This window comes from Candidatus Pelagibacter bacterium nBUS_29 (assembly GCF_051200905.1).
GTDB lineage: Bacteria > Pseudomonadota > Alphaproteobacteria > Pelagibacterales > Pelagibacteraceae > Pelagibacter.
The window spans coordinates 1,268,239-1,356,981 of record NZ_CP172843.1; the positions used below are offsets into that span (position 1 = coordinate 1,268,239).

An 88,743-nucleotide genomic window follows, 5' to 3' on the forward strand; every position below is an offset into this window, starting at 1 on the left:
TCAAATATTGGAAAAGAAATTGTTGGAATTGTAGAAGTAATAAAAGAAGCGTACCTGGATAAAACTGATAAATCGGGACGTTTTGTAGCTGTTACTGTAAAATTTAAGAATAAATTACCATCACCCATAACTCTTGAAACTATCAAAAAATCTAAGGAATTAAGCCATTTAGCTCTTATTAAACAAAGCAGACTATCAGTAATGCCAATAGATTCTAAAAGCTGGAAAATATTAAATAACATGAGTAAAGTTTAATTATAAAAAATCTCATGCCTTTGAAAAAAAAGAAAAAAACTAAAGTTAAAAAGAAAGTTACAAAAAAAGTAACAAAAAAAACTAAAGTTAAAAGAAAAATTGTTAGCAAAGTTGCTATTGAAGATTCAAAAGAGCTTGTAATTAAAACTAAACCTCAGTGGGTTAAAAACAGTCTAGCTACAAAAAGTAAATATCAAGAAAAATACTCTAAATCTATTAAAAATAACGATGAGTTTTGGAGAGAAGAAGGAAAAAGAATTACTTGGATAAAACCATACAAAAAAATTAAAGATGTAAAATACAGTACTAAAGAAGTTAAGATCAAATGGTTTCAAGATGGTACCTTAAATGCTTCAGCAAATTGCATTGATAGACATTTAAAAGATAAAAAAGACAAAACTGCAATAATTTGGGTTGGAGATGATCCAAAAGATAACCAAAAAATATCTTACAAACAGCTTCACGAAAAAGTTTCAAAAGCAGCTAATGGCTTAAAAAAATTAGGAATTAAAAAAGGAGACAGAGTTACTATTTATTTAACCATGATCCCTGAACTTGCTATTTTAATGCTTGCTTGTGTTCGAATTGGTGCAGTTCACTCAATTATTTTTGGTGGATTTTCAGCAGACTCTATTTCTGGAAGAGTTAATGATTGTGAGTCTGAATATATAATCACAGCTGATGAAGGTGTTAGAGGAGGAAAAACTATTCCTCTTAAATATACTACTGATGAAGCATTAGAGAGTTGTCCTAATATTAAAAAATGCATCGTTGTTCAACGAACAGGAAATTATATCAATTGGGATAAAGAAAGAGATGTTTGGTATCATGATTTAATTAAAGATGTTTCAAAACATTGTGAACCTGAAGAAATGAATGCTGAAGATCCTTTGTTTATTTTATACACCTCAGGTTCAACCGGTAAGCCTAAGGGAGTATTACATACAACAGGTGGTTATATGGTGTATGCTTCTATGACTCATCAATACATATTTAATTATAAACCAAAAGATATTTACTGGTGTACTGCTGATATTGGTTGGGTTACAGGTCATAGCTATATAATTTATGGGCCTTTAGCAAATGGGGCAACAACAATAATGTTTGAAGGTATTCCAAACTATCCAACCACCTCAAGATGGTGGCAAATTATCGACAAATATAAAGTAAATACTTTTTATACAGCTCCCACAGCAATTAGAGCTTTGATGCGTGAAGGAGATAAACCTGTTAAAAAAACTTCAAGAAAATCATTAAAATTACTAGGTACAGTTGGTGAACCAATTAATCCAGAAGCTTGGATGTGGTATTATAAAACTATCGGGAATTCAAAGTGCCCAATTGTTGATACATGGTGGCAAACAGAAACAGGAGGAATAATGATTGCTCCTCAAACTGGAGCAATTGACTTAAAGCCTGGCTCAGCCACTAAACCATTTTATGGAATTGAGCCTGTGCTTGTTGATAAAAAAGGTAAGGAAATAAAAGGTCAAGGAGAAGGTAGATTATGTATTGCTAAATCATGGCCTGGTCAAATGAGAACTGTCTATGGAGACCACCAAAGATTTATTGATACATATTTTTCACAGTTTGACGGTAAGTATTTTACTGGGGATGGATGTAGAAGAGACAAAGATGGATACTATTGGATTACAGGTCGTGTAGATGATGTAATTATTGTGTCTGGACATAATCTTGGGACTGCCGAAATAGAAAGTGCATTTGTTGCTCATCCAAAAGTTGCTGAAGCAGCTGTAGTTGGATATCCACATGATATAAAAGGCAACGGACTTTATTGCTACGTAACTTTAAATGTAGGTGAGAGAGAAAATGGTGACCTTGAGAGAGAGTTGAAACTTTGGGTCAGAAAACAAATTGGGCCCTTGGCTACACCAGATTTAATACATTTCACACCTGGTCTTCCAAAAACTAGATCAGGAAAAATTATGAGAAGAATTTTAAGAAAAATTGCAGCTAATGAACATGATCAATTAGGTGACACAACTACTTTAGCTGATCCAAGTGTTGTTAATAGTTTAGTTGATAATAGAAAAAATATTTAAAATTGAATTAAATCCTTAAATTCTTTTCTTATAATATCCCATTTTAAAATCATAGAGTTTAAAACAATTTTTCGATCTAAAGTTTTTAATTCTTCTGCAATTGGAGCCCATTTATATAATGATAAAGCACTAGGATTAAATGGAAGATCTTTATAATAAATTTCCCAGTCTAAATTTTCAAATCTTTCGTTAAAACTTTTTTTTGCTTCTTCAATTATGTCAGATGGCATCTTGTTTGAAGTCTCATCATCTAAAATTTTAGAAAAAATTTCTTTAGCCTGATCAATATTTTGATAGTTAAAGTTTACTTTTAAATATGAGAAAGTAAAAAAAGTTAAGTCTTGCAAAGCAATAGAATAAATATTCCACTTAGCTTGATTTACAGAAGACATAAAAACATCATTATCAAAATGAAGAACATACTTTGTCCCCATTCTTGTTTTTAAATAGCTATACAGAGTAACCTGGGTGACCCAAGCTGACTTCGTTTGAATGAAGTGTTCTAGATCATCTAAATCTTTGATTTTTTTTTTTGGAATAAATGCTTTAAACAATGCAAACAAATAAATTTTAAAATCTTTAAATGATAAATCTTTCCAAGAAAGTTTATATTTTTGCATATAATTGTTGTTTTTACACACTATAGCTTAAAAAGTAACTAATAGACTGCCTATTTTGGTCAATTTTGATCTTTTAAAAACTTATATAATGGTTATGGTTTTAATTAGTTATAACTAAAAAGAGAGGTATAAATGTCAAACGCACAAAAACACTGGGAAAAAACCAGGTCATTGTTATTCGTAACATTGGCAATCTGGTTTGTTTTCTCAATTGGCATCTTCCTTTTTGCAGCTGAAATGAATGAGGTTACTGGACCTTTCGGATATCCATGGACATATTGGTTTACATGTCAAGGATCTCTTGGAATTTTCGTAATCTTGGTTTTCTGGTTTGCTAATAGGCAAGAGAAAATCGATGAAGAGTTCGGCTTCAACGAAAGAGGAGATAATTAATGATTAAAGGTAAATTTATAGACAATTTGCCAAAAGTTTACGGAATCTATACAGGAGGATTTATAGGTTTCATAATCTTAATGGCAATTGGTGAGCAGATGGGTATGACTGCAAAGGCAATAGGTATTGGCTTTGTAGCATTTACTATATTCATCTATGCTTTAATTGGTTATCTATCAAGAACAGCTCAAGCAGAAGCGTATTACGTAGCCGGAAGGCAAGTTCCAACTGTATTCAATGGTATGGCGACAGCAGCAGACTGGATGTCTGGTGCTTCATTCGTTGCAATGGCAGGTGGTATTTACTTTAAAGGTTATGGGTATATGGCTTTACTTGTAGGTTGGACAGGTGGATATGTATTAGTTGCATCTTTGTTAGCACCATACTTAAGAAAATTTGGCTGTTACACAGTTCCAGATTTCATAGGTACAAGATACGGTGGTAATTTAGCAAGATTGCTTGCAGTAATAGTTTTAACTGTTGCTTCATTCACTTATGTGACTGCACAAATTAACGCTACGGGTACTATTGCGTCTGTTGCTTTAGATATCGACTTTAAATACGCTGTATATATTGGACTTATAAGTATTTTACTTTGTTCAATGTTAGGGGGTATGAGAGCGGTAACTTGGACACAGGTTGCACAATATATCGTACTAATTATAGCTTACATGCTTCCAATTTTTTGGATCAGTAACAAAATGGGTGCAGGTTTCTTCCCTCACTTTATGTTAGCTGATGAAGTAGCTAGAATTGGTGAGTTAGAATCACAGTTTGGTTTTGTTAAAAACTCTGCTGCTGATCTAGCAACGGTACCTAAAGGGTTGGCTGGAATAACTAAAGCTCACTCAGCAGTAAATGCAACGCCTTGGGCATTTATTTCGTTAGCATTAGCGATGATGATGGGAACAGCTTCATTACCGCACGTGATGATGAGATACTTTACTACTCCAAGCGTAAAAGCAGCTAGAAAATCAGTTGGTTGGTCTTTATTCTTTATCTTCCTTCTGTATTCTTCTGCACCAATGTTAGCAACACTATCTAAACTATCGTTGATTGATCCGACTTTACCAACAGGTATTATCGGTAAATCATTTACTGAAGTTCAATCAATAGATTGGTTTCAAAACTGGAACCAGGCAAACTTGATGTTCATCAGTGACTTTAACGGCAATGGAACTCTTGAATTAAATGAGTTTTTCATGGGCGGTAAAGCGGTTGTATTAGCAACTCCAGAAATAGCTGGATTACCTTATGTAATCTCAGGTCTGGTTGCTGCTGGAGGTATGGCTGCTGCCATGTCAACTGCGGATGGTTTAATTCTAGCAATTGCAAATGCAATCTCTCATGATGTTTATTACAAAATGATAGATCCAAAAGCGGAGACTGCAAAAAGACTTCTTGTTGCAAGGGTATTACTTGTAGTAATTGGTTTTGCTGGAGCAACTATTGCTGCAATGGAAATCCAAGGTATCTTAGGTTCAGTTATCTGGGCTTTTGACTTTGCGATGTCTGGATTGTTCTTCCCACTTGTACTTGGTGTATGGTGGAAGAGAGCTAACAGAGAAGGTGCTATTGCTGGTATGGCTTTAGGTCTTGCATCATCTATTTGGTACCTGATTTGGGTACGAACTGGTGGAAGCGGATTCCTAGGTATTACTCAGTTAACGTTTGGTATCTTTGGAGCAGCTGTTAGTTTAGTTGCTATGGTTGTAGTGACTTTAATGACTCAAGAGCCAGATAAAGCAACTCAAAAAATGGTTGACGAAGTTCGTGTACCAAGCGGTAGAACCGTTACTGGTAAATAGAGCTAACAAATCTTAATTATGGGGCGATTAATTTCGCCCCTTTTAATTTAATCTTTTTTCCAATATAGATTTTAAATGTCAGCAAACTTTCATCCCATAGTCTATTTTATTGACTACCTACTTGGTGTTATTATGTGGACTTTAATAGGAAGGGTTGCGATGAATATTTTTCAAAAAGAAGACTCTGAGTTTTTTTTCATGAAAATATTTGTCAAATATACTAATCCACTAATAAAGATTTTTAAGCCTTTAACACCATCTTTCATTATAGCACCTCTGGTTCCTTTATATGTTGCTTGGTTCTTCTATATGATTAGATTTTACTTTATGCCCTGGGTCTTAGGCTATTCTGTAATGGGTATGTTATCATTTCCGCTAGAAAGTGAAATTTCTACACAAATTTACCAATTATTTAATTCAATTAAATTTTAAAAATTGATACTAGTAGATCTGGCAATCAATGAAAAAAATACAAATATCACCATCAATATTATCTGCTGATTTTAGTCAACTAGGTAATGAAATTAAGAGGCTTGAAGAAGGTGGGGCAGATATGATTCATGTAGATGTTATGGATGGTCATTTTGTTCCAAACCTTACTATTGGACCCCCAGTTATTAAAGCATTGAGAAAACAGTGTTCAGTTAAATTTGATGTTCATTTAATGATATCTCCCGTTCATAAGTATATTGAAGCCTATTCGGATGCTGGTGCTGATATTATTACAATCCATCCTGAAGCAACTGAAAATTTAGAGGAATCTATTTTAAAGATTAAAAGTTTGAACAAAAAAGTTGGGGTTTCACTTAATCCTGAAACTAAAATTGATTTAATTGTCAATTACCTTGAAAAAATAGATTTAGTTTTAATAATGAGTGTACATCCAGGATTTGGAGGTCAAAAGTTTATACCTGAGGTTTTATCTAAAATTGATCAACTTAAAAAAATTCAACTTAAAAAAAATATCGACTTTGATATTGAAATTGATGGAGGGATTAATTTTGATAATTGTCAATCAGTAATTGAGGCTGGTGCCAACATACTTGTTTCTGGAACAACTATATTTAAAAGTAATAATGGAGATATAAAAAAAAATATTAATTTATTAAAATCAAGATAAGTTAATGATCACTAAAAATTTTTCCGTTAATTTAAGTCAATATTATTTAGACTTAAAATTAAGTTTAAAACAATTTTATCAAAACTCCAATTTTTACGATAAAAAAATATCTAAAACTAAAGATATTACCTTTTATTACAAACCAAGTCCCTACTTACTATCTTCAATAGTAAAATATCAAAAAAAAAATATAAAATTGAAGACTTTGCCCTAGAAACTATTTGGCAAAACAACTTGGATAATAAAGAATTCAAAAAGTTAAACAATTTTTTTTGGTTTTTTAGTTTAGATCTAAAATCGTCAAAAAAGACCACCCAAACAGTTATCAGTAATTGGATAAACAAGAACAATCACTATAATAATAAAGGTTGGGATTTTGACATTACCTCTAAAAGAATAATTTCCTGGTTATCAAATCATCAATTGACTTATGAGAGTTGTGAAGAAGATTTTAAAAAGAAATTCAATCAAAGCATTCAAAAACAGGCAAACCATCTTTTAAATGAAATAAAAAATTTATCAGAAGTTGAAAATAAAATTATTGGGTGTGCTGCAATTATTTTAACAGGACTGGTATATAAAGAAGATAATAAATATCTTATTACTGGGTTAAATTTTTTAAAAAAAATAATTAAATCATCACTGAATAATCAAGGTTTTCCAAAATCAAGAGATATAAAACAATTAGTCTTATACTTAAAATATTTTATTATAATTAGAGAGTGGTTCAAAGAGTCTCAAAATACAATTCCTGAATATATAGATGAAACAATATATTATCTTGGTCAAAGTTATGCTTTTATTTGGCAGAATATTAATCAAGATCTCTTATTTAATGGCAATTACATTTCAAATAATGATGAGTTTGATCAATATCTAAAAAGATTTGGATATGTATTTAAAAATGAAAATAAAGAACTTGCAGGTTATGCTATTCTTAAAAATAAGAAGATTATATTGTCTATGGATATTGGAAATAGTCCAAGTGAAAATTTTTCAAAATTTTATCAATCTGGAGCTCTTTCATTTGAAATTATATCAAATGGAAAAAAACTAATAACTAATTCAGGGTACTTCGCGAATAAACAAAACAGTTTAAATAAACTTTCAAAAAGTACAGCCTTACAAAGCACTTTATCGATTGAAGATCATTCTTCTTGCGATTATAGAAAATTAGACAGATTTAACCTAATTGTTAAAAAAGGTATTCATATAATTAAAAAAAACGTGGTATTTGAAAAAAACTATTGGAAAATATCTGGTTCACATGATGGCTACCTAAGAAAATTTAAGGCTATACATGAAAGAGAAATTGAATTTTATCCAGAGCAAATGAAATTTATTGGTTTTGATAAATTACTAAGGAAAGATAATTCTAAACATATTAAGTTTGATATTAGATTTCATCTAAACCCTGCAACAAAAGTAATGAAAACTCAGGATAATAAATCAATTCTGATAGAATTAGAGGATGAAGGTTGGAAATTTAATTGTGATAATTTTGATATAAATATTGATAATGGAATATATTTAGGTATTAAAAATTCATACAAAGAAAATCAAAACATTTGTATATCTGGAATAAACCAAAATGAGACTCAAACTATAAAATGGGAAATTACTAAGATATAATGAAAAAAATAAAAACAGCGCTCATTTCTATATCAAATAAAAAAAATTTAAAACCACTTCTTAATTCTTTAAAAAAAAATAATATTAAAATTATTAGTTCAGGTGGTACTTATAAAGAAATTAAAAAATTACGATTCAGTTGCTTAGAAGTTTCAGAATTTACAAATTCACCTGAAATTTTAGAAGGAAGAGTAAAAACTCTTCATCCAAAAATTCATGCAGGAATTCTAAACAAAAGGAAAAATAAAATTCATCTAAGGGATCTTAAAAATAATAATTTTGAAAATATAGATTTAGTTGTCGTAAACTTTTACCCATTTGAAAAAACTTTGAAAAATACAAAAAATCACAAAAAAATAATTGAAAATATCGATGTAGGTGGACCAACAATGGTTAGATCAGCAGCTAAAAATTATCAAGATGTAACAGTTATTACTTCTTCAGATCAATATGAGGAACTTATTGAAGAATTAAAAAAAAATAAAGGCTCAACATCACTAAAGTTTAGAGAAAAGTTATCTAGAATTGCGTTTACCGAAACTGCTTATTATGACTCGGTTATTTCTGATTATTTTAATAAGAAAAATAATGTAATTTTTCCTAAGAAAAAAGTTTTTCATACAAACCTTATTGAAACTCCACGTTATGGGGAAAATCCACATCAAAAAAGTGGCATATATTCAAAAAATAGCTCTATGAACATAAATCAAATTCATGGAAAACAAATAAGTTATAATAATTATAATGACATATTTTCAGCTTTAACTATTTCAAAATCATTACCAAAAAACACTGGAACAGTTATAGTCAAACACGCTAATCCATGTGGAGTTTCAATAAATAAAAATCATCTTACAAGCTATAAATGTGCACTAGCATGTGATCCAATTAGTGCTTTTGGAGGAATAGTATCATGTAATTTTAAAATTAATAAAAATCTAGCAATAGAATTAAATAAATTATTTCTTGAGGTTATTATCGCAAATGGATTTGATAAGGAGGCATTAAAATTATTAAAGAAGAAAAAAAATTTAAGATTAATTGATGCTACCAATTATTCTTTAAAAGAAATATTAAGGTTTATATCTTCAAATGAAGAATTATTAGTACAAACAGAAGATTTAATTAAATTTAGCAATAAAGATTTTAAAATTGTATCTAAAAAAAAACCAACTTCAAAACAGATGAAAAATCTAATTTTTGCATTTAATATTTGTCGCTATGTAAAATCTAATGCGATAGTTCTTGCAGCAAATGAAACCACAGTAGGAATTGGATCTGGACAACCAAGTCGTTTGGATAGTTGTCAAATTGCAATAGATAAAATGAACAAATTTATAAGTACTGAAGATGAAGTGGTTGCTGCATCAGATGCTTTTTTCCCATTTATTGACGGAATTGAAAAATTAGTTCAGTCAGGTATTACCGCAGTTATACAACCTTCAGGATCTATTAGAGACAAAGAAGTTATTAATTTTGCAAACGAAACTAATACAATTTTAGTCTTTTCCAAAACTAGACATTTTAGGCATTGATTATTTGATCTATTTTTGCAGCTAAAATAAAATCATTCTCAGACAACCCTTCAATTGCATGAGTTGTAATTTTTATTTCTGCATAACCCCACCCAAAAGATATATCAGGATGATGACCCTCGTTTTCTGAAATTTGTCCAACTTTATTAATAAAGTTTTGGCTATCTAAAAAGTTTTTGAATTTAAATTTTTTATTTAAAAAAAAAATTTTTTTTTCATCTGTAAAAATATCCCAATCATCAACCTTTTTTTGATATTTATGAATTTCAGAAATATCAAACGGCAACACACCTCCTTCACAAGGTACACATTTTTTATTTAAAAGATCAATCATATTTGAATTATGGAGCGGGCAAAGGGGGTCGAACCCTCGACCTTCTCGTTGGCAACGAGACGCTCTACCACTGAGCTATGCCCGCATGTTATACTAGTAAATAAAATAGAGGCTTTTTGTAAATTTAGCAAGAAATAAAGTTGAAAGTACGTCATGCACATCAAGATTATTTGTAAGATAATTCCTCTAATTTTTTTTTAAAAATATTATTTAGTTTATCTTTAAGATCTTCATCTAAAATTTTTTTCCAATTATTTTTTGGCCCTAAATTAAAAAAAGGAATTTTTTTATCTCTAACTTTTGACTTAGGTGCTTCTGAGAAACCTTCATTTGCTTCCTTCTCTCTAAGTTTTGAAAATGATGATGAACTTACAGCATTTTTGATTTTATCTTTAAATATCTTTTCTTTACTATTTATGGTCTTATGAATAAAATTAATAACATCTGTAAGTACTACATATGTCTCATTTAATAAATCTTCATATCTAATTATCTTAATTGGTATTTTTTTTTGTATTTTCCATGACTCAAAATTAGTATCCCATGAACCAATAAATTGAAAATCACTAAAACCATCTTCTTCAAATTTATTTATATCATATATATATTGATTTTTATTAGTAATCCATTTGAATGCTTGATCATAGTTCATCTCATAAAAATTTTTAAGTGATGTAATCACATTCCGAGGGTCTCTTACAACATAGATACAACCAATAGAGTTTTCTTTATTTGTAAAATCAAAGTTATTCACTGCTCCAAAAGCATTATGAGTTTTAAAAAATCTTAATTTTTTATCTTGATTAATTTTTTCTTGTGCTCTTATCCAAAATTTAATTGTGTCAGTAGGTATTCTTGAATCATAATTAAATCTATTAAAAAATTTTTTTTGTGGAAATTGATCAATATTTTTTAAAACATTTTCATTATAAATTCCATCCTTAGTATAATAATAAGAGGCTAACAAAATTCTAAGCCACGTATTTCCACTTTTGGGATAAGATGAAATCCAGAAAATCATTGTATAAATATTATAGATGATTAATAATAGTTTTAATAATTTATTTTATATGAAAAATTTACCTAAACTTTTACCTATTTTTCCTCTAAGTAATTTTATAATTTTTCCTAAAACTATAGTTCCATTAAACATTTTTGAACCAAGATATATAGATATGATAAATGACAGCATGAGATCAAATAAATTTATTGGAATGATTCAGCCAAAAGGCGTGACCAATGATTTGACTGCGCCTAGCTTGCACAATATTGGGTGTCTAGGTAAAATAATAAGTTTTAAAGAAACAAATGATGGAACTTATTTGATAGAACTTAAAGGATTAATTAGGTTTGAAATTGTTAATGAAATAAAATCAGCAAAAAAATACAGAGAATGTGAGGTTAACTTTGCACGTTTTAATCATGATCTTGATGATAAAAAAGAAGAGCTTAAATTTTCTGACCTTGAATTAATTTTTAAAGATTTAAAATCATTATTTGAAAAAAGAGGATTCATTATAAATTGGAAAGAACTAGAAAAACAAAGTTTAGATGAAGCGATAAATGCTTTAGCAATGGCTTCACCATTTTCTCTTGAGGAGAAACAATTTTTGCTAGAAGCAGAAAATCTTAATATTAGAAAAAATAAAATTGCTGAAATTTTAAGCACCTACACACACGATATTTTTAATAACACAACTCTTCAATAAACTAAAATAAAACACCTCTATCGGCAATTTTTGTAAATATTTTATTTATAGGAGGGTAATTACTGATAAATTTAACTGACTTACCTAAGAAATTAGTTTTCATTTTTCTCTCAATATTAAAAAATTCGTGAATTAAATCTATGCCATTTGTAAAAATAAAATTTTTATGTCTCAATTTTTTTTGAAACTCAGAATTTACTGAACTGTCTAGTGGCAAACCAACATCTAGTTTTTCTCTAATGATCTCAAGAAGAATTTTAATATCTCTAATTGTCATATTAAAACCTTGGCCTGCTAGAGGGTGAATCTTATGAAGTAAATCTCCAAATGCCAATATATTATTATGGTAATAAGATCTCAGAATTAATGATTTTAGCTCAAAACTACTAATTTTTTCTATATTTCTAATTTTATATTTAAAATTTTTTTCTTTTATCAATTGTTCAATATTTTCCTTTTTTTGCTTACTCGAATTATGAACAGAGTATACAATGGATGTTTCTTTACTCGAAAGAGGTAGAAAGGCTAAAGGTCCTTTTTTTGTAAAAATTTGAAAAGCAGTATCATTTGAAATTTGATCATGTGTAATTATGGTCGTATACGCATTGCTATTATATCTTTTAACTATCTTTTTACTAAAATATCGATTGGTAATAAAATTAGATGAGTCACAATTTATTACAAGTTCATACTTATCCAGAAAAGAAAGGTTTTTTTTATTGATAAATTTTTTTCTGAAAAATTTATTTTTTGATAATTTTTTCTTCAGTAATTGATGTAATTTATTATTTTTAAGAATTGAAAAAAGTTGGTCATTATTTGTTTTAAAATTTATTAATTTTTCCTGTTTTAAATTTTCTGAGAAAATTTCTATTCTTTTTAGCTTCCAAATAAGTTTTCCTATATTGATGATGTTGTTATTAAAAAAATCAATATTATTTTTCGTAATTCCAATTGTTCTTGTATCGCTAATTTTATAATTTTTTTTATCGCAAAGTACAACAACATCAATTTTATAGTTAACAAGTGCCTTAGCCAAAGTTAAGGCTGTTAAACCATTGCCAAGTATACAAACTGTCATAATATTTTTAATTTTAACAATAAAAATTAGATGATACAAAGTGATTAAATTGATTCATTTGTATGAATATTAAAAAAACTGCTTATTTATTGCTTAATTTTGCCATTAATAGATTGGTAGAAATTTTTGGGGTATTAATTTCTTTAATAGGTGCAATGTTATTTTTAGCACTAATAACATATTCACCAAATGATCCAAATTTCATTTTTCCTGAAAATACAAAAATTGATAACTTAATGGGTTTTCAGGGTAGCTTTATATCTGATTTATTTTTTCAATCAGTTGGGCTAACAGCTTATTTAATTCCATTTACACTTATGATTACTGGTATTAACATTTCAATAAAGAAGGTTTTTTTTTTATTTATTGAAAATAATTTCTATACAATTTTATATTTAATATTTGGAACACTTTTTTTTGAACACTATTATTCTGATACGTATTCACTATATATAAATGGTATAAGTGGTTTTGTTGGGATATATTTAAATCAATCATTCCTTGGATCCTTAATATCAATGTATGAAGATATTTTTTTTTATATTTTAATTTTAATTATTACAATCTTTTTTCTAATAAGTATTAATTTTAATCTAAATAAAATTTTTTATTTTATTAAAAAAATTTTTCATTTTATTGGTGAAAAAAATAACAAAAATTACACTGATAAAAGTGAAATAATTAATGAATACATTCCACAAGATGAAATTAAAAACCTTATTCAAGAAGATTTGCCATTTATAAAAAGTGAAAATAAATCTGAAACAAAAATAAAATTTAAATTACCAGGTCTCGATTTACTGAAAATTCCAACAAAAGAGGAAAGGGAGAATTTTGAAAAAAATGAAACTCACGATCCAGGTTTTTTAGAGAAAATACTAATGGATTTTGGTGTAAGCGGAAATATAAAAAAAGTTAGTCATGGTCCTGTGGTAACTCTTAATGAGTTTGAGCCTGCGGCTGGAGTAAAAGTTTCTAAAATAATAAATTTATCAGATGATATAGCAAGAAACACCAGTTCTGAGTCAGCAAGAATTGCTACTATACCAGGAAGCAATACTATTGGGATAGAACTTCCAAACAACATAAGAGAAAATGTTTATTTAAGTGAAATTTTGGCCAATGCAGACTTCAAGAAAAAAGACATTAAATTGCCAATAGCTCTTGGTAAAAATATCTCTGGCAAGCCAATTGTTGGTGACTTAGCTTCTATGCCCCATCTTCTTATTGCAGGGACCACAGGATCAGGAAAATCGGTTTGCATCAATACAATTATTTTATCTCTTCTTTATCGGCACACACCTGATAAATGTAAATTCATTTTAATTGACCCAAAGATGCTTGAGCTGTCAACATACGAGGGTATTCCACATTTACTTTGTCCAGTAATTACCGAAGCCAAAAAAGCAGCCTCTGTTCTTGGTTGGGTCGTTAAAGAAATGGAAAGCAGATATAGATTAATGACGAAAGAAGGTGTTAGAAACATTGATGGATATAATGCTAAGCATAAACTGCCTATGCCTTATATAGTTGTCGTTGTTGACGAAATGTCAGACTTGATGCTGGTTGCTGGTAAAGAAATTGAAAATTATATTCAAAAATTATCTCAAATGGCTAGAGCAGCTGGGATTCATATAATAATGGCTACTCAAAGACCAAGTGTTGATGTCATTACCGGTACTATTAAGGCTAATTTCCCTACCAGAATATCTTTTCAGGTTACCTCAAAAATAGATAGCAGAACTATACTTGGAGAACAAGGCGCCGAACAATTACTAGGTAAGGGAGATATGCTTTATATGTCCTCTGCTAATAGAATAGTTAGAATACACGCACCATTTGTTTCAGATAATGAAATTGAAAAAATTAATAATTCTTTAAGAGCTCAAGCTGAACCAGATTATATAGATGAAATATTAAACTTTGCAGACGAAAAAGAGATTAATGATAGCCAAAGTCAGGGTGATAAAGACGAATTGTATCAACAGGCATTAGAAATTATTCAATCAGAAGGTAAAGCCTCTACATCATTTTTACAAAGAAAACTTCAAATTGGCTACAATAGAGCTGCAAGAATTATTGACATGATGGAGGCTGATGGAGTTGTTAGTAAGGCAAATCATGTTGGCAAAAGAGATGTTCTATAATGTTTAAATATCTTTTTATTTTTATCTACTTAATTTTATTTTCTAATAGTCAGGCAGATAACAAAGATAAAATAATAGAAAATTTAAAAAATACTGAAAACCTAAATTTTAAGTTTGAACAAAATATAGATGGAAAAATAGAAAATGGAAATTGTACAATTCAATATCCAAAAAAAATTTATTGTAAATATATTAAAAATAACAAAATATTAGTTTCTAATGGCAAATCTTTAGTCATCAAAACTAGGACTAGCTTTTATAGATATCCTTTAAATAAAACACCACTAAACTTAATATTAAATAAAAATTTTTTAATTAAAAAAATTGAAAATTTAAATGAAAGAATAATAGATAAAACATACATAAATTTTGAAATAGTAGAAAATGACAGTGAAATAAATATTTTTTTTGATGATAAAAACTTTAATTTAGTTGGGTGGCAGACAAAAGATATTTATCAAAATGTAAATGTTACTTATCTTTCCTCAACTCAGGTAAATCAAGAAGTTGATGAAGATTTATTTAAACTGCCAGCTCAAAACTAGACTCTTATAACTTCAGTTTTAAATATTTTCATACCTCTAGCAATATAATTATTTAAAGCATTTTTGTGATCAAGAGAGCATGTATGAACCCAAACTCTATTAACACTTTCTTTAAAAGATTTCTGGATTGCTTGAGACAATAAATATGATCCAAGCTTTTTATTTTGAAATTCTTCTAACAAACCAAAATAGGCAATCTCAACTTCTTTTTTTTCACTGTGAGATATCAGTTCAAAGAAGCCAGCTAAGTCATCTTTAAATTTAAAAACATATGTTTCAACATTTTTATTAGAAACATAATCTATCCATTGAGTTTCTGTCCAAATTAATCGATCAATCCATTTATGTTTTTTTCCAATATTTTTATAAAAAAATTTATTTAGCTGAAAATTTATTGGCTCTAATAAATTTAAAGAATAATCTCCATTAGGTTCGATAACCTCATTAAGATCTTGAATTGAATTTATTTCTAAATAATTTCTTTTAACTTCTTCTGTCACTCAACCATTTTTCCAACTTTTTCACCTCCAAATAAATGAAAGTGTAAGTGCGGAACCTCTTGACCACCATCATCACTTATATTGGTCAGTGCCCTATAGCCTTTGCCTACTTCTGTTGAAATACCTAGCTTTTTGGCTACTATGTTTATACCCTTAAGCAACCCAATCATCTCTTCTGGAGAGGCATTTAAACTAAAATCATCCAAATCAACATATTTCCCTTTAGGGATGACTAAAGCATGAATTTTTTTTTGAGGATTAATGTCATGAAAAGACAAAACAAAGTCATCTTCATAAATTTTATTACAAGGTATCTCTCCCCTTAAAATTTTTGCAAAGATGTTGCTATCATCATAACTCATTTTTTTCTATTTTCTAATTCCTGCATCACTTCTTCAATTTTCACATCATTAGCTTCTAAGTACATCAATAAATGATAAAATATATCTGCCGCTTCATGTATTTTATTTGTATCTTCTTCAATCGCTTCGATTAACTCATTAACTTCCTCTAAAACTTTAGCTTTACTTAGAGCTTTGTCTGTAAGTAACTTGTTTGTGTAAGACCCTTCTACAGGTGCTGATTTTCTTTCTCTTGCGAGTTTTATTAAATTTTCTAATGTACTAAACATACTAAATTCTAACAGGAATTCCTTTTGAATCCAGATATTCCTTGGCCTCTTTTACTGAATATTTTCCATAATGAAATATGGATGCAGCTAAAACTGCACTTGCATTTCCCAATTTAATTCCGTCAACTAAATGATCAAGATTTCCAACTCCACCAGAAGCGATCACAGGAATATTTACTTTAGATGATATCTTTAACATTAGTTCGATGTCATAACCAACTTGAGTACCATCTCTATCCATTGATGTTACTAATAATTCTCCTGCTCCACTATCCTCCATTTTTTTGGCAAATTCTATTGCATCAATTCCAGTATTATTTCTTCCTCCATGAGTAAAAATTTCCCAATTATCTCCATTTTTTTTTGCATCTATTGCAACAACAATACATTGTGAACCAAATTTCTTAGAACTTTCAACTACTACTTCTGAATTTTGAACCGCCGCAGTATTTATAGATATTTTGTCAGCACCATAATTTAATAATTTATTAATATCATCAACACTTCTAATTCCTCCTCCAACAGTTAAAGGAACAAAACATTTCTTGGAAGTTTTCTCCACTACTTCGTAAATAGTGTTTCTATTTTCATTGGAAGCAGTAATATCGAGAAAACAAATTTCATCTGCCCCGCCCTCAGAATAAATTTTAGCTTGCTCAACTGGATCTCCAGCATCTTTTAAATCAACAAAATTAATACCTTTTACAACTCGTCCATTTTTTACATCTAAACATGGTATTATTCTGTTTTTAAGCATCTAATTCCTTCACTAATTCTTCTAATTTAATATCACCATCGTATATTGCTTTACCAACTATAATACCCTCGATATTCTCATTATTTAATTCTTTAGCTTTTTTAATGTCATCAATTGAAGACACTCCGCCAGATATGATTACAGGACAATTTGAATTATCAGCAACTTTTGATGTTTCATCAAAATTAGGGCTTTGCTTCATCCCATCTTTATTTATATCTGTATAAATCAACCTGCTTGCACCAAAATCATTTACTTCTTTTAAATAATCTAAAGTTAATTGATTAGAATTTTCTTTCCAGCCTGAAACAGATAGATATCCATCTTTAGCATCTAAGCCTAAAGCAATTTTATTTGGAAATTTTTCACAAGCTTCTTTTAGAAAGATTTTATCTTTTATAGCAGCACTTCCTAAAATTACTTTCTCAACACCAGCTTCTGTATATTTCTTGATACTTTCAAAATTTCTAATACCTCCACCAATTTCAATTTTAATATCAAATTTACTCACTATTTCTTGAATAATATCAAGATTAATGGTTTCTCCAGTTAAAGCCCCGTCCAAATCAACTATGTGTAAGTTTTTAAAACCATGATCCTTGTATTTTCTAGCTTGTTCCACAGGTGACATTTCATATTCAGTTTTGTTGTCAAAGTCCCCTTTAACTAATCGCACACACTTTTTATCTTTAATATCAATTGCAGGAAATATTTTCATTTTATAGATTTATAAAGTTATCAATTATTTTCAATCCAGTTTTATCACTTTTTTCAGGGTGAAATTGAGTTCCAAAAATATTTTCCTTTTCAACAGAACATACAATATTTGATGAATAATCTGTTGTTGCTGAAATTACACTGTTATCTTCAGGTATAAATTCATAACTATGAACAAAATACATATGAGATTTATTTTCTATATTTTTAAAAATCTTACTATCTTTAACAATATTTATTTCATTCCAGCCAATGTGTGGAAGTTTGTAATTATTATTTTGATTATCAATTTTAGAAACTTTTCCAGGTATCCAGCCTAAACCATTAGTTTCTGTTTCTTCATAACCAATATCTGCAAACATTTGTAGCCCAACACAAATTCCAAGAAGAGGTTTTTTGTTATTAATTGCAAATTCATTTAATGTATCCACTAAACCATTAATGTTATTAAGCGCATCAACACAGCTCTTGAACGAACCCTGGCCTGGTAATACCACTTTATCTGAGGATTTAATCTTATTTAAATTTGATGTTACCTCGATATTTACTTTATATTTAGCAACCTCCTTAAAAGAGTTTATTACTGAGCTTATGTTCCCCGAATTATAATCAACAATTGTGACGTTCATTAAACTTATAATGAGCCTTTAGTCGATGGTATACTTTTCTTGCTTCTAGGATCCATCTCCAATGCTTCTCTCAATGACCTTGCTAATGCTTTATAGCAAGACTCGATGATGTGGTGGCTATTGTCTCCATAAATATTTTCAACGTGCATTGTAATACCAGCTGATTGTGAAAATGCTTGAAACCACTCTTTGAATAGTTCTGTGTCCATCTCACCAAGCTTCTCAACTTTTAATTTTACTTTCCAGATCAAATAAGGTCTGTTCGAAACATCTATTGCAACTCTAGTTAAAGTTTCATCCATTGGAATTACTCTGTGTGCGTATCTTTTGATCCCAACAAATTTTTTAGCAGCTTTTTTTAAAGCTTCACCAATAGCTATACCTGTATCTTCCGTGGTATGGTGAAGATCAATGTGAGTATCACCTTTTGCTTTTACCTTTAAATCTATAAGAGAATGCTTTGATAATTGCTCAAGCATATGATCTAAGAAACCTATACCAGTATCAATTTGGTATTTGCCTTTTCCATCAATATTAACTTCAACACTAATGCTTGTTTCTTTAGTTTTTCTGGATACTTTTCCTTTTCTAACCATATATTTCAAAGGTATACATACATAATTACCCTATATCAATATTAGTATGAACACTTGAAGTATCAAAAATAGTTACCATTTATTAAGCATGACAACGATTGTACTAGTAAGAAAAAATAATGAAGTAGTAGTAGCTGGTGACGGACAGGTCAGTATGGGAAATACTGTAGTTAAAAGTACTGCTTCAAAAATTAGAAAAATTGAAAAAAGAGATGTGGTAGCAGGTTTTGCAGGATCAACTGCTGATGCACTTACATTATTTGAAAGATTAGAGGCTAAAATTGAAAAACATGCAGGAAACTTATCAAGAGCAGCTGTTGAATTGGCCAAAGATTGGCGAACAGACAAATATCTTAGAAGATTAGAAGCACTGATGGCCATAGGCGACAAAGACAACAGTTATATTATTTCTGGAACTGGAGATGTTTTAGAACCTGAAGGTGATGTAATCGGAATTGGCTCAGGTGGAAACTATGCTTTAGCTGCTGGAAAAGTTTTGATGGAAACAGACAAAAGTGCGGAAGAAATCGCAAAGAAAGCAATCAAAGTTGCTTCTGAAATTTGTGTTTTTACAAATGATAATATTAAGGTTTTAAAAATTTAATGGAAAATTCAAACGTAACTCCGTTAGTTCCTAAAGATAAAAACACTAAAGAAGAAAATTCTCTAGTAAGCTCACTATCTCCTAGAGAAATAGTGTCTGAACTAGATAGGTTCGTTGTAGGACAAAATAAAGCAAAAAAAGCTGTCGCTATTGCATTAAGAAATAGATGGCGAAGACAAGCGCTTAAAGGTGAAATGAAAAATGAAGTTTTACCAAAAAATATTTTAATGATTGGGCCAACTGGTGTTGGTAAAACTGAGATTTCTAGAAGACTATCTAAACTTGCGGAAGCACCATTTGTGAAAGTTGAAGCTACAAGATTTACTGAAGTGGGATATGTTGGAAGAGATGTTGAGCAAATAGTAAGAGATTTGATTGAGATAGCTATTGGCATGGAAAAAATCAAAATGAGAAAAGAAGTTCACGCTCAGGCTCAAAAATCTGCTGAAGAAAAAGTATTAGATGCATTAGTTGGTAAAAAGGCTAGTTTAGCAACTAGAGAAAGTTTTAGAAAAAGACTTAGGAATGGTGATCTTGATGATAATGAAATTGAGATTGCTGTAAGTGATAGTGGATCAAATAATACTTCTTTTGAAATTCCTGGCATGCCTGGTGCTAATGTTGGAATGATTAACATTGGTGAAATGATTGGCAAATCAATGGGAAATAAAGAGAAGAAGAAGAAAATGACTGTAAAAGAGTCTCACGATATTTTAATCAATGATGAGTCGGATAAATTAATTGAACAAGATAAAATTGTAAAAGCTGCAAAATTATCAACTGAAAATAATGGAATAGTTTTCTTAGATGAAATAGATAAAATTTCTGCAAGAACAGATAGAGTTGGAGGAGATGTTTCTCGTGAGGGTGTCCAAAGAGATTTATTACCTTTGATTGAGGGTACTACAGTTAATACTAAACATGGTCCAATTAAAACAGATCATATTTTATTTATTGCATCAGGAGCTTTTCAACTTGCAAAACCATCTGATCTACTTCCTGAACTTCAAGGTCGTCTACCTATAAGAGTTGAGCTAGAAGCATTGACTAGCGATGATTTTAAAAGGATCTTAAGGGAGCCAGACTTTAGTTTAATTAAACAGTATGTTGCTTTATTGAAAACTGAGAATGTTGAACTTGAATTTTCAGATGATGGAATTGATACAATTGCAAATATTGCATCAGAAGTAAACACAACTGTTGAAAATATTGGAGCAAGAAGATTACACACAATAATAGAGAAAATCTTAGATGATATTAGCTTTACGGCTACTGACCGGTCTGGTGAAAAAATTATTATAAATAAAGATTATATAAATAAAAATCTTGATAATTTAATCAAAGATACCGATCTATCAAAGTTTATTTTATAATCTAATTATATATATCCTAGTTCAACCATTTCTCGTTTAAAACTCTTTTCAATCTGGTCAATAAGGTTTTTATTTAAAGATTTTGACCAATTTCTTTGTCCACCTTGATCAAAAAAATTTATCTTTTTGCCCGCATTATCTTTTACACTTTCTTGAAAATTATTATTTTTTTCTAAATTTTTTAAATTATCTAAAGTTGTAGTCTCAATTACATTTTTTATCTTATTCATGTTTAATATTAATTTTCTATTAGTTAATGAAAAAATAAATTCGATTATTTTAACTAAGTTTTTTTTTGGATTTTCAATCAAATCTTCATATTTAATTAATAAATATTTATTATGTTTTTCAAAGGCTTTCCAACTTGAATAATTTTCTGCCCAATTGCCCATAAGATCATTTTTATTTCCCTTACCTAAAGTAACAAATTTTACAATCTCTTCAATTGGTCTATCCAAGTGTCGAGCGTAGGAAAGTACAAGATTTCTTGGATCTCTTACAATATATATAGCACCAAGAGAATGATCAAAATTAGTAAAGGGATACTTTTTTTCAAAATTAAATAACATGTTGTGTGTTTTAACAAAACCAATTGAATTTTTATTATTAAATAACTCTTGAGCTTTAATAGAGTTTTTAATAATAGAATTAATATCTCCGTCTTTAATTCCTAATTTTTTAAGAAAACTATCATTTGGAAATTGTTTAATATTATATAATAGTTCAAAATTAAATATCCCATCATTAGAAAATAAGTATGCTGATAACATTGATCTTAACATGGTATTTCCACTTTTAGGATATGATGCTAACCAAATAATCATTTTTTTCTTTTTAAATATATATAAAAAGCACCATCTCCTCCATCTTCAATTTTCGCACCTTTTATTTCAGAAATTTTTTTCATTAACTCAATATTTTTTTTTATAAACTCAGGAACTGAATGTTTCAAAATACTAAAATCCTTTGAAACATAGGGGTCTTTTTCATTATTGGAATGAAGACCTTTTCCAGTAACAACTATTAATTTATTGATACTTTCTTCGTGGGATTTGTTAATTAAGTCTTGAATAGATTTATTTGCTTCTTCAAGAGTATACCCATGTAAATCTATTGATTTTGTTATATAATAGTTTTCTTTTTTACGTTTTAAATCTTTATTGGGGAGTTTATCATTCCTAGAAATAAATTTTTCCCAATCTTTTTTATCTTTATCTGAAATTTTTTTTGTCAATTAAGTTAGGGTGCTAACTAGTTGCCAATTAGGGTTAACTGAGGTGGTGTCTCTGGAAAATACCCAAGTGTCATAAATCTTTTTAATTTTTTCAGGGTCTCCAGATATTATTTTTTTATTTTTATCTTTAATACATGTAATTACTTCAGCTATAAAATCCACAGTTACATTTAAAATCTTATCTACTTTCTTGTGTTCCTTAATAACTGCTGAATTTATACCTATAAAGGTAATTTCTGCGTGATGATCTCTAGAACTTCTTTCCTTTAATGCCTCATTAAACTGGTTATAAATATCTTTATTCAACAAAGGCTTACTGGTAGTTATTTTGTTATCGTTATCGCTAAAGTCTGTAATAATAGTCTCATAGGCAATTCTTGCACCTTTTAAAAATTCTTTTTGTGCCTTTTCATCAAAAACATCAGTTTCTTTTGGAGTTTGCTTAATAACTGCTTCTTTTAAAATCTTATCAAATTGGGGTGGGGCTTTTCCTTCAAAACCAGTTCTTTTTCCAAGGATACCCCTTAATCTTAAAAAAATAAAACCTGCTATCATTGCAAGAAGAATGATATCGATATATTCAAAACTATAATTCATTGATAATATAGTAATTACTATGTTGATTAATTTCAACTAGCAATTTAGATTGAGGACAAATGAACTCAATTTTACTGTTAATTATTTTAATCCCAGTCATTGAAATATTTCTTTTTATAAAAATTGGCTCTCAAATCGGTGCTATTACGACAATTTTACTGATATTTATCACTGCTATTGTTGGGATTTACTATGCAAAATATGAGGGTTTGAACATTTTAAGATCTGGGTTTACACAAATAAGCAAGAATCAAACACCAAAATATGAAATAATTTCAGGAGCTGCAATTGCATTCGCCGCTCTTCTTTTAATTATTCCAGGATTTGCTACAGATATTTTTGGTTTTTTAATTTTGCTTCCTATAACGCGTCACTTTTTTTTAAAAAAATTTTTTAAAAAATTTAAAACGAGGGAAGAAACTGAAAGAAATAATTTTATAGAGGGAGATTTTGAAGATATAGAGGATGAAAATGACAGATAAATTTAAAATTTTAGGAAAATATATAAAAGATATGTCTAGTGAAACACCTGATGTGGAAACTTATATATTTGTTAGAGATTATATTTCAAAATACCAACTAAACATTGATATTAATTCTAAAGCATTAAAAAATAAAATGATTGAAATAAATACAATTTTAAAGTTTGAGGATAAACAGGAAAATAAAAAAAAATCTTTTTTTGAAATGAAGTACTCAACTATAGTAAAAATAAATGATGAAATTAAAGAAAAAAAAGATCTTGAAAAGATAATACTTTGTGATGTTCAAATTGAAATTTATCCTGAATTAGAAAAATCATTTTTAAATTTATTACACAATTCGGGATATCCAAACGTTAAATTTGAAAAAAAAATTGATTTTGAACAACTTTATGATCAAAGATTAAATTAAAAAAAATTTTTTTTAAGGTTATTTTTTAAATACTCTTTATGTTTTTTTAATTCTTCATCAGTTGGTGAAATAATTTTTTTAAAATAATTTATAGAAATATTATTTTTTTGATTAAGCTTTGTTTCTTCATTTTGAAAATTTAATGTGGGTTCTTTTTGATCTAACAAGTTAATATAAACTTTTGCTAAGAGATCACAGTCAATTAATGCAGTATGTTGAGTTCTTTTTGAATTATCAATTCTATATCTTTTACAAAGAGCATCTAAACTAACTGGTGATCCAGGAAATTTGTCTCTTGCTAAAATTAAAGTGTCGACAATTTCATTGGCTATTTTATTTTTTCCCAGTATAGCCAATTCATTATTTAGGTGACCTAAATCAAAAACAGCATTATGTATGATTAGTGTTTTGTCTTCTATAAATTCAAGAAATTGCTCACCAATTTCACTAAATTTTTTTTGTGTAGCTAAGAATTCGTCTGTGTATCCATGAACCTCTAGTGCCTTTTCTGAAACTTTTCTTTCTGGATTTAAATAACAATGAAATTTATTTTTCGTTGGTATCAAATTTTCAAGTTCAATACAGCCAATTTCTACAATTCTATGTCCCTCTTTTGTCGATATGCCTGTCGTTTCTGTATCTAAAACTATTTCTTTCATTAAGTAATTTTCCTTAAAATATTGTTTATACCATCATTAACAGATTTCTTAGTAAAGTTATTTTTAATAACAAAGTGAGATATTTTCTTTTTATAAGTAGTTGAATATTGAATAGTTTTAAATTTTTTTAAAAGTTTTTGATTAAAATTTTTTCTTTTTCTTAATTTTTTTAAAATAGATGATTTCTTAGATTGCACATAAACCAATATATCTTTTTTTTTATTAATTTTATTTTCTAATAATAGTGGTATGTCTAAAATAACAATTTTCTTATTTTTATTTTTTTTTAAAAAATTGTTCATTTTTTTTCTTATTTCTATATGAACAATTTTAATTATTTTATTTAAATTATTTTTATTAGATAAAATTGCATTAGAAATTTCTATTTTTTCTATTGGAAATGAATAAATATATTTTGGTAATTTTCTTTTTAACTTATTGAACACATCTTTATTTTTTTGATATAATTTGGCAACTTCATAATCAGCATTAAAAACTGGGTAGCCAAAACTTCGAGCCACATAACTCTTACCAGACCCTATCTCACCCAAAATACCAATTCTAATCATTTATCTAAAAGTTTAATAACATTTTCGTTTATCTCAGGCTTTTGTTTATGCCAAATATTAAATGATGAAAGAGCCTGATAAATAAACATTAATTTACCATTTAAAGTTTTGTTGCCCAATTCTTTTCCGATTTTTAAAAAATTGGTTTCGCTGGGGTTATAAATAACATCATAAAAAAATTTGTTTCCAGAAATAGTAGAAAAATCAAGATTTAAATTATCTTCTTTTTTTAAACCCAGGCTTGTTGCATTAATAATCATATCAAAATTTGATTTCTCACCCCATTTTATTATTTCTATATTTTTAAAAAGCTTTTTTAAATTATCTGCTCTCACTTTTGTTCTATTGCTTATTTTAATTTTAGAAACTTTCATTTGATTTAAAGCAAAAATTATTGATGGAACCACTCCCCCAGCTCCTAAAATCAAAATCTCTTTGTTAATAAGATTATATTTTGATTTTTTAATACTAGTTTCAAAGCCAACTATATCGGTATTATGGCCCATCACCTTATTGTCTTCTAAATAAATGGTGTTAACTGATTGTGTGCTCTTAGCTTCGATGCTTAATTCATCTAAAAAGGGAATAATAGCTTTTTTAAATGGTACCGTAACATTAATACCATTAATTTCTTTTTTTTTAACTTGCAAAATAAGCTGTTCTAATTGATCTTCATTTAATTTTTGTTTTTCATAAACTGCATCGATACAATTTTTTTTTATCCAATAATTATGTAATTTGGGGGACAAGGAATGTTCAATAGGATTTCCTATTACTAAAAACTTTTTCATTGGTGGTTTTTTAAATACTCCTTAATTTTTAGAACAGGTAGTCCCATTATTGTGTCTTCATCTCCAATAATGCTTGAAAATAAATGTCTCCCATCACTTTCTATTTGGTACACGTTATAAGCGTACAAAGTTTCATCTGAAATTTTAGATAAATAAATTTTTAAACCTTCTTCTGAAAAATTTTTCATTATTAATTCGGCTTTATCAGTATAATTCCATATCATTGAACCGTTTCTTGAAATACAGACAGAGCTTATTAATTTATGTTTTTTTCCATTAAGTTTTTTTAGTATAATTAAAGCCTCTTCTCTACTCTCAGGTTTAGATATTAGCTCACCATCTAAATCTATTACACTATCTGCCCCCAAAACCATTCTTTCTTTTTGATTTAAACTAACTTTGTTAGCCTTTAATTCGGCTAAATTTTTTGAGATAACTTCTGGAGATGCTTGTTCGCTTATAAGGCTTTCTTTTACGAATTCTTCATCTACATTTGACGGTATAACTTCACAGCGTAAATTATTTCTATCTAGTATTTCTTTCCTAACCTTGCTTTTAGATGCAAGAATAATTTTATTTAACATTATTTAAATATATTTCATGTATTTTTATTATTGATGCGGCCGTTTCTTCAACAGATTTTCTTGTAACATCAATTGATGGCCATCTATATTTTTGAAATGTTTTTTTTGCGTCTGCAATCTCTTTTTTAATATTTTCTATATCTGTATATTTCACATTTTCAGTTTCTTTTAAAGAATTCATCCTGTTTTTTCTTAGATCAACCAAACGTTCTGGCTCAGTATTCAAGCCTACCACACAGGTTAGCTGTGGGTTATCTCTTAATTTTTTTGGTAAAGAATTTTCGTTTACAAGTGGTATATTCGATGTTTTAAGGCCTTTGTTTGCAAGATAAATTGATGTTGGTGTTTTGCTTGTTCTGCTCACACCAACTAAAATTATATCTGATTTTTCTATGTCATTAACTAAATTCCCATCATCATGACTCATTGTAAATTGTATGGCTTCTATTCTTTCATAATATTCATCATTAAGAGCGTGCTGCCCACTGGGTTCGTGCGACGCTTTTTGATTAAGAATTTTGGAAAAATTTAAAATTAAATTTCCCAGGACACCAAAACAAGGAATTTTTTTTTCATTACTTACATTGGCCAAATATTTGGCTAGGTTATTATCAACTATTGTATAAAGAATTACTGAATTTTCATTTTTTTTTGCATCTTCTAAAATTTTGAGAATTTGATTTTCTGTTCTTGTAAAAGAATAAGAATGTACTTTGTATTCAATGTTTTTAAATTGAGCTTTTAAAGCTAAAAAAATTCGATCCAATGTCTCACCGGTCGAGTCTGATATTAAATAAATTTCGTATGTATTACTCATGAATAAATTGTTAATAAATTTGTATTGTTTTAATAAAATTACTCAATTTAATTATTGGTTAATTATTATTGTAAAATAAGGGTTTTATTAACATTAATAAATTTATAGATGAAATTATACAATATATTGAATAAACATATAAAAAGCTTCAATTTTAACAATAGTATTAATTATTAACTGTTATTAAGTTGTTAATAAAATGTTAAAAAGAACTTATCATCACTATTCACAAATCATAATACTAATACAATAATTATATATAACTATTTTAATATGACCCCTCTACACAAAGTAATAATAAATAAAGAAACAAAAACCAATCCTATTTGGATAATGAGGCAAGCTGGAAGATACCTACCTGAATTTAGAGAGATAAGAAAATTAAATCCAAACTTTATAAATTTATGTTTAAATGAAAATCTATCATCAGAGATTACTTTACAGCCTTTAAAGAGATTTAATTTAGATGCTGCAATAATCTTTTCTGATATTTTAATGCTTCCTTATGGTTTAAATCAAAAAGTTGAGCTTGAAAAAGGTTATGGACCTAAATTAGGCAAAGTTAATATTGATGAAATGTTTAAATTAGACGAAGTTGATTTTGTTCAGAAAATTTATCCAGTTTATAAAGCCATTAATAAAGTAAGTACAAATGATCTGGTAAAGAATAAAAATACAATTGGCTTTGTGGGAGCTCCCTGGACTTTACTAGTTTATATGATTAATCAACAATCACCCAAAAAAAATTTAAAAGAAAATTTTTTTAAAGACAACTTTTTAATAAACAGAATTTTATTGATTTTAGAAAAATTTCTAAAAATACATATTAAAAATCAAATCGATAATGGCGCAAATATAATACAAATATTTGATAGTTGGGCGGGTTTATTGGAAGAAAAGGATATACCTAACTATATTTATGCACCCACCCTAAACTTGGTGAATTATGTTAAATCTTTAAACATACCTGTTATTTGTTTTCCTAGAGAAATTAAAAATTACAAAGAATTTTGCGATATTGTTAAACCAGATGCAGTTGGTATTGATTATAATATTGACCCAAAAAAAATTTTAAAGGATATAAAAATTCCAATTCAAGGTGGGCTTGACCCCAAAATATTACTTACTGATAAAGAAACGTTAAAAAAAGAAGCAACAAAATATTTAGATATTTTTAAAGATCATCCATATATTTTTAATTTAGGACATGGTGTCTTGCCCGAAACGGATCCCAATATGTTTGAGTACTTGGTTAACATTGTAAAAAATTATTAATGAAAAAAGCTGTAATTCTTTTTAATTTAGGAGGGCCTGATAAATTAGAAAACGTTAAGCCATTCTTGTTTAATTTATTTAATGATCCTGCAATACTAAATTTACCTACTATTTTTAGATATCCTCTAGCCAAGTTAATTTCTAACAGAAGAGCACCAACAGCAATAAAGATATACCAAGAACTTGGCGGATCATCACCAATTTTAAAATTAACAGAGGATCAATCAAAAGCCCTTGAGGCAAAACTTAATAATGATGATCAAAATTCAGAGTATAAGTGTTTTATAGTAATGAGATGTTGGCACCCTAGAGCAGAGGAAATTGTAAAACACGTAAAAAGCTTTAATCCAGATGAAATTATATTAATGCCATTATACCCACAATATTCTGCGGCAACATCAGGGTCTTCAATTAATGAATGGAAATATATTTGTAAAAAGAATAATGTCAAAATTAAAACAAGTACAATTTGTTGTTATCCTACAGATCATAATTTTGTTTTGGCACATAAGGAAGAAATATTAAAAAAAATTAATAATTTAGAAAATTTTAAGCTAATATTTTCTGCACACGGTTTGCCAGAAAAAAATATAAAAAAAGGTGATCCCTATCAATGGCAAGTAGAGCAATCAGTTGGTAAAATTGTTAAATCTATAAATATTGAAAATTTAGATTGGATATTAAGTTATCAAAGTCGCGTTGGTCCTTTAAAATGGATTGGTCCATCCACAGAAGATATTATTATAGAAAACTCAAGAATAGGCAAACATATTGTCTTAGTCCCTATAGCATTTGTATCTGAACACTCAGAAACACTAGTTGAATTAGATATAGAATATAAAGAATTGGCAGATAAAAATGGATGTAAAAATTATACAAGAGTTCCGGCTTTAGGTACTAATGAAAATTATATAAAAGCCATGTCTGATTTAATTATTAAAAAACAGGATTATAATTTTAATGGAAAACTTTTTCCTCCAAAAACACAATGCCCAAACAAATTTGTTAAATGTCCGTGTTTAAATTATGAATAGTTATTTAATATTTAAAAGCTTACACTTAATAGCTGTTATTTCATGGATGGCTGGTCTATTGTATCTCCCAAGAATTTTTGTTTATCATGTCGAGAATAAAGAAAAAAAAGAAGTGACTGATATCTTTGAAGTAATGGAAAAAAAACTTTTCTATTACATAATGCGTCCCGCAATGATTTTCACTTGGATTTTTGGTTTAATCTTAATCTACCTAAATGGAATAGAAATATTTTCTCAATTATGGATGCAAATTAAAATAGTCCTAGTTATTTTATTGTCAGCTTATAATGATTATCTTGGTAAATGCCTTTTATCTTTAAAAAATAAATCTAACAATAAATCTTCAAAATTCTTTAGAGCAATTAATGAATTTCCAACGGTGGTGCTTATTTTAGTAGTATTTCTTGTTATTTTTAAGCCAATCTAGGGTTGAAATTACAATTATAGTATATATATTAATCTAATCTCTATAGTCCTAAAAATTTAAATCATGAACATCCAAGAGTTAAAATTAAAATCATCTGAACAACTTATTACGCAAGCTGAAGAGCTGGGTATTGAGAACGCGAGCACATTGAGAAAACAAGAAATTCTTTTTGCAATTTTAAAAAAAGTTGCAGAAAAAGAGGAAATAACAGGTGCTGGTGTTTTACAATTATTACAAGATGGATTTGGTTTTTTAAGAGCGATGGAGTCAAACTATTTACCAGGACCAGATGATATTTATGTTAGCCCAAGTCAAATTAGAAAGTTTGGTTTAAGAACAGGAGACACTGTTGAAGGACCAGTTAGAGCCCCTAAAGAAGGTGAAAGATATTTTGCATTACTTCAAGTTAGCAAAATTAATTTTGAAGAACCAGAAAAAGCGAGACATAAAATTGCATTTGATAACTTAACACCACTTTATCCAGATCAACAAATGGTTATGGAAATTGAGACAACAAAAGTAGAAAAAAAACCAGATTTAACACCCAGATTAATCGATCTTGTAAGCCCAATTGGAAAAGGACAAAGATCTATCATTATTTCACCACCTAAGGCTGGTAAAACAATGATACTACAAAGTATTGCAAACTCAATTGCTAAAAATTACCCAAAAAGTTATTTGATGGTTTTGTTGATTGATGAAAGACCAGAGGAAGTTACAGATATGCAAAGAACAGTAAAGGGTGAAGTTATTAGTTCTACATTTGATGAACCAGCTCAACGGCATGTTGCTGTTGCTGAAATGGTTATTGAAAAAGCAAAAAGATTAACAGAACATAAAAAAGATGTTGTTATATTATTAGACTCAATCACAAGATTGGGAAGAGCTTATAATGCTGTTATTCCAAGTTCTGGAAAAGTTTTAACTGGTGGTGTAGATGCTAATGCGCTTCAAAGACCCAAAAGATTTTTTGGGGCTGCAAGAAATATTGAAGAAGGTGGTTCATTAACAATTATCTCAACTGCATTGATTGATACTGGAAGTAGAATGGACGAAGTAATTTTTGAAGAATTTAAAGGAACAGGAAATAGTGAAACTGTTCTTGATAGAAAAATAGCTGATAAAAGAATTTATCCTGCAATTGACATAACAAAATCTGGAACTAGAAGAGAAGAATTATTATTTGATAAAAATGATCTCCAAAAAATGAATGTTCTTAGAAGAATTATTGCACCAATGGGAACAATGGATGCAATTGAATTTATCAATTCAAAATTAAAAGATACAAAAAATAATGCTGAGTTTTTTAACTCAATGAATAAGCCAGCATAACAATTAATTATTACAATTAAAGTTTTACAGGCACCTCGAATTGAAGCTATAATCTTCGAATGACAATTTATGCTTTATCAAGTGGACCTGGATTATCTGGTATTGCTGTTATAAGAATTTCAGGTCAAGAAACCTCTAAAGCAATTGAATTACTAACTGGCAAAAAAGTTCCAAAACCAAGAGTAGCAACTCTCAGAAAAATCAACAAAATCAACACTTCTGAGCTAATTGATGAGGGCATAATACTATGGTTTCCTGGGCCTGAGAGCTACACAGGTGAAGATATGGCTGAAATACAAGTACATGGAAGTAAAGCTGTAATTGATGCTTTACACTCCTCTATCTCAAATGTTGAAAATTGTCGTCTGGCGGAGCCAGGTGAGTTTACAAAACTTGCATTCCAAAATGGAAAAATAAATTTACTTAAAGCTGAGAGTATTGCAGATTTAATTTCCTCTGAAACTGAAATTCAAAGACAGCAAGCGATAAAAATAATGAATGGAAAATCAGCTGATCAATTTAATTTTTTAAGAGAAAAACTTTTAAAAATTTTATCTCATGTTGAAGCTAAGATAGATTTTCCAGATGAGGATTTACCAAATGATATTTTAGAAGAAATTAAAAAAAGTTCTGATGATGTTTTGATAAATATTGAAAAAATTTTAAATGATCAAAAAGTTGGAGAAAGAATTAGAGAAGGTTTTAAAATAGCAATTCTTGGACCTACCAATGCAGGTAAATCTAGTCTTTTAAATCATCTTTCAAATAGAGATGTTGCAATAGTTTCAGAGATTGCAGGAACAACAAGAGATGTAATTGAAACACATCTAAACATAGATGGGTATCCAGTAATTGTTTCTGATACTGCCGGGATAAGAGAATCTAAAAATGAAATCGAAAAGAAAGGTATTAAATTATCTTTAAATAGAGCAGAAGAAGCCGATTTAAAGTTGGTAGTTGTTGATGCTAAAAACCTTAATTTTAATGAGGTTTTGAAGGGTTTATTAGATGAAAATGCAATCTTAGTAATAAATAAATCAGATCTTTTAAAGGGAGATATTAATCCAGAGATCAAAAAATTAAATCATGTATTAATTTCAATTAAAGAGAATTTAAACATTGATGAATTAATTTTAAAAATAAAAAATAATTTAAAAAATAAATTTATAACAAGTGATGATATTTTAATTACCAGAGAACGACATAGACAACATCTTGAACAATGCTTAGAGCATCTAAAAAATTTTAATAAAAAAAAAAAGTTGAAGATTTTGATAAAGCCACAGAAGATATAAGGTTAGCTACCAGGCATCTTGGTATGATTGTTGGAAAAGTTGATGTTGAGGAGATTTTAGGCAGTATTTTCAACGATTTCTGTATAGGTAAATAATACCCCATTTTCCATGTTTTTAAGCTTTTTTTAATTAAAAAACGTTGATAATTAGAGCTTATTTAAGCAAAACTATACGTGCCTTGTAAATATAATAATCAGCTATAAATTTAACTTATGAAAAATGATTTATCATTTGATGTTGTGGTAATAGGTGGTGGCCATGCAGGTTGTGAGGCTGCTGCAGCTTCTGCTCGACTAGGTGTTAACACCGCATTGTTTACTCATAAGATAGAAACAATTGGAGAGATGTCATGTAACCCAGCAATAGGGGGTTTGGGTAAAGGTCATTTGGTAAGAGAAATAGATGCTCTTGATGGTGTTATGGGCGAGGTTGCGGATAAATCAGGTATACAATTTAGATTATTAAACAGAAGTAGAGGCCCAGCAGTAAGAGGACCAAGAACTCAATCCGATAGATCACTATATCGTAAATATATGCAAGAAAAACTTGTAAACTACTGTAATTTAAGCATTTTTTCTGATCCTGTAATAAAGTTTATTTTTGATAAAAATACAATAACTGGCTTTATAACTAAAGAAAGTAAAAAAGTTTTATGTTCTAAACTAATACTAACAACGGGCACTTTTTTAAATGGTTTGATACATATAGGCGATGAAAGAACACCTGCTGGAAGGTATGATGAGAAACCTTCAACAGGATTAAGTGAACAATTAGAAAAATACAATTTTAAAATAGGAAGATTAAAAACAGGAACCCCTCCCCGACTTGACTCAAGAACAATTAATTATGAAAATTTAGAAGAACAATTTGCAGATGATGATCCTTATTTTTTTTCTTTTTTAACTAAAAAAAATATTAACAAACAAGTTTCATGTCGTATGACTTATACTAACGATAAGGTTCATAAAATTATTGAAAAAAATTTATCCAAGAGTGCTATGTACTCTGGTAGCATACAAGGTGTTGGACCTAGATACTGCCCATCTATTGAAGACAAGATAGTAAAATTTGCTGATAAGGGTCGACACCAGATATTTTTAGAGCCTGAAGGGCTAAATGACCATACAATTTACCCAAATGGTATATCCACATCACTTCCAGCTGATGTGCAACAAGAAATATGTAACAATATCAATGGTTTAGAAAATGTATCTATTATAAGACCAGGATATGCCATAGAATATGACTATATAGATCCAAGAGAGCTATTTTTAACGCTTGAAACTAAGAAGATTAGTAATCTTTACCTTGCAGGTCAGATTAATGGAACAACAGGTTACGAAGAAGCAGCAGCTCAGGGCCTTATAGCTGGGATAAATGCTGCTCTATCTTTTAAAAAATTTGAACCTTTTATTCTCGATAGATCTGATGCTTATATAGGAGTAATGATCGATGATTTAGTGACTAAAGGTGTAGCTGAACCATACAGAATGTTTACATCAAGAGCTGAATATAGATTAAGCCTAAGATCTGATAATGCAGATCAAAGACTAACTGCAAAGGGAATAGAAATTGGATTAATTGGTGATGTGAGAAAGGTTCTTTATTTAGATAAATTCGACAAAATTAACCAAATTAATGTAAAAATGGGTAAATCAACTATATCACCTAATAAAGCTGATGAATTTGGTATAAAAATAGCAAAAGATGGTGTTTTAAGATCTTCTAATGAAATATTAACCCAAAAAGGAGTTGATATGAATAAAATTAGAGAAATATGGACTGATATACCTTTTTTTAACAATGAGATAGATGAGCAGGTTGAAATTAATGCACATTACAGAGGTTATTTGAAGAAACAAAAAGCGGATATTTTAGCCTTTAAAAGAGATGAAAACCTTATAATACCAGATCAAATCAATTATGATGGCCTTTCAGGATTGTCAAATGAAGTAAAAGCCAAATTTAAGGAAATAAAACCAAAAACAATGGGTCAAGCACTGAGAATTGATGGAATTACTCCAGCTGCTGTATATATTTTGTTGTCACACGTTAAAAGAAAGTCTATTAAGCATACAGCTTAATGGATCAAGAAATTTTAAAATCATTATCAAAATTAAATGACTTAAATGTTTCACGTGAAACATTTTTTGACTTTGAAAACTACATATCGATGATTATTGAAAAAAATGAAAAAATAAACATAATTAGCCAAAATACGTCATCAAAAAAATCCATAATTGAGCGCCATATTATAGATTCTGCACAAATTATTGATTTTATTGACTTTAATTCTAATACAACCACAGATTTAGGATCTGGGGCGGGTTTACCGGGAATTGTAGTAGCAATTATACTCAAAAATATGAAAAATAATATGGATGTGCATCTATATGAAAAAAGCTACCATAAAAGCTGTTTTTTAAAAGAAGTTTCAGAAAAACTAAATTTAAATACAAAAGTTTTTCAAAAAAATATTTTTGAAATAAAAAATTTAGAAACAGGTACGGTCATGTCAAGAGCATTCAAGCCAATGCCGATGGTTCTAGATTTAGTTTATGAAAATTTTTCCAAATATAAAAATTTAATATTTTTTATGGGTAAGAGTGGAAAAAAAATATTTGAAAAATCTAAAAATGATTGGAGTTTAGAATATATAGAAAAAAAAAGTTTAACTAATGAGGATTCATTTTTATTAAACATAAAAAAAATTAGTAAGAAAAATAAAAAAAGATATAAGAAAAACTAAATGCAAATTATTTCAGTAATCAATCAAAAGGGTGGGGTAGGAAAAACAACAACCGTTATAAATTTAGCTGCTGGATTAACTCAACTTAATAAAAAAATTTTAGTTATTGATTTGGATCCTCAAGGAAATGCCACTACAGGTCTTGGATTATCCAACGTAGACAACTCAAGTGACACAATTTATGGTGTGCTGAATGGAACTAAAGAAATAAATGAGATAATTAAGAAGACACAGTTTGAAAATTTAGATATTATCACTTCTAATGTAGATTTATCTGGACTTGAAGTTGAAACAGCTGATGATAGTAATAGGGCCTTCATATTAAAGGCTAAATTAAGTGCTTATTTAAACAATTCTAGAGGATCATATGACTATGTGATAATTGATTGTCCACCCTCTCTAAGTCTTCTTACGGTTATGGCGCTTGTCTGTTCAAACTCACTTTTAGTCCCTTTGCAAACAGAATTCTTTGCGCTTGAGGGACTAACCCAACTAATGAAAACTATTGAAAGGATAAAAGTGCATTTAAATCCTGATTTAAAAATTAGAGGGATACTTTTGACCATGTACGACAAAAGAAATAAGCTTTCTTCGCAAGTAGAAAAGGAAGCTAGAGATTATTTTAATGAAAAAGTTTACTCAACAGTAATTCCAAGGAATGTGCGATTATCAGAAGCACCTTCTCATGGAATGCCAGTTTTAATTTATGACAAATCCTGTCCTGGCAGTAAATCTTATTTTAGTTTTACGGATGAATTCATAAATCAAGAGACAACGATTGGGAGTGCTGCTTAATGGATAAAATAAAAAAAGGTCTTGGAAGAGGTTTATCATCACTAATTGGTGAAACTAAAGTAGATGTTCAAAAAAATCTATTACCAGTAAGCGACTTAATTCCAAATAAATATCAACCAAGAAAAATTTTTGATGAGGCAAACTTAGAAGATTTAACAAATTCTATAAAAGAAAGAGGAATGATTCAGCCTATAGTAATTAGAAAATCCAAAAACGAAAATTCAAAATTTGAAATCATTGCAGGTGAAAGAAGGTGGCTGGCGGCTCAGAGAGCAGGTATTCATAATGTTCCTGTGGTAATCACAGAGGCAGATGATTTAAAATCTTTAGAATTTGCAATAGTTGAAAATGTTCAAAGGCATGATTTAAATACGCTGGAGGAAGCCCAAGGTTATAAAAGATTGATAGATGAATTTTCTTATGATCAAGAGAAAGTATCAAAATTTATAGGTAAAAGCAGAAGCCACATATCTAATTCACTAAGAATATTAACTCTTCCAAACGAAGTTATAAAATTAATAGAGACACAAAAATTAACTGCAGGTCACGCAAAAATTTTAGTTGGATTAGAAAATGCTTCTTTTATCGCAAATAAAATTATAAAAAATAAACTTTCAGTAAGACAGGCAGAAAATTTTGTACAACTATTTAAAAAGAAAAGACAAAAGTCAAAGATTACAAAAGATACTAATATTTTAGCTCTTGAACTGTCAGTATCAAATAAAATAGGATTAAACGTAGAAATACATAATAGTAAGAGAAATAAAGGAAAAATTTCTTTTGAGTATAAAAACCTAGACCAGCTGAATAAAATTATAGATATAATTAAATCTAATTATTAGTTTCAGTTAAAGACTGGCTTAAAATAAAATCTGTAATTAAATTTATCGAATTGTTTATATTCTTTTTAATTTGTAATTCAGTCTCACTTAGTGCGTAGATTAATTGCTTAATATTTTTTGGTTTCCATTTATAAATTTGTTGTTTGGTAATCTCTTTCTCTTTCCAAAAGATGGGTGGTTTTGCTGATGAAATTGTTAAATCTATATTCTTGTTAGTCTCAAATGTTTTTGATAACACCAGTAATTTTTTTGCTTTAATTATAAAAGATCTTGTAATCATAATGCAGTCTTCATTACTAAAATTATTTTCATTTAAAATACCAATTATTTTTTTTTTGTTTTTAGCAAGACAATTGTCAATAAGCTCAGATATGCTGTGGTTTTCATTTAAATTAATTAGTTTTGATATATTATCGCTATTAATTTTTTTTCCATTTTTACCAAAAAATTCAATTTTTTGAAGTTCATTTACAAGCGTTTCCCTATCACCGCCGCATTTGTTCACTATTAAGTTTATATTCGAGGGTGAAATTGAAATCTTATTATCCCTTAAAAAATTATATGCTAATTTAGATAATGTTTGATCACTATCAGGATAGAATGGAATACAAACTAATTTTTTGTCTTTTTCAAAAAGAGACCTTAATTTTGATTTTTTTTCCAAATTATCTGAGTTTAAAATAATTGATGTATCCTCAAGGTTTTTTTGTTGTAATGCTTGGATTACTTTTAAAATTTTATCGGTAGCTCTTTTGATAATAATAAATTTTTGTGGGTCGAAAAGAGATTTAGATAAAATATTTTCAATAAAATTATTTTCATTATCTAAAATTTCCTTCTCTTCATAATTTGAGGTATTACTCTTATCTTTAATTAAAACATTAAGAGCTTCATTTTTTAAACCCTCATTTTTTCCATAAAATAGTATTAAATTATTAATATTTTGATTTATTTTTTTTATCTCAAAAGATTTTAGTATCATTTATTAGCGATTAAATCTGATGTAAGTTTATTAGATATAGATGAGGCAAAATTTTGTTTAATTGATCTTTCATATCTGGCTTCTTCAAATTTATCATCTTTACTTTTCATAATTTTTGTTTCAGTAATTTTTATTTTTTTATTAGTTGGTTTTATTAAGAATATTACTTCTGCTTCTATTTGATAGTCACTTACTTCCCCAGCCTTGTTTTTGCTTAAAATAATTTTTTTATATATGCTACTTGCTTCAATAAAAATTTTATTATTAGTTTTATTGTTTTTATATTGGTTTAAATTTGTCTTTAAAAAATTATTAAGATCTCTATCACCCGCATAACTAATTTGTTCGATTGAAAAATTAACATTCGTATTCTTTAAATAAATTGGAGTAAAACCACAGCTAGATAAAAGAAATATAAGAGAAATGATTATTATATTTTTTTTTATCATTTTAATCTGTTATTATATTAATTAACTTGTTGGGTATAAATATCTTTTTTTAAATCTTTTTATTCTTCAAATACTCATTTAATTTTTTATCTTCTTTTATGTTTGTTATTAACAGTTCTTCAGTTGTATCTTTTTCTGCAACCATTATTTTTCTAGTTTTACCGTTTAATTGAATAATAAATTTAATATTTTCCTCTACTAAAAACTTATGATCAATCTTTGGCCATGATACCTCTTCTTTTATGTTTATCATTTCCATGCATTCATTAGAAAAGTGTGGTATTACGGGATTAAAAGCTATTAAAATTTTTTTGTAATTTTCAATTAATTTTTCCCTTTCAATTTTATTAGAGATTACTTTGTTTAATGCCGAATAAGTTTCATGAAAATTAGCAATTATTTTATTATATGAAAAACTCTCTATATTCTGGGTAATTTCTTTAATAAATTTATTAGTAATTTTCTCTAAATCATTATTTGAATTAGATGGATGATTTGCCTCTATTTCCTCAATAATTTTTTGATTTAATATCCATAATTTTTGGATAAACTTATATGATGAATTAATGCCTTCATCTGACCATTGAACATCTTTTTCTGGTGGACTGTCTGAAAGTATAAATAATCTTGCAGAATCTGCCCCATAATTTTCTATAATTTTTTCAGGATCTATAGTATTTTTTTTTGATTTTGACATTGATTCTGAAGGACCAACTTTTACTTGTTTTTTTGTACTTTTTAAAAATTTTTTTCCATCTTTAGCAATTAGTTCATCAGGGCTAACCCAATTGTCATTTTCATCTTTATATGTTTCATGACAAACCATACCTTGCGTGAACAAACCACTAAATGGTTCTTTAATGTTAAATGAATTATCTTGATAGGATAAAGCTTGCATAAAAAACCTGGAATATAAAAGATGCAGAATAGCATGCTCTACACCACCAATATACTGATCCACGGGCATCCAGTATTTTACTTCATCTGAATTAAATCCATAACCATCATAGTGGGGTGAACAAAATCTTAGAAAATACCACGATGAATCAACAAATGTGTCTAGTGTATCAGTTTCTCTAATAAATTTTTTTCCGTCAATTGTAATATTTTTCCATTCTACCATTTCATCTAGTGGATTTCCTGTAGAACTTAATTGATTAATTTTTGGTAATTCAACAGGTAGCATATCTTTAGGAATCTTAACTGGATTATTATTTTCATCATATGCAATTGGAATTGGACAACCCCAATATCGTTGACGAGAGATACCCCAATCTTTTAATCTATAATTAGTTTTTCTTTGTCCAATATTATTTTCTTCTAAGTAGGCGATTGTTTTGTCAATAGATTCTTCAGGGACTTTTAGATTATCTAAAAATTTAGAATTAAATAAGTAACCAGACTCCGTAAAAGCTTTTTCGGTAATCGAAAAATCTTTATCTTTTTCGGGTCTAACTACTGGTGTAACTTTTAAATTATATTTTCTTGCAAAATCTAAATCTCTTTGATCGTGCGCAGGACAGCCAAAAACAGCCCCTAATCCATAATCCATTAAGACAAAATTTGCAAAATAAACTGGTACTTTTATACCTGGCTCTAAAGGGTTGATAGCTTGTAAATCAGTTTTAAATCCAAGTTTATCAGCTGCTGCAATAGCTTCTTCAGTTGTACCAGTTCTAGAACATTCTTTTTTAAACTTAATAAATTCTGGATTATTAGCATAAAATTTTGAAATTGGATGATCTACCGAAACTGCTAAAAAAGACATACCAAATAAGGTATCTGGTCGAGTAGTATAACATTTTATTTCTTTTATTTCTTTTTTTGAATCAATTTTAAATGCAATTTCACAACCATAAGATTTTCCTATCCAGTTTTTTTGCATGACCTTAACCTTATTTGGCCAATCTTTAAGATTATCTAAGCTATCCAAAAGTTCTTTTGAAAATTCGGTAATTTTAAAAAACCATTGATTAAGTTTTTTTCTCTCAACAATTGCCCCTGATCTCCATCCCTTGCCATCTATAACTTGTTCATTTGCTAGAACCGTATTGTCTATTGGATCCCAGTTTACATAACTTTCTTTTCTGTAGACTAGACCTTTGTCATAAAGTTCTAAAAAAAATTCTTGCTGATGTTTATAATATTTAGATGAACAAGTAGAAATTTCTTTGTCCCAATCTATTGATAGACCAAGTTTTTTAAGTTGAGATTTCATTGTTGAAATATTTTTTTCAGTCCAAGTTTTTGGATCTAATTTATTTTGTCTTGCAGCATTCTCAGCTGGCATTCCAAAAGAGTCCCACCCCATAGGATGTAATACGTTATATCCTTGTAATGCTTTGTACCTAGCCAAGACATCACCGATTGTGTAATTTCTAACATGACCCATATGAATTTTACCAGACGGGTAAGGGAACATTTCTAAACAATAAAATTTTTTTTTATTCTCATCAACTTTTGTTGAAAAAGATTTTTGACTTTTCCAATATTGTTGCCATTTATTTTCAACTGTTTTAAAATTATATCTATCCACAAAAATCAGAAATATTTTTTATTTGAAATTATATCTATTTTTTTTTATTTTTATCTTCTTCTTTATAAAGTGTCGCTTTTTTCAGTATTTCTCTTTTGAGCTCTTTAACTAAGATGCCGTTTTGCTCAGTTATTTTACAGTTCAATAGATTATTTATACACTTTTTATTAAATACTTTTATGTTTAGGGCATCTGATCTTATTTCATTAGTCATAAATCGGATTGAAATTTTAATACTTTCATTTTGGCTATTATTCTCGGAGTACCAATCTGTGATGATTATTCCACCACTGTAATTTACGGAAGATAATGGCATAAAATCAATAACATCTAATGATGCTCTCCATAGTCCATTAGAGCTTGCGAATTCAAAAACACCCCCTTGTTGATTTCCAAATTCATTAAGTTTAAATCCACGACCTTGTTCTAAATTTTGTTTTACCCTCTCTTCTGGATTAGCAGGAAACTTTCTAGCATCACCTCCGGGCAATTTTCCATTACAACCTACTAAAGAAGTTTGAATTATAGCTAAAAAAACTATTATTTTAGTGTATTTTAATTTAAATAAGTGGTTCATTGGAAAATCCTTATACAATAAAAGGTAAAAATTACCTAAAAATATCAAAATTCATAGGAGTGATGCAAAAATGCAACACTTTGAGTTAATTTCGGTTTTTTTATGTAATTAAATTAAATCTCCTCAAAAATTCATTAAAAAGTCAGTGTTTATTATTAATAATTAACAAATAAATAAAGGAGTAATTAATATGAACAACTTTAAAAAAATAGGTCTTACTGCACTAGCAGCATCACTTGTTTCTGTATCAGCTAACGCTGGAGAAATATCTGTTGCAGGTGGAGCATCACTTAACGTTGAAGGTTTTTCTGGTGAACAGTTAAATGCTGGTAAATCTTACACAATGGGTAATCAATTAACATTTACTGGTGGCGGTGAATTAGACAATGGTTTAACTGTTGCCGTATCATTTGTAATGGACCAAGCAGATGCTGCTCCATCACCATTTGATAGTCACTCAGTAACAATTAGCTCAGACGCTATGGGTTCACTTAAGTTTATGGGTGAAGGCGGATCAACTGCTGCAAGTGCTATAGATGGTTCTGCAGCTGGCGACATCTGGGATAAATTTGATGGTTTAACTAATGCATCAGCACAAGTAAGTAAAAGTGGTGTAACTGGTGATGGCGTTACAGCTACTGCTGGTGATAATGCTTTCATTTATACTACTCCAGAATTGATGGAAGGTTTAACTGCAACAGCTAGTTATGCGCCTCAAGCTTCAGGAGCTGAAACAAGAGCATCAGGTATGGGTTATGGTTTAGCATATACTGGAGTTGAAGGTTTAACACTTAAGTATGCTAAAGCTGATATTGTTAACTCAACTAAAGCATTAAGTGGTGAACAAACAGTAATGTATGCTTCATATGCTTATGGTCCAGTTACAGTTTCATACTCAAATTTTGAGGGTGATCTAGATACTGCTAGCAAAGACTATGAACTAACATCTGCTGCTATATCTTACACAGTAAGTGATGAACTTTCAGTAACTTACGGAATGGAAGATGCAGAACAAGAAGGTGCTACATCTGATGCGGAATATGAAACATTATCACTTTCATACGTAACAGGTGGTATGACTATTTCTGCAGGTATGCACGAAGCTGAGAATGCAAACTTCGGAACTGCTTCTACTCAAGATATCGAAAAATGGACTCTAGGAGCTTCATTTGCGTTCTAATCTAGTTTAGATTAAATTACTTAAAGGGCCCCTTTTTAGGGGCCTTTTTTTTACTCAAAAAAAGATATTCCAGCAAAACCAAAACAGTCTAGTAATTTTAATTTTTTTAAGTTTTTATTTGAAATACCACCAAGTGCCACGACTTTAATTTTTGTAAACTTAGCAAATAACTTAAATTTATTAATTCCTAAATAATTTTTATTTTTTTTAAATATTGAAGACAGAAAAATAATCTTAACTAATTGTTTTTCTTTGACCTTAATTTCTTTATTATTGTGAGCAGAGCCAATAATTAAAAAATTATTTTTTAAGGAATATGAAAGATGACCTATATCACTATTAAAGGAAGGTATATAAGCTCCATCTAAGTTAAGTTTTAACGCCAACTTAACATTATTAGATAAAAAAAATTTAAATCCTTTTTTTTTACAAAATTTTTTAAGATTTATAATTGTTTTTAAGTTGTTTTCTGAACTATAATTTCTAAGTATTATGCCAGTATTTTTGTCAAGTTTATCTATATTATTTGTATCAAATTTATTAATAAAGTAATATTTACTGGGTAAATTAACATGCATAATTCAGTTCAAAGATATAAAGATATTATTAGTTCAATAGATAGAAAAATAGAAGAACAAAAAATTCAATTAACCCCAAAAGTCATTGCTGTATCTAAAACTTTTAAAATAGAATCAATTTTTCCATTGATAGAATATGGTCATCTTGATTATGGAGAGAATAAAGTCCAAGAAGCAATAGATAAATGGTCGGCTATTAAATTTAGATATAAAAATATTAAGCTTCATTTAATAGGAAAGCTTCAAACAAATAAAGTAAAGAATGCTATAAAAATATTTGACTTCATTCATTCTCTGGACAGTATGAAGCTTGCAAAAAAAATTGCAGATGAACAGAAAAAACAAGACAAAAATCTTAAATTATTTATTCAGGTAAATATTGGAAACGAGGAACAAAAGTCAGGAGTTAAGATTGATCAAATCGATGATTTAATAACTTTTTCAAAACAATTAAATCTTAATATCATAGGGTTAATGTGTATTCCTCCAGCAAATAGAGAGGCCGATAAATATTTTAAAGAAATTAAACTTTTAAATAAAAAATTTAACTTACCAGAAATTAGTATGGGTATGTCATCGGATTATCTCAAAGCAGTTGAAAATTCTTCTACCTATTTAAGAATAGGCTCTAGTATTTTTGGTCAGAGATCTTAAAATATTTTTATTTTTGATTTTTTTTTTAGTATTTTAATCATAATTAAAAAATCTTTTTCCTTCAAAGCAATACATCCAGCTGTGGGTTTATAATCTTTGGTTAAATGGATAAAAATGCAACTTCCTTTACCGACAATAGGTTTTTTGAAATTATACTTTATTGGAATTAGTAAATCATACTTATAATCTTTTCTTTTTAATTTTTCATGTTTAATTTTTTCTTCAATCATAAAGAGTTTATTATATTTTTTTGGAAAACGTGTGTCATCGCACCAACCCATGCTCTTTTGAATTTTGATACATTTTAATATGGTAGATGGTTTTTGCTTGCGATCTTTCCTAAAATAAAGGTTTTCAATTCCAAAAGTTCCTTTTGGTGTTTTTTTATCTCCCTCTTTTTTATTCCTTGTAGATCCTTTTTTACCAATACAGCACCTAAATTTAAATTCATCTATTTGAAGAGTTTGTTTATTTTTTATAAAAATTGTCATAATCTCTTTCTCAAGCATGCAGAGTTTAATAATTTATAAGTTTACTTCATTGTATCATATTCTTGAAGAGCTTGGTTTAGATTTAAATTTTGAAATCAGTTTTGTAGACTGTGAGAAATCCTTGAAAATCAAAGTAAAAAATCTTAATAACTATTTAATTATCTCAAATAAAAAATATTTTAAAACTACTAATCAATTTGTTTTAGAAAATAAACCGATTGGCATTTTTAAATTAGTAGAAAAAATTAACATCGAATTTTTAAAACTGCAATTTAACAGTCAATCTCAGATAGAAATAAATAATTATACGATAGATCTAAATTCTAGAGAAATCAAAAATGATAATACAAAGCTAAAGCTGACCGAAAAAGAAATTAATACAATTATCTATTTATCAAAATCAAGGACAACGGTTAGTATTGATGAATTACTAGAAAAGGTGTGGAGCTATCAAGCTGATATAGAAACTCATACTGTTGAGACGCATATATATCGATTAAGAAAAAAATTTTTAAATTCATTTAATGATAATGCATTTATTATTAGTAAAAAAAATGGTTATCAAATCAAATAAGAAAAATCTCATAGTCAAGGATCTGTTTACGAAAAAATATAAACCAAAAATAGTTAAACCAAAAAAAGGCAAAGGAAGTTTTAAAAGAAAAAACACTAAACCTAAAGTCTAGCTCCAATTTGTTGTATTACTCTTGATGACATTTCAGTACCTTTTTCTAGACATTCTTTTGTTGATAATTTATTGATATATCCATGTAAAAATCCAGCAGCAAAAAGATCACCAGCACCTGTAAGATCTACAATTTTTAGATTTTTTTGTATATCACTTTCAAAAATCTCTTCTCCGTTAATTGCAACTGCACCTTTTTCACTTCTAGTTACAACCACTAATTTATTAAGTTGTTTTGAGAAGTTTATAACTTCACTAAAATTTTTTGCTTTAATTAATGAGGTAATTTCTTGTTCATTAGCAAAAGTTATATCGAGTTTGTTTTTTACTAAATTTAAAAAATGAGGCTTATGTCTATCTACACAAAACAGATCAGAGAGAGACATAGCTACTTTATTCGCATTATTAATGGCTTTATCAAATGCTTTTTTGGGTTCTCCCTCATCCCACAAGTAACCTTCTAAAAATATAATTTCACTTTTTTTAATAGCTTCAGAGCTAACATCATTTTTATTAATTTTTCCTGCTGTTCCTAAGAATGTACACATTGTCCTTTCAGAGTCTGGTGTGACCAATATCAAACAAGTACCTGTTGGCAATTTTTCTCTCTTTTTTGAATAAAAATATTCTACGTTTTCTTTTTTTAAACCTTCTTCGTATTTGCTGCCAAATTCATCATCAGAAACTTTTCCAATAAAACCTACCTGGTCACCAAGTTGAGATAACCCAACTATGGAATTTGCTACAGAACCTCCAGAAACAGTTTTTTCAATTTTAAGATTTATTAATAAATTTTTGAATTCGTTTTCATCAAAAAATAGTTTCATTGTGCTTTTTGTAAGATTATTCTTTTCAATAAAACTGTCATTTACTTTACAAATGACATCGACTATTGCATTTCCTATTCCTAAAATTTTCATATTATGCTTTAAGGGTAATAACAGGTTTTTTTCTATTTGGGTAGCAAGTAGCACATATTTTACATGACAAACCATAACAATCTCTTGCCTTACAATATTCTCTTCCATAAAAAATTATTTGTAAATGAAGTTTAGACCAAGTTTTTTTTGGAAATATTCGTTTTAAATCTTTTTCAGTCTGAACTACATTTTTTCCATTTGTTAATCCCCATCTTTGTGCAAGTCTATGAATGTGAGTATCAACAGCAAAAGCTGGATACCCAAAACCTTGAGACATTACGACACTAGCTGTTTTATGGCCTACACCAGGTAATTTTTCAAGTTCATCAAAGGTTTTAGGTACTTTTCCGTTGTGTTTTTCTAAAACTTGTTTTGACATTAAATAAATACTTCTAGCTTTAACTCTAAAAATTCCAATTTTATTTATTAATTTTTCAATTTTTTTTCTTCCTAATTTTACGAAGTGTTCTGGTTTAAAATATTTTGGATATATATCTTTTGTTACATTGTTAACATTTACATCAGTACATTGAGCCGAAAGAAGCACAGAAATTAATAATGTAAAAATATTTTTACTTTTAAGAGGAACTGGCGTTTTGGGATAAATTTTATTTAATGTATTAATTATAATTTTTGCCTTTTGCTCTTCATTCATTATGAAAAGTTAAGTAAGTCTCTCATAGAATATAATCCTGGTTTTTTTTTTATTAACCATTTAGAAGCTGTTAATGCCCCATCAGAGTAAAGTGCTCTATCAAAAGCCTCATGATTTAATGTAATTATCTCTTTTCCACTCGAGAATTTTACCTCATGTTCTCCAATAATTTCACTTTTTCTAATTGAATTAAAATTAATTTTTTTTCCATAGGGAAAAGATTTTTTATTTAAAAATTTCTTTCCCATTAAATTATACAAATTTTCATTTTTTCCATCTGCGATGCCTTTTCCAAGCATCAAAGCTGTACCTGATGGGTAGTCTTTTTTGTGCTTATGATGCACCTCAAATATTTTACTTAAATATTCGTCACTTAATGATTTTGAAGCAATCTCAGTTAAATACATCAATAAATTTACGCCTAAGCTCATATTGCCAGCTTTTAAAATGGGTATCTTTTTTGAAAACTTTTTTATTTGGTTTTCTTGATTTCTATTGAATCCAGTTGTCCCAATAACAACCTTTTTTTTCAGTTTAGATGCTATTTTTAATATCTCTAGAGTGCAATCAGGAACAGTAAAATCAATAATTATATCTGTTTTTTTAAATGCCTTTTCAGAATTTAACTCTGGTTTTATACCATTAAATTTTTTATTTACTGATCTATTTTCTGTGAGTGTAACAAGTTTAAATTTTTTATTTTTTTTGGATGATTTGATTAGTTGTTGACCCATTCTACCCATGCACCCAGAAATTGATAAATTAATTTTTTTCATTTCACTAAATATTAACCTTTTTTAAAAGATTAGTCTTTTAATTTTTCCAAAAGTCCTTTGCTTTTTGAAAAAATTTTTTAATACTTGGATTTGATTTATCGTTTTCAATTTCTCTAAATTGTTCAAGTAAATCTTTTTGTTTTTTATTTAGGTATACAGGTACTTCTGTTTTTACTTGAACATATAAGTCACCAAAATCACCTCTTCTCATATAGGGCATTCCTTTACCCTTCAATCTGAATTGTTTACCATTTTGAGTCCCATCAGGAATTTTTATTTTAGCTTTGCCTCCATCAATAGTTGGAATTTCAATGGTAGTTCCTAAAGCAGCATCCGCAAGAGAAATTGGAAATTCAAAAAATAAATTTTCATCTGATCTTTTAAATAAGTCATGAGCGTGAACATTTATAAACAAATATAGATCTCCTGTCGCTCCACCTCTACTTCCAGCCTCACCTTTTCCAGCTAATCTAATTCTTGTTCCATCATCAACACCTTTAGGAATTGTAACTGATATTTTTTTAGAGGCTTGTATTTTCCCTTGACCATTACAGTCATTACAAGGATTAGTGATTTCTTCACCATTACCATTACACTGGGGACATGTTTGTTGAACTGTGAAAAAGCCTTGATTAGATCTTATTTTACCGTTTCCTCCACAATAAGTACATCTATCTGGAGAATGACCAGGTTTTGAGCCATTTCCTTTACAAGTATTACATTTTTCAGTAGTTGAAAATTTTATATCTTGTTTTTTGCCTTGGTAAGCTTCTTCAAGTGAAATTGATAGATCGTATCTTAGATCTGATCCTCTATTGTTGGAGCTTCTATTTCTTGGTCTTCCACCACCACCAAAATCTCCAAAAAAATCTTCAAAAATATCTGAAAAATCTGCACCACCGAAACCACCAAAACCACCACTTTGTCTTCCACCACCATTTTCAAAAGCTGCATGACCAAAGTTATCATAATTTTGTTTTTTTTCTTTATCTGAAAGAATGCCATATGCTTCACTGGCCTCTTTAAACTTATCTTCTGCTATTTTATCGCCAGGATTTTTATCAGGATGGTATTTGACAGCAAGTTTTCTGTAAGCTGATTTTAGTTCATCGGGAGATGCACTTTTTCCAACACCTAAAACTTCATAGAAATCTCTTTTAGCCATAAATTACTTTGAGATAATGGTCGTTGATAGTCTTAAGCGCTTTTTTCTTTATCTTCTTCTTTACCTTCTTCTTTACCTTCTTCTTTTACTTCCTCAAAATCTGCATCAACTACGTTATCGTCTTTTTTTCCTTCATCATTATTTTTATTATCATCAGGTGTATCTGGTTTTTTCTCTTGAGCTTTATATATAGCCTCACCCAATTTCATTGATGCCTGAACCAACGCTTCTGTTTTTTTCTTAATATCTTCATTATCAGTTCCTTTAAGAGCTTCTTTTAAACTGGATGATGCATCTTCAATTGCTTTCTTCTCAGCATCAGTAATTTTAGACCCATGCTCTTTAAGATTCTTTTCAGTTGAATGAATTAAAGTGTCAGCTTGATTTCTTGTGTCTACAGTCTCTCTTTTCTTTTTATCTTCTTCCTTATTAGCTTCTGCATCTTTAACCATTTTTTCAATTTCATCTTCACTTAGTCCACCCGAAGCTTGGATTTGAATTTTTTGTTCTTTACCTGTTCCTTTATCTTTTGCTGAAACACTCACTATACCATTAGCATCAATATCAAAAGTAACTTCAATTTGAGGAACTCCTCTTGGTGCTGGAGCAATACCGACTAATTCAAAGTTTCCTAACATTTTATTATCAGTTGCCATTTCTCTTTCACCCTGAAGTACTCTAATAGAAACTGCAGGTTGATTGTCTTCTGCTGTAGAAAATACTTGGCTCTTTTTTGTTGGTATTGTTGTGTTTTTCTCAATTAGCTTAGTTGATACACCACCTAAAGTTTCAATACCAAGAGACAAGGGTGTAACATCTAAAAGAAGTACATCTTTAACATCACCTTGAAGTACGCCCGCTTGAATAGCTGCACCCATTGCAACAACTTCATCTGGATTAACACTTTTATTTGGATCTTTTCCAAAAAAGTTTTTAACCTCTGCTAGAACTTTTGGCATTCTGGTCATTCCACCAACCATAACAATCTCATCTATGTCACTTGCTGATATGCCAGCATCACTCAATGCTGTTTTACAAGGTGGTAGTGTTCTGGTAATTAAATCTTCAACAAGAGCTTCAAGTTTGGCTCTTGTCATTTTTAAATTAATATGTTTCGGGCCTGTTTTGTCAGCAGTGATAAATGGTAAATTGATATCTGTTTGTTCTGCTGAAGATAGTTCAATTTTAGCTTTTTCTGCAGCTTCTTTTAATCTTTGAAGGGCAAGTTTATCTGATGTTAAATCTATACCATTATCTTTTTTAAACTCTGCAGTTAAGTAATCAACAATTGCGTTGTCAAAGTCTTCGCCACCCAAAAAAGTATCTCCATTTGTAGATTTAACTTCAAATACACCATCTCCCAATTCAAGAATTGAAACATCAAATGTTCCTCCACCTAAATCGTATACTGCAATTTTCTTATTTTGTTTTTTATCTAAACCGTATGCAAGTGATGCTGCAGTAGGTTCATTAATAATTCTTAAAACTTCTAGGCCTGCAATTTTACCAGCATCTTTTGTTGCTTGTCTTTGAGCATCATTAAAGTACGCAGGAACAGTTATTACTGCCTTAGTTACTTCTTGACCCAAATATTTCTCAGCTGTTTCCTTCATTTTTTGAAGAATGAAAGCAGATATCTGTGAAGGTGAATACTTTTCACCCTTTGCTTCAATCCAAGCATCACCTTTTTCAGAGTTAACTATTTTAAAAGGAGCTGCAGCTATATCTTTTTTTACTGTTGGGTCTTCAAAATTTCTTCCAATAAGTCTTTTAACAGCAAAAATTGTATTTTCAGGATTTGTTACAGCTTGTCTTTTAGCAGGTTGGCCGACTAGTTTTTCTCCATCGTCAGTAAAAGCTACAACTGAAGGGGTTGTTCTAGCACCCTCGGCATTTTCCAATACTTTAGGTTGGCTTCCTTCCATTATTGATACACATGAGTTTGTTGTACCAAGATCTATTCCAATAATTTTGCTCATAATTTAAATTCTCTCTTTCATATATGTGTTAATATTAATTCTACAAGTTCAACAAATGTAATTATTTGTCTAAATTTTGTCTATTTTCCTCACTTTTATCATCTTTACTTTCTGTCTTTTTAGACACACCAACTAAAGAGGGTCTAAGCAATCTGTCTTTTATCATAAAACCCTTTTGAACTTCTTGAACAATAGTACCAGGTTCTTTTTGATCATCTTCAATTTCCATCATTGCTTGATGTAAATTTGGGTCTAATTTTTTATTAAGACAATCAATTGGTTTAATATTATTTTTAGTAAAAATAGAGATTAAATCTTTATTAATTATATTGAAATGCTCTAGGGTTTTTTTTAATGCCTCAGTGTCCTTAAGGGCTTCATCGCTCTCTAAAATTAATTTTGACCTTGCAAGGTTATCAATTAAATTTAAAGCCTCTTTTGCAAATGTAAAACCTCCATAATCAAATGCATCATCTTTTTCTTTTTCAAATCTTCTTCTTTGATTTTCCATTTCAGCAAAAGTTCTTGCTAATTTATCTTCTAATTCTTTTATTTTTTCCTCTGGAGATAATTCTACTTTTTCTTCTACACCATTGTTTTCATCATGCTTATCGTTTGATTGTTTGCCAGCTTTATTGCTCTCATTTAACGTTTCTGCTGTAGTATTCTCTTGGTTTAGGTTTTCCTCTTTTTCCATGAGAGCATATATGGTAAGAAATCTCAAAATTGCTAGGTATTAATGAAAAAAATTTCAAAATTGCTCGTAGGCACTAATAACAAGGGAAAATATAAGGAAATTAAAGATTTATTGCCAAAATATATTAAAACCCACTCAACATCTGAATTTAAACTTAAGAGCCCAAGAGAAGATGGACTGACATTCACAGAAAACTCAATCATTAAATCTAAGTATTACTCAAAAAAAACAAAAAAATTTTGTCTTGCTGATGATTCAGGGCTTGAAATTGATATTCTAGATAAAAGTCCAGGAATTTATTCGGCTAGATGGGGTGGAAAAAAAGGTGATTTTAAAAAAGCAATAAATAGAGTGTACAGAGAATTATCAAAAAAGGATAAAAACTGGAAATATAAAAAAGTTAAAGCTAGATTTATTTGTGCGTTATCAATTTGTTACTTAGATAAAAAAATAGTATCTGTTTTGGGTAAAATTGAAGGACATATTTCAGCAAAACCAAAAGGGAAAAATGGTTTTGGTTATGATCCAATTTTTATTCCAAAAAATAAAAGAAAAACTTTTGGTGAAATGAGCTCTATACAAAAATATAAAATAGACCATCGTTTTGTTGCGTTTCAAAAAATTAAAAAATTTCTATAATTTTTTTATCTTCAATTTTATAAAAGTTTAAACGGTGATTAATTTTATTGTCTTTGATATCAAAAATACCAATTTTGCCTTTAAAAGAATTTTTTTTTTTAAAAAGTTTGTTTAAATTAGATAGGTTAGTTTTTAATGATAAATAATAGACAAGTCCAACAAGATCGTAGCTTAATAAAGCTAAGTGTGAGGGGTATTCTTTAAACTCGTTAAAAAACTTATCTTTGTAATTATCAAAATTATTTTTATTTATTGAAGGATAATATAAAGGTTGGATATCTATTTCATTTAATAAACTTTTATCAAACCACTGGTTTAATGTTATAAAATACTTATTTCTAGGAGAAACGTCTGTGTATAAAAGTGATGTGGATACACTTTTTAAACTTTCATCAAAATCTGCAATAACGACTGCCTCAAAATTTAAACCTCCTAACGTATATCTCTGTTCAAGTTTTTTAATTTTTTTTTCTTTATTTGACTGATTTGATTTTTTTAATCTTAAAATTTCATCCTCTAAGTTTTGTTTTCTAATTCTATAATTGGTAATTTCTTCAATTTGTTTAGTTAATTTTGTAGGTTCTGTACTATAGTCGTAATTTTTAAATATTTTGATTCTAGAATCTTTAATTCCTTTTTTAACTTCAAATTCATAATCTTGAATAGGTGTCAAAAATATTGTCCTTTTTATTTTGTTTGTCTTTATAAATTTTTTTATGGTATTGAATTGAGAAGTAGAGTTTATTCCTGCAGAAATTACATTTTTTGGAAGATCTAAAGTTTTGTTTGTTAAAGATAAAAAAGTTATATCTTTGATTTCATCCAAATAAGATATGCTTTCATAAAAAACAGGCCCAATAACAATCTTTACACCCATTTGTTTTAATTCAAATGCTGACTTAAGTGCTTTGTTTGCTTTAGAGGCTGTGTCTTTGGGAATAATTTCTATTGAATTATTATTTATATCTTTCACAGCCAATCTAACAGCTTTAATAATTGATTGTCCTAGCTCTTTATTAGAACCTGTTAAAGGGACCATGAGACCAATCTTAATTTTTTCTGAGGCCTTAGTGGAAAATGAAAATAATAAAGAAAAATTTAAGATTACCAAAAAAATAATTTTAATAAATTTACTCATTTTAATGTTAGTATAATATTTTTTAAGCTTAATTATGATCATAAAGTCACAATCTCTAACAAAAGATAATGAAAAGGGTCTTTATTTGGTATCAACACCAATTGGTAATTTAAAAGATATTACTTTAAGAGCTATAGAAACATTAAAAAAATCAACTTATATTCTTTGCGAAGATACGAGAGTTTCCAGAATTCTATTAGACAGATATGAAATAAAATCACGCCTGATATCAAACCATAAATTTAATGAGTCAAAAAACTTAAATAAGATTATAGATCTGCTTAAAGCAGGAGAAATAATTTCATTAATTTCAGACGCTGGAACACCAAGTATTTCTGATCCAGGCGCAATATTAGTGAATGAATGTGTTAGAAATAATATTAGTATTACACCAATCCCAGGACCTTCAGCTGTTGCAACAGCGGTATCAATAAGTGGTTTTTCAGAAAAATTTATTTTTTGTGGATTTTTACCTGAAAAAAAACAAGCTCTTGTAAATGTTTTTAATAAAGTATCTAAATTTGATGAAACATGTGTTTTTTTTGTATCTTCAAAAAAAGTGAATAAAATTATTCCTGAATTAAAAAAAAACTTTAGTGGAAGAAAAATAATATTTTGCAGAGAAATTTCAAAAATATATGAAGAATTTATAAGAAAAAATGTAGATGATTTAGAAATATTTAATAAGGGGCTAAAAGGGGAGCTAACAGTAGTAATTTCTGAAAAACAAATTGATAAAAATCGCTCACAAGAATTAAGTGAATCAGATATGAGTATTATTAAAAGTATGATTAATAAATTAACTATAAAAGAAATCACAGAAATTATTTGTCATAATAAAGATATTTCAAAAAAAGAAATTTATAATTATTGTTTAAAAGTAAAAAATGAAATTTAAATTTATATTAGTCATTTTGTTGGGTGTAATTTTATCTAATTGTGCTGGTGTTTCCTCAAAAGGTATTTTTGGTACAGGAGTTAGCGTTGCTTTTGATCCACGAACTGTTGGCACTCAAATGGACGACTCAATCATGCAAAAAAATTTAGCTGCACGAATTCTTGTTAAAGATAAAAAATATTTATTATCAGTAAAATCTAAAGTATTAGATGGAAGAATTTTTTTAACAGGAAAAGTCGATAGTCCTGAAGAAAAATTATTATTAACAAAAGTAGCTTGGGAGATAAAAGGTGCCAGATCTGTTCGTAATGATATTAAAATAAAAGAAGAATTTAATTTTAAAAGATCTGCAAAAGATATTTTGATAACCTCTCAACTTAGAACAGCTATAATTTTAAATAAGAATATTAAAGCAACTAATTATCAAATTGATACTTATAAGAAAAAAATTTATGTTTATGGAATTGCATTAACTTCTGAAGAAAAAGATTTGGTTATAAGCGAAGCTAAAGAGATATTGGATGTAGAAGATGTAATTGCAAGTATTATCCTTGTAGAAGATTTAAGAATTCAAAAAGAGTAATTATTTTTTGTAATCAATTACATCTGCAGAATAAGCGGCAATCGAAGCTAAATTAATTAATTCTGATGTGGAAGATCTTAAAGGGGCAATTTCTATTGGTAATCCAAGTCCAATTAGTAAAGGTCCTATAACTTTAGTGTCGCCTAATGTTTTCATCATCTTATAAGATATTGCCGCACTGTGTTGTCCTGGCATAATTAAAATATTTGCTTTACCAACAATTTTTGAGAAAGGGTATAATTCTTGATACTCTGGATTTAGAGCAACATCTGGTTGCATATCTCCATCAAATTCAAAATCTACTTTTTTTTCTTTTAATATATCTACTGCTTTTCTAATGTGTTTTGTTCTGCTTGTAAGAGGTTGGCCAAACGTAGAGTGAGAAACAAATGCTACTTTAGGGTCAAAACCAAATAATCTTACTACTCTCGCTGTAGAAATAGCCATTTCAGCCATTTGTTCTGATGTTGGATATTCATGAACACTAGTGTCACCTACAAAAATGGTTTTACCTTTGTGAACAACCATATTTAGCCCAAACATGATCTCTCCATCTCTTACATCCACTACTTGTTTAATTTTCTCTAAAGAAGCACCAAATCTCCTTGTGTTTCCAGTAACAGCGCCATCAGCATCACCACAAGCAACCATGCTAGTTGCCCATATAACCCTATCATTTCTAACAAGTCTATCACAATCTCTTTCCAGCAAACCTTGTTCTCTTTGAAGTTTTTGAAACAAATGATTTACATATTTAATTCTTTTCTCTTCATCTTTAGAATTAACTATTTCAATATCAAAATTATCACTGTAACCAATATTTTTAATTTGTTCTTTTATCTTATCTTCTTTTCCGACTAAAATTGGAATACCTAACTTAGAATTCTTAAATGCTATTGCAGCTTTAAGTGTATTTTTATCTTCACCATCTGCGAATACAATTCTTTTTTGATTTTTTTTTATGTAAGAATTTATTCCCTGCATTATTGTCACTGTAGGGTCTAATCTTTGTTTAAGTTGATCTTTATATATTTCCAAGTCTTCAATATTTTTTCTTGCAACACCACTATCCATCGCAGCTTTTGCAACAGCTGCTGGGATTATACTGATTAATCTGGGGTCAAATGTAGAGGGAATAATATACTCTTTACCATAATGCGGTCTTTCACCTCCCATAGCAGCAACAACTTCATCAGGAACATCTTCTCTTGCAAGCTTTGCAATAGCCTGTGCTGCAGCAACTTTCATTTCCTCGTTTATTGTCTTTGATCTAACATCAAGAGCACCTCTAAAAATATAGGGAAAGCCAATTAAATTATTTACCTGATTTGGATAATCTGATCTACCAGTTGCAATAATTGCATCATCTCTTACCTCGTTTATTTCCTCAGGAGTAATTTCTGGATCAGGATTTGCACAGGCAAAAATTATAGGATTTTTTGCCATTGTTTTTACAAATTCTTTTTTTAGAGCACCCTTTGCAGACAAACCTAAAAAAACATCTGCACCCTTGATTGCCTCTTCTAAGGTCCTTAAATTAGTTTCAATTGCAAACCTAGATTTCCATTGATCTATGCCATCAGGCCTTCCTTTGTAGATTACGCCTTTTCTATCCAGCATAATTATGTTTTCATTTGGTACACCAGAATTTTTAAACAATTCTGTACATGCTTGTGCAGATGCGCCAGCTCCATTGACAACTACTTTTATTTCTTTTATTGATTTACCACTTATATCTAATGCATTTATTAAAGCTGCTGTTGTTATGATAGCGGTTCCATGTTGGTCGTCATGAAAAACAGGAATATCTAAAATTTCTTTTAATTTTTGTTCAATTATAAAGCAATCAGGAGCAGCTATGTCTTCTAAGTTTATTCCTCCAAAACTTGGAGCAAAATTTTTGATCGAGTTAATAATTTCTTCAGCATCAGAGCAGTCTATTTCAAGATCAATAGAGTCAATATCTGCAAACCTTTTAAAAAGTACTGCTTTACCTTCCATTACAGGTTTTGATGCAAGTGCCCCTAAGTTACCCATTCCTAAAATTGCCGAACCATTACTGATGACAGCCACCAAATTACCTTTACTGGTATAATCGTATGCTGTTTCTGGGTTTTCACTAATCATTCTAACAGGAGCTGCAACACCTGGAGAATATGCTAAAGCAAGATCTCTCTTAGTAGTCATATTTTTTGATGAAATAATCTCGATCTTCCCAGGTTTTTTATATTTATGAAAATCTAGAGCTTCTTTATCGGTGTAATGATCAATGTTAGTTTTTTTCATTTTTGATAATTAGGTATACAATTAGGGTAAAATTAAGACTAATATGATTTATGAACATAGTTAAGTCAACAGGCACATTTGGTTTTTTTACAATAATAAGCAGGTTGCTTGGCTACTTAAGGGATATTTTTATTGCAGTATTTCTTGGTACAGGAGCATTAGCTGATGTTTTTTTTGTAGCATTTAGAATTCCAAACACATTCAGAAGATTATTTGCTGAAGGTACTTTTAATGCAGCATTTGTCCCAAGTTATTCATCAGAAATAAATAAGGGTAAAAAACAATCAAATAAATTTGCCAATGATATTTTTAATCTTCTTTTTTTAGGTTTGTTATTTTTAACAATAATAATTGAAATCTTTATGCCTACATTTGTTTCAATTATTGCTCCAGGATTTGTTGGTGATTTAGAAAAAATGACGGTAGCAATAAATTTAACAAGGATTACTTTTCCTTTCTTACTTTTTATTTGTTTAGCATCTTTTTTTTCTGCAATTTTAAATTCACATAATAAGTTTGCAGCCGCAGCCGCAGCTCCAATAATTTTAAACATTGTTTTAATTTTAGTATTAATTTTTTCGAAATCTTTAGGTGATCAGTTGGTTTATTATTTGTCTTATGGTGTTTCTTTGGCTGGTTTTTTACAATTAATATTTTTATATAAATTTGTATCAAAATATTTTACACTAAAATTGAATTTCCAATTTAAAGCTAGTAACAAAGTTAAGTTTTTTTTTAAAAAACTTTTACCAAGTATTTTTTCCTCTGGAGTTACTCAAATTAATATTTTAATTGGAACAATAATTGCATCTTTTCAAGCAAGTGCAGTTTCTTATTTATATTATGCAGATAGAATTTATCAAATTAACTTAGCTATAGCTGGTATTGCTATTGGTGTTGTTATACTTCCACAACTTTCAAAACATATCCAATCTAGAAAAAAAAATAAGATTTTGCTTATACAAAATAAAGCCCTTGAATTAAGTTTATTTTTAAGTCTTCCAGCAACTATCGCCTTAGTTATTGGATCAGAAGAAATTATCTCAGCTTTATTTGGATATGGATCTTTTAATGAGAATTCGGTGAATAACTCAAGTTTAGCTTTATATTATTTTGCATTAGGTTTGCCTGCTTTTGCTTTAATAAAAGTTTTTTCAAGCTTTTTCTTTGCAAATCATGACACCAAAACGCCATTTTACATTTCTTTGATTTCAGTATTGCTTAATATTTTTATAAGCGTTTATTATTTTAGTGAAATTGGCTTTATAATAATTCCAATAGCAACATCTATTTCATCATGGTTTAATTCGATAATGTTATTTATATTTTTAAAAAATCGACAATTATTTAATTTCAATCAAATATTTTTGATCAAATTTATTAAAATAGTTTTTGCATCAATTATGATGGGATTATTTTTTAACTTTTTATTAAATTTTTTTCAAAACGAATTAGCATTTAATCATTCAATTAAATCTTTATATTTAGTTTTATCTGTTATATTTGGATTATCATTTTATTTAATTGTGTGCTATTTCATCAAAGCTTTTCAAATGAATGATATTAAATTAAAGTATTAATTTTATGAGTAAAAAAATATTTTCCGGCGTTCAGCCTACAGGCAATCTTCATTTGGGAAATTACCTAGGTGCAATTAAAAATTTTGTAGATTTAAACAATGATAATTCAAATGAGTGCATATTTTGTGTTGTAGATTTGCACGCAATTACTGTTAAACAAAACCCTAAGGAACTTAGAAGCAATATTCAGGAGACTATAGCTACATTTATTGCAAGTGGGATAGACCCAAAAAAAAGTATAATTTTTAATCAATCACAAGTACCTGCTCATGCAGAGGGTGCATGGATATTAAGCTGTGTTGCTAGAATTGGATGGTTAAATAGAATGACTCAATTCAAGGAAAAAGCTGGTAAAGATAAGGAAAAAGCTAGTGTGGGTCTTTATTCTTACCCAGTTCTAATGGCGTCTGATATTCTGTTGTATGATGCAACCCACGTTCCAGTTGGAGATGATCAAAAACAACATTTAGAGTTATGTAGAGATATTGCTCAAAAGTTTAATAGTGATTTTGAAATAGAAAATTTATTAAAAGTTCCAGAGCCTTTAATACAAAAAGAATTTTCAAGAATTATGAGTCTTAAAGATGGTTCAAGAAAAATGAGTAAATCTGAATTATCAGATTTAAGTAGAATAAATTTAACTGATGATAAAGACCTGATTATTAATAAAATTAAAAAAGCAAAAACAGACCCATTGCCAATGCCCAGCACTACGAAAGATCTTGCTGAAAGGTTAGAAGCAAAAAATCTTTTAGGGATATATGCAAGCTTAACAAATTCTACTTTAGAAAAAAGTGTAGAGATTTTTGCTGGAAAAAATTTTTCAGAATTTAAGGAAAAATTATCTGAAGTTCTTGTAGATAAAATTCAACCTATTTCATTAGAAATTAAAAAATTACTAGATGACAAATCGTATTTAGATAATACGCTTCTAGAAGGAGTTGAAAGAGCCAATAAAATAGCTTCAAAAAAGATTAAAAGAATTAAGGAAATAGTAGGTTTTTAGATAAAATTTATTATCGAGTGTTAATTTTTTAAATATTCACTATATATAATTCATGTTCGTTCAGACAGAAGTAACACCAAACCCTAATTCACTTAAGTTTCTACCTGGAAAAAAAGTGTCTAATAGTGGTCCATACGAAATTATTAACAAAGATGATATACAAAATGTACTTGTAAGAAATATACTTTCTATAAATGGAGTAGAGGGAATTTTTTTAGGAGAAGATTTCATTTCTGTAAACAAAAATGATATAACTAAATGGGATGATGTAAAACATATCGTAATTTCATTTATCAATGATTTTTATTCTGAAGGAAAAGAGTTTGTTATTGATGAAAGTTTAGATGAGCAAAATCCAAATCTGAACGAAATTGAACAAAGAATAGTAAAAATTTTAGACCAAAAAATAAGACCTGCAGTAGCTAGAGATGGTGGTGATATTAAATTTAAAGAGTTTAAAGATGGTGTGGTTAAAGTTCAATTACAGGGAAGTTGCTCTGGTTGTCCAAGTTCCACAATGACCTTAAAACAAGGCGTTCAAAATCTTTTATGTCATTATTTGCCAGAAGTTAAAGAAGTTGTTGCTATTTAAGATATGAAAAATAACCAAAATTTATTAGAACAAAAAAGTAAAAATACCTTAGTAAGATTTTTTCTAAGTAGTTTTTTTACTATTTCTTTTTTCTATATCATTCCAATATTGATTAATTTTGCTGATAAAAATTTTTATACCAAAGAATATACAAATAATTCAAAAAAGATTTTGGCATATACTCTTAATAAGAAAGATAAAAATAAAAAAGAAGTTTTAAAAGAAAAAGATATACTTTTGGATATTTTTAGCCTGAATAATTTAGAGTCGGACTCTGTAAGATTAAGTGCCTCAACTATAAAGGAATTATTTGAGGACACTGGATATGAGCTAAATGATGTAAGAAAAAATAAATTGGTTAAACCAGTTGCCTTAACTTTATTACCTCAAGAAATTAAAATGATTGAAAATGTAAAAAAAAGAAAAGAATTTTTTATACAAATTGTCTTACCATTAATTATACAAGAAAATGATAATATTAAAAAAGATAGAAGAACTCTCTTTAATATTATTAATAAAAGCAATAATTCAGACTCAGAAAAACAATGGTTGGAAAAAAAATACAAACAATATGGAGTAAAATTTAAAGATTTATCAACATTAAAAATTAGAATGGATGAAATACCAGTATCATTAGCAATTGCACAGGCAGCTAAAGAAACAGGTTGGGGAACTTCAAGATTTGCGCAAGAAGGTAACGCCTTATTTGGACAGTGGACTTGGTCAGGAGAGGGTCTTAAGCCTAAAGACGCTGAAAAGGGTAAAGATCATAAAGTTATGAAATTTAATATCCTTCAAGCATCAGTTAGAGCTTACCAAAGAAATTTAAATACTCATTCTACTTATAAAGCTTTTAGAAAAGCTAGAGCAGAGTTTAGAGATTCTAATAAATCGTTAGACAGCATGGAACTTTCTCAATATTTAAATAAATATGCAGAGACAGGCAATCAATATGTTGAGGTCTTGCAGAAAATAATAGAGCAAAACAAACTAAAAGATTTTGATGATGCAAAATTAATGCCTTCAAGTGTTGATCTTGAAAGTCTAATTTAGTTTTCTTTAATTGGAAATTGAATACCAAACCATCGCCATTTGCCTTTGTCATTTAAGGAGCAATTAATTCTGCCTCTTCTTGGTATAAATGGACCCCTAAATTTTATGGTTAATACCCTGTTGTTCAAACTTGTATTCGATTTTTCCCATTTATCTAACTCATTAGAGTAACAGCTAATATTTTTGATATTTTTTTGTTCGTTAAAAAATTTAACCTGAAAATTAGGTGGATTATTTTCTACTGATAAATTTTTCTCATAAGGAAGTAATTGTTTATATTCAAGTGGAAACGAATTTATAATGGAACTAAATCTTTTTAGGTCTCCATAATTTTCATTAATTGGGAATCTAGGTAATTCAAATTTATCTTTATTCAAGTCAATTACACCTGAATGTTGACCAAAAGCATAATCAAAATTTTGAGAAATATAGTCCCTCATGAATTTTGAATATTCACCAAAAGGATATGAAAATAAGTTTGGTACGTAGCCTAGATTTTTTAAAAATATTTTGTTTGCTTTCTCTATATCTAAGCTAAATAAATCATTATCACCATCAATAAGATATCCATGAGAATGTGAATGATGTCCTATTGAGGTAAATTTTTCAGCTTCAACTTCTTTAATCTGACTCCAAGTCATATACCCTTTTTTCCCAACAGGTTCTGTTGAAACAAATAAGATAAAGGGAATCTTATTTTTTTTTAAATATGGCCATGCTTCTTGATAAAATGACTGAAAAGCATCATCAATTGTTATAAGGATTTTTTTATTTGTTTTTGGTATATGAAAATTTTTTTCAAATTGTTTAGGATTTGAAAAAGTATAATTAGAGTTTATTATTATTTCCATCTGTTTCTTAAAAATATTCATTTGAATATTGGTTGAGGGATATTTGTGCTCATTAAAGCGGTGATACATCAATGACAAAATACCTTCATCATCAGAATAGTATTTGATATTATTTTCATCTGAAATAGAATCTGCGCTTATAAACAGGATAAAAATGAACAAACTTATTATAAATGTTACTAATGAAAAAATTTTTCTAATGATCATTACTACTGATAGTACTTATAATATTACATGTGAGAATACTAAAATTAATTATGAAAAATTTACTATAATTATTAATAATTTTCTCTCATCACAAAATCTTAAAATAGTTGATATTAGCGCAATTTATATCAACAAAGGACCAGGAAGTTTTGCTGGGATAAGAAACTCTCTATCTATAGTTAAAGCTTTTAATGTTGCGAAAAAGATAGATTATTATTGTTATAATTTAAATGATTTTAAAGATGAACACGATTTAAGTTATGAAAATATCCCTAATTTATGTAAAAAATATGAAATTAAAAAAAATTTGATTAATCCTATTTATATAAGTTAAAATTAATTATGTCAGAAACTATAGAAGAAAAATGTTTGCTTAAGGGTGTAAAGTTAACTGATCAAAGAAAAATAATTGCACAAGTAATGTCCCAATCGTCTGACCATCCAGATGTAGATGAGTTATATAACAGAGTTTCTAAAATTGATTCAAAAATTAGTATTGCTACTGTTTACAGAACTGTAAAATTATTTGAGGAGTCAGGTATATTGGCTAAGCATGAATTTAAGGGAGGAAAAGCAAGATATGAAGAGTTAAACGAAGGACACCACGATCATTTAATAGATGTTAAGTCAGGTGAAATTATTGAATTTGTGGATGAAGAAATTGAAAAGCTTCAAAAAAAAGTAGCAGAAAAATATGGTTATAAGCTAGTAGATCATAAACTTGAATTATATGGGATAAAGAAAAAGTCCCAATAAATGAAACAAAAAATTTTTATCAAAACTTTTGGCTGCCAAATGAATGAATATGACTCAAATAGAATATACGACTCAGTAAAAAAAATTGGTTTTGAAAAAACAGAAAACTATGAAGACGCAAGTTGTTATTTATTAAATACGTGTCATATACGTGATAAAGCTAAAGAAAAAGTTTATCATGAAATTGGAAGAGTTAAAAAAATTTTTAGATCAAAAAAAAAACCATTAGTAATTATTGCTGGATGTGTTGCGCAGGCAGAAAATCAAGAAATGTTAAAAAGAGAACCTTACATTGACTTTGTAATTGGGCCACAAGCTTATCATAAAATTAATGATACAATTTTAAATTATATTTCAAAAAATAAAAAAGTAGAGGAAACAGAATTTGATCCAATTTCAAAATTTAAATATTTTAATAAAATTAAAAATGACTCAGGTAAAATTTCTTCATTTTTAACAATCCAAGAAGGTTGCGATAAGTTTTGTCATTTTTGTGTAGTGCCATATACAAGAGGTCCAGAATATTCAAGACCATTTAGGCAGATTTTGGATGAGGCAAAGTATTTAGCAGACTCTGGCACACAAGAAATTATTTTACTTGGACAAAATGTAAATGCATACAAAAATGGAAAACAGAGATTATCAAATTTAATATTAGAAATTGAAAAATATTCTGAGGTTAAAAGAATTAGATACACAACATCACACCCTAAAGATATGACAGAGGATTTAATTGAAGTTTACAAAAATTCAAAAAAACTTATGCCCCTTGTACATTTACCAGTTCAGAGTGGATCTGATAAAATTTTAAATCTTATGAACAGAAAGCATACTATTAGTAATTATTATAAAATATATGATCAATTAAAAGAAATTAACCCCAACATTCAATTTTCAAGTGATTTTATTATAGGTTACCCTGGAGAAGAAGATGATGATTTTGAGGCTACTCTTGAACTTATCAAAAAAATTAAGTTTATAAACTCTTATTCTTTTATTTTTAGCCCAAGACCAGGAACTGTTGCAGCAGATTTGAAATTAATAGAAAAAAAAATTTCTATGGAAAGATTGGAAAAAATTCAAAGTCAATTATATGATAATCAAATACATATGAATAAATCATTGGAAAATAAAACAATTAATATTTTAGTTGAAAATTTAACAGAGAATAAAACCCAAGTTTTTGGTCGATCTGAATATATGACATCAGTTATTTTTAATGGTAAAAAAGAAGATGTCGGTAAGATTGTGTCAGTAAAAATCAACAATAGTAATCGAAGTACTTTATTCGGTGAAAGAGTTTTAATCTCTAAACCAAAAGTAGCATAAAAATTGAATAGTTTAACAAAAAAAAATAGTGATACAGCATTAAAGTTTGTTTACTCAGATAATAATTCTCTTAGTGTTATTTTTCATGACAATGAACTTTTAATTGGTCTTGTAGGTGAGTTTAATAAAAATTTAAAAGAATTAGAAAAAATTACAGAGACAAGTTTATACTCAAGAGGCAACTCTATTCTGATTAAATCTAATCCTGAAAAAAATGAAATAGTTAAAAATGCTATTAAATTTTTAGCTAATCAATTTATTAACAATGGAAGTATAGAGAACAAAGACATACTTTCTTCAGTCGATAATTTTATGATTAATGAAAAAGTTAAAAATAATAATGTCACAGATATAATTAAGACACCAAAAAAGTCTATTATTCCAAGATCAGAAAAACAAAAAGATTATGTGAGAGCTTTAAGACAAAGTGATATAATAATTTCAGCAGGCCCTGCAGGAACTGGAAAAACATTTTTGGCAGTAGCTGTAGGTCTTACAATGTTGTTAGAAAAAAAGATTGAAAGAATAATTTTATCTAGGCCAGCTGTTGAGGCTGGTGAAAGGTTAGGATTTTTACCTGGCGATATGAAAGAAAAAGTAGATCCTTATCTAAGACCCTTGTATGACTCTTTATATGATCTTTTTGATTTTGAAAAAATTCAAAGAATGATTGAAATTGGTGATATTGAAATTGCACCACTTGCTTTCATGAGAGGAAGAACTCTTAAAAATTCATTTGCAATTTTAGACGAGTCTCAGAATGCAACTGATACTCAAATTAAAATGTTTTTAACTAGAATTGGAGAAAATTCTAAAATAGTAATTAACGGTGATCCAACTCAAATTGATTTACCAAATAAAAATATATCTGGCTTAGTTAGATCAAAAGAACTATTGGGCCATCTAAATGAGATATCAGTAGTTGATTTTGATCATTCAGATGTTGTTAGACACCCACTTGTCTCTAAAATAGTTAAAGCCTACTCAAAAAATGATTAATATTGACGTTTTCTCAGAGGAGAAAGCTTGGTCAAAAAAACTGAGAAAAAAGGAACTTTTCTTTAAAAAAATTTGTAGCCTGTTTCCAAAAAAATATCAATTTCCCAACAAGAGTGTTAGCCTCACCTTACTTCTTTCAAATAATAAATGTATTAAAAAATTAAATAAAGATTTTAGAAACAAAAATAAGTCTACTGATATCCTTTCATTTCCTTTAACTAAAAAAAAATCAATAGCTAAAAAAACTTATATTGGAGACATTATAATTAGTTATGATTTTATGAATAAACCAAAATCACAAAATATTAAAAATTTTAAAGAAAAATTAATTAAAACTTTTATACACGGATTTCTTCATTTACTTGGTTTTGATCATATTAAAGATAAAGATTATACAAAAATGCTAAATGAGGAAGAAAGAATATATAAATCAGTAATTTCAAAGATTAATTAGATTGATAAAAAAAAATTACATTGAAATAATATTTTTAATTTCCCTAGGTGTGGCTTCATCTTTAAGTTTGCCTCCATATAACTATTTAATAATAAACTTTTTTACCTTCAGTGCCTTTTTTATATTTTTGTTCAAAAAATCTAAGATTATCCAAAATAAAAAAATTTTCTTTTTATATGGGTGGTTATTTGGATTTGGTTTTTTTTTATCAAGTTTATATTGGATATCGATATCTTTAACATTTGATCAAAATTTTAAATTTTTAATTCCTATAACTGTTATCTTAATACCAGCTTTTTTAGGCATTTTTTATGGATTGGTTACCTTGTGTTTTATAATTTTAAGACCTAAAAAAACTGTAGTTTCCTTTTTTTCTTTTTCATTATTTTTTGGAATTTTTGAATTTATAAGAGGATCGATTTTAACTGGTTTCCCTTGGAATTTAATTGCCCATAGTTTTTCAAATCATCTAGAAATTTTAAGCATCACTTCTTTTATTGGAACCTATGGATTTAATTTATTCTGTATTTCATTGTTTACTAGTCCTGCAATTTTTATATTAAGGGATACAAAAAAAGATATAGGTGTGTGTATTGCTTTTTTAATCATGCCATTATTATTTTATATGTATGGATTATCTTATAAAGAAAAATTTAATACATCAGATGTTGTATCTTATAACCACAAAATAAGAGTAATTGGTTCAAATATTAGTCTTGATAGATTTTATTTAAATATTGATCCAGTGTCAGTAATAAACGATTTAATTGAAATAAGTGAACCTACAAAAAATGAAAAAACTATTTTCGTATGGCCAGAGGGAATTTTTCCAGAAATTTCACAAAAAGAATTGTTTAAATATAAATGGTTGTTTGAAAAGAGATTTAATAAAAATCACTTATTATTAATTGGTATTAATAATCAAATCATCAATAAAGACAGTATCAATTATTTTAATTCTCTATCCATTTATGATCATAATTTAGAATTATTAAATTTTTACAATAAGGTGAATCTTGTCCCTTTTGGTGAATTTTTACCTTTCGAAAATAAATTAAAAGCTCTTGGTTTAAGGTCGATTACAAATAATTATCAATCATTTTCAAAGGGAAATAGAAGAGAAATTATGGAGATTAATAGAGAGGGTTTTTCTATTAAAATATTACCATTGATTTGTTATGAGATAATTTATTCGGGTAAAATTTTTACTAATTCAAATTTTGATCTAATAATTAATATTTCTGAAGATGGATGGTTTGGTAACTCAATAGGCCCCAAGCAACATTTTACACATAGCATTTTTAGAGCAATAGAAAGTGGTAAATATTTATTGCGTTCAGCAAACAATGGAATTGCAGCTATTATTAATCCATTAGGTATTGTTGAGCAAAAAGTTGAATATGGTAAATCAGGTTATGTGGACTTAAAGGAGACTAAAAAAATGCAACCAACTTTATTTGCTAAATACGGAAATAAAATCTTCATAACATTAATTTTATTATATATTTTTATAATTTTTTCATTTAATAGAATTAAAAATGAGTAATTTAAAAAATTATCTATTTACAAGTGAATCAGTATCCGAAGGTCATCCAGATAAAGTCTCTGATAGAATTTCAGATATGGTTGTCGATAGCTACCTTTCTGGAGATCCTTTCTCAAGAGTTGCGTGTGAAACGCTTACAACAACTAATAAAGTAGTTTTAGCAGGTGAAGTTAGAGGACCTGAAATAAAGCAAGAGGAATTAATTGAAAAAGTTAGAAATTGCATAAAAGATATTGGTTACGATCAAGAGGGATTTACCTGGAGAGAAGCAACTAAAATAGAAAGCCATCTTCATTCACAATCTGCTGATATTGCAATGGGGGTGGATTCAACTGGAAATAAAGATGAAGGAGCTGGTGACCAAGGTATTATGTTTGGCTATGCTTGTAGTGAAACAGATGTTTTAATGCCAGCACCTATTCATTACTCTCATAAAATTTTACGATTAATGGCAGAAGATAGAAAGTCAGGAAAATTAAAAAACATAGAACCAGATAGTAAAAGCCAAGTTACTTTTGAATATGTAGATGGAAAACCTACAAAAGTAAAATCTATAGTAATTTCTTCTCAACATTCAAAAGATGTTAATCAAGCACAAGTTAGAGATTTGTTGAGACCTTATATGTTACAATCTATTCCATCAAATTTTCTCGAAGGTTTTAATGAAGATGAATTTTATGTCAATCCTACAGGTAATTTTGTAATTGGTGGTCCTGATGGAGATTGTGGATTAACTGGAAGGAAAATTATAGTAGATACTTATGGTGGTGCAGCGCCGCACGGTGGTGGTGCGTTTTCTGGAAAAGATCCAACTAAAGTGGATAGATCTGCTGCATATGCAGCTAGATATATTGCAAAAAATGTTGTTGCTTCAAAAATTGCTGACAAGTGTTTAATTCAATTAGCTTACGCAATTGGTGTGTCAAAACCATTGTCAATTTATGTTGATTTATTTGATAATGATTTGGATAAAAATAAATTTGTTGCAGATAAGATAAATGAAAATTTTGATCTGAGCCCTCGAGGAATCAGAGAGATGCTAAATTTAAATAGGCCAATTTATGAGAAAACAGCTGCATACGGCCACTTTGGAAGAACACCAGAAGACAATGGTTCATTTTCTTGGGAAAAAACAGATAAAACTAGTCATTTTTCTAAATAGTTTCTGTTGAATTAAAAAAAAACTTTACTATATTGCCTTTACATTATTGAATTTACAAAATGGGCATTAGCCCATTTTTTTTTGGAATAAACAAAAACATGTTAAATAAAAGAGCAGATAAACTTGAACTATTAAGAATTGCTGAAGCAGTTGCTTTAGAAAAATCTATCGACAAAGAACTAATCATCAGTTCTATGGAAACTGGTATAGCAAAAGCAGCTAAATCTAAATTTGGTCAAGAAAATGAAATTAAAGTTTCTATTAATAGAGATAATGGAGATATAGAAATTTTTAGAAAATTGGTTGTTGCTGAAAATCCTGAAAATTCTAATACAGAAATTAAACTTGAGGATGCTATTAATCTTAATGAAATAAACAAAGATAAAGCAATTGGAGACGAAGTATTACAACCATTACCATCATTTGATTTTGGTAGAATTGCAGCTCAAACTGCAAAACAAGTAATAAGTTTTAATGTTAGAGAGGCTGAAAGAGAAAGACAGTACAATGACTTTGTTGATAAAAAGGATACAATTTTAAGTGGTATTGTTAAACGATTAGAATTTGGAAATGTGATAGCCGATCTTGGGCGTACTGAAGCAATAATCCAAAAAAATGAAATGATACCAAGAGAAAATATTAAGGCTGGAGATAGAATTAAGGCCTATTGTTATGATGTCAGAAGAGAGCCAAGAGGACAACAAATTTTCTTATCAAGAGCACACCCTAAATTTATGGAGAAACTTTTTGTTCAAGAAGTACCAGAAATTTATGATGGATTAATTGAAATTAAATCATCATCAAGAGATCCAGGTAGTAGAGCAAAAATTTGTGTAAAAGCTGTTGATACTTCTCTTGATCCAGTTGGAGCTTGTGTTGGAATGAGAGGCTCTAGAGTTCAAGCTGTTGTAAATGAATTACAAGGAGAAAAAATTGATATTGTAAACTGGTCAGAAGATCCAGCAGTTTTAGTTTCAAACGCTTTATCTCCAGCAGAAGTTCAAAGAGTAAATGTTGATTCAGAAAGAAAAAAATTAGATGTAATTTTAACAGAAGAAAATTTGAGTAAAGCGATTGGGCGAAGAGGTCAAAACGTAAGACTTGCAACAAAGTTATTAAATTATGAAATTAATATAATGACAGATGCAGAAGACTCAGAAAGAAGACAATCTGAATTTAAAGAAAAAACAGAAAACTTTGTAAAAAATTTAGAACTAGACGAAACATTGGGTCAACTACTTGTTGCTGAAGGTTTTTCATCAATAGATGATATTAAAGATACTACGGCAGAAAGCTTGATGAAAATAGAGGGTATTGAAGAAGATACTGCAAAAGCTCTTATAGAAAGAGCAAAAGAATTTCATCAAAAGGATCAAGAAGATATTTCAGAAAGAATAAAAGAATTAGGTCTTCAAGGCCAGTTAATAAATTTAAAAGGACTAACACCTGGTATGTTAATGACTTTGGGTGAACAAAAAATTCTTACATTAGAGGATTTTGCTGACTTAGCATCAGATGAGCTAACAGGTGGATATGATATTGTAAAAGGTGAAAGAGTAAAAATACAAGGTTACTTGGAAGATTTTGCTTTATCAAAAGAAGAAGCAGATGAATTGATTATGTCTGCGAGAAATATTGTCTACAAAGATTGAGTGATGAGCTATGGAAAAAAAAACAAAATTAACAATATCTGGCACAGCCAAAAAATCGTTCAAAAATATTGAGATTGCAAAAACTCAAGGAAAAAATTCTGTAGTTATCGAAAAACAACCAAGTAAATTTCCGAGTAGAGGTGGATCATCTAGACCTGGAAGTTTCAAGCCAAAAACTACCTCAACAATTAACAGAGGTGCTTCCGCAAAACCATCATTTGCACCTAAATCACCCCCAATAACAAACGATTTTGAGCGAAGAAAACTTGCTGAGCAAAGAGCAACAAAAAGACTTAAAGGGGATGAAAATAAAGACAAGAAAACACTAAAGGCTGGAACCAAAAAAAGAGAATTAAAATTAACAGTCTCAAGAGCTCTAAGTGATGAAATCGAGGCAAAAGCTAGAAGTGAAGCTTCTGTTAAGAGAGCAAGGCAAAAAGAAAATAAAAATTTAACTAAAGAGGAAGTTCAAGAAAATTTAAAACCTGTTAAACGAGATGTAAATATTCCAGAAGCTATTACAGTTAGAGAACTTGCTAATAGAATGGCAGAACAATCAAGTAGCGTTATTAAGTTTTTATTTGGAATGGGCGTTACTGTAACTATCAATCAAACATTAGCAGCTGATACTGCTGAATACTTAGTAAAAGAGTTTGGACACAACCCGATAAGAGAAGAAAAAGCTGAGGAAATAATTCAAAAAATTAAAGCTACTAGAGTTGAAAATTTAAAGAATAGACCACCAATCATAACTGTAATGGGTCACGTTGATCATGGAAAGACTTCAGTCTTAGATGTTTTAAGAAGTGCGAATGTTGTGTCAGGAGAATTTGGTGGAATTACACAACATATTGGAGCTTATCAAATAGAAAGCCAATCTAATAAGTTAACATTCATTGATACTCCTGGTCACGCAGCTTTCACAGAAATGAGAGCAAGAGGATCAAAACTAACTGATGTAGTAGTTTTAGTTGTTGCAGCTGATGATGGTGTTAAACCGCAAACAGTAGAGTCTATAAAACATGCAAAAGCTGCAAATGTTCCAATTGTTGTAGCAATTAATAAATGTGACTTGCCAGATGCGGACCCTCAAAAAATTAAGAACCAATTATTAGAACACGAACTGATTGCAGAAGATTTATCTGGAGACACTTTAATGGTTGAAATCTCAGCAACTGCTAAAAAGAATTTAGATAAATTAGTTGAAGCGATAATTTTACAAGCTGAAATATTAGACTTAAAAACTGATTTTGAATCTAAGGCTACAGGTATTGTTCTTGAATCTAAAATTGATGTTGGAAGAGGACCTGTTGCAACAATTATAGTAACCACTGGAACTTTAAAAAAAGGTGATTTTTTTGTTAGTGGTTTGAGATGGGGAAAAGTAAGAGCAATAATTGATGATAAAGGAAAAAATATCAATGAAGCACCTCCGTCTGCACCAGTTGAGATTTTAGGAATTAATGGTGCAGCTAAATCTGGAGACGATTTTATCGTTGTTGATAATGAAAAAGAGGCGAAAACTTTAAGTGAAAATAGAGCTCAAGAAAGTAAAGATACGAAAAATCCATTAACGTTTGCAACTCAAGATTCAGCTTTTTCAGATACTTCAGCAGAAGAATTAAATTTAATAATTAAATCAGACGTTCATGGATCATCAGAGGCAATTAAAAATGCAATTAGTCAAATTAAACATGACGAAGTTAAGCCAAAGATAATTCTAGCAGATATTGGAATGGTAACCGAAACAGATGTTACTTTAGCAAAAGCTTCTAATGCAGTTCTAATAGCGTTCAATGTTAAACCAAGTAAGGAAGCAAAAAAATTAGCAGAAAACGAAAAAATAAAGATTTCATCATATAATATTATTTATGAAGTCCTAGATTATATTAAACAAAAAATGTCAGGATTGTTATCACCCGATATTCAGGAGACAGTTACAGGTACAGCTCAAATTTTAGAAATATTTAAAGTTTCAGGAGCTGGAAAGGTGGCAGGATCAAAAGTGATGGAGGGTGAAATCACTACTGCTTCAGATGTTAGAATAATTAGAGATGGAGCAATCATTTATACAGGCAAAGTTGGAACTTTATTTAGAGAAAAAAACCAAGTAAAACAGGTCAGTAATGGCCAAGAATGTGGAATTACCGTAAAAGATTATATGGATTTCCAAAAAAACGATACAATAGAGGCGTTTAGTGTAACATCCACTGAGAGAATGATCTAATGAGTGATAGAATTGGAAAACCAATATCCCAAAGACAGCTAAGAGTTGGAGAAATGATCAGGCAGTCTTTAAGCATGATTTTTATAAAAAATGAGGCTAAGGTCCCCAATTTAGAAACTAACACTATAACGGTTACAGAGGTAAGAATGAGTCAGGACTTAAAAATAGCTAAAGCATATGTGCTTCCACTTGGAGGTAAAAATGCTGAAGAAGCAATCAATGTTTTAAAAAAATACTCATTTTTAATTAGAAAAATATTATCACAGAAAGTGGTTATGAAATTTTTACCAAAATTACTTTTTAGAAAAGACGAGTCTTTTGAGTATGCGGAAAAAATAGAAAATTTAATAAAACAAACAAATAAATAGGAAAAAAGAGGCATGAACAAAAAGGCACAAGAATTAGCAACGCATGATAAAGATACTGGATCTTCAGAGGTTCAGATTGCTTTGCTAACAGAGAAAATTGAAACTCTCTCTACACATATTAAGCAATTCAAAAAAGACAAACACTCATCTGTTGGATTGTTGAGAGCGGTAAATAGAAGAAAAAAATTGTTAGAATACCTAAAAAACACAAAAATGGATTCTTACAAAAATGTACTGTCGAAATTGGGTTTAAGAAAATAAAGATCAAGATAGATAGAACGGAATGGAACGAAACGAACGAAACGAAATGGAAATGAAATGTTTAAAGTATACAAGAAAGAAATAGAAGTAGCAGGAAAGAAGATAAGTTTAGAAACAGGTAAAGTAGCAAGACAGGCAGACGGAGCAATCATCGCTTCATGTGGTGAAACAGTTATTTTAGCAACAGTAGTAGGAGCAAAAAAAGTTAATCCTGACATGGATTATTTTCCTCTATCTGTAAATTATCAAGAAAAGTATTACGCAGGTGGGAAAATTCCAGGTGGATTTTTTAAGAGAGAAGCAAGACCAACTGAAAGCGAACAATTAATTTCAAGATTAATTGATAGACCTATCAGACCTTTGTTTCCCAGTGAATTTAAAAATGAAGTGCAGTTGTTACCAACGGTAATTTCATACGATAAAGAAAATCAACCAGATATCCTAGCAATCACTGCATCATCAGCAGCATTAGCAATCTCAGGAATGCCATTTATGGGCCCTGTAGGAGCGTCTAGAGTAGGTTATGTTGATGGTAAGTACATTCTTAACCCATCAAAAGCTGAATTAGAAAACTCAAGTTTAGATTTAGTTGTAGCAGGTACTAAAGATGCAGTGCTTATGGTTGAATCTGAAACAAAAGGTTTATCTGAAGAAATAATGTTAGCTGCAGTTAAATTTGGTCACGAAGGCTTTGTCCCAGTAATCGAAATGATTGAGGAGTTAGCTAAAGAATGTAGAAAGCCAGAATGGACAGTTGAGAAAAAAGATTTATCTGAAGTTAAGCAAAAACTTGAGAGTGAATTTACTGAAGATTTAACTAAAGCTTTTGAGACAATAGATAAGCAAGATAGATCAAATCAAATTTCAGAAATATCTGAAAAAGCTAAGCAGCTTTTTGCCGACAATGAAAATTACTCTGATTTTAATGTTAATGATGAATTAAAAAATCTTGAAAAGAAAATTGTTAGAACTGATATTCTCAAAAACAAAAAAAGAATTGATGGCAGAGGTTTAGCGGATGTAAGAGCTATCGAGTGTGAAGTTGGTGTTTTGCCAAGAACTCATGGTTCAGCATTATTTACTAGAGGAGAAACACAAGCAATTGTAGTCACTACTTTAGGTACTTCTGATGATGAACAAAGAATAGAAAGTCTAGATGGACAGTCTAGAGAAAGATTTATGCTTCATTACAACTTTCCTCCTTTTTCAGTTGGTGAAACTGGAAGAATTGGAACTGGAAGACGTGAAGTTGGTCATGGAAAGTTAGCATGGAGAGCAATCAATTCTTCACTGCCTTCAAAAGAGGCGTTTCCATACACTTTTAGAATAGTGTCAGAGATTACAGAATCTAATGGTTCTTCTTCAATGGCTACTGTTTGTGGTGCATCTCTAGCATTAATGGATGCTGGTGTTCCAATTAAAGAGCCAGTTGCAGGTATTGCAATGGGTTTGATTAAAGAAGGCGATGATTTTAGTGTCCTATCGGATATTTTAGGTGATGAAGATCACTTAGGAGACATGGACTTTAAAGTTGCTGGAACTAAAGATGGAATTACTTCACTTCAAATGGATATCAAAATTACCGGTATTACTTTTGAAATTATGGAGCAGGCTTTAAAGCAGGCTAAAGATGGAAGAGTCCATATCTTAGGTGAAATGAATAAAGCTCTAAGTGAATCAAGAGCTGATGTTGGACAACACACTCCAAAAATGGAACAGATTACAGTTGATAAAAAAGATATCGCCGCTGTGATTGGAAAAGGTGGTGCAACTATCAGAGAGATTGTTGAAAAATCAGGTGCAAAAGTTGATGTAAATGACGAAGGGGTTGTAACAGTTGCTGCTCCGGATGAAGAGTCTAGAAACATCGCTATGCAGTTTATTAAAGATATCACTGCAAAAGCTGAACTGAATAAAATTTATTCAGGTAAAGTTATGAAGATTATGGAATTTGGTGCATTTGTTAATTTCTTAGGAAAACAAGATGGACTTGTTCATATTTCAGAACTAGCAGATAAAAGAGTTGCTAAAGTAACTGACGTTGTCAAAGAAGGCGATGAAGTAAAAGTTAAAGTAATTGGTTTTGATAGAGGTAAAGTTAAACTATCTATGAAACAAGCTGCTGAATAATTAGTAAAATAAACTAAAATTACAAACCCCTGGAATGAGAGTTTTAGGGGTTTTTTAATATATCTAAACTGTCTAGTTTACCATTAAGGAATGGTTTGTATTTTTTCCATTTTTGTGAGCTTCCTTTAAAAATTTTATTTCTAATTTGAATATTTGAGGCTGTTGAAACACTTCTGCTATTTTCTTCTGGTGAAAGACAACTTTCTTCCCAACTAAGTCCCAGATATGTAATCAATTTTTTTATTTCATCTTCATGATGAATTGTTAGAGCTTCATAATCAACTTTATAAATTTTATTTTTTAGTGTGTAGTTCCAAAATTTCATAAGATCTTCATACAGTCTGTGATATTCAATGATATCATCAATTGAATAACTGTATCCAAGGTCATTTGATTTAAACCATTGCCTATAATTTGCCCAACACACTGCTGCTGGGTTTCTTTTGATATGTAGTATTTTAGCCTCAGGAAAAGAAGCTGCAATTAATCCGGTATATAGAAAGTTTTGTGGCATTTTATCAGTAGCTATTAAATTTTGATCAGTGAGACTTCCAAGTTTTTCAAGATAATCATTTCTAAATTTTGATATAGTTTCTTCATTACACTCCACTTGACCTGTTGTGATTGAATAACCAAATTGTGAAACAAAAGGCAATTCACCTAAGCCTGTTACTTTTGAATGTGATGAAATAATTTGTTCTACTAAAGTTGTTCCTGAGCGAGGCATACCAATTATAAATATTGGAGTTAAATCAATTTTATTTTTTTGAATTCTTGGTGAAATTTGTTCAATCTGTTGAAAATTTAATTTAACCTGATTAAATAGTTCTATATCTTTTTTAATATTATATTTTAGTAGTTTTTTTTGAATCCTGTTACCTTCTGAGAGATGTTTAAATGCTTTTTCAAAATTTTCTAAATCATCATGAATTTTTGCTAAACTAAAATTGATATGACAACGTTGTTCATCTGAAATATTTCTATCCAGATAAAGTTTTTGTAACAGATGATATTGTTTATCATAACTATTAAATTTTTTTATCAATGAAAGTTGTCTATGTGCATTAGTTAAACCTGGATTTATTAAGACTGCTTTTTCATAACTTATTTGTGCATCTTTTAATTTTCCTTGTTGTTCAAGATTAGTTCCTAAATTATTATATGCCTCAGCAAAATTTGGCTTCAAAGCTATGGCTTTTTTGTAACATATTTCAGCTTCATCTAATTTTTGTAAGCCTTCAAGAACCGTTCCTAGATTGTTATAAGCTTCTGCAAAATTTGGCTGTAGGTGTATTGCTTGTTTATAATATTTTTCAGCTTCTTCTAGTTTTGAATTATTTTTAGAAACAATACCTAAATTGTAATAAGCCTCAGAAAAGTCTGGTTTTAAAGATATAGCTTTCTTATAGCTTTCTTCAGCTTTTGAAAATTTTGCTAGTTCTCTATATGTGTTACCTAAATTATAATTTGCCAAGGCATCTTGAGGTTTTATTTCTACTAATTTTTCACTTGCTATTAGAGACTCAGATATTTTTCCAGTTTTTTTAAGCACAATAGAAAGAATTTTCCAAGCAAATTCATGGTTTGGAAAATTTTCAGTAAGAGATAAAGCAAATTTTTTAGTTTTTATGTAATTTTTTGATTGATAGTATTTTAAGAGAGTATCGATTTGGTTTCTTGATGGAGCTTTAAGCAATTTTATTTAATTTATATTTATTTCACGAGATATTTTTAGGATCAGGCATCCCAACTTTGTTATATCCAGCATCTACGTAGTGAATTTCACCAGTAACACCGTTTGCAAGGTCACTTAGTAGATATAATGCTGAATTTCCAACATCGTGAATATCTACGTTTCTTTTAAGGAAAGAATGGTCCTCATTCCACTTATATAGGAATTTTGCATCTCCAATAGCAGAAGCAGCCAATGTTTTAATAGGTCCTGCACTAATTGCATTTACTCTCATGCCTTTAGCACCTAAATCTCTTGCTAGATACTTAACACTAGATTCTAAAGCGGCCTTACATACACCCATTACATTGTAATTTGGAATAGCTTTGCTTGCTTCATAGCTTAGAGTAATTAGACTTCCACCTTCTTTCATTACTTTAGAAGCTTCTTTAGCAACTTCTGTAAATGAAAAACATGAAATTAACATACTTCTTAAAAAATTTTTTCTAGTAGTGTTTAAATATTCACCAGATAATTCAGATTTGTCCGAAAATGCAATTGCATGAACCACAAAGTCAATTTCACCCCATTGAGATTTAACATCTTCAAATAATTTGGTTACATCTTCTTTTTTTTCAACATCACAGCTAAATGTAGTTTTTGAATTTAATTTTTCTGCTAAAGGAATTACTCTTTTCTTTAAAGCATCACCAAGGTAAGTGAATGCTAGTTCAGCACCTGCTTCAGCAAGTTTTTGTGAAATTCCCCAAGCAATAGATCTTTCATTGGCAACACCCATGATTAATCCTTTTTTACCTTTCATTAAACTCATAACTTAAACCTTTTCAAAAATTAAAGCAGCGTTAGTTCCACCAAATCCAAAACTGTTAGACATAACTGTGTTTAAAGTTACACCTGTTTCAGTTTTAGTTACAATTGGAAATTTTTTAGCCTCATCATCCATATCCACAATGTTTGCCGAGCCAGTAATAAAACTATTTTTCATCATGATTAAACAATAAATCGCCTCATGAACTGATGCAGCACCTAGTGGATGACCAGATAGTGATTTAGTTGAACTTATCTTTGGAACATCAGCTCCAAAAGTTTCTCCAACACCTCTTAGTTCAGTAATATCGCCTACTGGAGTTGAAGTTCCATGAGTATTTATATAATCAATTTTATTTTTAGCTGTTGCAAGAGCCATTTTCATACATCTCACAGCTCCTTCACCAGATGGGGCTACCATATCGTAACCATCTGACGTTGCTCCATAACCAGTTAATTCCGCGTATATTTGAGCACCTCTAGCTTTAGCATGTTCGTATTCTTCAAGCACTAGCACTCCACCACCCCCAGCAATTACAAAACCATCTCTAGTTTTGTCATAAGCTCGAGAAGCTTTTTCTGGTGTATCATTATATTTTGAAGACAATGCAGTCATTGCATCAAACATAGCAGTCATTGCCCAGTGTAGTTCCTCACTTCCGCCTGCAAAAACAATATCTTGTTTACCCATTTGAATTAATTCACTAGCATGACCAATACAGTGACCACTAGTGGCACAAGCTGAGCTCATTGTATAATTCACACCTTTTATCTTAAATGGTACAGCAAGAGTTGCTGATGCTGTACTTGCCATTGTTCTTGGAACAACAAATGGCCCCATAAGTTTTGGAGTTTTTGCTCTAGTCTTATCGACAGATAAAACTACGTTTTCAATTGAAGGTCCACCAGAACCCATCACGATTCCAGTTTTAATATTACTCACGTCCTTTTCTTCAAGACCAGAATCAGCAATAGCCTCTTTCATTGCAATATAGTTATAAGCTGAACCAGATCCCATAAATCTAATTGTTTTTCTATCAACGTGGTCAGAAAGATTTATATTTGGTTTACCATGTATATGACTTCTTAAATTATGTTCTTTGTATTCTTCACTAAATGAAATTCCTGATTTTGAATTTAATAAAGATTGATGAACTTCTTCTTGATTATTACCCAAACAAGATACAATTCCTAAACCTGTAACAACAACTCTTCTCATTATTTAAATAACCCCACTTTTAAACTTTCTGCTGAATATATTTTTTTGTCATCTGCAAGTACAATTCCATTAGCAAGACCAACAGTTGTACCTCCTGGAGACATAATTTTTTTCATATCAATTTCATACCTTACATTTTTTACATTTTGTAAAACTTCACCTGTAAATTTTACTGTACCTACTCCAAGAGCCCTACCTTTTCCAGGGTTACCAAGCCACCCAAGATAAAAACCAACTAGCTGCCACATTGCATCAAGACCTAAACATCCTGGCATAACTGGATCACCCTTAAAGTGACAATCGAAAAACCATAAATCGTCTTTAATGTCTAATTCAGCCTTTAAAGAACCTTTATTGTAAGCACCATTATTATCTTTGATTTCGGTAATTCTATCAAACATAAGCATTGGGGGAAGTGGTAATTTAGCGTTTCCAGGGCCAAAAAGCTCACCATTTCCACATGTTATGAGATCATCGTAAGAATAAGAATTTTTTTTCATAAAATTTGAAGACCCTTAATACTTGATTTAATGACAATATAATATAATAAAACAGTATAATTTTAGTATTAGTTTAGAATTATTATAAACAATTATGAAAAAAGACTGCAATTTTATCAATAAATTAAGGGAAATTGGACTAAGACCCACAAAGCAAAGGGTAAAAATTTGTGAATTATTGTTTTTAAGGGATAAAACCTTCCATTTTACAATTAATGATCTTGTTAAAAAAATCTCAGATGAGATGAATGAAAAAATATCTTTGGCTACAGTCTATAATACGGTTCATGCTTTCCAAAAAAAAGGTCATTTAAAAGAAATAGCTATAAACTCTGATAAAACTTACTATGACACTAATACTTCAATTCACCATCATTTTTATGATGAGGATACTCACGAGCTAATCGATTGTGACGAGAATGATATTGATTCTATTAATTTGAAAAAAGATATTCCTGGAAAACATATAAAATCCGTAGAAGTTTTGATTAAAGTTGCGAGTGATAATCAAAATCAAAATTAATTCAATTAAATCAACTATTTAAGCTATATATTATAACAGTTCTAAACTGTTGACTTTTAATTTAGAATAATTATATGTTTCTCATCATTAAATTAAGGAGAATAAAATGTCATTAAAAGGAACTAAGACAAAGGAAAATCTAGAAGCGGCATTTGCTGGTGAAAGCCAAGCAAACAGAAGATATCTTTATTTTGCTCAAAAAGCAGACATCGAAGGATATAATGATGTTGCATCAGTATTTAGATCAACAGCAGAAGGTGAAACAGGCCACGCGCATGGTCACCTAGAATATCTAGAAGAAGTAGGTGATCCAGCTACTGGCTTACCAATTGGTGAAACTAAAGCTAATCTAGCTTCAGCAGTACAAGGTGAAACACATGAATATACGGACATGTACCCAGGTATGGCAAAGACTGCTAGAGAAGAAGGTTTTGAGGAAATCGCAGATTGGTTTGAAACTTTAGCAAAAGCTGAAAAATCTCACGCTGGTAAATTCCAAAAAACTTTAGAGTCTATTAGTTAATAAATTTTTTAGTGGGCATTAATTTGCCCACTAAATATTCAATAAAATTTCAAAAAAATTATGAGCAAAGAAGGTAGTTTAGACGCCCCTATAAGACACCCAATAGATTTTGAACATCCCGATTTTTTAAATCCTGAAAAATTAGATGCTGAAATGAGAAGAGCGTTTGATATTTGCCATGGTTGCAGAAGATGTTTTAACTTATGTGACTCGTTTCCAAAGTTGTTTGACATGATTGATGAGTCAGAAAATGAGGATGTCGAAAGTTTAAAAAGTGAACAATTTGAACCTGTTGTAGATGCTTGTACTTTGTGTGACATGTGTTTTATGACTAAATGTCCATACGTACCCCCTCATGATTTTGATCTAGATTTTCCTCATTTAATGTTGAGATACAGAACAGCTCAAAAAAAAATGGGAAAATTACCAGGTGTACCAACACAATTAGCTCAAATAGATAGAAATGCAAAAATTGGTGTCATGTTTTCAAAATTAGTTAATTGGGTATCTGATATTAAAAATAAATTTCTAAGAAAAATTTTAGAAATTGTTTCGGGGATTGATAAAAGAGTACAATTACCAAAATATAATTCAGAAACATTTTCAAACTTCTTTAAAAAAAATAAAGATAAAATAAATTTTGAAACTTCAAACAAGGATAGGAAAGTTGTAATTTATACGACTTGTTTTGTTAATTTTAATAAAAAAAATACAGGAGTTGCGGCTTTAAAAGTTTTAAAAAAGAATGGAGTTGAAGTTCAAGAGGCTTATCCAGGATGTTGTGGGATGCCTTTCTTAGAGCAAGCAGATCTTCCTAAGGTGGTTGAACAAGCAAAAAAAGTATCTAAAGATTTATTAGAGTGGGCTGACAAAGGTTATAAAGTAATAACTTTAACAGCTAGCTGTGGACTAATGTTAAAGTTTGAATGGCCCCTTTTATTACCTAAAGATGAAAATATAAAAAGATTGTCGTCAAATGTGATGGATATCGATGAGTATGTTGTTGATATAGCAAATAACGAGGGGTTAGCTGAAGGATTACAAGAAATAGATGGTGGTGTAACTGTTCACAATGCGTGTCATGCACGAGCACAAAATATGGGTATTAAGTCAAGAGATATGCTGAAATTTATACCAAACGTTAAATTAGATGTTGTTGAAAGATGTGCTGGTCATGGAGGTACTTTTGGTGTGATGAAAGATACACATGATTTAGCAAATAAAGTTGGCAGACCAACCGCTAGACAAATTAAAAATAAAAATAATAAATATATGGCCTCAGATTGTCCGCTTGCAGGAAAACATTTAAAACAATTAGAAATCGATACAAACATTTCTAATGATGAGGCGTTACATCCTATCGAATTAATGGCAAAAAGTTATAAGTTATGATTATGCCTAGAGACAAAAAAGAAATTGTAAAAAAAGACATCATGCCTCTAGATGTCTATACAAAAAATAGAAAAGAGCTTAGAAAAAGTATTGTTAGCTTTAAGAAAGATAGAAGAATAGCACTAGGTCCATATGCAACTTTTTATTTTGAAAGTTACGAAACAATGTTAGCCCAAGTACAAGAAATGCTTTACATTGAAAAAGGTGGTGATGAACAGCTAAAAGATGAACTTACTGCTTATAATCCCCTAATACCCAATGGAAAAGAGCTAACAGCTACACTAATGTTTGAAATTGACAATCCAATTTCAAGAGCAGCATTCTTAAGTAAAGTTGGAGGAATAGAGGAAAAAGTCTTCATTAAAATTAATGGTGAGACAATTAAGGCAATCCCTGAGGAGGACGTTGATAGAACTTCTGCAGAAGGAAAGGCTTCTTCAGTTCAATTCATACATTTTACATTTGATGATGAACAAATTCAAAAATTTAAATCGAACGGCGCAGAAGTTGAAATTGGGATTGACCACAAAGAATACTCTCATACAACAAAACTAAATGCAGCAAATTTAAGCTCTTTATCAGCAGACTTTAGTTAATTAAGCCCCAAATATCAATAGTTTTAATCCATCCTTCATAACTATCAGATTTGATCTTGCACCAGTTATTTTCACATTTATCGACAATTAGCAATCTTCCTTTTTCTATTTGAGCTGTTGGTTTTGCAAAAGATGATGGTTTCTTAAATAAAATTTTATCTTTAGTTGTTATCACTGAATTATTCTTTTTTAATTGTGAGACATGTATCCATCCACTATTATTTTTTAAATCAATAATTCTTCTAAAATTATCTTTTTTATCTATTTCCTTTAACGGTAGATTTATTTTTTTATAAACATATTTTATATCTGAGTCAAAGCTAGGACCATAACGAACATTAACTTTACTTTTTTTTAAAGAGACAAAAGTTTCTTCAGCAACAGAGGATATTGTTAAAATTGTTAAACAAAATAATGTATAAATAATTTTTTGTATTAATTGCATTTACATTTTTTTCTTTTGTTAAATTTTACTTTTCTAAAGTTCAAATTCAAAAAATCTATAATTAAAATAAATCCATTTAAATTTTGTCCAACATTTAAAATTTTTTTTAAAATTTCGTTAGCTTGCATAGTACCAATGATTCCAGCAATAGTTCCAAGTATTCCCTCATGTTCACAGTTTAGTATGTCGTCAGAAATACTTTCTTCCTGATAAAAACATCTTAAACAAGGATTTTTTTTATTATTGAAATCAAAAGTGAATATATGTCCATCAAATTTGCTTATAGCCCCAGTTACTAGAAATTTTTTATATTTTAAGCTTATATCGTTAATTAAAAATTTTGTTTCAAAATTGTCTGTACCATCAACAATATAATCATAATTCTTAACAATTTTTGTAAATTTTTTTTTATTTAATTTTAAATTGTAAATATCAATTTTAGTTTTAGAATTGATATTATTTAATTTTTTTTTAGCCGTCTTAACTTTTGATTTTCCCAAATCTTTTTCATCATATAAGGTTTGTCGGTGAATATTTGAAAGACTAACTAAATCATGATCTACAATTCCAAGAAATCCAACACCTGACCTGGTTAGAAATTCGGCTACAGGGCATCCTAATCCACCCATACCAATTATTAGAACTTTTGAGTTTAAAATTTTTTTTTGGCCTAAAATACCAATATTTTTTAAAATGATTTGTCTTGAATATTTTTCGAGCTGATTTTTACTAAGTTTTAAACTCATTTTCCAGTTGAGCCAAATCCACCTTCTCCTCTAACTGTTTCAGGTAAAGCATCTGTTTCTTCTAGTTGCATCTTAATAACAGGAGTTAAAATCATTTGAGCTATTCTATCCTTATTATTTATTACAAAACTAGTATTGCCATGATTGTAAAGAATAACTCTAATTTCACCTCTATAATCGCTATCTATTGTACCTGGAGTATTTAAAACACTAATATTGTTTTTAGCAGCTAAACCAGATCTTGGTCTAATTTGAATTTCAAACTCACTAGGAAATGCAACAGAAATGCCAGTTGGAACTAAACAAGAATTCTGTGGTTTTAGTGTTATTGGCTCATTTATAAAAGCCATTAAATCCATACCTGATGCTCCATTAGTTTTATAGGCAGGTAGCTCAACAGATGAGTCTAATTTTTTTATAAGAACTTTTGTCATTAATTTAATTGATTAATTATTCTATCAACTATTTCATCGGATATTTCAGATTTCTTTTTATATGAAAGTTTTTCTTTATTTTTATCTTTATAGTAGATCGTTACTTCATTAAAATCAGAGCTGAAGCCAATTTTTTTATTAGACACATCATTTGCAATTATCCAGTCACAATTTTTATTGTTTAATTTTTTTTCTGCATTTCTTTCAACATCATTTGTTTCAGCTGCAAATCCTATAACAAGTTCTGGTCTCATTGAATTATGGTTTGAAATATAATTCAATATATCTACATTCTTTTCTAAATTTAAATTTAATGATTCATGTTTTTTAATTTTATTTTTAAATTTTTTATTTATTTTAAAATCAGCTACTGCTGCAGAAAAAACTGCTACATTAGTGGGTAAGTTTTTTTGAGTTTCTAATAACATTTCATCTGCTGTTTCAACTTCAATAAGTTTAATATCATCATCAATTTTTAAATTAGTTGGTCCTGAAATAAGAGTTGTATCAAAACCTTTTTTAGATAAAGATTTAGCAATTTCATATCCCTGTTTACCACTAGATTTATTTGTAATAAATCTTACAGGATCAATGTATTCGTTTGTTGGACCAGCTGTAACTAGTGCTTTTAATTTTTTATTTTTTTTAAGATTTAAAAAATAATTGTTTATTTCATTTGAAATTTTATCAGGTTCAGACATTTTTCCTTCACCGTATTCCCCGCAAGCCATTTCTCCAATTTCTGGACCAATAAGTTTGTAACCATAATTTATTAGTTTTTGTAAATTTTGTTTTGTTGATTGATGTTCCCACATTCTTACATTCATAGCCGGTGCTAAATAAATCTCTTTATTTGATGCAAGTACAACGGTTGAAGCTAAATCATCTGTTGTACCTTGAGCTAATTTTGAAATTGTATTTGCTGTAGCTGGTGCAATTAAAATTACATCTGCCCATCTTGATAAAGCGATATGATCCATCTCAGTTTCATTTTCGATATTAAATAAATCAGTATAAACTTTCCCTTGAGAGAGTGATGCAACAGAAAGAGGAGTTATAAATTCTTTAGCACTATTGGTTAAAATTGTTTTTATTTGTGCTCCATTTTTTTTGAAAATTCTAATTGTTTCGAGACTTTTATAAGCAGAGATTCCACCACAAATTATATAAAGAATTTTTTTGTCCAACAGATTTTTCATTTGCCGAATTAAAATACCAATAACCCTATAATTACAAGAACTAATAAACCAATAATAGATTGGTTTCTAAAAGCAGTCATTTCAGATTTTTTATTATTTAAGGCAGTGTAAGAATTTGAGTTTTGTGGGATTTGACCACTAGCTAAAAATGTTAAAGCTTGATTAGCTTTATCCATGATCTCAGGAAATTCTGGCAATCTTTTAATAACCTCCGATGTATTGTTCAGAGTATCTGTGATCGCATTAATTGGATCTTTAGTTTCTCTCAACCAGCTTTCAAGTACAGGCTTGGACGTTGTCCATATATTTGTATTAGGGTTTAATTTTCTTGCAACTCCTTCAACTACAACCATAGTTTTTTGTAACATTAATAATTGAGGCTGGGTTTGCATATTAAATTTCTCAGTTACATCAAATAATTGTTTTAGTAATTTGCCTCCCGATATATCTTTAACTGCTTGACCAAATATAGGTTCTCCTATTGATCTTAGAGCTTGAGCCAAATCGTCAATTGGAACATTATTTGGAACTAATCCAGCTACCAAATGTACTTCGGCTACTTTCCTGTAATCCCTTTGTATAAATCCAAATAAAATCTCTGCTAAGAATCTTTTACTTACTTTGTCTAATCTACCCATTATACCGAAATCTATAGGGGCAATCTGACCATTGTTATCAATAAAAATATTTCCTTGATGCATATCTGCATGGAAAAAACCATCTCTTACTGCGTGTCTTAAAAAATGTTGAATAATGTCTTCTGCAATTTTATTTGTATCTAAATTTTTATTTTTTAATTCTTCAGTTTCTCTTATTGATATGCCATCAATCCAATCGAGAGTCATTACATTTTCACTTGTAAAGTTCCAATAAATTTGTGGTACTCTAAATCCTGCATCGTTTTTAGTATTTTCTGCATATTCATTTGCTGCAGCTGCTTCAAACCTTAAATCCATTTCAAGATTTGTTATCTCTTTCAATAAAAATACAACCTCAACAAGCTTTAATCTTTTTGTTTTTTTTACAAAAGACTCAATTATAAAAGCAAACAACATCATTGCGTCAATTTCTTCATTAAATATTTTCTTAATATTCGGTCTTAAAATTTTTATTGCCACATCTTTAATAGTTCCATTGTCATTAATTTGAGCTTTGTGAACTTGTGCAATCGAGGCAGCTGCAACAGGTTCGCTAAAGTCTATTATTGAATTATATGTGTCCTCACCAAGATCTCTTTTAATTATTTCTTTTGCTTGGCTTATAGAGAAAGGTGGAAGGCGATCTTGTAAATTTTCAAGCTTAGTTGATAGTTCTTCACCAATAATATCAGGTCTAGTTGCTAAAAATTGGCCAAGTTTTATAAATGTGGTGCCCATAGACTCTAAAGAATTAGATAATCTTTCTCCCTCATTAGAACTTAGGTTTTGCTGATTTTTCTTAGAAAAAGAAATTGATAACAGCTGAAATAATATTGTTATTATAGCAGGTGGTTTTTGGAATTTTGAAGCAATACTTAGTATATCAGATTTAGCAATTTTTCTTCCTAACTTAAATAAAGTTATAAATTTTTTAATCATTAATATTTCCATCCACTATGAATTGAAACAATCCCTCCAGAAAAATTTCTGTAAGAGCATTTTTGAAAGCTATTGTTCTTCATTAATTCAATTAATTCTTCCTGATTAATAAATTGTTCTATACTTTTAACTAAATACTCATACGGCTCTTTTTCACCAACTACAAATTGACCAATGATTGGAATTAATTTTGAATAATTTTTATAAAAAAAATCAAGATTTGAGTTCTGTATTTTTGAAAATTCTAAGCACAAGTACCTTCCACCTGGTTTTAAAACTCTATATGCTTCAGAAAGAGCTTTGTTTAAATCTTTTGTGTTCCTTAGTCCAAAACTAATAGTATAAAAATCAAATTTATTGTCTTCGAAGGGAAGCTGTTCTGCAGGAGAAATAACCCAGTTAATATTTTTGTAACTAGAGAGCTTTTGTTTACCTTGGCTTACCATTCCTTTGTTGGGATCCACACAAGTAATTCTACCATTTTTATCAGTGCTGTCTAAATAGAGTTTGCCTATGTCACCTGTTCCACAAGCAACATCGATGAAATTTTTATTTAAAGATGGGTTCATCATATTTATTAAGCTTTTTTTCCAAAATCTATGAACACCGAGTGACATAAAGTCATTCATTAGGTCATATTTACTATAGACCTGATCAAATACACCTTCTACTAGTCCTTTTTTATTTTGAAGATATTGTTGCATAAAAAAAAATATATATTCAATATAGTGTGAAATGCCAGAATTACCAGAAGTAGAAATTGTAAGACAATCTCTTCATAAAAAGATCAAACAAAAAAAGGTTAAAAAAGTAATAATACGAAATAGAAATTTAAGATTAAAAATTCCACCAAACTTTGCTACTTATTTTCAAAATAAAAAAATAATTAAAGTAGGAAGATTCTCTAAATATTTAATCATTTATCTACCAAGAGAAAATTATTGCTTAATTCATCTTGGCATGTCAGGAACAATACACATAGTAAATAATAAATTAGTTAACAAACCTACAAATACTAGTTTTTATAATTCTCCTTTTTTACCAAAAAAACATAATCATGTTGAGTTAATTTTTGAAAAATTTAGGATTATTTATAATGATCCAAGAAGATTTGGTTTTTTCCAATTAATAAAAAATAATCTAGACTTGAATAAAAGATTTTATCATTTGGGTCCTGAACCTTTTGATAAGAGTTTTAATCTAACTTATGTTTACAATTTTTTTAAAGGAAAAAGTAAAGATATAAAAAATTTTTTACTTGATCAAAAATTTGTTTCAGGAATAGGAAATATTTATGCTAGTGAAATTCTATTTTTAAGCAAAATAAATCCATTTAAAAAAGTAAAATTATTAAGTAAAAAAGAATGTCAAAAAATTATAAATAACAGTAGAAAAATTCTACTCAAAGCTATTAGCAAGGGTGGATCTAGTATTAGAAATTTTAAGGATACCTCGGGATTAAAAGGTGGTTTTCAGAATGAATTCAAAGTTTATCATCAAGAGGGAAAACGGTGTAAAAATTTAGGATGTTCTAATGTTATTAAAAAAAAAATAATCTCCAATAGATCAACTTTTTTTTGTGATTCTTGTCAAAAATAGCCAATTATTTTATTGACCACCATAAATTCTCAAGCTATACCCCTGCGGATATGGCAAACACAAAATCAGCAATTAAGAGAATTAGAAGAATATCTAAGCAAACGGCTGTTAATAAGGCTAGAAAAAGCAGATTTAGAAATGCTTTAAAAAAAATGAACCTTTTAATTGATGATAAAAAAAAAGATGAAGCTCTAAAATTCTTGCCTAAATTGAATTCTGAACTAATGAAAATTGCCAAGACAGGGATTATTAAGAAACAAAATGCATCAAGAAACGTTTCTAGAATATCCAAAAAGATTTCTGCAATATAAATTTAAAATTTTATAAGCTTGTACAGAAACAACCTCAAGTATTCACATCATCTATTAATAAAGTTTTAATTTTAACCATATCTAGATTTATTAAATAAAGATAGTTTTTATGATTCAATCTATAAACGATTCAATCTGTGTTTGATTTAAAAAAAATATTTATTTAGAAAATAGATTAATTTTTTTTTTATTAAT

At 29.0% G+C, this 88,743-nt stretch carries 96 protein-coding genes and 1 tRNA gene (1 of these 97 only partly in view); 52 read left to right on the forward strand and 45 right to left on the reverse strand.

Annotation, left to right across the window (positions count from 1 at the left end):
- Both ACIJYA_RS06800 and acs read left to right on the forward strand, forming a co-directional pair.
- On the forward strand, nucleotides 1–255 hold the 3' portion of the coding sequence (locus ACIJYA_RS06800) for an EVE domain-containing protein (RefSeq protein WP_435088303.1). Its footprint begins 159 nt before the window's first position; 255 of the gene's 414 nt are visible here — the last part of the coding sequence; its start codon lies off the left edge, out of view; the stop codon is at nucleotides 253–255.
- A 14-nt stretch (nucleotides 256–269) separates the two neighbouring features.
- A complete protein-coding gene (gene acs, locus ACIJYA_RS06805; RefSeq protein WP_435088305.1) occupies nucleotides 270–2,318 on the forward strand; it encodes an acetate--CoA ligase in 2,049 nt (682 codons plus the stop codon).
- On the opposite strand, the gene ACIJYA_RS06810 is transcribed toward acs, so the two are convergent.
- Nucleotides 2,315–2,938, reverse strand: a complete 624-nt coding sequence (locus tag ACIJYA_RS06810; RefSeq protein ID WP_435088307.1) for an esterase — start codon at nucleotides 2,936–2,938, stop codon at nucleotides 2,315–2,317. The genes acs and ACIJYA_RS06810 overlap by 4 nt on opposite strands.
- 132 nt (nucleotides 2,939–3,070) lie before the next feature.
- Here ACIJYA_RS06810 and ACIJYA_RS06815 point away from each other — a divergent pair, with 132 nt between their 5' ends.
- The 6 genes from ACIJYA_RS06815 to purH all read left to right on the forward strand — a co-directional run bounded on the left by ACIJYA_RS06815 (nucleotide 3,071) and on the right by purH (nucleotide 9,426).
- Entirely contained in the window at nucleotides 3,071–3,331 is a 261-nt protein-coding gene (locus tag ACIJYA_RS06815; protein ID WP_435088309.1) for a DUF4212 domain-containing protein, read from the forward strand.
- Nucleotides 3,331–5,139, forward strand: a complete 1,809-nt coding sequence (locus ACIJYA_RS06820) for a sodium:solute symporter family protein (protein WP_435088311.1) — start codon at nucleotides 3,331–3,333, stop codon at nucleotides 5,137–5,139. Before ACIJYA_RS06815 ends, ACIJYA_RS06820 begins: the two co-directional genes overlap by 1 nt.
- Before the next feature lie 75 nt (nucleotides 5,140–5,214).
- Complete coding sequence (locus tag ACIJYA_RS06825; RefSeq protein ID WP_435088313.1) at nucleotides 5,215–5,571, forward strand: hypothetical protein; 357 nt, start codon at nucleotides 5,215–5,217, stop codon at nucleotides 5,569–5,571.
- A 28-nt stretch (nucleotides 5,572–5,599) separates the two neighbouring features.
- Nucleotides 5,600–6,259 (forward strand): ribulose-phosphate 3-epimerase, encoded by a 660-nt coding sequence (gene rpe, locus ACIJYA_RS06830; protein WP_435088315.1) that lies wholly within the window; start codon nucleotides 5,600–5,602, stop codon nucleotides 6,257–6,259.
- Between the two features lie 234 nt (nucleotides 6,260–6,493).
- Entirely contained in the window at nucleotides 6,494–7,891 is a 1,398-nt protein-coding gene (locus tag ACIJYA_RS06835; protein WP_435088317.1) for a heparinase II/III domain-containing protein, read from the forward strand.
- Complete coding sequence (gene purH / locus ACIJYA_RS06840) at nucleotides 7,891–9,426, forward strand: bifunctional phosphoribosylaminoimidazolecarboxamide formyltransferase/IMP cyclohydrolase (protein WP_435088319.1); 1,536 nt, start codon at nucleotides 7,891–7,893, stop codon at nucleotides 9,424–9,426. The genes ACIJYA_RS06835 and purH overlap by 1 nt, the downstream gene beginning before the upstream one ends.
- Here the strand turns inward: purH and ACIJYA_RS06845 are convergent.
- From ACIJYA_RS06845 to ACIJYA_RS06855, 3 genes are all read right to left on the reverse strand, one after another.
- Nucleotides 9,416–9,760, reverse strand: a complete 345-nt coding sequence (locus tag ACIJYA_RS06845; protein WP_435088321.1) for a 4a-hydroxytetrahydrobiopterin dehydratase — start codon at nucleotides 9,758–9,760, stop codon at nucleotides 9,416–9,418. The genes purH and ACIJYA_RS06845 overlap by 11 nt on opposite strands.
- Before the next feature lie 10 nt (nucleotides 9,761–9,770).
- Nucleotides 9,771–9,845 (reverse strand) — tRNA-Gly (locus tag ACIJYA_RS06850).
- A gap of 81 nt (nucleotides 9,846–9,926) precedes the next feature.
- Entirely contained in the window at nucleotides 9,927–10,781 is an 855-nt protein-coding gene (locus tag ACIJYA_RS06855) for a sulfotransferase domain-containing protein (protein WP_435088323.1), read from the reverse strand.
- A 49-nt stretch (nucleotides 10,782–10,830) separates the two neighbouring features.
- On the opposite strand from ACIJYA_RS06855, the gene ACIJYA_RS06860 reads away from it, so the two are divergent.
- Nucleotides 10,831–11,469 carry an LON peptidase substrate-binding domain-containing protein gene (locus ACIJYA_RS06860; protein ID WP_435088325.1) on the forward strand — a complete coding sequence of 213 codons (639 nt, stop codon included), beginning with the start codon at nucleotides 10,831–10,833 and terminating at the stop codon, nucleotides 11,467–11,469.
- Nucleotide 11,470: 1 nt separating this feature from the next.
- On the opposite strand, the gene ACIJYA_RS06865 is transcribed toward ACIJYA_RS06860, so the two are convergent.
- Nucleotides 11,471–12,550, reverse strand: a complete 1,080-nt coding sequence (locus ACIJYA_RS06865; RefSeq protein WP_435088327.1) for an FAD-dependent monooxygenase — start codon at nucleotides 12,548–12,550, stop codon at nucleotides 11,471–11,473.
- A gap of 62 nt (nucleotides 12,551–12,612) precedes the next feature.
- On the opposite strand from ACIJYA_RS06865, the gene ACIJYA_RS06870 reads away from it, so the two are divergent.
- Together ACIJYA_RS06870 and ACIJYA_RS06875 are read left to right on the forward strand one after the other, a co-directional pair.
- A complete protein-coding gene (locus ACIJYA_RS06870) occupies nucleotides 12,613–14,697 on the forward strand; it encodes a DNA translocase FtsK 4TM domain-containing protein (protein WP_435088329.1) in 2,085 nt (694 codons plus the stop codon).
- A complete protein-coding gene (locus tag ACIJYA_RS06875; RefSeq protein WP_435088331.1) occupies nucleotides 14,697–15,242 on the forward strand; it encodes a LolA family protein in 546 nt (181 codons plus the stop codon). Before ACIJYA_RS06870 ends, ACIJYA_RS06875 begins: the two co-directional genes overlap by 1 nt.
- On the opposite strand, the gene ACIJYA_RS06880 is transcribed toward ACIJYA_RS06875, so the two are convergent.
- The 7 genes from ACIJYA_RS06880 to hisB are packed head-to-tail and all read right to left on the reverse strand — an operon-like array spanning nucleotide 15,239 to nucleotide 19,072.
- The gene (locus ACIJYA_RS06880; RefSeq protein ID WP_435088334.1) at nucleotides 15,239–15,742 is read right to left on the reverse strand and encodes a GNAT family N-acetyltransferase; all 504 of its coding nucleotides are present in this window, start codon (nucleotides 15,740–15,742) and stop codon (nucleotides 15,239–15,241) included. The genes ACIJYA_RS06875 and ACIJYA_RS06880 overlap by 4 nt on opposite strands.
- Nucleotides 15,739–16,104: a histidine triad nucleotide-binding protein gene (locus tag ACIJYA_RS06885; protein WP_435088336.1), complete on the reverse strand. Its 366-nt coding sequence runs from the start codon at nucleotides 16,102–16,104 to the stop codon at nucleotides 15,739–15,741. The genes ACIJYA_RS06880 and ACIJYA_RS06885 overlap by 4 nt, the downstream gene beginning before the upstream one ends.
- On the reverse strand, nucleotides 16,101–16,373 hold the full coding sequence (hisE, locus tag ACIJYA_RS06890; RefSeq protein ID WP_435088338.1) for a phosphoribosyl-ATP diphosphatase: 273 nt from the start codon (nucleotides 16,371–16,373) through the stop codon (nucleotides 16,101–16,103). Before hisE ends, ACIJYA_RS06885 begins: the two co-directional genes overlap by 4 nt.
- Nucleotide 16,374: 1 nt before the next feature.
- A complete protein-coding gene (gene hisF / locus ACIJYA_RS06895; RefSeq protein ID WP_435088340.1) occupies nucleotides 16,375–17,130 on the reverse strand; it encodes an imidazole glycerol phosphate synthase subunit HisF in 756 nt (251 codons plus the stop codon).
- Complete coding sequence (hisA, locus tag ACIJYA_RS06900; protein ID WP_435088342.1) at nucleotides 17,123–17,848, reverse strand: 1-(5-phosphoribosyl)-5-[(5-phosphoribosylamino)methylideneamino]imidazole-4-carboxamide isomerase; 726 nt, start codon at nucleotides 17,846–17,848, stop codon at nucleotides 17,123–17,125. The genes hisF and hisA overlap by 8 nt, the downstream gene beginning before the upstream one ends.
- Nucleotide 17,849: 1 nt before the next feature.
- On the reverse strand, nucleotides 17,850–18,476 hold the full coding sequence (hisH, locus tag ACIJYA_RS06905; RefSeq protein ID WP_435088344.1) for an imidazole glycerol phosphate synthase subunit HisH: 627 nt from the start codon (nucleotides 18,474–18,476) through the stop codon (nucleotides 17,850–17,852).
- A 5-nt stretch (nucleotides 18,477–18,481) separates the two neighbouring features.
- Nucleotides 18,482–19,072, reverse strand: coding sequence for an imidazoleglycerol-phosphate dehydratase HisB (gene hisB / locus ACIJYA_RS06910; RefSeq protein ID WP_435088346.1), 591 nt, complete (start codon nucleotides 19,070–19,072; stop codon nucleotides 18,482–18,484).
- Between the two features lie 88 nt (nucleotides 19,073–19,160).
- Between hisB and hslV the strand changes: the two genes are divergently transcribed.
- Together hslV and hslU are read left to right on the forward strand one after the other, a co-directional pair.
- Entirely contained in the window at nucleotides 19,161–19,676 is a 516-nt protein-coding gene (hslV, locus tag ACIJYA_RS06915; protein ID WP_023649225.1) for an ATP-dependent protease subunit HslV, read from the forward strand.
- Complete coding sequence (hslU, locus tag ACIJYA_RS06920) at nucleotides 19,676–21,049, forward strand: ATP-dependent protease ATPase subunit HslU (protein WP_435088348.1); 1,374 nt, start codon at nucleotides 19,676–19,678, stop codon at nucleotides 21,047–21,049. The genes hslV and hslU overlap by 1 nt, the downstream gene beginning before the upstream one ends.
- Before the next feature lie 5 nt (nucleotides 21,050–21,054).
- Here the strand turns inward: hslU and ACIJYA_RS06925 are convergent, their stop codons facing one another.
- From ACIJYA_RS06925 to ACIJYA_RS06935, 3 genes are read right to left on the reverse strand one after another with little or no spacing between them, the layout of a single operon-like run.
- The gene (locus ACIJYA_RS06925) at nucleotides 21,055–21,873 is read right to left on the reverse strand and encodes a sulfotransferase domain-containing protein (RefSeq protein WP_435088350.1); all 819 of its coding nucleotides are present in this window, start codon (nucleotides 21,871–21,873) and stop codon (nucleotides 21,055–21,057) included.
- Entirely contained in the window at nucleotides 21,870–22,283 is a 414-nt protein-coding gene (locus tag ACIJYA_RS06930) for a Smr/MutS family protein (RefSeq protein WP_435088352.1), read from the reverse strand. Before ACIJYA_RS06930 ends, ACIJYA_RS06925 begins: the two co-directional genes overlap by 4 nt.
- A complete protein-coding gene (locus tag ACIJYA_RS06935) occupies nucleotides 22,284–22,880 on the reverse strand; it encodes a Tim44/TimA family putative adaptor protein (protein ID WP_435088354.1) in 597 nt (198 codons plus the stop codon). It abuts the gene before it with no gap.
- Nucleotides 22,881–22,939: 59 nt separating this feature from the next.
- Between ACIJYA_RS06935 and ACIJYA_RS06940 the strand changes: the two genes are divergently transcribed.
- Together ACIJYA_RS06940 and ACIJYA_RS06945 are read left to right on the forward strand one after the other, a co-directional pair.
- A complete protein-coding gene (locus tag ACIJYA_RS06940) occupies nucleotides 22,940–23,362 on the forward strand; it encodes an FxsA family protein (RefSeq protein WP_435088356.1) in 423 nt (140 codons plus the stop codon).
- Nucleotides 23,352–23,774: a protein-export chaperone SecB gene (locus ACIJYA_RS06945; protein WP_435088357.1), complete on the forward strand. Its 423-nt coding sequence runs from the start codon at nucleotides 23,352–23,354 to the stop codon at nucleotides 23,772–23,774. Before ACIJYA_RS06940 ends, ACIJYA_RS06945 begins: the two co-directional genes overlap by 11 nt.
- On the opposite strand, the gene dnaQ is transcribed toward ACIJYA_RS06945, so the two are convergent.
- Genes dnaQ through ACIJYA_RS06970 form a run of 5 tightly spaced genes read right to left on the reverse strand, consistent with a single transcriptional unit; the run spans nucleotide 23,771 to nucleotide 27,194 of the window.
- Nucleotides 23,771–24,433 (reverse strand): DNA polymerase III subunit epsilon, encoded by a 663-nt coding sequence (gene dnaQ, locus ACIJYA_RS06950; RefSeq protein WP_435088359.1) that lies wholly within the window; start codon nucleotides 24,431–24,433, stop codon nucleotides 23,771–23,773. The two genes, ACIJYA_RS06945 and dnaQ, sit on opposite strands and share 4 nt — an antisense overlap.
- Nucleotides 24,433–25,002: a dephospho-CoA kinase gene (gene coaE / locus ACIJYA_RS06955; protein WP_435088360.1), complete on the reverse strand. Its 570-nt coding sequence runs from the start codon at nucleotides 25,000–25,002 to the stop codon at nucleotides 24,433–24,435. The genes dnaQ and coaE overlap by 1 nt, the downstream gene beginning before the upstream one ends.
- A complete protein-coding gene (aroE, locus tag ACIJYA_RS06960) occupies nucleotides 24,999–25,793 on the reverse strand; it encodes a shikimate dehydrogenase (protein WP_435088362.1) in 795 nt (264 codons plus the stop codon). The genes coaE and aroE overlap by 4 nt, the downstream gene beginning before the upstream one ends.
- Entirely contained in the window at nucleotides 25,790–26,377 is a 588-nt protein-coding gene (locus tag ACIJYA_RS06965) for a Maf family protein (RefSeq protein WP_435088364.1), read from the reverse strand. The genes aroE and ACIJYA_RS06965 overlap by 4 nt, the downstream gene beginning before the upstream one ends.
- Nucleotides 26,367–27,194: a pyruvate, water dikinase regulatory protein gene (locus tag ACIJYA_RS06970; RefSeq protein ID WP_435088365.1), complete on the reverse strand. Its 828-nt coding sequence runs from the start codon at nucleotides 27,192–27,194 to the stop codon at nucleotides 26,367–26,369. Before ACIJYA_RS06970 ends, ACIJYA_RS06965 begins: the two co-directional genes overlap by 11 nt.
- Nucleotides 27,195–27,467: 273 nt before the next feature.
- On the opposite strand from ACIJYA_RS06970, the gene hemE reads away from it, so the two are divergent.
- The 9 genes from hemE (at nucleotide 27,468) to ACIJYA_RS07015 (ending at nucleotide 36,943) form a co-directional block, all read left to right on the forward strand.
- Nucleotides 27,468–28,469 carry a uroporphyrinogen decarboxylase gene (gene hemE / locus ACIJYA_RS06975; protein ID WP_435088367.1) on the forward strand — a complete coding sequence of 334 codons (1,002 nt, stop codon included), beginning with the start codon at nucleotides 27,468–27,470 and terminating at the stop codon, nucleotides 28,467–28,469.
- Complete coding sequence (hemH, locus tag ACIJYA_RS06980; protein ID WP_435088369.1) at nucleotides 28,469–29,503, forward strand: ferrochelatase; 1,035 nt, start codon at nucleotides 28,469–28,471, stop codon at nucleotides 29,501–29,503. Before hemE ends, hemH begins: the two co-directional genes overlap by 1 nt.
- Nucleotides 29,496–29,930 carry a protoporphyrinogen oxidase HemJ gene (gene hemJ, locus ACIJYA_RS06985; protein WP_435088370.1) on the forward strand — a complete coding sequence of 145 codons (435 nt, stop codon included), beginning with the start codon at nucleotides 29,496–29,498 and terminating at the stop codon, nucleotides 29,928–29,930. Before hemH ends, hemJ begins: the two co-directional genes overlap by 8 nt.
- Nucleotides 29,931–29,993: 63 nt before the next feature.
- Nucleotides 29,994–31,262, forward strand: a complete 1,269-nt coding sequence (gene rho / locus ACIJYA_RS06990) for a transcription termination factor Rho (protein WP_435088372.1) — start codon at nucleotides 29,994–29,996, stop codon at nucleotides 31,260–31,262.
- Nucleotides 31,263–31,321: 59 nt separating this feature from the next.
- On the forward strand, nucleotides 31,322–32,557 hold the full coding sequence (mnmE, locus tag ACIJYA_RS06995) for a tRNA uridine-5-carboxymethylaminomethyl(34) synthesis GTPase MnmE (protein ID WP_435088374.1): 1,236 nt from the start codon (nucleotides 31,322–31,324) through the stop codon (nucleotides 32,555–32,557).
- Nucleotides 32,558–32,769: 212 nt separating this feature from the next.
- Nucleotides 32,770–34,641: a tRNA uridine-5-carboxymethylaminomethyl(34) synthesis enzyme MnmG gene (gene mnmG, locus ACIJYA_RS07000; protein WP_435088376.1), complete on the forward strand. Its 1,872-nt coding sequence runs from the start codon at nucleotides 32,770–32,772 to the stop codon at nucleotides 34,639–34,641.
- Nucleotides 34,641–35,306 carry a 16S rRNA (guanine(527)-N(7))-methyltransferase RsmG gene (locus ACIJYA_RS07005; RefSeq protein WP_435088378.1) on the forward strand — a complete coding sequence of 222 codons (666 nt, stop codon included), beginning with the start codon at nucleotides 34,641–34,643 and terminating at the stop codon, nucleotides 35,304–35,306. Before mnmG ends, ACIJYA_RS07005 begins: the two co-directional genes overlap by 1 nt.
- Nucleotides 35,307–36,101, forward strand: coding sequence for a ParA family protein (locus ACIJYA_RS07010; RefSeq protein ID WP_435088380.1), 795 nt, complete (start codon nucleotides 35,307–35,309; stop codon nucleotides 36,099–36,101).
- Nucleotides 36,101–36,943 carry a ParB/RepB/Spo0J family partition protein gene (locus ACIJYA_RS07015; protein ID WP_435088382.1) on the forward strand — a complete coding sequence of 281 codons (843 nt, stop codon included), beginning with the start codon at nucleotides 36,101–36,103 and terminating at the stop codon, nucleotides 36,941–36,943. Before ACIJYA_RS07010 ends, ACIJYA_RS07015 begins: the two co-directional genes overlap by 1 nt.
- On the opposite strand, the gene holA is transcribed toward ACIJYA_RS07015, so the two are convergent.
- Genes holA through ACIJYA_RS07035 form a run of 4 tightly spaced genes read right to left on the reverse strand, consistent with a single transcriptional unit; the run spans nucleotide 36,933 to nucleotide 41,487 of the window.
- The gene (gene holA, locus ACIJYA_RS07020; RefSeq protein WP_435088384.1) at nucleotides 36,933–37,925 is read right to left on the reverse strand and encodes a DNA polymerase III subunit delta; all 993 of its coding nucleotides are present in this window, start codon (nucleotides 37,923–37,925) and stop codon (nucleotides 36,933–36,935) included. The genes ACIJYA_RS07015 and holA overlap by 11 nt on opposite strands.
- Nucleotides 37,922–38,374 (reverse strand): hypothetical protein, encoded by a 453-nt coding sequence (locus tag ACIJYA_RS07025; protein ID WP_435088385.1) that lies wholly within the window; start codon nucleotides 38,372–38,374, stop codon nucleotides 37,922–37,924. Before ACIJYA_RS07025 ends, holA begins: the two co-directional genes overlap by 4 nt.
- 49 nt (nucleotides 38,375–38,423) lie before the next feature.
- A complete protein-coding gene (gene leuS, locus ACIJYA_RS07030; RefSeq protein ID WP_435088387.1) occupies nucleotides 38,424–40,910 on the reverse strand; it encodes a leucine--tRNA ligase in 2,487 nt (828 codons plus the stop codon).
- 34 nt (nucleotides 40,911–40,944) lie between these two features.
- The gene (locus ACIJYA_RS07035) at nucleotides 40,945–41,487 is read right to left on the reverse strand and encodes a DUF3576 domain-containing protein (RefSeq protein ID WP_435088389.1); all 543 of its coding nucleotides are present in this window, start codon (nucleotides 41,485–41,487) and stop codon (nucleotides 40,945–40,947) included.
- Nucleotides 41,488–41,677: 190 nt separating this feature from the next.
- On the opposite strand from ACIJYA_RS07035, the gene ACIJYA_RS07040 reads away from it, so the two are divergent.
- On the forward strand, nucleotides 41,678–42,667 hold the full coding sequence (locus ACIJYA_RS07040; protein ID WP_435088391.1) for a porin: 990 nt from the start codon (nucleotides 41,678–41,680) through the stop codon (nucleotides 42,665–42,667).
- Between the two features lie 50 nt (nucleotides 42,668–42,717).
- Here the strand turns inward: ACIJYA_RS07040 and ACIJYA_RS07045 are convergent, their stop codons facing one another.
- A complete protein-coding gene (locus ACIJYA_RS07045) occupies nucleotides 42,718–43,245 on the reverse strand; it encodes a thiamine phosphate synthase (protein ID WP_435088393.1) in 528 nt (175 codons plus the stop codon).
- On the opposite strand from ACIJYA_RS07045, the gene ACIJYA_RS07050 reads away from it, so the two are divergent.
- A complete protein-coding gene (locus tag ACIJYA_RS07050; RefSeq protein ID WP_435088395.1) occupies nucleotides 43,240–43,899 on the forward strand; it encodes a YggS family pyridoxal phosphate-dependent enzyme in 660 nt (219 codons plus the stop codon). The two genes, ACIJYA_RS07045 and ACIJYA_RS07050, sit on opposite strands and share 6 nt — an antisense overlap.
- Here ACIJYA_RS07050 and ACIJYA_RS07055 read toward each other — a convergent pair.
- Nucleotides 43,896–44,390 (reverse strand): L,D-transpeptidase family protein, encoded by a 495-nt coding sequence (locus tag ACIJYA_RS07055; RefSeq protein ID WP_435088397.1) that lies wholly within the window; start codon nucleotides 44,388–44,390, stop codon nucleotides 43,896–43,898. The genes ACIJYA_RS07050 and ACIJYA_RS07055 overlap by 4 nt on opposite strands.
- 16 nt (nucleotides 44,391–44,406) lie before the next feature.
- Here ACIJYA_RS07055 and ACIJYA_RS07060 point away from each other — a divergent pair, with 16 nt between their 5' ends.
- Complete coding sequence (locus tag ACIJYA_RS07060; protein ID WP_435088399.1) at nucleotides 44,407–44,964, forward strand: winged helix-turn-helix domain-containing protein; 558 nt, start codon at nucleotides 44,407–44,409, stop codon at nucleotides 44,962–44,964.
- 101 nt (nucleotides 44,965–45,065) lie between these two features.
- Here the strand turns inward: ACIJYA_RS07060 and ACIJYA_RS07065 are convergent, their stop codons facing one another.
- The 6 genes from ACIJYA_RS07065 to ACIJYA_RS07090 form a co-directional block, all read right to left on the reverse strand.
- A complete protein-coding gene (locus ACIJYA_RS07065; protein WP_435088400.1) occupies nucleotides 45,066–45,995 on the reverse strand; it encodes an adenosine kinase in 930 nt (309 codons plus the stop codon).
- A gap of 1 nt (nucleotide 45,996) precedes the next feature.
- Nucleotides 45,997–46,650 (reverse strand): endonuclease III, encoded by a 654-nt coding sequence (nth, locus tag ACIJYA_RS07070; protein ID WP_435088402.1) that lies wholly within the window; start codon nucleotides 46,648–46,650, stop codon nucleotides 45,997–45,999.
- The gene (gene dapB / locus ACIJYA_RS07075; protein ID WP_435088404.1) at nucleotides 46,650–47,426 is read right to left on the reverse strand and encodes a 4-hydroxy-tetrahydrodipicolinate reductase; all 777 of its coding nucleotides are present in this window, start codon (nucleotides 47,424–47,426) and stop codon (nucleotides 46,650–46,652) included. Before dapB ends, nth begins: the two co-directional genes overlap by 1 nt.
- 37 nt (nucleotides 47,427–47,463) lie before the next feature.
- A complete protein-coding gene (dnaJ, locus tag ACIJYA_RS07080; protein WP_435088406.1) occupies nucleotides 47,464–48,591 on the reverse strand; it encodes a molecular chaperone DnaJ in 1,128 nt (375 codons plus the stop codon).
- A gap of 32 nt (nucleotides 48,592–48,623) precedes the next feature.
- Nucleotides 48,624–50,570 carry a molecular chaperone DnaK gene (dnaK, locus tag ACIJYA_RS07085; RefSeq protein WP_435088408.1) on the reverse strand — a complete coding sequence of 649 codons (1,947 nt, stop codon included), beginning with the start codon at nucleotides 50,568–50,570 and terminating at the stop codon, nucleotides 48,624–48,626.
- A 61-nt stretch (nucleotides 50,571–50,631) separates the two neighbouring features.
- Nucleotides 50,632–51,267, reverse strand: a complete 636-nt coding sequence (locus ACIJYA_RS07090) for a nucleotide exchange factor GrpE (protein ID WP_435088410.1) — start codon at nucleotides 51,265–51,267, stop codon at nucleotides 50,632–50,634.
- Between the two features lie 42 nt (nucleotides 51,268–51,309).
- On the opposite strand from ACIJYA_RS07090, the gene rdgB reads away from it, so the two are divergent.
- A complete protein-coding gene (gene rdgB, locus ACIJYA_RS07095) occupies nucleotides 51,310–51,906 on the forward strand; it encodes an RdgB/HAM1 family non-canonical purine NTP pyrophosphatase (RefSeq protein WP_435088412.1) in 597 nt (198 codons plus the stop codon).
- On the opposite strand, the gene ACIJYA_RS07100 is transcribed toward rdgB, so the two are convergent.
- Complete coding sequence (locus ACIJYA_RS07100; RefSeq protein ID WP_435088414.1) at nucleotides 51,890–53,044, reverse strand: ABC transporter substrate-binding protein; 1,155 nt, start codon at nucleotides 53,042–53,044, stop codon at nucleotides 51,890–51,892. The genes rdgB and ACIJYA_RS07100 overlap by 17 nt on opposite strands.
- A gap of 34 nt (nucleotides 53,045–53,078) precedes the next feature.
- Between ACIJYA_RS07100 and rsmI the strand changes: the two genes are divergently transcribed.
- Together rsmI and ACIJYA_RS07110 are read left to right on the forward strand one after the other, a co-directional pair.
- Complete coding sequence (gene rsmI, locus ACIJYA_RS07105) at nucleotides 53,079–53,942, forward strand: 16S rRNA (cytidine(1402)-2'-O)-methyltransferase (protein WP_435088416.1); 864 nt, start codon at nucleotides 53,079–53,081, stop codon at nucleotides 53,940–53,942.
- The gene (locus ACIJYA_RS07110; protein ID WP_435088418.1) at nucleotides 53,932–54,525 is read left to right on the forward strand and encodes a BON domain-containing protein; all 594 of its coding nucleotides are present in this window, start codon (nucleotides 53,932–53,934) and stop codon (nucleotides 54,523–54,525) included. The genes rsmI and ACIJYA_RS07110 overlap by 11 nt, the downstream gene beginning before the upstream one ends.
- Here ACIJYA_RS07110 and ACIJYA_RS07115 read toward each other — a convergent pair whose 3' ends face one another.
- A complete protein-coding gene (locus ACIJYA_RS07115) occupies nucleotides 54,526–56,811 on the reverse strand; it encodes an NADP-dependent malic enzyme (RefSeq protein ID WP_435088420.1) in 2,286 nt (761 codons plus the stop codon). It abuts the gene before it with no gap.
- Nucleotides 56,812–56,861: 50 nt separating this feature from the next.
- Here ACIJYA_RS07115 and murJ point away from each other — a divergent pair, with 50 nt between their 5' ends.
- The 4 genes from murJ to ACIJYA_RS07135 are packed head-to-tail and all read left to right on the forward strand — an operon-like array spanning nucleotide 56,862 to nucleotide 61,042.
- Nucleotides 56,862–58,391: a murein biosynthesis integral membrane protein MurJ gene (gene murJ / locus ACIJYA_RS07120; protein WP_435088422.1), complete on the forward strand. Its 1,530-nt coding sequence runs from the start codon at nucleotides 56,862–56,864 to the stop codon at nucleotides 58,389–58,391.
- A gap of 4 nt (nucleotides 58,392–58,395) precedes the next feature.
- Nucleotides 58,396–59,397, forward strand: coding sequence for a tryptophan--tRNA ligase (trpS, locus tag ACIJYA_RS07125; protein WP_435088423.1), 1,002 nt, complete (start codon nucleotides 58,396–58,398; stop codon nucleotides 59,395–59,397).
- Nucleotides 59,398–59,449: 52 nt separating this feature from the next.
- Complete coding sequence (locus ACIJYA_RS07130; protein WP_435088424.1) at nucleotides 59,450–59,989, forward strand: NifU family protein; 540 nt, start codon at nucleotides 59,450–59,452, stop codon at nucleotides 59,987–59,989.
- Between the two features lie 3 nt (nucleotides 59,990–59,992).
- Nucleotides 59,993–61,042: a glucosaminidase domain-containing protein gene (locus ACIJYA_RS07135; protein WP_435088425.1), complete on the forward strand. Its 1,050-nt coding sequence runs from the start codon at nucleotides 59,993–59,995 to the stop codon at nucleotides 61,040–61,042.
- Here the strand turns inward: ACIJYA_RS07135 and ACIJYA_RS07140 are convergent.
- Nucleotides 61,039–62,055, reverse strand: a complete 1,017-nt coding sequence (locus tag ACIJYA_RS07140) for a polysaccharide deacetylase family protein (protein WP_435088426.1) — start codon at nucleotides 62,053–62,055, stop codon at nucleotides 61,039–61,041. The two genes, ACIJYA_RS07135 and ACIJYA_RS07140, sit on opposite strands and share 4 nt — an antisense overlap.
- Here ACIJYA_RS07140 and ACIJYA_RS07145 point away from each other — a divergent pair.
- The 12 genes from ACIJYA_RS07145 to pnp all read left to right on the forward strand — a co-directional run bounded on the left by ACIJYA_RS07145 (nucleotide 62,048) and on the right by pnp (nucleotide 74,984).
- Complete coding sequence (locus tag ACIJYA_RS07145) at nucleotides 62,048–62,434, forward strand: peptidase M22 (protein WP_435088427.1); 387 nt, start codon at nucleotides 62,048–62,050, stop codon at nucleotides 62,432–62,434. The genes ACIJYA_RS07140 and ACIJYA_RS07145 overlap by 8 nt on opposite strands.
- An 8-nt stretch (nucleotides 62,435–62,442) precedes the next feature.
- A complete protein-coding gene (locus ACIJYA_RS07150) occupies nucleotides 62,443–62,856 on the forward strand; it encodes a Fur family transcriptional regulator (protein WP_435088428.1) in 414 nt (137 codons plus the stop codon).
- Nucleotides 62,857–64,185 (forward strand): tRNA (N6-isopentenyl adenosine(37)-C2)-methylthiotransferase MiaB, encoded by a 1,329-nt coding sequence (gene miaB, locus ACIJYA_RS07155; protein ID WP_435088429.1) that lies wholly within the window; start codon nucleotides 62,857–62,859, stop codon nucleotides 64,183–64,185. It abuts the gene before it with no gap.
- 3 nt (nucleotides 64,186–64,188) lie between these two features.
- The gene (locus ACIJYA_RS07160) at nucleotides 64,189–65,184 is read left to right on the forward strand and encodes a PhoH family protein (RefSeq protein WP_435088430.1); all 996 of its coding nucleotides are present in this window, start codon (nucleotides 64,189–64,191) and stop codon (nucleotides 65,182–65,184) included.
- The gene (gene ybeY / locus ACIJYA_RS07165) at nucleotides 65,177–65,638 is read left to right on the forward strand and encodes an rRNA maturation RNase YbeY (RefSeq protein WP_435088431.1); all 462 of its coding nucleotides are present in this window, start codon (nucleotides 65,177–65,179) and stop codon (nucleotides 65,636–65,638) included. Before ACIJYA_RS07160 ends, ybeY begins: the two co-directional genes overlap by 8 nt.
- A gap of 49 nt (nucleotides 65,639–65,687) precedes the next feature.
- Entirely contained in the window at nucleotides 65,688–67,184 is a 1,497-nt protein-coding gene (lnt, locus tag ACIJYA_RS07170) for an apolipoprotein N-acyltransferase (RefSeq protein ID WP_435089274.1), read from the forward strand.
- Nucleotides 67,177–68,346 (forward strand): methionine adenosyltransferase, encoded by a 1,170-nt coding sequence (gene metK, locus ACIJYA_RS07175; RefSeq protein WP_435088432.1) that lies wholly within the window; start codon nucleotides 67,177–67,179, stop codon nucleotides 68,344–68,346. Before lnt ends, metK begins: the two co-directional genes overlap by 8 nt.
- A gap of 98 nt (nucleotides 68,347–68,444) precedes the next feature.
- Nucleotides 68,445–69,998 (forward strand): transcription termination factor NusA, encoded by a 1,554-nt coding sequence (gene nusA, locus ACIJYA_RS07180; RefSeq protein ID WP_435088433.1) that lies wholly within the window; start codon nucleotides 68,445–68,447, stop codon nucleotides 69,996–69,998.
- Nucleotides 69,999–70,008: 10 nt separating this feature from the next.
- Nucleotides 70,009–72,225: a translation initiation factor IF-2 gene (gene infB / locus ACIJYA_RS07185; RefSeq protein ID WP_435088434.1), complete on the forward strand. Its 2,217-nt coding sequence runs from the start codon at nucleotides 70,009–70,011 to the stop codon at nucleotides 72,223–72,225.
- Entirely contained in the window at nucleotides 72,225–72,593 is a 369-nt protein-coding gene (gene rbfA, locus ACIJYA_RS07190) for a 30S ribosome-binding factor RbfA (RefSeq protein WP_435088435.1), read from the forward strand. The genes infB and rbfA overlap by 1 nt, the downstream gene beginning before the upstream one ends.
- A 12-nt stretch (nucleotides 72,594–72,605) precedes the next feature.
- Nucleotides 72,606–72,854 carry a 30S ribosomal protein S15 gene (gene rpsO / locus ACIJYA_RS07195; protein WP_435088436.1) on the forward strand — a complete coding sequence of 83 codons (249 nt, stop codon included), beginning with the start codon at nucleotides 72,606–72,608 and terminating at the stop codon, nucleotides 72,852–72,854.
- Nucleotides 72,855–72,911: 57 nt separating this feature from the next.
- Nucleotides 72,912–74,984 carry a polyribonucleotide nucleotidyltransferase gene (pnp, locus tag ACIJYA_RS07200; RefSeq protein WP_435088437.1) on the forward strand — a complete coding sequence of 691 codons (2,073 nt, stop codon included), beginning with the start codon at nucleotides 72,912–72,914 and terminating at the stop codon, nucleotides 74,982–74,984.
- 43 nt (nucleotides 74,985–75,027) lie between these two features.
- Here the strand turns inward: pnp and ACIJYA_RS07205 are convergent, their stop codons facing one another.
- From ACIJYA_RS07205 to fabA, 4 genes are read right to left on the reverse strand one after another with little or no spacing between them, the layout of a single operon-like run.
- The gene (locus tag ACIJYA_RS07205; protein WP_435088438.1) at nucleotides 75,028–76,680 is read right to left on the reverse strand and encodes a sulfotransferase; all 1,653 of its coding nucleotides are present in this window, start codon (nucleotides 76,678–76,680) and stop codon (nucleotides 75,028–75,030) included.
- A 22-nt stretch (nucleotides 76,681–76,702) separates the two neighbouring features.
- Nucleotides 76,703–77,488, reverse strand: coding sequence for an enoyl-ACP reductase FabI (locus tag ACIJYA_RS07210; protein ID WP_435088439.1), 786 nt, complete (start codon nucleotides 77,486–77,488; stop codon nucleotides 76,703–76,705).
- Nucleotides 77,489–77,491: 3 nt separating this feature from the next.
- Nucleotides 77,492–78,703, reverse strand: coding sequence for a beta-ketoacyl-ACP synthase I (gene fabB / locus ACIJYA_RS07215; RefSeq protein ID WP_435088440.1), 1,212 nt, complete (start codon nucleotides 78,701–78,703; stop codon nucleotides 77,492–77,494).
- On the reverse strand, nucleotides 78,703–79,203 hold the full coding sequence (gene fabA / locus ACIJYA_RS07220; RefSeq protein WP_435088441.1) for a bifunctional 3-hydroxydecanoyl-ACP dehydratase/trans-2-decenoyl-ACP isomerase: 501 nt from the start codon (nucleotides 79,201–79,203) through the stop codon (nucleotides 78,703–78,705). The genes fabB and fabA overlap by 1 nt, the downstream gene beginning before the upstream one ends.
- A gap of 94 nt (nucleotides 79,204–79,297) precedes the next feature.
- Between fabA and ACIJYA_RS07225 the strand changes: the two genes are divergently transcribed.
- The 4 genes from ACIJYA_RS07225 (at nucleotide 79,298) to ACIJYA_RS07240 (ending at nucleotide 82,237) form a co-directional block, all read left to right on the forward strand.
- Nucleotides 79,298–79,726: a Fur family transcriptional regulator gene (locus ACIJYA_RS07225; protein ID WP_435088442.1), complete on the forward strand. Its 429-nt coding sequence runs from the start codon at nucleotides 79,298–79,300 to the stop codon at nucleotides 79,724–79,726.
- A gap of 106 nt (nucleotides 79,727–79,832) precedes the next feature.
- Nucleotides 79,833–80,249, forward strand: a complete 417-nt coding sequence (locus ACIJYA_RS07230; protein ID WP_023649160.1) for a rubrerythrin family protein — start codon at nucleotides 79,833–79,835, stop codon at nucleotides 80,247–80,249.
- Nucleotides 80,250–80,309: 60 nt separating this feature from the next.
- Nucleotides 80,310–81,641, forward strand: coding sequence for a (Fe-S)-binding protein (locus tag ACIJYA_RS07235; RefSeq protein ID WP_435088443.1), 1,332 nt, complete (start codon nucleotides 80,310–80,312; stop codon nucleotides 81,639–81,641).
- A 2-nt stretch (nucleotides 81,642–81,643) separates the two neighbouring features.
- Complete coding sequence (locus ACIJYA_RS07240; protein WP_435088444.1) at nucleotides 81,644–82,237, forward strand: DUF3501 family protein; 594 nt, start codon at nucleotides 81,644–81,646, stop codon at nucleotides 82,235–82,237.
- Here ACIJYA_RS07240 and ACIJYA_RS07245 read toward each other — a convergent pair.
- The 6 genes from ACIJYA_RS07245 to ubiE are packed head-to-tail and all read right to left on the reverse strand — an operon-like array spanning nucleotide 82,230 to nucleotide 87,342.
- A complete protein-coding gene (locus ACIJYA_RS07245) occupies nucleotides 82,230–82,682 on the reverse strand; it encodes an SH3 domain-containing protein (protein WP_435088445.1) in 453 nt (150 codons plus the stop codon). The genes ACIJYA_RS07240 and ACIJYA_RS07245 overlap by 8 nt on opposite strands.
- Nucleotides 82,673–83,428, reverse strand: coding sequence for a HesA/MoeB/ThiF family protein (locus tag ACIJYA_RS07250; protein ID WP_435088446.1), 756 nt, complete (start codon nucleotides 83,426–83,428; stop codon nucleotides 82,673–82,675). The genes ACIJYA_RS07245 and ACIJYA_RS07250 overlap by 10 nt, the downstream gene beginning before the upstream one ends.
- On the reverse strand, nucleotides 83,425–83,862 hold the full coding sequence (dut, locus tag ACIJYA_RS07255; RefSeq protein WP_435088447.1) for a dUTP diphosphatase: 438 nt from the start codon (nucleotides 83,860–83,862) through the stop codon (nucleotides 83,425–83,427). The genes ACIJYA_RS07250 and dut overlap by 4 nt, the downstream gene beginning before the upstream one ends.
- Nucleotides 83,862–85,061, reverse strand: coding sequence for a bifunctional phosphopantothenoylcysteine decarboxylase/phosphopantothenate--cysteine ligase CoaBC (coaBC, locus tag ACIJYA_RS07260; protein WP_435088448.1), 1,200 nt, complete (start codon nucleotides 85,059–85,061; stop codon nucleotides 83,862–83,864). Before coaBC ends, dut begins: the two co-directional genes overlap by 1 nt.
- Before the next feature lie 8 nt (nucleotides 85,062–85,069).
- Entirely contained in the window at nucleotides 85,070–86,638 is a 1,569-nt protein-coding gene (gene ubiB / locus ACIJYA_RS07265) for a 2-polyprenylphenol 6-hydroxylase (protein WP_435088449.1), read from the reverse strand.
- Nucleotides 86,638–87,342, reverse strand: a complete 705-nt coding sequence (ubiE, locus tag ACIJYA_RS07270) for a bifunctional demethylmenaquinone methyltransferase/2-methoxy-6-polyprenyl-1,4-benzoquinol methylase UbiE (protein WP_435088450.1) — start codon at nucleotides 87,340–87,342, stop codon at nucleotides 86,638–86,640. The genes ubiB and ubiE overlap by 1 nt, the downstream gene beginning before the upstream one ends.
- A 31-nt stretch (nucleotides 87,343–87,373) precedes the next feature.
- On the opposite strand from ubiE, the gene mutM reads away from it, so the two are divergent.
- Both mutM and rpsT read left to right on the forward strand, forming a co-directional pair.
- On the forward strand, nucleotides 87,374–88,237 hold the full coding sequence (mutM, locus tag ACIJYA_RS07275; RefSeq protein ID WP_435088451.1) for a bifunctional DNA-formamidopyrimidine glycosylase/DNA-(apurinic or apyrimidinic site) lyase: 864 nt from the start codon (nucleotides 87,374–87,376) through the stop codon (nucleotides 88,235–88,237).
- Between the two features lie 50 nt (nucleotides 88,238–88,287).
- On the forward strand, nucleotides 88,288–88,548 hold the full coding sequence (gene rpsT, locus ACIJYA_RS07280; protein WP_435086042.1) for a 30S ribosomal protein S20: 261 nt from the start codon (nucleotides 88,288–88,290) through the stop codon (nucleotides 88,546–88,548).
- Nucleotides 88,549–88,743 lie beyond the last annotated feature (195 nt).

Coding starts and splice junctions, on each gene's coding strand:
- ACIJYA_RS07115 (WP_435088420.1), bottom strand. CDS start 56,811: ATGAAAAAAACTAACATTGATCATTACACCGATAAAGAAGCTCTAGAT.
- dapB (WP_435088404.1), bottom strand. CDS start 47,426: ATGAAAAAAATTAATTTATCAATTTCTGGGTGCATGGGTAGAATGGGT.
- ACIJYA_RS06945 (WP_435088357.1), top strand. CDS start 23,352: ATGACAGATAAATTTAAAATTTTAGGAAAATATATAAAAGATATGTCT.
- ACIJYA_RS07130 (WP_435088424.1), top strand. CDS start 59,450: ATGTTCGTTCAGACAGAAGTAACACCAAACCCTAATTCACTTAAGTTT.
- ACIJYA_RS07055 (WP_435088397.1), bottom strand. CDS start 44,390: ATGACAATTTTTATAAAAAATAAACAAACTCTTCAAATAGATGAATTT.
- ACIJYA_RS07225 (WP_435088442.1), top strand. CDS start 79,298: ATGAAAAAAGACTGCAATTTTATCAATAAATTAAGGGAAATTGGACTA.
- ACIJYA_RS07235 (WP_435088443.1), top strand. CDS start 80,310: ATGAGCAAAGAAGGTAGTTTAGACGCCCCTATAAGACACCCAATAGAT.
- ACIJYA_RS06940 (WP_435088356.1), top strand. CDS start 22,940: ATGAACTCAATTTTACTGTTAATTATTTTAATCCCAGTCATTGAAATA.
- mutM (WP_435088451.1), top strand. CDS start 87,374: ATGCCAGAATTACCAGAAGTAGAAATTGTAAGACAATCTCTTCATAAA.
- ACIJYA_RS06845 (WP_435088321.1), bottom strand. CDS start 9,760: ATGATTGATCTTTTAAATAAAAAATGTGTACCTTGTGAAGGAGGTGTG.
- ACIJYA_RS06825 (WP_435088313.1), top strand. CDS start 5,215: ATGTCAGCAAACTTTCATCCCATAGTCTATTTTATTGACTACCTACTT.
- ACIJYA_RS06865 (WP_435088327.1), bottom strand. CDS start 12,550: ATGACAGTTTGTATACTTGGCAATGGTTTAACAGCCTTAACTTTGGCT.
- ACIJYA_RS07250 (WP_435088446.1), bottom strand. CDS start 83,428: ATGAGTTTAAAACTTAGTAAAAATCAGCTCGAAAAATATTCAAGACAA.
- hslV (WP_023649225.1), top strand. CDS start 19,161: ATGACAACGATTGTACTAGTAAGAAAAAATAATGAAGTAGTAGTAGCT.
- ubiB (WP_435088449.1), bottom strand. CDS start 86,638: ATGATTAAAAAATTTATAACTTTATTTAAGTTAGGAAGAAAAATTGCT.
- dnaJ (WP_435088406.1), bottom strand. CDS start 48,591: ATGGCTAAAAGAGATTTCTATGAAGTTTTAGGTGTTGGAAAAAGTGCA.
- hisA (WP_435088342.1), bottom strand. CDS start 17,848: ATGAAAATATTTCCTGCAATTGATATTAAAGATAAAAAGTGTGTGCGA.
- hemE (WP_435088367.1), top strand. CDS start 27,468: ATGACCCCTCTACACAAAGTAATAATAAATAAAGAAACAAAAACCAAT.
- ACIJYA_RS06965 (WP_435088364.1), bottom strand. CDS start 26,377: ATGTTAAATAAAATTATTCTTGCATCTAAAAGCAAGGTTAGGAAAGAA.
- ACIJYA_RS06885 (WP_435088336.1), bottom strand. CDS start 16,104: ATGAGTTATGATGATAGCAACATCTTTGCAAAAATTTTAAGGGGAGAG.
- rpe (WP_435088315.1), top strand. CDS start 5,600: ATGAAAAAAATACAAATATCACCATCAATATTATCTGCTGATTTTAGT.
- ACIJYA_RS07150 (WP_435088428.1), top strand. CDS start 62,443: ATGTCAGAAACTATAGAAGAAAAATGTTTGCTTAAGGGTGTAAAGTTA.
- rdgB (WP_435088412.1), top strand. CDS start 51,310: ATGAAAAAAATTTCAAAATTGCTCGTAGGCACTAATAACAAGGGAAAA.
- coaBC (WP_435088448.1), bottom strand. CDS start 85,061: ATGAAAAATCTGTTGGACAAAAAAATTCTTTATATAATTTGTGGTGGA.
- fabA (WP_435088441.1), bottom strand. CDS start 79,203: ATGAAAAAAAATTCTTATTCTTACGATGATCTCATAACATGTGGAAAT.
- ACIJYA_RS07050 (WP_435088395.1), top strand. CDS start 43,240: ATGCATAATTCAGTTCAAAGATATAAAGATATTATTAGTTCAATAGAT.
- rsmI (WP_435088416.1), top strand. CDS start 53,079: ATGATCATAAAGTCACAATCTCTAACAAAAGATAATGAAAAGGGTCTT.
- infB (WP_435088434.1), top strand. CDS start 70,009: ATGGAAAAAAAAACAAAATTAACAATATCTGGCACAGCCAAAAAATCG.
- fabB (WP_435088440.1), bottom strand. CDS start 78,703: ATGAGAAGAGTTGTTGTTACAGGTTTAGGAATTGTATCTTGTTTGGGT.
- ACIJYA_RS07060 (WP_435088399.1), top strand. CDS start 44,407: ATGCAGAGTTTAATAATTTATAAGTTTACTTCATTGTATCATATTCTT.
- miaB (WP_435088429.1), top strand. CDS start 62,857: ATGAAACAAAAAATTTTTATCAAAACTTTTGGCTGCCAAATGAATGAA.
- ACIJYA_RS07005 (WP_435088378.1), top strand. CDS start 34,641: ATGGATCAAGAAATTTTAAAATCATTATCAAAATTAAATGACTTAAAT.
- purH (WP_435088319.1), top strand. CDS start 7,891: ATGAAAAAAATAAAAACAGCGCTCATTTCTATATCAAATAAAAAAAAT.
- hisF (WP_435088340.1), bottom strand. CDS start 17,130: ATGCTTAAAAACAGAATAATACCATGTTTAGATGTAAAAAATGGACGA.
- hisB (WP_435088346.1), bottom strand. CDS start 19,072: ATGGTTAGAAAAGGAAAAGTATCCAGAAAAACTAAAGAAACAAGCATT.
- ACIJYA_RS07045 (WP_435088393.1), bottom strand. CDS start 43,245: ATGCATGTTAATTTACCCAGTAAATATTACTTTATTAATAAATTTGAT.
- ACIJYA_RS06860 (WP_435088325.1), top strand. CDS start 10,831: ATGAAAAATTTACCTAAACTTTTACCTATTTTTCCTCTAAGTAATTTT.
- ACIJYA_RS06815 (WP_435088309.1), top strand. CDS start 3,071: ATGTCAAACGCACAAAAACACTGGGAAAAAACCAGGTCATTGTTATTC.
- ubiE (WP_435088450.1), bottom strand. CDS start 87,342: ATGCAACAATATCTTCAAAATAAAAAAGGACTAGTAGAAGGTGTATTT.
- rbfA (WP_435088435.1), top strand. CDS start 72,225: ATGAGTGATAGAATTGGAAAACCAATATCCCAAAGACAGCTAAGAGTT.
- ACIJYA_RS07025 (WP_435088385.1), bottom strand. CDS start 38,374: ATGATAAAAAAAAATATAATAATCATTTCTCTTATATTTCTTTTATCT.
- ACIJYA_RS07110 (WP_435088418.1), top strand. CDS start 53,932: ATGAAATTTAAATTTATATTAGTCATTTTGTTGGGTGTAATTTTATCT.
- ACIJYA_RS07090 (WP_435088410.1), bottom strand. CDS start 51,267: ATGGAAAAAGAGGAAAACCTAAACCAAGAGAATACTACAGCAGAAACG.
- ACIJYA_RS06810 (WP_435088307.1), bottom strand. CDS start 2,938: ATGCAAAAATATAAACTTTCTTGGAAAGATTTATCATTTAAAGATTTT.
- ACIJYA_RS07065 (WP_435088400.1), bottom strand. CDS start 45,995: ATGAAAATTTTAGGAATAGGAAATGCAATAGTCGATGTCATTTGTAAA.
- murJ (WP_435088422.1), top strand. CDS start 56,862: ATGAACATAGTTAAGTCAACAGGCACATTTGGTTTTTTTACAATAATA.
- hisH (WP_435088344.1), bottom strand. CDS start 18,476: ATGAACGTCACAATTGTTGATTATAATTCGGGGAACATAAGCTCAGTA.
- ACIJYA_RS06970 (WP_435088365.1), bottom strand. CDS start 27,194: ATGAGTAATACATACGAAATTTATTTAATATCAGACTCGACCGGTGAG.
- ACIJYA_RS07010 (WP_435088380.1), top strand. CDS start 35,307: ATGCAAATTATTTCAGTAATCAATCAAAAGGGTGGGGTAGGAAAAACA.
- nusA (WP_435088433.1), top strand. CDS start 68,445: ATGTTAAATAAAAGAGCAGATAAACTTGAACTATTAAGAATTGCTGAA.
- ACIJYA_RS07035 (WP_435088389.1), bottom strand. CDS start 41,487: ATGAACCACTTATTTAAATTAAAATACACTAAAATAATAGTTTTTTTA.
- trpS (WP_435088423.1), top strand. CDS start 58,396: ATGAGTAAAAAAATATTTTCCGGCGTTCAGCCTACAGGCAATCTTCAT.
- ACIJYA_RS06935 (WP_435088354.1), bottom strand. CDS start 22,880: ATGAATTATAGTTTTGAATATATCGATATCATTCTTCTTGCAATGATA.
- hslU (WP_435088348.1), top strand. CDS start 19,676: ATGGAAAATTCAAACGTAACTCCGTTAGTTCCTAAAGATAAAAACACT.
- mnmG (WP_435088376.1), top strand. CDS start 32,770: ATGAAAAATGATTTATCATTTGATGTTGTGGTAATAGGTGGTGGCCAT.
- hemJ (WP_435088370.1), top strand. CDS start 29,496: ATGAATAGTTATTTAATATTTAAAAGCTTACACTTAATAGCTGTTATT.
- ACIJYA_RS07230 (WP_023649160.1), top strand. CDS start 79,833: ATGTCATTAAAAGGAACTAAGACAAAGGAAAATCTAGAAGCGGCATTT.
- dut (WP_435088447.1), bottom strand. CDS start 83,862: ATGACAAAAGTTCTTATAAAAAAATTAGACTCATCTGTTGAGCTACCT.
- holA (WP_435088384.1), bottom strand. CDS start 37,925: ATGATACTAAAATCTTTTGAGATAAAAAAAATAAATCAAAATATTAAT.
- ACIJYA_RS07015 (WP_435088382.1), top strand. CDS start 36,101: ATGGATAAAATAAAAAAAGGTCTTGGAAGAGGTTTATCATCACTAATT.
- acs (WP_435088305.1), top strand. CDS start 270: ATGCCTTTGAAAAAAAAGAAAAAAACTAAAGTTAAAAAGAAAGTTACA.
- ACIJYA_RS07145 (WP_435088427.1), top strand. CDS start 62,048: ATGAACAAACTTATTATAAATGTTACTAATGAAAAAATTTTTCTAATG.
- ACIJYA_RS07245 (WP_435088445.1), bottom strand. CDS start 82,682: ATGCAATTAATACAAAAAATTATTTATACATTATTTTGTTTAACAATT.
- ACIJYA_RS06925 (WP_435088350.1), bottom strand. CDS start 21,873: ATGATTATTTGGTTAGCATCATATCCTAAAAGTGGAAATACCATGTTA.
- ACIJYA_RS07240 (WP_435088444.1), top strand. CDS start 81,644: ATGCCTAGAGACAAAAAAGAAATTGTAAAAAAAGACATCATGCCTCTA.
- hisE (WP_435088338.1), bottom strand. CDS start 16,373: ATGTTTAGTACATTAGAAAATTTAATAAAACTCGCAAGAGAAAGAAAA.
- ACIJYA_RS07210 (WP_435088439.1), bottom strand. CDS start 77,488: ATGAGTTTAATGAAAGGTAAAAAAGGATTAATCATGGGTGTTGCCAAT.
- dnaQ (WP_435088359.1), bottom strand. CDS start 24,433: ATGAAAGAAATAGTTTTAGATACAGAAACGACAGGCATATCGACAAAA.
- mnmE (WP_435088374.1), top strand. CDS start 31,322: ATGACAATTTATGCTTTATCAAGTGGACCTGGATTATCTGGTATTGCT.
- rho (WP_435088372.1), top strand. CDS start 29,994: ATGAACATCCAAGAGTTAAAATTAAAATCATCTGAACAACTTATTACG.
- ACIJYA_RS06875 (WP_435088331.1), top strand. CDS start 14,697: ATGTTTAAATATCTTTTTATTTTTATCTACTTAATTTTATTTTCTAAT.
- ACIJYA_RS06820 (WP_435088311.1), top strand. CDS start 3,331: ATGATTAAAGGTAAATTTATAGACAATTTGCCAAAAGTTTACGGAATC.
- ACIJYA_RS07135 (WP_435088425.1), top strand. CDS start 59,993: ATGAAAAATAACCAAAATTTATTAGAACAAAAAAGTAAAAATACCTTA.
- hemH (WP_435088369.1), top strand. CDS start 28,469: ATGAAAAAAGCTGTAATTCTTTTTAATTTAGGAGGGCCTGATAAATTA.
- ACIJYA_RS06870 (WP_435088329.1), top strand. CDS start 12,613: ATGAATATTAAAAAAACTGCTTATTTATTGCTTAATTTTGCCATTAAT.
- ACIJYA_RS07100 (WP_435088414.1), bottom strand. CDS start 53,044: ATGAGTAAATTTATTAAAATTATTTTTTTGGTAATCTTAAATTTTTCT.
- nth (WP_435088402.1), bottom strand. CDS start 46,650: ATGAATGAAGAGCAAAAGGCAAAAATTATAATTAATACATTAAATAAA.
- coaE (WP_435088360.1), bottom strand. CDS start 25,002: ATGATTAGAATTGGTATTTTGGGTGAGATAGGGTCTGGTAAGAGTTAT.
- ACIJYA_RS06855 (WP_435088323.1), bottom strand. CDS start 10,781: ATGATTTTCTGGATTTCATCTTATCCCAAAAGTGGAAATACGTGGCTT.
- ybeY (WP_435088431.1), top strand. CDS start 65,177: ATGATTAATATTGACGTTTTCTCAGAGGAGAAAGCTTGGTCAAAAAAA.
- metK (WP_435088432.1), top strand. CDS start 67,177: ATGAGTAATTTAAAAAATTATCTATTTACAAGTGAATCAGTATCCGAA.
- rpsT (WP_435086042.1), top strand. CDS start 88,288: ATGGCAAACACAAAATCAGCAATTAAGAGAATTAGAAGAATATCTAAG.
- rpsO (WP_435088436.1), top strand. CDS start 72,606: ATGAACAAAAAGGCACAAGAATTAGCAACGCATGATAAAGATACTGGA.
- ACIJYA_RS07040 (WP_435088391.1), top strand. CDS start 41,678: ATGAACAACTTTAAAAAAATAGGTCTTACTGCACTAGCAGCATCACTT.
- dnaK (WP_435088408.1), bottom strand. CDS start 50,570: ATGAGCAAAATTATTGGAATAGATCTTGGTACAACAAACTCATGTGTA.
- aroE (WP_435088362.1), bottom strand. CDS start 25,793: ATGAAAAAGTTTTTAGTAATAGGAAATCCTATTGAACATTCCTTGTCC.
- pnp (WP_435088437.1), top strand. CDS start 72,912: ATGTTTAAAGTATACAAGAAAGAAATAGAAGTAGCAGGAAAGAAGATA.